Genomic DNA, 115343 nt, shown 5'->3' with positions numbered 1-115343 from the left:
CCACACGCCCATGTTCTGGTCTCCATGGAAGAGGTGCAAGTGTGTCTGCATCCGGATGGAGAAACAGATCGGAATGGTTTTCATCGCCAAATCCTGCGATGGCAGATGCATCAATGGCAATTCCAAATTCAAAAGCGCGAGGAAGTTCCTCAGGCATAATGGAGATGTTTTTCTGTTTGCCAAACACATCACAAAAGGAGAGACGGATGAATTTTACATCTTCTTCCAGCACATATTGTATTACCTCTTCTTTGGAATATTTCATAAAAACCACCTACTTTCTAATTTGCTACATACATTTGTTTATATGGATTGTTACTGTCTGGTGTAATGACTGTAAAAGGAGCAGATAATAGTTTTTTCACAGAATATCCGAAATCTGTACAGTATTCGGACAGATATTTGCGTATTTCAGCTAAATCATCAGGGGTTGCACATCTGGCAGTTACTTGTGCCGGAAAGAGGATATCCTTACAGTCGCCGCGCAAAAACATTTTGCCGCCATGCATTCCGGTACATGGGAAATTACCTACAATTTGTTTATTGTTTGTGTGAAGACCAAGTACTATGATGATGCCACCAGCCTGATATTCACCAAGGAAGCTTCCGGCATATCCACCGATGATCATAACAGGAATCTTTTCTTTATACGCTTTCATATGAATTCCAGCACGGTATCCTGCATTGCCTTGGACATAGATTTTGCCTCCACGCATAGCATATCCGGCCGCATCGCCAATATTACCATGAATCAGTATCTTTCCCTCATTCATAGTGTCTCCTATTGCGTCCTGTGCATTGGAGTTTACGGTAATATTTGCATTGTTTAAGTATGCACCCAGTGCATTTCCCGGAACACCATGGATTGTAATATTTTTCCCGGACATACCTGCAGCGATAAATCTCTGGCCGCAGCAACCTTCGATAGTGCAGTCACTGTTGGTCTTGCGTAATTCTTCATTTACAGCTTTGTAATCTAAATTTGTTGCATCTATGATTTTCATATTATACCACATCTCCCAGTAATTGTTTACTCTTTTCTAAGCCCAATGTTATTTCCTCTTAACTTTTAAATATTAACAGTAACAATAGGTTAGCATTCTCCTGCATGAGAGATACCAAGTATCTCAAGTTCTTTTTTTGTTAATCCAATGCCGCGCAGCATCAGGCGGTTTCCACGCAAAGCCTCTATGGAGTTGATTCCCATGCCGCCCATGAGTTCTTTAATCTCATGCTTCCATGCTGTCATTAGATTCACAAGTCGCTGGCTTCCTGTTTCCGGATTCAGTCTTTTCACCAGCTCCGGACGCTGTGTGGCAATTCCCCAGTTGCAGATACCACTCTGACAAGTACGGCAGAGATGGCATCCCAGAGCCAGAAGAGCAGCTGTTGCAATATAGCATGCATCTGCTCCAAGAGCAATTGCTTTTACCACATCAGAAGCGCTGCGAATGCTGCCTCCTACTACAAGCGAAACTTGGTTGCGGATTCCTTCATCACGAAGCCTTTGATCTACTGCTGCGAGTGCAAGTTCTATTGGAATTCCCACATTATCACGGATTCTGGTAGGCGCTGCTCCAGTGCCGCCTCGAAACCCGTCAATGGCAATGATATCAGCGCCGCTACGGGCGATTCCACTGGCAATTGCTGCAATATATTGTGGACAGCTGCAACTTTTACAATAATTGGTTTTTTATATTCGGTAGCTTCTTTCAGAGAGTAGACCAGTTGCCGCAGATCTTCAATGGAATAGATATCATGGTGAGGCGCCGGGGAGATGGCATCAGATCCCTCCGGAATCATTCTTGTGCGAGATACGTCTCCTACAATCTTTGTTCCTGGAAGATGGCCTCCAATTCCCGGTTTTGCTCCCTGACCCATTTTGATTTCAATACCGGCGCCTGCATTTAAATATGCTTCATGGACGCCAAAGCGTCCGGATGCTACCTGGACAATGGTGTTTTCTCCATAACAATAAAAATCTTCGTGAAGCCCCCCTTCTCCGGTATTATAAAGAATTCCAAGTTCCGTTGCTGCAAGTGCCAGAGATTTGTGTGCATTATAACTGATGGAGCCATAGCTCATAGCAGAAAACATCACAGGCATAGACAGTTCCAATTGAGGAGGAAGTGTACAGTCTAAAGTTCCGTCTGCAAGCCGATGTACCTGCTCTGGTTTTTTTCCGAGATAAACTTTGGTTTCCATAGGCTCCCGCAGAGGGTCAATGGGAGGATTGGTCACCTGGGAAGCATTGATTAAAATACGGTCCCAATAAACGGGGAGAGGGTTGGGATTTCCCATGGAAGAGAGAGCAGAACACCGCCGCTGTTGGCCTGTTTATAGATTTCTTTCATGGTGCCTTCTGACCAGTTTGTATTTTCACGGAAAGAGCAGTTGCTTTTGGTGATTTTTAAGGCTCTGGTAGGGCAGAAGGAAACACAGCGGTGGCAGTTTACACATTTACTCTCGTCGCATTCCATACGCTTTGTTTCACTGTTATAGGAATGTACGCCATTCGCACACTGCTGGACGCAGATCCGGCAGGAAATACAGCGGTTTTCATTTCGAATCACTTCAAATTCCGGGTAGATAAATGCAATGCTCATACTAAAACACCATCCTTTACTGTTATAATAACCGGCTCTCCGCCGGCAGGAGCCCAGATATTTTCAGCATCCGGCTCCATGGCACGGATAGCGGTTTCTTCACTGGCAATATAAACCATATCTTCTTTTTCTCCTACAACCATAGAGCGAAGTTTTAGTCGGTCATTGAGTGCCATCAGTCCGCCGTTAAAGCCAAAGACAATGGAAAATGGTCCGGTGATCAGAAGGCTTGGAAACATTGTTCTTAAGTAGGTATGTTTTTTCTGGTCTTCCAGATCAGCTTTTGATGCAATGGTACTCCAAAACGGAGCAGCAATGACGCTGGAGGCTTCTCCAAGAGTCAGACTTTGCCGGCGGAGCAGGTAATCTAAAATATACGTAATGACTTCTGTATCCGTTTGAAGAGTACACTTATATCCAAACATTTCCATGAATCGGCGGTTGGCATCATAGGAAGAAATCTCTCCGTTATGTACAACAGAAGAATCCAGAAGAGTAAAGGGATGTGCTCCTCCCCACCAGCCTGGAGTGTTGGTAGGGTACCGACCGTGAGCAGTCCAGGAATATCCCTGGTATTCATCTAATTTATAGAAAACACCAATGTCCTCCGGATAACCAACTGCCTTAAAGGTTCCCATATTTTTTCCACTGGAAAAGACATAGGCTCCGGGCATCTCGGTATTGATCTTCATCACCGTGCGTACCACATATTCCTTTTCATCCAGCTGCATGGATGTGAGAAGGGACTTTAAGGGAGCCACAAAATATCTCCAAATAATAGGCTCATCTGTGATCTCCGGTATTTTCCGGGTGGGAATGATTTCCGATTGTACGATTTCAAATCGCTCCTTTAAAAATACCTCACATTCTTTTCTGGTAGCCCTGCTGTCAAAAAACATATGAAATGCATAAAAATCTTTATACTCTGGATAAATTCCGTAACCGGCAAAGCCGCCCCCTAAACCATTGGAACGGTCGTGCATAGGTTTCATTGCATTGGTAATGCTTTCCCCGGATATTCTTTTCCCTTTTCTGGAAATCATAGCTGCAATGGCACATCCGGAAGGAATCCGTATCTGACCTTCTTTTTTCATTTTCCATTCCCTTCCTCTCTTTTATTTTAAAGAAAAAGGCGTTCATTTCGGAAGCAGAGAATATCTGCTTCCGAAATGAACGCCTTTGCTCATACGCATATTTATACAACGATATAACTTATTTGTCAATAAAATTTTCGGAGATTTTGTATGGTGGATTTATATTTGAAAAAAACAAAAAAATTATTGACAAAGAGGTTTGTCTGGTGTTATTATCCAAAACGTAAAGGCAAGGGCGTCTTTGAGTGTATAATCTCAGAGACGCTTTTTCCATTGTTACAATCAAGTAGTTTAAAGAAGGCAAGGGCGTCTTTCATGTAGATATCAGGAAAGACATCCTTGCCTTTTAATATGAAAGGAGTTGTCATTATGAAAAGAAAAAATGTATCAAAATACTTTGGATGTATGGTATTTGATGATAGGGTTATGAAAGCGCGCTTATCTGCAAAAGTGTACCAGTCTTTGAGAAAAACCATAGATGAAGGTGTGAAACTGGATAGCAGTGTAGCAGATGCTGTGGCAGAAGCAATGAAGGAATGGGCGGTATCAAAAGGTGCAACTCATTATACCCACTGGTTTCAGCCTCTTACCGGAATCACAGCGGAAAAACATGACAGTTTTATTTCGCCCTCTCCAAACGGAGGCGTTATCATGGAATTTTCCGGAAAAGAGCTGATTAAGGGAGAACCGGATGCCTCTTCTTTTCCCTCCGGTGGTTTAAGAGCTACCTTTGAGGCAAGAGGATATACTGCATGGGATCCTACTTCTTATGCATTTATTAAGGGAAAAACCTTATGTATTCCAACCGCCTTTTGTTCCTATGGAGGAGAAGCCCTGGATAAGAAAACACCGCTGCTTCGTTCCATGAAGGCTCTGAATAAACAGGCACTTCGGATTCTCCGTCTCTTTGGTAATGACAAGGTAAACTATGTTACCACCTCTGTAGGGCCGGAGCAGGAATACTTCCTCATTACAAAAGAAATGTATGATCAGAGAAAGGATCTTCAATTTACAGGACGTACTTTATTTGGTGCAAGACCTCCGAAAGGACAGGAGATGGATGACCATTATTTCGGTGTGATTAAACCAAGAGTGGAAGCTTACATGGCAGACTTAAATGAGGAGCTATGGAAACTAGGCATTCTTGCCAAGACGCAGCACAATGAAGTGGCTCCGGCGCAGCATGAGCTGGCTCCTATCTATACAACAACCAACATTGCTACGGATCATAACCAGCTTACGATGGAAATGATGCAAAAAGTAGCTGCAAAACATGGACTTGTTTGCCTGCTTCACGAAAAACCTTTTGCCGGAGTCAATGGAAGCGGAAAACATAACAACTGGTCTATCTCCACGGACACAGGTGTAAACCTGTTGTCACCGGGAGAAACACCATATGAGAATGCTCAGTTTTTACTGTTTTTGTGTGCGGTGATCAAAGCAGTAGATGATTATCAAGATCTTTTAAGACTGTCTGTAGCAACAGCGGGAAACGACCATCGTTTGGGGGCAAATGAAGCTCCGCCTGCAGTGGTATCTATGTTTCTGGGCGATGAGCTAAACGGTGTTTTAGAAGCCATTGAAAAAGATATTCCTTATGCGGGAGCAGAGAAAACACAAATGAAGCTTGGTGTGGATGTACTTCCCAAATTTAATCGAGATACTACAGATAGAAACCGCACATCACCCTTTGCTTTCACAGGAAATAAATTTGAATTCCGTATGCTGGGCTCTTCCAACAGCATTGCATGTGCCAATATGATGCTCAACAGTGCGGTGGCAGAAAGCCTGAAAATCTATGCAGACAGACTGGAGAATGCAGAAAACTTTGAAGAAACCCTTCATGCCATGATTCGGAAGACTATCAAAGATCATAAGCGGATTATTTTCAATGGAAATGGTTATGATGATGCATGGATAAAAGAAGCAACAGAAACAAGAGGACTTTTGAATTATCCGTCCACACCGGATTGCATGCCGCATCTGTTGGATGAAAAAAATGTCAGAATGCTTACTTCTCATAAGGTGTTCTCAAGGACAGAGCTGGAATCAAGATGCGAGATTATGCTGGAAAACTACTGTAAAACTATTGTAATAGAAGCAAATACCATGGTGGACATGGCAAAAAGAGAAATTATTCCGGCGGTAGAGGCTTATACAATGGAATTGGCAAAGACAGTTTCTACAAAAAAAAGTGTAGATAAGACACTGGCATGTCAGTATGAAAGTAGTTTGATAAAGAAACTTTCTATACTTACAGATCAGATAGCATTCAGGACAGATGCATTGGAAACTGCATTGGTAGAAATTCAGGATGTGAAAGATATTAACACACAGTCTTGTGAAATCCGAGATACGGTATTAATCAGAATGCAAGAATTGAGAATTGCCTGTGATGAAGCAGAAACCGTTACGGCAAAGAAATACTGGCCGTTCCCAACCTATGGAGACTTGTTGTTTAGTGTAAAATAAAAATGAAAATCGGGTTTTGTTTATGACGTGGAAAATGTGATGAAGATCAGAACTGGCGAGGAAGGCTTTGATGCTTTACAGGATGTAGAATAAATGAAAGTACAGGAAACTGTTTACAGCGAGTATGGGAGAGTGAGAGCCATGTAGCGGCTCCTGAAAATGGAGGTAAAATGTATGTGTTCGATTATGGGATATTGCGGCCAAGAAGCCGATTTAGATAAATTTAAACAAGGTTTTGACCAAACCATTTCCAGAGGTCCGGATGACAGCCGGATTATTGATACGGGAAATGGTCTTCTTGGGTTTCACAGGCTGGCCATTATGGGGCTGACACCGTCCGGGATGCAGCCTTTCCAGATGGGCAGCAGTTATGTAGTCTGCAATGGGGAGATTTATGGATTTGAGAAAATAAAAGAAGATTTGTCCTGCCGTTATTCCTTTGTAAGTGATTCGGACTGTGAAATTCTTTTGCCGCTGTATAAGGAATACGGTACAGATATGTTTGCCATGCTGGATGCAGAATTTGCTTTGATTCTCTATGATGGGGAAAAAGGGGAATATATTGCCGCCAGAGATCCCATTGGAATACGTCCTCTTTATTATGGATACGACGAAAAAGGTGTGATTCTGTTTGCCAGCGAAGCCAAAAATCTGGTAGGGTTAACGAACAAAATCATGCCCTTTCCGCCTGGATACTATTATAAAAATGGCAGCTTTACCTGCTACTGCGATATTGCAGAAACCGAAGATGTATGCCGGGATGATCTGGAAACTGTATGCCGGAAGATTCATGATCTGCTCATAGCAGGGGTAAAAAAACGCCTTGTAGCAGATGCTAAGGTGGGATTTCTTCTATCCGGCGGACTGGATTCGTCTCTCGTCTGCGCCATTGCGGCAAAAGAAAGCACAACCCCCATCCGTACCTTTGCCATTGGTATGACGGAAGATGCCATTGACTTAAAGTATGCCAGGCAGACAGCGAAGTATATTGGCAGTGAGCATACAGAGGTTTATATGACACCGGAGGAAGTTATTGATACACTGGAAGAAGTAATCCGGATTCTGGGAACCTATGATATCACCACCATACGTGCATCGGTGGGCATGTATCTGGTCTGCAAAGCCATTCATGAGCAGACAGACATTCGTGTACTGCTTACCGGAGAAATTTCCGATGAATTATTTGGCTATAAATATACAGATTTTGCACCGAATGCGGAAGCTTTTCAGACAGAATCCAAAAAAAGGATCAGGGAATTGCATATGTATGATGTGCTTCGTGCAGATCGATGTATTTCTGTAAACTCTTTGGAAGCAAGAGTTCCATTTGGTGATTTAGACTTTGTAAAATATGTGATGGCGGCAGATCCGGGATTAAAGCTTAACACTTACGGAAAAGGAAAATATCTGCTCCGTCATGCGTTTGAACAGGACGGTTACTTGCCGGAAGAAATTCTATGGAGAGAAAAAGCAGCCTTTTCCGATGCAGTAGGGCATTCCATGGTTGATTATCTGAAGGAATACGCAGAAAGCAGATATACTGATTTCGAGTTCCAAGAAAGATGCGAAAAATATACCCATGCCAGACCATTTACGAAAGAGTCCTTATTGTACAGAGAGATTTTTGAGAGATATTATCCGGGACAGGCTGAGATGATTGCAGATTTCTGGATGCCAAACAAAGAATGGGAAGGATGTAATGTGAATGATCCTTCGGCAAGGGTACTTTTGAATTATGGTGATAGTGGAAAATAAAAGTAATTTTTGAAGAAAAAGTACCGAAATGCAAGAAAGGAAAGGATATAATCATGACCAAATATATTTTTGTGACCGGAGGCGTGGTATCCGGTCTGGGAAAAGGGATTACGGCGGCTTCGCTGGGCAGACTTTTAAAATCAAGAGGTTTAAAAGTAGCAGCACAGAAGTTAGACCCGTACATTAATGTGGATCCGGGAACTATGAGTCCATATCAGCATGGTGAAGTATTTGTGACAGAAGATGGGGCAGAAACGGATTTGGATCTGGGGCATTACGAGAGATTTATTGATGAAGATTTAAATAAATATTCAAATCTAACTACAGGAAAGGTCTATTGGAACGTATTAAACAAGGAACGAAGAGGAGAATACCTTGGTTCTACAGTTCAGGTGATTCCACATATTACAAATGAGATTAAAGAATTTGTATATCGTGTAGGAAAAAAGACGGATGCAGATGTTGTCATCACAGAGATTGGCGGAACGATAGGTGATATCGAATCTCAGCCATTTTTGGAAGCTGTACGTCAGGTTTCTCTGGAAGTCGGCGCGGCAAACAGCTTGTTTATTCATGTGACATTAGTTCCTTATTTGAGTGGCTCTGAAGAACACAAGTCAAAACCAACGCAGCATTCAGTCAAGGAACTTCGAGGACTGGGTATCAATCCTGATATTATCGTTCTGCGATCTGATAAACCTCTGGAAGAATCTATATTTCAGAAAATTTCTCTTTTCTGTAATGTGAAGCCAGACTGTGTGATTGAAAACAGAACGTTACAAAATTTATACGAAGCACCATTGATGCTGGAAGAATCGGGATTTTCAGATGTTGTATGCAGAGAACTTCATATTGATGCGCCTAAGCCGAATTTGGAGGAGTGGAAACAGATGGTAGACCGTATCCGAAATCGTTCTGAAGAAGTGCATATTGGTCTTGTTGGAAAGTATGTAAAGCTTCATGACGCATATCTCTCTGTGGCAGAAGCAATGGATCATGCAGGATATGAGTTGAATACATTTGTAAAAATAAACTGGATTGATTCAGAAAATATTACGAAAGAGAACGTAAACGATATATTAAAAGGATTGGATGGAATTATCATTCCAGGAGGATTTGGAAACCGTGGTGTTGAAGGAATGATCCTGTCGGCAAAATATGCCCGTGAAAATCAGATTCCATATTTTGGTATCTGCCTGGGGATGCAGATTGCTGTTATAGAATTTGCAAGGAATGTTCTGAAAATTGAAGATGCTCATTCGGGAGAATTTGACGAGCAGTGTACCCATAAGGTTATTAATTTTATGCCGGGGCAGAGTGAGAGAAGAGATAAAGGCGGTACACTCCGACTGGGGAGTTATCCTTGTAGTATCAAAGCTGGGACAAAAATAGAAAAATGCTATGGTGACAAACTGATTCATGAGCGTCATCGTCATCGTTATGAGTTTAATAATGAGTATCGTGAGCCATTGGTGAGAGCCGGACTTGTAATCAGCGGTACTTCTCCGGATGACAGATTGGTGGAAACCATAGAATTAAAGGAACATCCGTTTTTTTTAGGTGTACAGTTTCATCCGGAATTTAAGAGCCGTCCCAATCAGTCACATCCATTGTTTAAAGAATTTATTTCGACGTCATGCAAGGAGTCAAAAAGAAAAGAGAGGTAGAAAAATGTGTGGAATTATTGGATTTACAGGAAGGACAGAGGCTGTACCGAAATTGCTTGATGGTCTGGAACGACTGGAATACAGAGGCTATGACTCGGCAGGAGTCGCAGTTGTATCAGAGAATGGAAGGCTGCAAGTGAAAAAAAGTAAAGGTCGTTTGTCTGTTCTGAGGGAATTACTGGACTCTCAACAACCATTGTCTGGTAACGTTGGGATTGGTCATACGAGATGGGCAACCCATGGTGAGCCAAATGATACGAATGCCCATCCTCATGTCGGACAGGAAGGGAAGATAGCAGTTGTCCATAATGGGATTATTGAAAATTATCAGGAAATCAAACAATCCCTTATCCGCAAAGGAATTACTTTTTCTTCCGATACGGATACAGAGGTGATTGTTCAGTTATTAGAATATTACTATAAAAAAAATGAAAACCTTATGGATGCGGTTTATGCGGTTTTGAATCGTATCAAAGGCGCCTATGCAATGGGAATTCTCTGTTCCGATCATCCAAGACAGATGATTGCCGCAAGAAAGGATGCTCCTTTGCTGATCGGTTATGGCAAGGGAGAAAATTATATTGCTTCTGATGTGACTGCTCTTTTGTCACATACGAGAACAGTCACTTATATGGAGGACGGGGAAGTGGCAGTCATTGCAGCAGATCAAGTGCAGATTTTTGATCGAGACCGATTCCAGCTGGAAAAGGAGAAGCATAGTATCGAATGGGATGTTTCAGCAGCAGAAAAATGTGGATATTCACATTTTATGTTGAAAGAGATTATGGAGCAGCCGGAGGCGGTGCGGAAAACAATTTCTCCCAGACTGGTTAACAGAGAAATTGTGCTGGAAGAATTAAATGACGCGAAAGAGTTGATGAAGAACATTTCTAGAATCTATATTGTTGCATGTGGTTCTGCATATCATGTGGGTATGGTGGGGAAATATGCATGGGAAAAGCTTCTTCACATTCCAGTAGAAGCGTGTCTGGCATCAGAATTCAGGTACAGTGAACCATTACTCGGTGAATCATCTCTTGTAATTGTGATCAGTCAATCTGGAGAAACACTGGATTCTATGGCAGCGCTTCGAGAAGCAAAGCGAAAAGGTTCCAAAGTCCTGTCAATTGTAAATGTTATGGGAAGTTCGATAGCAAGAGAATCAGATTATGTACTTTACACTTGGGCAGGACCGGAGATTGCAGTAGCAACCACAAAAGCGTATACCACACAGATGGTGCTTTTACTTATGTTGGGAAATTATCTTACAAAACAGTTAAACAGAATTGAGCAGGACGAATATGCGGCGATTATCAGGGAACTTCAAAGTCTGCCGGAAAAGATAAGTGTCATTTTAAACAATTTGGAGCATTATCAGAAAACAGCAGCCAACTATTTCAATCATAACAGTATTTTTTATATTGGGCGTAATCTTGACTATGCACTTGGATTAGAAGGTTCTCTGAAACTGAAAGAAAAATCACTGTCTAATATCGTGGAAGTAAAAAGCAGAGGTGCTGAAGTAATTGCACTGACTACAGAGCTGACTGTAAACCAGATAGGCAGTCAGGCATCGGAAATGTTTGTAATACCAAAGACACATTTGCTTTTGCAGCCAGTTCTTGGTGTAATACCATTGCAGCTTTTCGCATATTATGTTGCATTAAATCGAGGCTGTGATATTGATAAGCCGAGGAATCTGGCAAAATCTGTTACAGTAGAATGATTGTGGGAGGAAATGAAGTGATGGCTATTCATGAAGAATGCGGTGTGTTCGGAGTGATGAGTACAAAAAGAGAAAATGTTGCAGAGTTTGTCTATTATGGACTTTATGCCCTGCAGCACAGAGGACAGGAAAGCTGCGGCATTGTTGTAAATGATGATGGTGTATTTTCGTCTTATAAGGATTTGGGGCTTGTGAGCGATGTGTTTTCTAAAGATATCTTGTCCCGTTTGCCAGAAGGGATTATGGCAGTGGGGCATGTAAGATATGGAACAACTGGCGGAACAACACGAAATAACTGTCAACCCATTGAAGTGAACCACCAAAAGGGAAAAATGGCGCTGGCGCATAACGGAAATTTGAGTAATGCATTGGAGTTGCGTGATAAGTTAGAATTATCTGGAGCTATTTTTCATACTACCAGCGATACAGAAACCATTGCGTACATGATCACAAGAGAAAGACTGAGGACACCGAGTATAGAAGAAGCAGTAAGCAATACCATGAATTTACTGGAGGGTGCCTACTCATTGGTTTTGCTGTCATCTGGAAAGATGATCGCGGCAAGAGATCCTTATGGATTCCGACCGCTTTGTTATGGACAGATGCCGGATGGCTCTTATGTGGCGGCATCCGAAAGCTGCGCACTGTCAGCGGTTGGGGCGAAATTTATCAGAGATCTGATTCCCGGTGAGATTCTGGTGTTTAGTCAAAATGGCGTGGTATCAAGGAAAGAACGCTGCGGAAAGCAGAAGAAGAAAACCTGTATCTTTGAATATATCTATTTTGCAAGACCGGATTCTGTCATAGATGGTATTTCAGTCCATGAATCACGAATGCACGCAGGAAAGCTGCTGGCAGAGAGTTATCCGGCGGATGCGGATATTGTGATCGGGGTTCCGGACAGCGGTCTAGACGCAGCCCTGGGTTATGCGAACAAATCTGGTATTCCGTATGGGATGGGACTGATCAAAAACAAATACATTGGAAGAACATTCATTTCTCCGGGACAAAATGAACGTCTGGATAAAGTCAGGATCAAGCTTTCTCCTGTAAAAAATGTAATCGATGGAAAACGTGTCGTGCTCATTGACGATTCTATTGTAAGAGGTACAACCAGTAAACGAATTGTAAAGCTGTTGCGTGACGCAGGAGCGAAAGAAATACATATGAGAATTTCAGCGCCCCCGTTTTTACATCCCTGCTATTATGGTACGGACATTGATTCAGAAGAGAATCTGATTGCCTGTCATCACAGTATGGAAGAGATCGCAGAAACGATTGGAGTGGATTCTTTGGGATATTTAGGGGTAGAGAAACTGAGTAAGCTGATTGACAATAACGAGTATTGTGCTGCCTGCTTTAATGGAGAATATCCAACCGAAATTCCGACAGATTTGCGTAAAGACCGCTTTGAAGGGAAACTGTCTGAGCGGGTTTAGAAAGAAGAGGATATTATGAAAAAATTTGACAGAAAGCTGATTCTGGAAGATGGCAGTGAATATTATGGATATGGTTTTGGTTCCGAAGATGAGAAAGTCACGGAAATCGTATTTAATACCTCTCCGGTGGGGTATCAGGAAATCATCTCTGATCCGTCCTATACTTATCAGACTGTTGTGATGGCATATCCGCTGATTGGTAACTATGGGATTGCTGAAGAAGATTTTGAAACAGAAACGCCAACGATTGGAGGATTGGTTGTAAGGGATTATAATGATCAGCCATCCAACTTCCGCAGTAAATATACATTATCCGAAATCATGGAGAAATACCGGATTCCAGGGATTTATGGAATTGATACCAGAAAGCTGGTACGTTCTATCCGTGATTTGGGAAGCCGAAAAGTATTGATTACAGATGCGGGTACTCTCCTGCTGGAGGGACTTTGCAAACTGGGTTCCTATGATATACCAAAAGATGCAGTAGCTTTTGTGAGCAGAAAAGAGATTCAGCAATATAGGATTCCAAACGGAAAATATCAGGTAGCTGCCATTGATTGTGGAATGAAGCAGAATATTGTGCGGAGTTTAAACAAACGAGGCTGTAACGTGACGATATTTCCGTGGAATACGTCCATAGAAGAAATAGACAAAGTAAAACCTGACGGCATTTTTTTATCCAATGGACCGGGAGATCCGATGGATGTACAGCCGGTTATAGAGCTGGTGAGAAACCTACGGGGGAAATATCCGATCCTTGGAATCTGCCTTGGCCATCAGATCATTTCTCTTGCCTATGGGGCAAGAACCTATAAGTTAAAATTTGGACACAGGGGAGGGAATCATCCGGTAAAAAATCTTCTGACAGGAAAGATAGAGATTACTTCCCAGAATCATTCCTATGCAGTGGACAGGGAAAGTCTCAGGGATACCCAGTTGAAAGTAACACATATAAATCTTCTGGATCAGACAGTAGAAGGTGTTGTATGTGAGGAAGATAAGGTGTTCAGTGTACAATATCACCCGGAAAGCGCACCGGGACCGCAGGACAGTGGATATTTGTTTGAGCAGTTTATAGAAATGATGGAGGGAACAAAAGATGGCGAAAAGAACTGACTTGAAGAAAATACTTGTCATTGGTTCCGGTCCAATTGTGATCGGTCAGGCGGCAGAATTTGACTATGCAGGGACGCAGGCATGTATTGCGCTGAAAGAGGAAGGATATGAAGTCGTATTGTGCAACTCCAATCCAGCAACAATCATGACAGATACCACCATTGCAGATAAAGTATATATGGAGCCGTTGACTTTGGAATACTTAGCCAAGATTGTCCGTCATGAACGTCCGGATGCTATTATACCGGGAATGGGCGGTCAGACAGGGCTTAATCTGGCAATACAGCTTGAGAAAAAAGGAATTTTGAAAGAGTGCCATGCGGAACTTTTAGGAACTGGAAGTGAGAGCATTGAACGGGCAGAGGATAGGGAACTTTTTAAAGAGCTTTGCGAAAACTTAGGAGAGTCAGTGCTTCCGTCTGTCATTGTTAATACGGTGGAGGAAGCTATAAAAGCTGCTGAGGATATTGGCTATCCTGTGGTACTTCGCCCGGCATTTACCCTTGGCGGAACCGGAGGCGGTTTTGCAGATGATGAACAGGGGGTTCTCAGTCTGATTAATAATGCTCTCGCTTTATCGCCGGTTCATCAGGTTCTGATAGAGAAAAGCGTCAAGGGATTTAAAGAAATTGAATATGAAGTGATACGTGATGCTAATGACACGGCAATTACGATCTGTAATATGGAAAATCTAGATCCGGTAGGAATTCACACAGGAGATTCCATTGTGGTATGTCCGTCACAGACACTGACGAATAAAGAATATCAGATGCTTCGTGACAGTGCCTTGAAAATCATCCGTGCCTTGAACGTGGAGGGAGGTTGTAATGTACAGTTTGCACTTGATCCGGATTCTTTTCAGTATTATCTGATCGAGGTAAATCCACGCGTATCCCGTTCCTCTGCATTGGCATCAAAGGCAAGCGGATATCCGATTGCAAGGGTATCTGCGAAAATCAGTGTAGGAATGACTCTGGATGAGATTATGCTGGTAAATACGCCTGCATCCTTTGAACCGGCTCTGGATTATGTGGTAACAAAAATGCCGCGTTTTCCATTTGATAAATTTACCGATGCAAATCAGAAGCTGGGTACACAGATGAAAGCAACTGGGGAAGTCATGAGCATTGGCAGAACTTTTGATGAGAGTCTGTTAAAAGCAATCCGTTCTCTGGAAACAGGTGTAAATCATTTGTATATGGAAAAGTTTGAAAAAGAAGATAAAAAGGCTTTGATGGAATATATCAAAATCGGAACGGATGACCGTATCTTTGCCATTGCCCAGTTGCTCCGAATGGGTGAATCGATTTCCAATATCAGGGAGCAGACACGCATTGACCGTTTCTTCCTTGATAAGATGAAAAAGATCATTGATATGGAGAAAGAACTGAAGCAGTGTACGGGTAACAGGGAACTTTTGTATCAGGCAAAGAAGTCAGGCTTCTCAGATAGAACAGTTGGGTGGCTGTGGAATATGACGGAAACGGACATTTACAAAATGCGTAAGACACATGGCATTTTCCCAGCCTATAAAATGATTGATACCTGTGCATCAGAATTTGAAAGCTATGTTCCGTATTTTTATTCTACTTATGAGGATGAAAATGAATCAATCGTGGAAGACAGGAAGAAAATCATTGTATTGGGTTCCGGTCCCATCCGTATCGGACAGGGTATTGAGTTTGATTATTCAACAGTGCATGCAGTGAAAACCATTAAAGAAGCAGGATATGAAGCTATTATTATCAATAATAATCCAGAAACTGTGTCTACGGATTATACCACATCTGACAAGTTGTATTTCGAACCTCTTTGCATAGAAGATGTTATGAATGTCATTGAAATGGAAAAGCCGGATGGAGTTATTGTATCACTTGGCGGTCAAACTGCTATCAATTTGGCAAATTCATTGAGAAGGCGAGGGGTGAAATTGATTGGCACGGACTGTGTGGCAATCGAAAAAGCAGAAAACAGAGATTCATTTGAAAAACTGTTAGCAGAGCTGAAAATACCACAGCCAAAAGGAAAGGCTGTAACAAATATAGAAGATGGCGTAAAAGCCGCAGAAGAAATAGGCTATCCGGTGCTGGTACGTCCGAGTTTTGTACTTGGCGGAAGAGCCATGCAAATTGTGGCAAAGGAAGACCACCTGCGGCACTATCTGAAAACTGCGGTAGAGATTGATGAAGATAAACCGGTATTGGTAGACAAATACATCTGTGGGAAAGAAGTCGAAATTGATGCCATTTGTGACGGTACGGACGTATTTGTTCCGGGAATCATGGAGCTGGTAGAAAGGACAGGGGTTCATTCCGGCGATTCCATCAGTGTATATCCGACGTTTAGTATTTCAGATAAGATAAAGGCTACGATTTTGGATTATGCGAAAAAACTGGGTATTGGCATTGGCATTATGGGACTGTTTAATATTCAGTTTATCGTGGACAAACAGGAGAATGTATCTATCATTGAGGTAAATCCGCGGTCTTCAAGAACGGTTCCATTTTTGTCAAAAGCAACTGGATATCCCTTGGCTGATATTGCAACGAAAGTCATTCTTGGAATTAGTCTGAAGGAGCAGGGAATTACTGTGAGTTATCCCGAAGAAAAGAAGAGGTGGTATGTAAAAGCACCAGTGTTTTCCTTTGCAAAGCTGAATGGTATGGATGCTTACCTGTCACCGGAGATGAAATCAACGGGAGAAGCAATCGGATATGATAAAAAACTTCACAGAGCAATGTATAAAGCAATGATTGCTTCCGGTATTCGTGTGCAGAATTATGGAACAGTCATCGTGACGCTGGCAGATGAGGATAAAGCCGAAGCCCTTCCGCTAATCAGACGTTTTTATGATATGGGGTTTAATATAGAAGCAACCTCTCTTACAGGAGAGTATTTAAAACAGTATGGAATCCGTACTCGTATACTTAGAAAACCATCAGAAGGAAGCAGTGAGATACTGGATGCAATCCGTGCAGGATACGTCAGTTATGTTATCAATACCCGTGCAATTCTTTCCGGTGTTCATTATGAAGATGGAGTTGCAATCCGAAATGCGGCAACGCAGAACAATATAACTATGCTTACATCTCTGGATACGGTAAAAGTACTTTTAGATGTTTTAGAAGAAGTGACAATTGGTGTTTCTACGATTGATGCAGAATGAAAGAATTCTACAAGGAGGAAAATAAAATGATCAGACCAAACAAGTATTACAGCGAATTGAAAGATTCCTATCTTTTTTACAATATTGCTCAGAAGACGAAGGCTTATGTAGAACAGCATCCTGGGACAAAGCTTTTAAGAATGGGGATTGGAGACGTTTCACTGCCATTGTGCGATGCTGTGATCCGGGCGTTGCATGAGGCAGTGGACGATCAGGCTTCAAAAAGCAGTTTTCATGGATATATGCCGGAATGCGGCGCCTCTTTCTTGAGAGAAAAGATAGCAGAGCATTATGAAAAAAGAGGCGTTTCTTTATCAGCAGATGAGGTGTTCGTTTCCAGTGGAGCAAGTGATGAACTTGGAGATATTTTAGATTTATTTGAACGCTCCAGTTCTGCTTTGGTAATTGAGCCGGCTTACCCGGCATATGTGGATGCGAATGTAATGGCTGGAAGGAAGATTGTGCACCTTTCTTCTTCAGAAGAAAATAACTTTTTACCAGAGCCAGGTGAAGATATAAAGGCTGATTTATTATATATATGTTCACCTAACAATCCTACCGGAGCAGTTTTCTCACGTGAACAACTTCAAGCATGGGTAGATTTTGCAAACGAGAACGGTTCGGTTATTCTATTCGATGCGGCATACGAAGCTTTCATTGAGGATGAGACACTTCCCCACAGCATTTTTGAACTGGATGGAGCAAAAACATGTGCGATTGAAATATGTTCATTGTCTAAGACGGCTGGTTTTACAGGTACCAGACTTGGATATACGGTAATACCAAAAGCTTTGAAACGCAATGGTATGAACCTAAATGAAATGTGGATACGAAATCGTACAACAAAAACGAACGGTGTGTCTTACATCATTCAGAAAGGTGGGGCAGCAGTCTTCACAGAAGAAGGACAAAGACAGATTCACGAAAATATTCAGATTTATAAGAGAAATGCAAAGATATTGATGAAAGCACTTGATCAGATTGGAATCTGGTATTGCGGTGGTAAGAATGCGCCGTATATCTGGATGCGGTGTCCGAAGGGAATGAAAAGTTGGGAATTTTTTGACTACTTATTACATAAAATACAGGTTGTGGGAACCCCGGGAGAAGGATTCGGCGCAGCGGGAGAAGGGTATTTTCGTTTTTCAACATTTGGTTCACCGGAGGATACAAAAGAAGCGGCAGAAAGGATTGTAACGTTATTTTCAAAATAATAATGAAAAGACAAATGCATTCATTTTGAGAGCAGAAATAATTCCACTCTGTTATGAATGCATTTGTTCATATTAAGGATACATATAACGAACAGATCAGGTTTTCAGGATTTTACTGCCACTATAGGAAGTTTGTTGCGATAAACAGCCAGTTCCTCATCAGATGGGATGTAATCGTCCATATCGCCATCGTGGAATTTTTCATATGCAACCATATCAAAATATCCGGTGCCTGTAAGACCAAATACAATTGTTTTTTCTTCCCCGTTATTTTTGCATTTCAATGCTTCATCAATAGCAACACGTATCGCATGGGAACTTTCCGGTGCAGGCAAGATTCCTTCTACTCGGGCAAAGTACTCGGCTGCTTCAAAGACTTCCGTCTGTTTTACACTGGTTGCTTCCATAAGTCCCTGATGGTAAAGCTCCGATAGAGTAGAACTCATGCCATGATAGCGAAGACCACCTGCGTGGTTCGCAGAAGGGATAAAGTCACTGCCAAGAGTATACATCTTTGCAAGTGGGCATACCATACCTGTGTCACAAAAGTCGTAGGCATATATACCTCTGGTAAAACTAGGACAAGATGCTGGTTCGACAGCTATGATACGGTAATCTGCTTCTCCACGAAGTTTTTCTCCCATAAATGGTGCGATCAGACCACCAAGATTAGACCCGCCGCCAGCACATCCAATGATAATATCCGGCTTAATATTGAATTTATCGAGTGCAGCTTTGGTTTCCAAACCAATCACAGATTGATGCAGAAGTACCTGATTAAGAACGCTGCCTAACACATACCGGTAACCATCGCTTGTTACAGCTTTTTCTACAGCTTCAGAGATGGCACAGCCGAGGCTTCCGGTAGTTCCCGGATGTTCTGCAAGAATCTTTCTTCCAACTTCTGTTTCCATGGAAGGAGATGGTGTCACTGATGCACCGTATGTGCGCATGACTTCACGTCGGAAAGGTTTTTGCTCATAAGAGCATTTTACCATATATACTTTACAGTCAAGATCAAAGTAGGAACAAGCCATGGAAAGGGCAGTACCCCATTGACCGGCTCCGGTTTCTGTGGTCACTCCTTTAAGTCCCTGTTTTTTAGCGTAATAAGCCTGTGCAATAGCTGAGTTTAGTTTATGGCTGCCACTGGTGTTATTTCCTTCAAATTTGTAATAGATTTTTGCAGGAGTTCCTAGCTTTTCCTCCAGACAGTAAGCACGAACAAGAGGAGATGGACGATACATTTTATAGAATGATCGAATTTCTTCCGGAATTTCAAAGTAAGCAGTATCATTGTCAAGTTCCTGTGCAATCAGTTCCTCACAGAATACACCTACCAGTTCTTTGGCTTTCATCGGTTGGTGTGTGCCAGGATTTAATAATGGCGCCGGTTTTTGTTTCATATCAGCACGCAGATTGTACCATGCTTTTGGCATCTCGGATTCATTCAGATAGATTTTGTAGGGGATTTTTTCATTTTTCATAGTCATTACCTCCAAATAAATGCTGGTTATGTGTTTTGAGTTGCTTTACTATTTCTGTACAATCATTCGACGCCATCGTTTGGTTAATAACATGATATTCGCCTCCTCGTAATAAAGAAAACTTCACTTGGTTTTTATCCTGAACCAGGAATCTGAAAAATAAAAAAATCCCTGACAGAATACAACAATCTGTCAAGGACGAATCACGTACAAATATATACAGTACGACACTATCCGCGGTACCACCTTGATTCATAGGATTACTCCTATGCGCTTAGCAGGATACCAACATATCCCCGGCAACTTACGTATGCCTACACGTTGCAGAATACTAGGTGTAAATAAATATACACTTTTGACTGCACCCTCAGCGGTCCATTTGACAACTTGTTTCTCACCTGACTCTCAGCAACACAGGCTCTCTGTAAAGGCGTCATTGCCGTTATCTCCGCTTCAACAGTTTATCATATTGAATTGACATGATATTAACACTGATTGATATGGGTGTCAATAGGAAAGTTAAAAAACTGGAAAAATTTTTTTGCTTAAGATATAATATGCCATATCAATGGTGTTTTTAAGTTATAATTAAGGTTCTACATTTATTTTTAAAAGAAATAGATTTATTTGATGATGAGGTTGAAAAAGTGTAATGAGGAGGAGCATATACAATGCGGTTATTATTGGCAGAAGATGAAAAAGCATTATCGAAAGCACTAGTGGCAATTTTGGAAAGAAATAATTATTCTGTAGATGCAGTTTATGATGGTCAAAGTGCATTGGATTATCTGGAAATGGATAATTATGACGGGGTAATCTTTAGACATTATGATGCCCAAGGTAGATGGCCTTACTGTATTAAAAAGAGTCAGGGAAAAGGGAAATCTCATCCCGATTCTATTATTGACAGCAAAATCAGAAGTAGATGATAAGGTGGAAGGGCTGGATGCCGGAGCCAATGATTATCTGGCAAAACCTTTTCATTCTAAAGAACTTCTGGCAAGAATCCGTGCCATCACAAGAACACAAGCCGCACAGGTAAACTCAAAACTAACTATGGGAAATGTAACGCTAGACCGGGCTACTTTTGAACTTTCTACTGCAAAAGGAAGTTTCCGCCTTGCGAACAAAGAGTTTCAAATGCTGGAGCTTTTGATGTGCAATCCTCACCAGCTCATTTCCTCGGAACGTTTCCTGGAAAAAATATGGGGATATGACAGTGAAGCAGAAATCAATGTGGTATGGGTTTATATTTCTTATCTGAGGAAAAAATTATCTGCCCTCCACGCAGATATCCAAATCAAAGCCACAAGAAACGCAGGATATTCACTGGAGGAGAATCCGTCATGATCAAAAAACTTCGTATCAAATTAATTGCTGCATCTATGGCTTCACTTTTTTTCGTTCTTTTTGTGATTGGAGGAATCGTAGGCATTTTAAATTACAGGAAAGTCGTGGAAGATGCTGATCGGGTTCTCGAAATTCTGGAGGAAAATGCAGGAAAATTCCCGCAAAAATTCCCAGGAAACAGAAAAGATGACCGGCCTGGAATGTCACCGGAAATTCCTTATGAGTCCAGATTTTTTTCTGTTTTACTTAATGAAAATGGTGACATCATTTTAACAGATACTTCAAAGATAGTGTCCATTGATACAGCAAAAGCAATGGAATATGCTTCAGAAGTTTGGGAAAAAGAAACAGAAAAAGGATTTTTGGAGGATTACCGGTATTGGAGATGTTCTTCCAATGGGGAAGTACGTATTATTTTCCTGGATTGCAGGCGGCAATTAGACAATTTCCAGAACTTTTTGCTGACAACATTTGGTGTATCCGGCATTGGGCTCTTATCTGTGTTTATTTTAATGGTTTATTTATCTGCCCGTATTGTAAAGCCATTCTCTGATAATTATGAGAAACAGAAACGTTTTATTACCGATGCAGGACATGAATTAAAAACCCCATTGACGATTATTGAAGCTGATACCGAGGTTTTGGAAATGGACTTTGGGGAAAATGAATGGCTGCAGGATATCCAGGGACAGACAAAACGGCTTGCAGACCTGACCAATACCCTTGTCATGCTTTCCCGTATGGAGGAAGGGCAGAACAGTTTTAGAAAAATAGAATTTCCGCTATCCGATATGGTGGAAGAAGTATGTCATACCTTCCAGGCTCCGGCAAAGATACAGGAAAAAAGTTTAACAAGCACCATTGAACCAATGATTTCCATGAAGGGTGATGAAAAAGCAATCCGTGGTCTCATAACGATTCTTCTTGACAATGCAGTAAAATATACCAACATAAATGGGCAGATTTCTGTTACTTTGGAAAAGAAGAAAAACCGTATCTGCCTGTCTGTTTTTAATACAACAGAATTTATTTCCAAAGAACAGATTCCCCATTTATTTGACCGGTTTTACCGTACAGATGCTTCCAGAAATTCCCAGACCGGCGGATATGGTTTAGGACTTTCGATTGCAGCAGCTACGGTAGAGTCTCACAAAGGGAAAATTCTTGCGGAAACAAGGGATGAAAAATCGTTGCGGATTACAGTAAACCTTCCAGCATAAATTTTTAACAGAACGGATACAAAATCAATACAGGGTTCTGAATTACAGTGATTTTTTATGATATTAAAGTCGGAGTGGAGGTATTTTCCTGGGTTACATCCTATTTTCAAACGGAAGGCTTTGGCATATCGACTTTGGCTGCTAAAACCGCAAAGTGCAGAAACGTTGGCAATGGAATAGTTACCATCACATAAGTATTTTAAACTCTGCGTAATGCGATAATCTGTCAAGTATTGCGAAATGGTGACGCCTGTCATGTGCTTAAAAATTCTACAACAGGTTTCTTTTGACATTGCGGTATGCTTTGCCAGTTCATTTAGAGAGAATGGTTTTTGATAATGTTCATGCAGATAATCAAGCATAATCCGTAATTTGCGTAAATGCTCCTGGTTTGATGGAGAAAAAAGTTTAAGCTTATTTTTGTTATTTAAAAGGATCATGTAGAAATAGTCTAATATAAGACTCTTGATTTTTAATTGAAAAAAGTCAGATTTGCTGTCAAATAGGCGGATAATTTCCTCCAACTTTTCTATTAGAAGCTTATCGGAGGAATTTTTCTGAAACAGCGGTACACAGGGAATATTGGTATTATATAAAAATGGATGGAAGCAAGTTCTATCCAGGTCGTTTCCTGGTATATCGTAAAGAAACATTGGTTGTAAAATGATAGTATCGATGATTGCGCGGCTGTTTTGTACAGGAAATGCACTGTGAGGAATATCGGAATTAATCGTGATGGCGTCTCCGGGATACAAAAAATAGGATGTTTCAGCTATTTGGTATTCCACAATCCCTTGTTTTACAATTCCTATTTCCAGATCATCATGCCAGTGACAACGGATACATTTTTCTTCAAAGGAGAAAAGATCGTCGTGGGATACGGTAAGAGGAAAGAAAAAGGTACTGTGTTCAACCAATTCTTTTTTTGTTTCATTTATAGGCACAGTTCTCTTTTTCATGTTAATACCCCCATCCATGTTTTGTTATCAATATAGGTATTAATATAAAGGATACATAAATAAATATCAAGGGGGATTATCATGAAACGATCCAAAAGTACAAAAACTATAGAATTTACAGTTGGAAGCCCATTCATTTCTATTTTAAGATTTGCGCTCCCGGTAATAGGGGGAAATCTTTTTCAGCTTTTTTATACACTGGCCGACAGCGTAATTGTGGGGCAGACACTGGGAGCAGAATCGCTTGCAGCAGTAGGAGCGACCAGTATTATTGTCTACTTTGTTTTATGTTTTATACAAGGAATTACCAATGGATTTGGAATTTGTCTTGGACAGAAATGTGGAGCGAAAGATGAAAAAGGAATGAAAAAGTGTATTGCTGCAACAGCAGTTTTATGTATCGGTTTTACTATTATAATCACAGCACTTTTCTGCGGATTTTCACACCCTATTTTAAGGGTAATGAAAACACCACAGGATATATACAAGGAAGCTTATATCTATATGTTCATTATTCTGTTAGGAAGCGGAGCTACATTTTTTTATAACGCTATTTCTAACATTTTGCGGGCATTGGGAGATTCCGAAATTCCTCTGTTTTGCCTGATATTTTCTTCTATCTTAAATATCGTATTAGACATTGTGTTTATTGTTCCGATGAAAAGCGGAATAGCAGGAGCAGCCTGGGCAACTGTGCTGTCTCAGTTTGTTTCGGCTATTTTATGTACAGTTGCCGGTGTAAAAAAGTTTAGAGAATTACATTTATCCAAACAAGATTTTGAAGGTATAAAGCCTTATGCTTCTCAATTAGTAAAGGTAGGATTTCCTATGGGATTCCAAATGTCTGTCATGTGTATTGGTCAACTTTCCATGCAGAGTGCGGTAAATAGTCTGGGGAGTCAGGCAATCGCCGGATATACTGCAGCAACTAAAGCAGATCAGATATCTGTTCTGGTAAACAACGCAATGTCATCGACATTATCTGCGTATGTCTCCCAAAACTACGGTGCAAGGAATCAGCTGCGTATTAGCCAGGGAGTACGGGCAGCCCTTGTTCAAACAGAAGTCTTAAATATAGTTATGTGTGTTGGAATTTTGCTTTTACGGAATGTAATTGTAGAAATGTTTATTGCAAACCCAGGGGCAGAAATTAGATATTACTCAAACGGATATTTGTATTGGATAGCTCCAAGTTACGTTCTTCTTGGCATACTTACAATATATCGATGTGCGATACAGAGTATGCAAAACACAGTTGCCCCGTTTTTTGCATGTTTCATTGAGCTGGTAATGCGCATTGGAAGCACCATGCTAATATGTTCTATGTTTGGATACATAGGTGTCTGCGTAGCAACACCATTAGCTTGGCTGGGAGCATGTGTGTGTTTAGTGCCTGTTTATTACATACAAATCAGGAGCATGACCGATAATTCCTCTACACATTTTAGGTGTAAAACTACAGGGAAAAGAGATAGAATACAGAAAAAATAAAAATGATTTTACACAGCTTGTACAAACATAATTGTTTGATACAGGCTTTTTTTATGGAATAGAATTAGGGTTCTTTAAGGTGCAATTAAGGTAAATCTGATAAAGTACTCCTATCAAGAAAAACAGGAGGGAACACAAATGTATAAAGAAGAAAAATTACATATAAATGAGAAAAGAAATAGACGGATACAACGGAAAAAGCGTTCCGCAAAAAGAAGAATGTGGAACATAGCAACAACTGTTGCTTTCAGTGCTCTTCTTTTTGGGGTTGTGGAAGGCGGCACAAGCTATGCTGTGGAGCAGTATCTGATAGGACAAAATAATGAAGCAGTAACAGCAAATGAGACAAGTAGTACCACAGATACAAACGTGTTGTCCTTGTCTGCAACAACAAATTCCAGTACCGATCAGTTAAGTGTAACGGAAATTGCGGCATCAGGTCTTTCTTCTGTGGTTTCTGTTACAAACATATCCGTACAGGAAGTAGAAAATTATTTTGGTGGACATGGAGGAAATCGGAGCAGACAGTTTTCTCCTTCACAGACAGAAGAAACCGTAAGCTGTGGCTCCGGAATTATATTATATGAAGAAGATTCCCAGCTCTATATGCTGACCAATTATCATGTGGTAGAGGGTGCTTCTTCTCTTTCTGTAACCTTTGTAGATGATGAGACGTATGAAGCTGTTTTGTGCGGTTATGATGCAGATATAGATTTAGCAGTGCTTAAAGTAGATACCTCTGCTTTATCAGAATCCACATATTCACAGATCCACGTAGTAGAAATCGGGGATTCGGATGCTTTAGAGGTAGGTGAGCAGGTTGTGGCCATTGGAAATGCCTTGGGTTATGGCCAGTCCGTTACAACAGGAATCGTCAGTGCAGTCAATCGTTCCATTAGTGAAGATACTCAGTCCTCTTCCCTTGGCTATATTCAGACAGATGCAGCAATCAATCCAGGAAATAGCGGCGGTGCATTATTAGATATGGAAGGAAAATTGGTAGGAATCAATACAGCTAAAATTGCTTCGACAGATGTGGAGGGAATCGGTTATGCAATTCCGATTTCTCAGGTATTAGAATTGACTGAAGCTTTAATGGAATAAGATGATGAGGAGTTATGTGATATGAGAATAGAAAAATCAAAAAAGAAAATAGTCGGAATCATATTTGCGTTGGCAGCGGCAGGATTGCTCGTTTCATTTTCAAAAATGTCAACCGAAGAACCAATACAGGCTGAGTCAGACAAAGTAACTGAAAATGAGGCGAAATCTATTTATACAGAGGAATATTAGGAGGCTATAGAGGAGCAGATAGAGGAAGAAAAAAATAGTGGAATCTATACGGAAGATCAGATGTTGGTAAAAGAGAACCCATACGGAACAAATACATTATCTTTATATGTGTATTTTACTACAGAGGATTTGGTATCTGTATCTTATACGGTATCGGTTGCATTTTGGTACCAGTAACTCCAATCTCTCGTATGATTGGGAACAGATTAACGGAATTGAAACATCTATGAAGGAAGGGGAAATTTCGTATTATTACAAATATAAGGTAGATGAAAACAAGGGAACTTATTCATTGGTACAATCATTTGCGGTTCCTTATTCTGCTTATGTTAGCAGTGCGCAGGAATATGATGGGAATATTATTATCGATTCAGGTATGCAGGGAATCAAAATACAAAACAGGAGGACCATTATGGCTTATCAAACAACCTTTAAGCGTTATGAATTAAAATACCTGCTTAACAGGCAGGAAAAAGAACAGATTCTTCTGGCGATGCAGCCGTATATGAAACTGGATGATTACGGAAGAACCGTTATCAGAAATATTTATTTTGACACCGATACATTTCGGCTCATCAGGCGTTCATTGGAAAAACCGATATATAAAGAGAAACTCCGTATCCGAAGTTACAAACCTGTGGAGACAACCGATCCGGTATTTGTAGAAATTAAGAAAAAATATAAATCAGTCGTTTACAAACGTAGATTGCAGCTTCCGGAAAAGAAGGTTATGGAAAGCTTTCAGACAGGAGAACCCCTTCCGGTACATTCGCAGATCGGGAATGAAATACAGTATTTTCGTGATTACTATGAAAATCTTCGTCCGTCGGTATTCCTATCTTACGAAAGAGAAGCCTATTACGCTTTGGATGGTAGTGATTTCAGGGTGACATTTGATGAAAACATCCTTTATCGAAGAACAGATTTTTCTCTTGGAAGCGAGATATACGGAATGGCTTTATTGGGGGAAGACCAGACGCTGATGGAAATAAAAACTTCCGGTGGAATACCCCTTTGGATGAGTGAAACGCTTACGAAACATCATTTATTTAAAACATCATTTTCAAAATACGGTTCTGCTTATCAGCGTATGCTGGCAGAATCTTTACAGGGAGGATACAGTAATGTCTAATACTTTATTTCAGGGAATTTTTGATACCGATATAACCAATGTGATTTCTATTTCAGATTTTTTGTTATGTGTGGGATGCACACTTATTATCGGAGTGATCTTAGCGGGAACCTATATGTACGGAACCAAATATACCAAGAGCTTTGTTGCAACGCTGGCATTGCTTCCGGCTGTAGTCTGTGTGGTGATTATGATGGTGAATGGAAATGTGGGAACCGGTGTGGCGGTTGCAGGCGCTTTTAGTCTTGTTCGTTTTCGTTCCGTTCCTGGCTCGGCAAAAGAAATCGGGGCGATATTCCTTGCTATGTGTTCCGGCTTGGTAGCGGGAATGGGATATCTGGCTTATGCACTATTATCCGCAGTAATTCTTGGTGGCATTATGTTGCTATACAATCGGATGGATTTCGGAATGAGAAAGCATGGATTACGCTATAAAACCTTGCACATTACGATACCGGAGGACTTGGATTACAGTGGGGTATTTGACAAGATCTTGAAAAAATATACTACAGACTATGAGGTGGTACAGATCAAAACAACGAATATGGGAAGTTTGTTTAAACTGACGTATAACCTGACGTTAAAAAATCCGGCAACAGAAAAAGAATTAATTGATGCGCTACGATGCAGAAATGGGAATCTGGAAATTACCATGTGCAGACAGGAAACGATAGTCGGAGAATTATAGGAGGCGATGACAGATGAGAAAAAAGGAAGTTATATTGTTTATCCTGATGGGAACATTGTTGTTATCCGGCTGTAGTGCAAAGACAGAAGAAAATGCACAGCAAAGTACAGAAAATTCAGATACTGTAAGTACTTCGATTATGGAAATTGATACATCCGACATGTTTTCAGACAGGGACAAAGAAGTGGGTTATGAAGAAACAGAAAGCGTTGCCATTTCTCTTGCTGATGGAGGTTCTGCCTGCGAGTCAGACGCTGTGTCTATCACAGAAAATACAGTGACAATTAAAGAGGAAGGAACTTATGTGCTTTCAGGGGCTCTTTCAGATGGGATGGTGATCGTAGAGGCAGAAGATACGGATAAAATTCAGCTTGTATTCAATGATGTAAGTATTTCCAGCTCTCAGTCGGCAGCATTGTATATCAAATCTGCGGATAAAGTTTTTGTTACGACTGTTTCGGGAACGGAAAACAACCTGGAACACAACGGCACTTACACTGCTATCGATGAAAACAATATTGATGCAGCAGTATTTTCTAAATCAGATTTGACGTTGAATGGAGAAGGAACCCTTACAGTCACAGCTCAGGAAGGACATGGGATTGTATCAAAAGACGATTTGATTCTTACAAGCGGAACCTATGTAATCACAAGTGCCAGTCATGGAATTTCGGGAAAAGATAGCGTCCGTATCGCCAATGGTTCTTATACGATTGTATCAGAAAAAGATGGTATCCATGCAGAAAATACGGAGGATACCAGCCTTGGATTTGTGTATCTGGCAGGAGGAACCTTTGATATTTCTTCTCAGCAGGATGGAATCAGCGCCAGTTCATGGTTACAGGCAGAAGATGGAACCTATACCATTTTGACGGGAGAAGGAAGTTCCAGTGTACAAAGTCAGAGCAGCAGAGAAGGACACCCCATGGAACAGATGCAGCAGGAAAATGCGGAAGAAGATACAACCAGTATCAAAGGGATAAAAGCTGGTACGCAATTGGTATTGAATGATGGAACTTATGATATTGACAGTGAAGATGATGCACTTCTCATTCCAATGGAAATCTGGCTGTCAACGGAGGAACATATACATTATCGTCAGGAGATGACGGAATACATGCGGATGTTAATGCAACGATTTCCGGTGGGAACATAGATATCGCTCAAAGCTATGAAGGAATCGAAGGGTTAAGCATTGATATCACCGGTGGGGAGATTGCAGTGCAGGCATCTGATGACGGTATGAATGCTGCCGGCGGCAATGACAGCAGCGGTACAGAGGGATTCCGAGGAGGAGGCGATCAGTTTTCATCCACAGATGGCGCATATATCAATATTGCTGGAGGTACTCTTCGGGTCAATGCTTCCGGAGATGGCATCGACTCTAATGGGGATGTTACAGTTTCCGGAGGGGAAACTTATGTATCCGGTCCTACCAATGATGGAAATGGAACCTTAGATTATAGTGGAATAGCTCAAGTCACAGGTGGAATTTTTGCGGCTTCTGGTTCTTCTGGCATGGCACAAAGCTTTGACTCTTCTTCCACACAAGGAGTGATTATGGTAAACGTAGATGCGCAGGAGGCAAATACGAATATTGAACTGCTTAACAGCAACGGAGCAGAGCTTTTAAACTGGACAGCAGAAAAGCAATATTCTTCTATTATTGTAAGTTGTCCGGAAATCGAAGAAGGAGAAACTTACACAGTAAAAGCCGGAACAACAGAACAAAGTATCACCATGGATAGTCTTGTGTATGGAAGTAATGCTTCAGGTGGAGGAGTACCTGGAAATAACGACGGCAAAAGAGGAGGCAGGAAAGAAGGTGGCATGCAGGGTGGAACTGATAACGGGCAGTTGCCGGGAAATATGGAAAGACCTCAGGGAAATACACCGCCTGACGCTCCGTCCGGTGAGAATACAGATAACGGAACATCAGAAGGAGGTAGCAGCTTATGAGCCAATACCTGAAAATTGCTTTGATTCCAGCATATAATCCGGAGGAGTGCCTGATTCAGGTAGTACAGCAATTAAGCGAAAAAGGTTTCTGGATTTTAATCGTAGATGATGGAAGTGACAAAGAACATAAGCCAATCTTTCAGGAAATAGACGATGCCGGAAATGTACTGATTCTGCCACATGAGACAAACAAGGGGAAAGGCAGCGCCTTAAAAACAGGGATGGCGTATATTCAAAATCACATATCCGAAAATTATGTGGTAGTGACTGCGGATGCAGACGGTCAAACACAGAGCAAAAGATGTAGAAATGGTATGGAAAGAGGCTAAAAACCATCCGGGATGTCTGGTTCTTGGAAGCAGAAAAATACAGAAGGAAACTCCCTTAAAAAGCAGGATAGGTAACCAGATTACCCGTATAGCCTATATGCTTATCACAAGTGTCCACATTTATGATACCCAGACAGGACTTCGTGCTTTTGATAAGACACTTCTTCCGGAATTGCTTACAATTCCGGGAGAACGGTATGAGTATGAAATGAATGTGTTATTAGTATGTTCCAGAAAAAAGATTTCTCTAAGGGAAATTAGGATTGAGACCATTTATATCAATGACAATGCCGGTTCTCATTTTAATCCTTTGAGAGATTCCTACAAGATTTATAAAGAGATTTTTAGGTTTTCTGCCTCATCTATGGTGAGTTTTATTCTTGACTATGGAATATACAGTCTGTTTCTTTGGTTGACTGCAAGTTTTTCAAAAAGTATTTCCTTGTTTCTTTCCAATGTAATGGCAAGAATCTTGAGTGGGTGTTTTAATTATCAGGTAAACCGTAATCTGGTTTTTCAAGAAAAAACAGATTCAGGGAGAACCGCTGTGCAGTACGTTTTGTTAGCAGCAGGAATTTTGGCAGGAAATACGATTCTTCTGGAAGTTTTCATATATCTTGGTATGAATCAGTATATAGGAAAACTTTGTACGGAACTGATATTTTTCATCATAAGCTGGTTTATTCAAAGGACATTCATATTCAGGCGGCAAAGAAGTGGAGGTTAAAATGTTCAAATATTTAAAGAAGCATTGGAGCTGTATTCTATATGGTGTAGCGCTGTTTGGGTTCACCTGTTATCTGCTCATGGATACTTTTTTAATTTCACAAGTTTACCGTGTGGCAGAGAAAACAGAAGGGCAGAATATTGCCGGAGAAGATAAGCAGGAAGAAACTATGGCAGAGGCATCAGAAACCTCTTATGAAGATGGAAAGATTTCTATTACTCTGAATGAATACAGGGAGGAGGATACCACAATCTATGTAGCAGATATTGTACTTTCTTCTCCGGAATATCTTAAAACTGCTTTTGCACAAAATAGTTACGGAAAAAATGTAACAGAGAAAACTTCGGAAATTGCAGAGGAAGTCAATGCTATACTGGCAATTAACGGAGATTACTACGGCGCACAGAAAAAGGGCTATGTACTCCGAGATGGGACTTTATACCGCAGCGAAGCAGAAAAAGACCAGGAAGATCTGGTTATTTATGAAGATGGAAACTTTGAAATCATCACAGAAGAAGAGATTACCGCAGAAGAGCTTTTAGAACAAGGAGCAAAGGAAATATTGTCTTTCGGCCCTGCACTGATAGAAAATGGAACGATTTCTGTGACAGAAAAAGATGAGGTGGGAAAAGCCATGGCGAGCAATCCGAGAACAGCCATTGGAATCATAGATAATCTTCACTATGTGTTTGTGGTTTCTGATGGAAGAACAGAAGAAAGTGAAGGCTTATCGCTTTTAGAACTGGCAGAATTTATGTATAGTATTGGTGTAGAAACTGCATACAATTTGGCTGGTGGTGGTTCATCTACCATGTATTTCAACGGGGAAGTAGTCAATAATCCCACAACCAGTGGACGAAGCGTGAAGGAAAGGAGTGTGAGTGATATTGTCTGCATCGGGTATTGAAAGATCCGGAAAAGAAATAGAGAAACTTGTGTTTACTTATCTAATTGTAACTCTGGTTTGTGCCGGCTTTGGAGCTGTTTATGAATTTTTTAGCCATGGAGTCTACTCGTATTATATACTTTACGCTTTTATGATTCCATTTTTGGGAGGCACAGTTTATTTTTACTGTATACTGTACTTTCGTAGCAAAATTCCAGGATGTATAGCACGCCGCTTTCAGCATTTTGGTATTTTGACACTAACAGTTGGATGCATGGTCTGTGGAATATTAGAAATATACGGAACAACTAACCGTCTGGTAATTTTCTATTTTATTGTTGGTGGAATGTTCCTTGTTATCGGGAACTTCATGTATTTGCTGCAAAAGAATTAGTATGTAAAAGGGAGGTGGATATTTGACACTGGAAGAATATTATGGAAATAAATTTCCCTTATTAAAACAAGGAGAAACTTATTTAAAGACATTAATGGAAACCTACCCAAATTTCTGTAATAAAGATGGGTTGCAGGCAATTTTATATATTAAAACAAGAATCAAAACTCCTGAAAGTATGATAGAAAAATTAAAAAGACATGGAATGAAAGAAGATAGTCAGACTGCACTTCAACATATTCATGATGCACTGGGAGTCAGGGTAATTTGTTCTTTTGTGGAAGATGTATATCAAATTGCAAAGTGGCTACAGGAAAGAAATGAGATTCAGATCATGGAGAAGAAAGATTATATTGCTTATCCAAAACCTAATGGTTACAGAAGCCTTCATTTGATTATACGGTTTGCAACAGATGATTTGAAAGGTATTACTGCTGAGATTCAGCTTCGAACCATTGCTCTTGATTTTTGGGCGGCATTGGAACATCAGATAAAATATAAACATAATGTTCCTCATGAAGAAATCATTAGAAGTGAACTGAAAAGATGCGCGGATGAAATAGCTTCTGTAGATTTATCAATGCAGACGATTCGAGATATATTGCAAAATGATATATGGGAGCAGACATAAATAGAAATAGTGATAGATTACTGCGTATGAATTTTGCTTGTCATAAAGAGAAATTTAGAAGAGAAAGTATCACATTAAAAAAGAAATGTAGTAACTTATGAAAAACGGGTATGTACAAAGTGTTTATTAAAATATAAAACCCCATGAACAGATTGTCAGTACATCAGGAAGTTTTCAGGACGTTTATGTTGTAAGCAAAGAGAAGTGGGAGAAGCTCAATCAGAAAAATTTTGAAAATCTATATCTTGAATTTTATACAGGATATGAAGATTCAGAGTGATTAAATCATTTGAATACAGCTGATAAACTGGAAAAAGTTCTGGCACATGATGATATTAATTATGACTATACGTATGCTTTTGCTACACTGGGAAATTATTATAATACAGAATCCTTAATGAGAAAATTATGTACTTTCGTTGGATTTTCTGTAAGCTTAATTTTTCCTGTTGCGTTTGTAAGTCTTATTTACTTTATACTTCTTTGAAAAGAAAAAAAGAAATATGAATCCATGTTATAGGTTAGGCTTTTCTCAAAAAGAAATGTACCGTACTATCGGACGAAAAATAAAAGTGTTATTGTGGATACCATTTCTGATTGCAATTATAATTATGTGGTCTGGAATTCTCTATATTGATTCTCAAAGTGCTGTCAGCAGTTTTGGAATGTCGATAAAATATAGTATTACCTTTATTGCTGTATATTTCATTTTCTACCATTTTGTAAATATCATCTATCGAAGAAAAATTTTTTTTCAATGTGTGATGAAAAGGAAATCTGTGTAAGAGAACCAGGTGTGCGAAAACTAAGAGGGTTTCGCACACCTTGGTTCTCAAAATTCTCAATAGTTATTTGCTCTATTTATGATGTTTGACTTCATGCCACCCATTGATATTGCTGTTTAAAATAGCAGTAAACATTCGTTCCTTTGCACCCGGATTTTCCCGGTTCAGATTTGCCACCAGTTCTTTGGCATACTGGCGCTTCGTATAGCCGTCTACAGGGCAGGGGCTTTTCTCAATTTCCAGATGATACATATTTTTAAAGCCAATGACATCAGCTTCGTTGACAAAGAGCAGGGGGCGGATAACGGTTAAATCCATACGGTCCAGATAAGTTTTGGGAGCAAATGTATGGAATCTGCCTTCATAAATGAGAGAGAGCAGCATGGTTTCTATGATATCGTCTTTGTGATGGGCATAGGCAATCTTATTGCAGCCCAGTCTTTTTGCTTCTGTATTTAAGGCGCCTTTTCGCATTTTCGCACACAGGGAACAGGGATTGCTTTCTTTTCTTTCCTGAAAAATAATGGGCGCGATGTCTGTTTTCACCACATGAAAAGGAACCTCTAATTCTTTACATAAGTTTTCGATTTTACCCAGAGAAAAATCAGGGTGTCCCAAATCTACGGTAATGGCCTCCATGGTAAATGACTTTGGATAAAATCTCATAAGACCGTGAAGGGCATAAAGCATGGCAAGGCTGTCCTTTCCACCGGAAACACCAACTGCAATTTTATCCCCTTCTTCTATAAGCTGAAATTCGTCTACCGCTTTTCTGGTAAGACTCAGTAATTTCTGTAATTTCATACAATACAGTCCTTTCTACTAGTTTGTATAAGTCCCCTGAATCATAGCATAAAAATAAGAAAAAGGAAACAATTTTTTACGGTTTTCCCCACAAGGAGGGAAATTCGTGGTATAATAATTACACGTTGTGCAATCCAAGCCGAAGTATTCGGCTTGCTGCCACGATGTGGCAGATTATACCGGGCAAGTCACGGCTTGAAAAGTAAATGCCTTGTAGGCGCTTCCTTTTCTGCGCACGTGGTAGAATGATTGCATGTTATGCAATTTTCGCAACGAAATCAATAGGAACGGAGGCTCAGCATGAAATTTCGTTGGAATAAAAAGTATCTGTACTGGGGAATGACGGCTTTTGCGGTTGTCTGTGCCAGCTTGTTGTTTTATTTTGTGATTTTCCGTATGCATGTATTGTTTAATGGTATTCGGAAAATTATCAGCATTATGATGCCCGTTATCTGCGGTGCAGTCATTGCCTATCTTTTGATTCCTGTGGTGAATTTTCAGGAAAGAAAGATTTTTCGGTATTTGAAAGAAAAGAAACATGTGGTATTGGAAAAAAACTATAAAAGAGTTGTGAGATATCTTTGTATTGCTACCTCTTTATTATTTGCATTTTTCATTATATATTCTCTTTTGTCCATGGTTGTACCGAGCATTTTAGATAATATTATCAGCATTATCAATGATTCACCACGATATGTCCAGAATATTCGCCATTGGCTGGAATCAATATTAAAGGATAATCCAGAGTGGCAGGATATTGTTTTTGACTATCTGAACCGATATTCTCCAAAAGTGGAAACCTTTTTAAACACAGAGGTGCTTCCCCAAGTAAAAGCAATCCTTCAATCCCTGACAACCGGCGTGTTTGGAACCCTGGTATTTATTAAGAATCTGCTTATTGGACTGATTATTTCGGTGTATTTAATGGCAGGAAAAGAAGAATTTGTTACGCAGTCTAAAATGTTGGTGTATGCCCTGTTTGATACAGAACGAGCAAATACAATTATAAGGGGATTTCGCTTTACGCATAAAACCTTTGGCGGATTTATCAATGGAAAGATTATTGACTCTGTTATTATCGGGATTTTGTGTTATATTGGAACCTCTCTTATCGGTACCCCATATAAGCTGCTGGTCAGCGTTATTGTAGGTGTGACCAATGTGATTCCATTTTTTGGTCCCTATCTTGGAGCTATTCCGAGTGCGTTTATTATTTTAATGGTAAACCCTATGCACTGCCTGTATTTCCTGATTTTTATTCTGATTCTACAGCAGTTTGACGGAAATATTTTAGGACCGAAGATTTTAGGGGATTCCACAGGATTGTCCAGCTTTATGGTAATTGTGGCAATTTTACTTTTCGGAGGTCTTATGGGAATTCCCGGAATGATTATCGGCGTACCTTTGTGGGCGGTTATGGTGGCAGGAGTCAGGCATTTCCGTAATCATGAATTACGAAAAAAATCTATGCCTACAGACGAAAAGGCATATGAAAATATTCGATATATTGACCCCAGGACACTACAGCCGGTAAGTTTTGAAGAGCAGGAGGAAGTGAAAAAGATACAGGACCCGAAAGAGTGATACAGAATATGTAAAATAGGAGAGGAGAGGCTATGAAGCTTGTAATACAAAAGGTAAGTCATGCCGGAGTGGAAATAGAAAACGGCGGCATGGCGGAGATTAAAAAAGGATTTCTGGTGCTGGTAGGTATTGGTAAAGAAGATACAAAAGAAACGGTAGACCAGTATGTGAAAAAAATGATAAATCTTCGGATATTTGCTGATGAGCAGGGAAAGACGAACCTTTCTCTGGCAGATGTAAATGGAGAAGTTCTTTTGGTTTCCCAGTTCACTCTTTATGCAAACTGTAACAAGGGTAATCGTCCTAGCTTTTTTGATGCCAGAAACCCTCAGGAAGCAGAGGAATTGTATAAGTATATGGTAGAAAAAGTCAGGGAGAGTGTTCCGGTAGTCAAAACCGGAAGGTTTGGAGCATATATGAAGGTTTCTCTTGTAAATGAGGGACCGTTTACAATCCTGTTAGATGAAAATACGTTTGCAAAATAAATAAAGATTAAAATAGAAATGAAGAAAAGATGCTTTTGGACGGATATGCTATATTAAATAGGAGTGCCCTAAAAGTATCTTTTCTTTTTTATTTTATAAATATTGTTATGTTTCCTTGCGAGCGGTTTTAACAGACAGAAAGCTACAGATATAGAATTGCTGAAAAATATGATTGACCATAATTATATTATGTAAAATATAATACCTGAAGCGTTAAAAAATGCAGATGTGAAATGGAATGAAGCTTTGCATAGGGCAAATACAGTATTGAAATAGGAAAAATATACGGAATATCTATAAAACAGCAGTCCTTGTTCTTTAAAATAGTTTAGCGGACAAATACAGATTTAACCGAAAAACTATAGCTTTTTTCTTACTTTTATGATAAACTACTCTCAAAACAATGAATTTTGGAGGTTTTTTATGGCAAAGCCAATTACATACCGTGAACAGGAAAAAATTGAAAATACAGTAAAGCTCCGTGAATTTCTTACAGAGCTTCCCCCATACGTCAAGGATTATTTCCGCGCCAAGGAACCTACGACCTCGGATAAAACCCGTTTGTCCTATGCATATGACCTTCGTGTCTTTTTTCGCTTTTTGCAGCTTACCAATCCCGCTTTAAAGGAAAAATCCATGGCTGATATCTCTGTTCAGGATTTATCCCTTTTAGAGCCTGTGGATTTTGAGGAATTTGAGGAATATTTAAAAGCCTATAAAACCACGGATAATCGTCTGGAAACCAATTCTCGTACAGGAATTGCAAGAAAAATGTCCTGTTTACGTAGTTTTTATGATTATTTATGCAAACGTCAGCTTTTGCAGACGAATCCGGTACGTCTGGTTGATATGCCGAAAATCAAAGAAAAAGCCATTATCCAACTGGACCCTGATGAGGTCGCAAATCTTCTGGATCATATTGAAAATTATGGAAAACAGTTGACTGGCGTTCAGCTTTATCACTATAACAAACAAAAGTGCCGGGATATTGCAATCATTACTCTCCTGCTTGGAACAGGCGTTCGTGTATCTGAACTGGTGGGATTAAACATTGGTGATGTAGACTTTAAAAACAATGGTATTCGGATTCTGCGAAAAGGCGGAAACGAAATGATTGTATATTTTGGTACTGAGGTGGAACAGGCATTACAGGACTATCTGGAAATTTCCAGAAATGCCATTACCCCGGTTGCAGGTCATGAGGAGGCACTCTTCCTCTCCGGACAGAGAAAGCGTATCAGTGTGGACGCAGTGGAAAAAATGGTGAAGAAATACGCTTCTGCTGTTTCCGTTAAAACCATTACCCCTCACAAGCTGCGAAGTACTTATGGTACAGCCCTTTACCGGGAAACCGGGGATATTTATCTGGTAGCTGATGTTTTGGGACATGCTGATGTCAATACCACGAAAAAGCACTATGCCAAATTAAGTGATGAGCGGAGGCGTTCTGCTTCAAAGGCTGTGGTGTTGCGTGAAAAACCGGATTAAATAGGGGTTTGTGCAGGCCCATTTAAAAGTTTTCCGCGATAATCAAATCTGGAGCCATGGCAGGGACAGTCCCAACTTTTTTCATCTGGATTCCAGGAAAGCTGACAGCCCAGATGAGGACAACGGATTTTGACGGCATAGACATGTCCCTGTTCATCTTTGTAAATGCCGATTTTCTTTCCTTCATGTGTGACAATGCCCCCATGTCCGGGCATAAGATCCTTGGCAGTAAGCTGAGGATTTTTCAAAAAAGGTCTTACCAGCTCCTTTGCAGAACGAAGCCCGTCTGACAGGAAAAAATCCATATCCTTTATGGGAAAGCGCTGCGGTGAAAAAATTTCCCGGTTGGGATTGGGAATCCGGCAGATTTCGTCCCGCAGAAGCATGGCTGCAGCCATAGATGTGGTCATGCCCCACTTTTGAAAGCCGGTTGCCACGTACCAGTCTTCTTTTCCGGCAGAGAATTTTCCGATATAGGGGATAGAATCAGCTGTTACACAGTCCTGTGCAGACCAGCAGCAAATTTCCCGGCTTTTTGGAAACCATTGCTCTGCTCTCTTTCTAAGCCTCTGATACCGGGAAGCTTCGTCATTTTCACCACAGCGGTGTCCCTCTCCGCCTAAGAGCAGGCAGCTTCCAAAGCTTCGGAAGGAATAGCTGTTCTTTTCTGCCCCGATATACATACCATTTGGAAGCGGTGCATTTTCCAACGCCAGAACATAAGAGCGCTCCTGATGCATTCTGGCAAAATACAGCCCCGGAATATTCACAAAGGGAAAATGGCAGGCAAATATAATGTTTTCTGCTTTTACCTGTCCTTCCGGAGTTGTGAGCATATGCCCTTCTGCCCTCTTCACAGGAGTATTTTCGTAAATGGTCAGATCCTGTGTCAGGGCAGACAGGAATTTCAAAGGGTGAAACTGTGCCTGGTTGCGGAATTTGACCGCACCCCAGACCGGGAAAGGCAGAGTCAGATGCTCTCTGGAAAGCTCTGCAGGAAGTCCCAGACTTTTGGCCGCCCGTATCTCTTCCTCTAATCTCCCTGCACTTTTTCCGTATACATAAGAACAGACGGTTTCAAAATTACAGTCTATGTTCTCTGTTTGGATTATGCGCATATATTCTTTTCTGGCATTTTCGTTGGCAAGAGCATATTGTCTTGCTTTAGCAGTTCCGTATTTTTCTATCATGTTTGCATAACACATACCATGCTGTGAAGTGATTTTTGCAGTGGTATTTCCTGTTTGTCCGCTTCCGACAGAATAGCGTTCCAGTACAACTGCCTTTTTCCCGGACTTTTGAAGCTGCCATGCAGTCAGGACTCCGGTCATACCACCTCCGATAATGGCAATCTCTGTTTCAATTTCACCTTTTAAGGAAGGTCTTTTTTCCAGTTTACAAGAATTTGCCCAAATAGAATCCATGTATTTCCTCCTGTGCTTTTTCTGTCTATTTATCTCCAATTGGTATGTTTTTATACCCCGTTGCCTAAGGGCACATAACAATGATTCGCTGGGGTGCTGTCTGAGCCGGAATACTGAAGGTTGTATTGGTATAATAAACCAGCAGCTCTTCATCTCCCGGATTACAGGAAAAACGCTGTCCGTTTAAGGTGGAAATTCTGGTGGTAGGAGAAAGATTCAGTTTCAGGGAATTGTCTTCTGAAACCAGATTTCTGTCAAAATAATCCAGCGTTACGTTTTGATTCTGCCGCAGCACGGTTACCAGTTCTGCCTGATATTGAGGCGGATAAATAGCAGGTGCGGGAAGGCTGGTATCATAAAAAGCAGCCACTCGCATGCCTCTTCTTAAACGTATGTTGTCAATCACCAGAGTTTCTCCTGTCACCACAAAATTTATGGTTTCTGTTTCCGTCTGTACTGCCATGAGGAAGCTGCAGCAAGAGGTTCCTCTTGAAATATTCTGAATGCTACCGATGACTTTTTGATACGTTTCGTATGCCATAAAAATTCCTTTTTCTTTTAGCTTATGTAAAAACTACAAAAGAAGTTCAGAAATTTCTTATTTTGTATCAGGTATGATTTTAAAGCTGCAGGGTATAATACCAGAGGATAAGGAGGTTATGAACATGGAATTAAAAGACAGTATTACCAAAGAAAACCTTATGCGCGCCTTTGCCGGAGAAAGTCAGGCACGAAACCGTTACACCATAGCAGCGTCCCAGGCACACAGAGAGCATATGGCTGCTCTAGAAGCGGTCTTTCTTTTTACGGCCAATCAGGAAAGAGAACACGCAGAAATTTTTTATAAACACCTCTCTCCTTTGGCGCAGCATAATATTTCCATTGACGGAAACTATCCCGTAGATATTTCCGGGGATATTGCGCAGCTTCTGCGTTTTGCAGAGAAAAATGAGATGGAGGAACACGATGATGTCTACCGTGCCTTTGAAGAAAAAGCCCGGGAGGAAGGATTTCAGGATATCGCAGGCTCTTTCCATATGATTGGAGAAATTGAGAAAATTCATGGGAAGAGATTCGGTATGCTGGCAGAACTTTTAGAAGAAAAGAAATTGTTTGTGTCAGAGGTAGAAACTTCCTGGATTTGTTTAAAATGCGGACATGTCTATACAGGGCTGCAGGTGCCGGAAAAATGCCCGGTGTGCGGTCACGACAGAGGATATTATCTCCGTCTGGAATTACTGCCATGTGCGGTGGGAAATACACTTTAGGCGTTTTTGCAAGCCTTGCTTTTTATAGGAATTATGCTTTTTATCACATAGGATTCCGAAGGGATTTCCTATGTGATAAAATAAAACAGAATTACAATATGAAATTGCCGGTCTGGTGCTTCCGCCTTATGTAATGTTTCCGCTCTTCTCCCTTGTTTGTATATGGATTCTTTCCCCTTTTATATATAGGGGATTCCGGAAGCATGAAATCCGGTAATTACCAGGTATTGCTTTTGCGGTTTCGGTATTTCAGGTTGTTTCGGATACGTCCGCCGTATCCTGCACACAGCAGGAGGAGAAAGACGATTACAACAATCAGAGAAAGTCTTCCTCCTGTGTAAGCAGTAATCCATGCATAAGCGTTTAAGAGTAAAAGTAAAATACCCCAGTAAAGGCATACCGTTCCTTCACCCCTGCACCAGGCTTTGTTTTCCTCCTTTCGGTCTTCTTCAAAGCCCGGTGTGGGGAATTTTTTTCTGCGAAACATAAAGATTGCCCGTACAAGATAATACATGCCGAAAATTCCTGAAAATTGAAGGATAATGCTGATTACAACTTCAATAGATTCCATTTTTTCTCCCTGTACAGTGAAAACAGTTTCATTTTTATTAGTTCTTAAAGCTGTGGATTGGCGCCGGGATCCTTCCTGTACGGTTTACAAAATTTTCACAGGAATAAGGATTTACCGGCATAACCGGCGCATATCCCAAAAGACCGCCGAATTCTACGGTTTCTCCCACGCCTTTTCCGATAACCGGAATTATACGCACAGCTGTGGTCTTCTGATTTACCATACCAATGGCACATTCGTCTGCAATAATGCCGGAAATGGTAGACGCCTTGGTATCTCCCGGAATGGCAATCATGTCAAGTCCTACGGAGCAGACACAGGTCATGGCTTCCAGCTTTTCAATGGTCAGGGCATTTGCCACAACTGCGTCAATCATACCCTGGTCTTCGCTGACCGGAATAAAAGCGCCGCTTAAACCGCCCACATAAGAGGACGCCATGACGCCTCCCTTTTTCACCTGGTCATTTAAAAGAGCCAATGCTGCAGTTGTTCCCGGTGCGCCTGCGTATTCTACGCCGATTTCATGGAGAATATCTGCTACACTGTCCCCGATTGCCGGTGTAGGTGCAAGGGAAAGGTCGATAATGCCAAAAGGAATGCCCAGACGTCTGGAAGCTTCCTGTGCCACCAGCTGTCCCACACGGGTAATCTTAAACGCAGTCTTTTTAATGGTTTCACACAGAATTTCAAAGTTCTTACCTCTTACCTGTTCCAGGGCTTTTTTTACAACGCCGGGACCGGATACCCCTACGTTAATCACCGCATCAGCCTCTGTCACACCATGGAAAGCCCCTGCCATAAAGGGATTGTCGTCGGGGGCGTTACAGAATACCACCAGCTTTGCACAGCCGAGAGAATCGTCTTCTTTGGTTGCCTCGGCTGTTTCCCGTACAATATTTCCCATGAGGCGTACTGCGTCCATGTTAATTCCTGTTTTTGTAGAACCCAGGTTTACAGAGCTGCAGACCCGTTCTGTAGAAGCAAGCGCTTCCGGAATGGAACGAATCAGCAGTTCATCTGCTGCTGTCATACCTTTACATACCGTTGCAGAGTAGCCGCCGATGAAGTTGACGCCAACCTCTTTTGCCGCCTTATCTAAAGTTTTTGCAAGGCTTACAAAATCCTCTGGTGTCTTGCAGGCAGCGCCGCCAATCAGGGCAATGGGCGTTACGGAAATACGTTTGTTTACCACCGGAATGCCAAATTCTTTGGAAATATCGTCCCCGGTTTCCACCAGGTGTCTGGCAAGCCCTGTGATCTTTTCATAGACCTTGCGGTTTACCTGCTGCAAATCAGAATCAATACAGTCCAAAAGGCTGATGCCCAAGGTAATGGTACGCACGTCCAGATTCTCTTCCGCAATCATTTTATTGGTTTCATTGACTTCATACATGTTAATCATAAGTGGATTTTGTCCTTTCTATCCGTCTTAAATTCTGTGCATTTTTGTGAAAATATCTTCCAGCTGTACGCGGATTACCACACCGATTTCCTTGCCCAGAGCTTCCAGTTCCTCAGAAATCACATTCAGCTTTTTAGCAGACATACTGGTATCTGTAATCATCATCATATTAAAATATCCGTCTACAATGGTCTGAGAAATATTCAGAATATTGATGTTGCTTTCTGCCAGGTAAGTGCATACCCTTGCAATAATTCCTACAGTGTCTTCTCCCACAACGGTGATAATGGTTTTCTTCATGCTTTACTCCTCGTTTCTTCCTTGATTTATGAAATTAAGCTTCATAATATATAAAAAGCCGATAAAAATGGCTTTTTTACACAGTTACCAAATCCGATACCTGCTCTCTGTGTGCTACAGCAATTTTAAAGTCTGAGGATTTCCAGGGATTGTCCCCCATGGTGACCTCTGAGCATACAGTTTCATAGGCAAGGGCTTCATAATTATTTTCTCTGCTTAAATGGCCCAGAAAAATGGCTTTCATGTGGTCATGCAGAAGGCGGCATAAAAGCCGTCCGGCATTTTCATTGGAGAGATGTCCCCGGTTGCCTAAAATACGTTGTTTTAAATAATAGGGATAGCTTCCCACCTGCAGCATATTGACATCATGATTGGCTTCCAAAAGCAGTACGTCAAGTCCTGCAAGATTTTTTACAATGTAATCATCATAAAATCCCAGGTCTGTGGCAATGCCCGCAGATTTTGTGCCGTGATTGACACGATAGCCCACAGGCTCTGCCGCATCGTGGGAAATAGAAAAGGGCTGCACCTCTAAATCTCCGATTTGAAAGGTTTTGTCTGCCTCTATGGGGTGAAAGAGTCCTTCCGGCATTTTTCCAAGGCTGTTCATGGACTGCATGGCCTCCATAGTGCCTCTGGTACAGTAAATGGGAATTTTGTGTTTTCTGGAAATCACCCCAAGCCCCTTAATGTGGTCAGAGTGTTCATGGGTAATTAAAATTCCGTCGCAATCCCCTGTGGTATGGTCAATGCTTCTCAATCCTTCTTCAATGCGTTTTCCGCTGATTCCTACGTCTACCAGCAGGCTGGTGGTATCACTGCCTACATAAATGCAGTTTCCGCTGCTGCCGCTGGCTATACTACACAGATTCATAATATGTCCTCATTTTCCGTTCAATCTGAAGATAAGTATGGGCTACATCTTCATCGTTATATAATTGGAAGTCGCAGCGTTCCTCAAAGACTTCGTCCGGAAGCTGGTTTTCCATAAGCTTTCTGATCTTCTCATCAGAATACCCTCTGTCCCGGCGCAGCCTTTCCATGCGTACTTCTTTTTCGCAATAAATATACCATATCTCATCGCAAATTTCATCATATTTTTCTTCCAGAAGCAAAGCTGCCTCAATAAAGAAAAATTCGGTTTCTTCTTTTTTGGAACGCTCGATTTCCCTTAAGATATATTTTTTTACCTCCGGATGTACAATATCGTCCAGTTTTTTCAGCATTTCCGGGTTGTCAAACACAATGGAGGCAATGGCGGAACGATCCAGGGACGTGTCGTCTTTTACCACCCATTCCCCGAAAAGGGAAATTACAGGCTCGTAACATTCCCGTCCGGGCATCATAAGCATATGCCCCACTTCATCTGCTTTTACCACTCTGGAATCAAAATGTTCTTCCAGATAATTTAAGACAGCGCTTTTACCACTTCCCACGCCGCCTGTCACTCCGATAATTCTCATAGACGTGTCCTCCTTTGTATTCTGTTTCCTTATTTTGCTTCATACCAGCTTTTTCCTGTATGCATATCAATTTCCAGGGATACGGATAAATCTGCAGCTCCCTTCATTTCCTGTTCCAGAATGGCAGAAACCTGTTCTATCTCGTCCTCTGCAGTTTCAATTAAAAGCTCATCGTGAATCTGCAGAATCAGCCTGGATTTTAAGTTCTCTTCTTTTAAACGGTGGCTGACCTGTATCATGGCAAGCTTGATAATATCTGCTGCGGTTCCCTGAATAGGAGAGTTCATGGCAACCCGCTCCCCAAAGGAACGTTGCATAAAGTTGCTGGATTTTAACTCTGGTACAGGGCGGCGGCGTCCGAACATGGTGCTTACATATCCGTTTTCCTTTGCATGCTGTACCAGTCCGTCTAAGAAGCCTTTAATCTTGGGATAAGTTTCAAAATAATTTTTAATATACTGTTCAGCTTCTTTTCTGGTAATGCTCAAATCCTGACTCAGTCCAAAGGAACTGATGCCGTATACGATTCCAAAATTTACGGCTTTGGCATTTCTTCTCTGAAGCTCCGTTACCTCCTCAAAGGGAATATGGAAGACCTGGGACGCGGTAATCCTGTGAATATCCTGAGCCTCCCGGTAGGCCTGTATCAGCTTTTCATCTCCTGACATATGGGCAAGAACACGAAGTTCTATCTGAGAGTAGTCCGCGTCCAGGAAGACATAGCCTTCCTTTGGGATAAAGACCTTCCGAAGCAGGCGTCCAAGTTTGGTTCTTACCGGAATGTTCTGCAGATTCGGCTCTGTGCTGCTGATTCTGCCTGTAGCAGTAATGGTCTGGTTAAAAGTGGAATGAATCCGTCCGCCCTTATCAATATATCCTGCCAGTCCGTCTGCATAGGTGGATTTTAATTTCGTAAGCTGCCTGTATTCCAGAATATCCGCCACAAGGGTATAATCTCCGGATAGCTTTTCCAGTACGTCTGCTGCTGTGGAATACCCTGTTTTGGTTTTCTTTCCACCTGGCATCTGCAGCTTTTCAAAGAGAATGACGCCAAGCTGTTTCGGAGAATTGATGTTAAATTCTTCCCCGGCCTGCTGCCAGATGTTCTTTTCCAGTTCTGTAATGCGTACCTGCAGCATTTCTCCGTATTCTTTTAATTCCTCGGCATTGACCCGAATCCCCTCTTTTTCCATGTCCGAGAGCGTAAAGAGCAGAGGCATTTCCATGTCTGTGTACAGTTTTTTCATATCCACAGCTTCCAGGGCGTCTAAAAGGGGCTGTCTTGCCTTTAACGCTGTGTAGGCCATATAACAAATGCTCTTTGCCAGTTCTTCCTCTTTTTCAAGGGCAGCTTTTGCATACGAAAGCTTTCCGAGAAGGTCTTCTTTTGCAGGCAGCATTTCACCCAGATATTCTCTGGCGATGTCGTCATAGGTGTACTCAGATTTCAAGGGATTCAAAAGATAGGCGGCAATCTGAGCGTCAAACATAGCGGTGTGGTGGGTGATATCCAGATGGCGCAACATGGCTTTTATATTTAAGGAAGCTACAGCCTTGCCCTGTTCGCAGAGCATTTTTGCCTTGTCAAGAAGATAGTCTTCTGTGAGAAAGCCCTGGGGAAGTATGGCGTGAACTTCTATATTGTTCCCTTCCCTGTAAGCAAGTCCCAGTCCCAGAAGCTGATTCTTTTCTTCCAGAAGTTCCAGTCCCACTTCTTCCTTTTCTTTTGCCAGAGTAAAGATTTCCTCTGTCTTTGTAAAATCTGTAAGAAGTTTAAAGTATTCTTCCGCCTTGCTGATGTTTCCGGTTTCCTCAAATCTGGATAAAAAGTTCTTAAATTCCAGTTCCTTGAAAAATTCATAGGCATCCGGGGTATACAAGTCATGGATTCTGGCTGCCTCCCAGTCATATTCTATGGGACTGTCAATGCAGATGGTTGCCAGTTCCTTGCTGAGTATTGCCAGATCATAGTGTTCCAGAAACGCATTTTTGGCTTTGTTTGGCTTAATATCCTCCACATGAGCATGGGCGTTTTCTACGCTTCCGTATTCCAGAAGCAGTTTTGTGGCGGTCTTTTCCCCAACGCCTGGAAGTCCGGGAATGTTGTCCGCGGTATCTCCCATTAATGCCTTTAATTCAATAATCTGCAGAGGTGTCAGTTGGTATGCTTCCTCTACGTCCTTTGCAAAATAATCTTCAATGGTGGTTTTTCCGCCCTTTGTTTTGGGAATCCGGATGCAGATATGATCTGTGGCGAGCTGAAGCAGATCCCGGTCGCCGGAAAGCACGGTAACGTCCATACCTTTTGCCTCGCTGCGTTTGGCGATGGTTCCTAAAAGGTCGTCTGCCTCGTATCCCTCCTTGGAAAGAAGGGGGATTCCCATGGCAGTCAGCACGTCCTTCATCACCGGTACCTGCTGCCGCAGTTCGTGAGGCATAGGTTTTCTGGTGCCTTTATAGGCATCGTACATTTTGTGCCGGAAGGTAGGGGCAGCAAGATCAAAGGCAACGGTCAGATAATCCGGCTTTTCCTCCTCTACCATTTTAAAAAGAATGTTTAAAAATCCATAAATGGCGTTGGTGTGAAGCCCCTCTGCATTTGTTAAATCCGGCAGTCCGTAAAAGGCTCTGTTCAAAATACTGTGTCCGTCTATGAGCAGGATTTTTTCCCTCATGATGTTCTCCTTATCTGTTTTTCTTTTTTACATACGGGATATGGCAGCCGTTAAAAGACGCTTGAAATCCGGCGCTTTTTTATCTGCGATTTCCTGTACCTCTTTGTGGTTTAGAGGATTCTCACTCATGCCGCAGGCAAGGTTGGTAATACAGGAAATACCGCAGATTTTCATGCCGCAGTGGTTGGCCGCAATAGCTTCACAGGCAGTACTCATTCCCACAGCATCTGCCCCAAGGCTTCGGCACATACGCACCTCTGCAGGGGATTCATAGTTTGGTCCTGTAAGCTGGATATAAACGCCCTTTTGCAGTGGAATGTCCAGTTCCTTTGCTGTATGAAAAAGCAAGTCCTGTAAATCTTTATCATAAATTTCACTCATGTCGCTGAATCGTTCTCCAAGCTGGGATACGTTGGGGCCGATTAAGGGGGAGGGAACAAAGGAAGCAATCTGGTCTGTAATTACCATGAAATCCCCTGCCTGAAATTGGAAGTTTACACCCCCTGCTGCATTTGTAAGAAACAGGATTTCAGCACCCAAAAGTTTCATCAGCCTTACTGGAAGCACCACATCGGTCATGGAATATCCTTCGTAATAATGGACTCTTCCCTGCATAATGATAACAGGTACTTTGTTTATATAGCCAAGGATAAACCTGCCCTTGTGTCCAGGCACCGTAGAAACCGGAAATCCCTGGATTTCCTCATAAGGTATAATTTCCCGAATTTCAATTTCTTCTGCGTAATCACCCAGACCGGAGCCCAGGATTAACGCTACCCGTGGTATAAAGTCTGTCTTTTCCCGTACACTGGCAAGACAGCTTTGGAGTTTTTCATATACCGGATTCATAATTATCCCTCTTTTCTTTGTTTACCAAACAGTATAGCATAAAAAAAGCAAAAAAGACAGGCACACACCTATCTTTTTTGTATTCTCTCTGAAATTATAAGGCGTTGATGAAGCGTTTAAAGGCCTCTCTGCCTTCTTCGGTGCATTTATAAACACCTGCGTCCTCCAGTACATGGACAAAGACCTGTCCAACTTCCTCCTGAAGGATATCCATGACATTTTCTTCTGTGATTTCTGTATATTTCGGTAAAAATTCCTTTACCCAATCTGCATGTTTTGCCAGCATTTCATTTTGTGCAGGGTCTTTTCCCTCCAGAAGATAGGTTGCTAAAAGTTCCAGCTCCTCTTTTAATCTGGCAGGAAGTACGGCAAGCCCCATAACCTCGATTAAGCCGATGTTTTCTTTTTTAATATGATGATAAGCGGCATGTGGGTGATACAGACCTAAAGGGTGTTCCTCTGTTGTAATATTGTTTCTGAGGGTCAAATCCAGTTCGAAGAAATCTCCGCGTTTTCTGGCAATAGGAGTAATGGTATTGTGGGGTTCTCCCTCTGTTTCTGCAAAGATAAAGGCAGCCTCGTCTGTATAGCCTCTCCATACCTCCAACACATGACTTGCCAGATCAATAAGCCGTTTTTCGTCCTTGCAGCGGATTCGCAGCACAGATAGTGGCCATTTTACAATACCTGCTTCCACGTCCTCATATCCCGGAATGGTGACATACTCTTCTATAGGCGCTTTTTCCATGGCAAAGCTATAGTGTCCGCCCTGGAAATGGTCGTGACTTAAAATAGAACCGCCTACAATGGGAAGGTCTGCATTAGAACCCAGGAAATAATGTGGGAACAGCTTGATAAAATCAAACAACTTGATAAATGTATTCCGCTCAATTTTCATGGGAACGTGCTGTCCGTTAAAGACAATGCAGTGTTCATTGTAATACACATAGGGAGAATACTGGAAGCCCCACTGACAGCCATTAATCGTAATGGGAATGATTCTGTGGTTCTCTCTTGCCGGGTGGTTCAGGCGTCCAGCATAGCCTTCGTTTTCCATGCAGAGAAGACATTTCGGGTAGCTGCTTTGTTTTGCATTTTTTGCTGCTGCAATGGCTTTTGGGTCTTTCTCCGGTTTGGACAGGTTAATAGTAATGTCAATGGTGCCGTAAGGGCTTTCTACTGTCCACTTTCTGTCCTTTTTAATACGGTAACGGCGGATATAATCGCTGTCCCGACTTAATTTGTAGAAATAATCCGTTGCGGCCTGAGGGCTCTCCTCATAGGTTTTCCAAAATGTTTCCTGTACCTGTGCCGGACGGGGCATCAGGCAGTTCATAATCTTGGTATCAAACAGATCCCGGTATCCGATGCTGTCCTCAATGATATTTCTCTTTACTGCTTCGTCCAGAAGATTTTTTAAAATGGTTTCTAAATCCGTGCAGACTTCTGTGTCCGTTGGTTCCTCGTACTCTTCTTCCTGAAACAAATCCAGAAGCAGGTTAATGGTATAGTTTTTTTCGCATGCAGGTATCAGACCGGTGTCTAATCCATACTGTATCAAATCTCTGATGTGTCTGTTCAACATTTTGTTTTCCTCCCAATTCCTTTGTCAGCGTATGTTTCTGCTTTCTATTTTAAAACATTTTTTATGTTTTAATTCATTTTTTATGTTTATAAAAGAATTATAGCACAGAACGGATAGATGTAAAGCCTTTTTTCAAAATTTCAGGCGCATAACCAAATCCTGGGGATAATCCCCAAAAGAGCTTCCGAAAATATTTACACCCCCAACATGCACTGCGTCCTCTTTGATGCCGATACGCACAGAAATATAAGGACCTTCAGCCAGGGCATAGTTATGAAGATTTTGCTTGTTTACCAGGCGTCCATCCAGATAAGTGCCTTTTTCATCAATATGCCAGGTTTTCAGATTGCCGTACTGGGTATTTTTGTCTTCCCACCAGTCCGGATTCAGTTTTCCCCTGCGTCCTCCAAAGTCTGAGGGACAGGTCCAGGTACCTGCCTCCATGCCGTTAATCCACAGGGTAATGTCGGAAGGGCAATCCAGATTGTAATCAGCAGTTTCGGAGCACAGCTCTGCAGAAAAATCAAGAGCTTTTAAGGTATGCTTCTGCAATCCGGCGTTTGGAAAACGGTATTCCAGATATCCGGAGGAAAACCACACCAGCTTTGCAGTTGTCCGTCTGGGGTCATAAAAGCAGCGTGGCTCGTCCTCTCCGTCAATGTATTCCTCTTCGTTTACCATGCCGCAGGTGGGTGTGATTTTATAGTCCACATAATTTCCCACAGGCATGGAAATTACTTCTTCTCTTTGTCGGTCATTCTTTTTCTGCAAATCCAGCATAAGGGTGGTTTCCTGCCGGATACACAGTTTCATGGCGCCGCGGATACCGGGCTTTAGTTCTGTACGAATAAGCTCTGCCTCCTCCAGCACCCGTACATGGAGCGCTGCGGAGGAAGAGGGAATCTGCAGAATCTCTGCTATTTCATTGATACAAAGAGGTCCATCCTGTAAAAGCCCCAAAATTCTCAGACGGATTTCTGAAGAGAGGGCCTTTCCCAGCGCAGTAAGTTCTTTTTCTTCTTCCAGATTGATTCTTTTCCCCATTTTATGTGTCCTCGCGTTTTAAATCTCATTTTCTTTATTGTACCCTTCTATCTTGCCCCTTGTCAATGGCGCATGTAAAAGGGCTGCTGCATTTGGCACATAGCTTCCTGCAGCAGCCCCCTGTATTCAAAAGGTTAGTCAAATTTCAATTTTTTTAAAATTTCTTCCACACTCTTATCCTTCATCAGATAAAGGGAAGTCATGTCGTTTTCCTGATTTTTCCAGGTGATGCTTACATTTAACCGGTAGTCCAGAGGGCTGTTTACGCCATAGCGGCAGCTTTCAAAGGAAAGATGCTCCAAAAGCTGCTGAATCTGCTTTGCATCTTCTACCTCGGCAATGGATTCTTCTCCCAATTCATCGTCCCAGACGCTTAAGGTAAGCTTTTCGATCTTATCCGGGTCAATGGCTTTTGGTACTTCCTCTCCTGCGTCCTCCAAAAGGCGGATTGTCTTTGCAAAGTTCTCATAAATAGGAAGGGAGTAGGAGGTGGAGAAACGGTTGTTCCATGTGTCAGTATGCTCGGATTCTGCTTCCAGATAGCCGATAATCCGTTTCTCGCTGCTTTCCTGAAAAGTCATATTCTCCAACTCTGTCTTGTAAGTTTTGTAAAGCTCTTCTATCTTGCCTTTTGTCATATCCAGCTGTTTTCTGTATTCATAAAAATTGTGGAGATACAGATAACTGATGTCCTCTACTTTCTGATATGAAGTTGGAAGCAGCTTTTCTCTGTAGTCCCAGTCGTCATAAATATCTGCAATCTGAGCAATGACTTTTTCCGTTTCGGGTATGAGATAAGAACGGTACACAGTCTTGCCGGATTTTAAATGAAAGGCAACGTTTACAGAAACAAGGGTGGTATCATTTCCGGCTCCGGGATACAGATAATCCATTCCTGTGGTAGATACAGCGTTGTTTTCTGTCATAGTCAGAATCGGTGAAACAGAATCCTGTTTTTTGCGCTCTTTACACGCCTTGATCCCTTCCTTTGCCAGGGCATATACAGAATCAAAATCCCGGATATGGGTTTTTTCCAGAAAATTAACGTCTACATTATTATAGATATCAAAGTAGTCATTGTCATAGGAAAAACGTCCGTTAATGCTTGGAAAATAGACGGACATGGTTTCTATCTGTTCCTTTTTAGGAAGATAGGAATCAAAGCCTGTGACATCTGTTTTGTATCCTGCCATAATCAGAATCAAAAGACCCAGGGAAAGCCCTGAGGAAATACGGGGACGCAGACTTTTTCGGATATCCATGGTATACAGAAATTCAAAGGCAATGGATAAGAGAAGTCCTACCACCAGGGTGGAAAGAACCAGCCATAAAAAGCTGTTTCCCATACCGGCGCTGAAAAGCAGTCCTGCCAAAAGGGCAATAGGAAGAACACAGGCTACTTTAATCGCGGGCTGCAGTTTCCGGAAGGCAATGGCCTTGTGATAACTTTCAGAAGGGCGGATTTTATACAGGCAGATATCTGCAATCAACGCCAAAATCGTGAGAATCACAGCAAAAATAATCAGTTTGGTTCCAAGGGACGCATCGCCATGAACCTGGGTAAACGCCATGGGCTGTCTTTTTAGCAAAAGGTTGGCGTGAAAGGTATCCGACAGGGCCAGGTAAGAAATCACAGGACTTAAAAATTTCCCAATATCTGAATGCTCAAAAGCGCCAAAGGTATACAAAAAGCGGTTGTTTAACATGCTGTAGGCGGAAGAAACAAGCCAGCCATAAGTCATAATACCCAAAAAAGCCAAAAGCGCAGTAAACAGATTTCCGGTGAGTAAAAGAGCCAGAATGGAAATACTGTATATAAGAAGGAAAAACAAAATATGGATTCCCATGGCTTTAAACAGAGTCGCTGTGGTATTTTCGCAGAAACCGCCATATCCGCCGCCTATCAGACAGGTGAGGGCTAAAGCGCCCAGATAAGGCAGCAGGAAGGTAAAAAATCCGCTGAAAAAGGAACTTACAAACAGTTCTTCTCTCTTTAAGGGCAGGCTGTGATAAAAATCCGTTTTCTCTCCGGAATGTAGATAAGAAAAACCGGTTAATCCCAGCAATACGGCAGAAAAAATCACCACAACCATTAATCCTGGATTTCCCATACCCAGACATTCCAAAAGTTCCTGCTGCACAGGAGAAATCAGCTCTCCCTGCATGGATTCCTGTATTTTGGCAACGTCCAGACTCATAAGCGTATAGGCAGGAAGTACTGCCAGCATGGCTACAGACAGGAGAATCAGCAGAGAAAAATTCCTGCGGATATTTTCTTTTATGCTGTTAAATAAATAGTTTTTTGATGTCATATCCGGCTACCTCCGTTTCACTGATAAAAATTTCTTCTAAAGTAAGGGGAATGGCTTCTGCAAACAGAGGATTTCTCTTCTGAATTTTCGCCATAATTTCTTCCCGCTCTCCCCGCACAACCATGGTAAGCAGAGAAAGTCTTTTTTCATACTGCATAATATCCAGTTCTGACAGCAGGGTTTCCTCGTCCTTAGTATCAGGGATTACACACTGTACCTTATGAATGTGCAGTTTCATTTCCTCCACGTCTTTTGAGAGAAGTACGCCGCCTCTGTGCAACAGTCCCACATGGTCACAAATGTCCTCCAATTCCCGCAGATTATGAGAAGCAATGACAGGGGTAAACTCCCGTTCTGATACTTCATATGCCAGAAGACTTTTGGCAGCCTGCCGCATAACCGGGTCCAGTCCGTCAAAGGTTTCGTCGCAGAAAAGATATTTTGTCCCCGCACAGATGCCCAAAAGCATGGAAGCCTGTCGCTTCATACCCTTGGAAAAGGTACTGATTTTCCGTTTCTTTTCCAGTCCCAGATTGTCTGCCAGCTTTTCCAGTCTGCCAACGTCATATCTGGGATAATAGATGGCAAAATATTTTGCCATATCCAGCATGGTACTGTTTTGAAAAAAGTAAGCCGTGTCAGGAAGAAAGAAAATATCGCTTTTTTTCTGAGGATTTTCATATACCTCGCTGCCGTCTACGGCAATCTTTCCGCTGTCCTGCTTTAATACACCGGAAAGCATACGCAGCAGAGTACTTTTTCCGGCTCCGTTGGTCCCTGCCAGACCAAAAATACTATTGTCTGTAATAGTCAGAGATACGTTATTTACGGCTTTGATATCTCCAAAGCTTTTACACAGGTTTTCTGTTTTTATCATGCTTCACCCTCCTCATAGAACTCCTTTGTTTTCTGCAGACAGAGTTCTTTTGGTATATCCAGTTCTTTTGCTTCTTTTATGAGTGTTTTCAGCTTTTCGAAAAAGGCGGTTTTTTGTTGTTCTTTTAATGCCTGGTTTCCTGAAACGAAATTCCCACGCCCTTTTACCGGATAAATATACCCCTGCTGTTCCAGAATCGTATAGGCTTTCTGAATGGTATTTGGATTAATGGAAAGCTCGGTTGCCAGGGAACGAACCGACGGCATTTTGGAATCTGCTTCCATAACGCCTTTTATAATCAGCATCTGGAACCGCTCCACAATCTGCTCGTATATGGGTTTTCGATTCTGATAGTCAATAAAAATCAAAACATTTCCTCCTTCCCGGAATCTTGTATTGGGTTCCGTATTAAGTGTACTAGGAGTATTAGTACACTTAAAAATATAAAGGATAAAAGAGGGTTTGTCAATACCTGAATGTCTTTTTTAATACTAAAAAACGGAACTGCCGCCACATATCCCGGCGACAATTCCGTTTTTCTATTTTTACATTCCTATTTTTGTTTTTTACAACTCTTAAAAGACCAGATTCTGAGGATTTCCCTCCTGCCATGCCTGAATATTCTGAAAAGCAATATGCGCCCGTTTTACCATGGCTTCCTTTGTGGCAAAAGCAACATGAGGAGTCACCAGGGTATTTGGAGCATGAAACAGAGGGTGGTCTTTTTTGACAGGCGGTTCTGTTTCAAAAACATCGACGGCTGCCCCTGCAATTTGTCCTTCATTTAAGGCTTCTGCCAAAGCCTCGCTGTCAGCTACCGGCCCTCTTGCCGTATTTATGAGCACAGCAGTTTTCTTCATCAGCTTCAGATTCTCTCTGTTTATCAGATGATAGGTGTCCTTTGTCAGCGGAGTGTGAAGGGACACAATATCGCACTGGGACAAAAGTTCTTCAAGACTTACATAATGTACCCAGTCAATGTCCTTTTGAGTCCGGCTGTAGGCATATACCTGGCAGCCAAAGGCGTGAGCAATGCGGGCAACCCGCATACCAATCGCCCCTGTTCCGATAACTCCGAATTTCTTGCCCTCCAGCTCAAAGCCTACAAGCCCGTCCTTAGTGCCTTCCCGGCGTACCGCCTCATTGCAGGCAGGAATATTCCGGTAAAGGGAAATCAGTATGCCAAAGACCAGATCCGCTACAGCTGCAGTGGAGTATCCGGCACAGTTGCACACCGTAACTCCCATTTCCCCGGCAGGCGTCCAATGCAATATGGTCTATGCCTGTAAATGCCACACAGAGCATTTTTAAATTTTTGCACCCGCGAATTACCTCTTCCTTTAAAGGTAAGTTGGCGACCATGATTACGTCTGCATCCTTGCCTCTTTGTATCAGCGTTTCGCTGTCTGTGACTCTGGTATCATAACAGACGATTTCCATATTTGTTTTCAGTTTTTCCTCTGCAATGGCGAGAAGCTGTTCTTTTTCCACGCCCAGAGGTTCTATGATTACAAGCTTCATTTTATCCTGCCCCTTAAATCTGTGTTTCTACAAAAATATCGTAAATCGCCCGGATAGCTGGTTCAAAGTCTTCGTCTTTTACCCCTACAATGACGTTTAACTCACTGGAGCCCTGGTCAATCATGCGAACATTGATATTTGCATGAGCAAGAGCTGCGAAGATTCTGGCAGCAGTGCCGCGGTTAGAGCGCATGCCTCTTCCCACAATGGCAATCAGTGCCAAATCTGTTTCCAGTTCCATATAATCCGGATTTACTGCTCTGTGAATACCCGAAATCACCTGCTGCTCTTTTTCTGCAAATTCGTCCTGGTGAATATAAATCGTCATGGTATCAATTCCGGAAGGAATATGTTCAAAGGAAATGCCCTGCTCTTCCAATACCTGCAAAACCTTTCTGCCAAAACCAATTTCCGCATTCATCATGGATTTTTCGATAAAAAGAGAACAAAATCCTTTCTTTCCTGCAATACCGGTAATCGTATACGGCGGTTTTTTGCAAGTGTCCTCCACAATCATGGTACCGTCTTCTTCCGGAGCATTGGTGTTTTTGATATTAATGGGAATGCCGGCTTTTCTCACCGGGAAAATTGCATCCTCGTGAAGCACGGTAGCGCCCATGTAAGAAAGCTCTCTCAGCTCCCGGTAGGTAATGGTGTCAATGGATTTTGGGTTTGGAATGATTCTGGGATCTGTTACCATAACGCCGGACACATCTGTCCAGTTCTCGTAAAGCTCCACGTCCAGAGCACCGGCAATAATGGAACCTGTGATATCCGAACCGCCTCTTGAAAAGGTCTTGATTTCTCCGTTTTCCTTTGCGCCGTAAAAGCCTGGAACAACTGCCTCTGTTACGTCTTTTAACCTTTTGGCAACCAGAGCCTCTGTAATCTCAGCATCAAACTGACCGTTTCCATCAAAACGAATCATTTCTGCCGGGTCTACAAAGGTGTAGCCAAGATAAGCTGCCATGATTTTCCCGTTTAAATATTCTCCTCTGGAAGCTGCATATTCTTCCCCAATCTGTTTCCGGAAATTATCCTCCAGGATTTTGAAATCTTCTTCCAGGGACAGAGATAATTCCAACCCATCAATGATTTCCTGGTAACGACTCTTAATCTCTGCCAGAACCTTCTGAAAAATTTCCTCATTGGCTGCCCGATAGCAGGCATACAGCAAATCCGTTACTTTTGTATCCTCTGAAAAGCGCTTGCCCGGTGCAGAAGGTACCACATATCTTCTGGTCCCGTCTGCACGGATAATTGCGCCTACTTTTTTAAACTGTTCCGCACTGGCCAGTGAGCTTCCGCCAAACTTTACAACTTTTTTCATCTCATATCCTCCTCACTTGATGCTGCATAGCATAAATAATATAATTTCTCCTTGCAAATGTCCAGTATTTTCTACATATTTCCCCTAAAAATATCCATTTGCCGAAGTCTTTATTGCTATAGTTTATGGCAGGTATGACAAGATGTTATAAAAGGCGGGATTCTGTCTTTTTGACCCCTTATTTATTCCGGTTTCCTCTGTATTTTTCTTCACAATATTTGCAGCGGTATACTTCTTTTTCCGGGTCTGCCAGAATAAATACATGGTCTAATTCCTGTTCAATGGAAGTGATACAGCGAGGATTTTTGCACTTGATAACATTGCGGATTTCCTTTGGAAGATGAAGATCCTTTTTCTCTACAATTTCCCCGTCTTTAATGATGTTTACTGTAATGTTGTGGTCAATAAAGCCCAGAATATCCAAATCCAGTGTATCGATGGGACATTCTACTTTAATGATGTCTTTTCTTCCCATTTTGCCGCTTCTGGCATTTTTAATAATCGCCACACAGCAGTCCAGCTTGTCCAGGGCAAGGTCATGGTAAATGGTCATGCTCTTTCCTGCTTTGATGTGATCTAATACCACACCTTCGCTTAAACGTCCTACATTTAACATAAATCTACCCCCATTCCCAACAAACTTAAAATCAATGCCATACGGACATATACGCCGTACTGTACCTGTTTAAAATAAGCAGCTCTCGGATCTGCGTCAACCTCTACGGAAATTTCATTCACACGGGGCAGAGGGTGCAGTACCAGCATATCTGGCCCTGCCAGAGCCATTTTTGCCTTATCTAAAATATAGAAATCCTTCATGCGTACATAATCCTCTTCATTAAAGAAGCGCTCTTTCTGTACACGGGTCATGTAAAGAAGATCCAGAGAAGGCATGGCGTCCTCCAGGCGTTCCACTTCTACAAATTCATGACCGCTGGCTCTTAATACATCTTCTCTGATATAGTCAGGGATCCGAAGCTCTTCCGGGGAAATCAGCACAAACTTCACACCCTCATAGCGCACCAGAGCTTCAATAAGAGAATGCACGGTTCTTCCGAATTTTAAGTCGCCGCACAGGCCAATGGTAATGTTGTCCAGTCTTCCTTTTAAGGAACGAATGGTAAGTAAGTCGGTAAGAGTCTGGGTCGGGTGCTGATGTCCGCCGTCCCCTGCATTAATCACAGGAATCTGGGAAGCCATGGACGCAACCAAAGGCGCACCTTCCTTTGGGTGGCGCATAGCGCAGATATCTGCATAACAGGATACCGTCCGAACTGTATCCGCAACGCTCTCTCCTTTTGCTGCTGAACTGGAGTTGGCGCTGGAGAATCCCAGAACCTTTCCGCCCAGACGCATCATGGCAGATTCAAAGCTTAAACGAGTTCTTGTACTCGGTTCATAAAACAAAGTTGCTAAAATTTTCCCATCGCATTTGTGGGCATATTTTTCCGGATTTTTTTCAATATCATTGGCAAGATCCAATACCTTTGCCAGTTCCTCTACGGATAAATCCAGTGGACTCATTAAATGTCTCATAGATGACCTCCTATGTGTATCTCAGGATTTTTTGAACCCTTGTAACATCATATACCACTTTTTTCCGTATTTCAAGCAGTTTCACTCCTTTAAAGATAAGATTTTTTCATAGAAAAGTCCGGTAAAAAACCATACGGGCGCATAGTCCAGGCGAATGACCCCTTTGTAGTGGTAAGGGGTGTTGCTGTAATCCCAGGGACACATGTGAAAATGTTTTAAAAACATACCTGTGCCAAGCTCAGCAGCAAAAATTCCCAGCATGTAAAGACTGCCGCGAATCAGGGGGGGAACTTTTTTTAAACGACGGGATACAGGGCCGATACAGGCTGCCATGCCGTAAATGGGAAACATGAGAAGAGAGGAATGTCCGGTCATCTTCCATTCCCGGTTTCCAAGGGCATGAAGTCCGGTCCAGAAAATCTCCATACACCACCCCAGCGCTCCGCATTTGATAAAATCATTTTTCATAAAGACCGCTCCTGTTTCTTTTTCCTTATATTTATTATGGAATTTTTCCAGGGATTTTATACAAAACACTTGCACACAGTAAAGTGTCGGTGTATCATAAGGATTACATTTATCAACACAAGGAGGTTTCAAATGCTGGATTTACAGGAAATGCGAAAAGAAATAGATGTCATTGACGACCAGATTGTAAAGCTATTTGAAAAACGTATGTCCATTGCCGAGCATGTGGCAAAATTTAAAATAGAGAACAACAAACCTGTTTTTGATCGCAACAGAGAGGAAGAAAAGCTGGAAGCACTGGGGAATAAGACCCACAGTGCCTTTAACTGCTGCGGGATACAGGAGCTGTATCAGCACATCATGTCTATCAGCCGGAAGCGTCAGTATCAGCTTTTACAGGAACATGAACAGGCAGATACAGGGGAATTTCAGATGGTTGACGCCCTTCGGAAAAAAGACGTAACTGTGGTTTTTCAGGGCGTGGAGGGAGCATACAGTCATGCTGCCATGAGGGCCTTTTTCGGAGAAGAAATTTTCAGCTATCATGTGGACACCTGGAAGGATGCCATGGAGGAAATCAAAAAAGGCAATGCCATGTATGCCGTGCTTCCCATTGAAAATTCTACGGCCGGGATCGTGCAGGATAATTATGATTTGCTCACAGAATATAATCATGTGATTGCAGGGGAGCAGATTATTCAATGCCGTCATATGCTTCTGGGCATTTCGGGTACAGAGCTTGAAGACATAAAAAGAGTTTACTCTCACCCTCAGGCGCTGATGCAATGCCGGGAATTTCTGGATTCTCACAAGGAGTGGCAGTGTCATGAATTTGGCAATACGGCGGCTGCTGCCAAAAAGGTTTCCGAGGAGCAGGATAAGACACAGGCCGCCATTGCAAGCCCCTATGCAGCAGAATATTTCGGTCTGATTCCTCTGGCAGAGCATATTTACACCAATCCGGACAATTCCACTCGTTTTATTATTGTAACAAAGGAAAAAATTTACTGCAAGGACGCAAAGAAAATCAGTGTCAGCTATGAGCTTCCTCATGAAAGCGGAAGTCTTTACAGCAGTCTTTCCCATTTCATCTACAATGGACTGAATATGACAAAGATTGAATCTCGCCCCATTGCAGAGAGAAATTGGGAATACCGGTTTTTTGTGGATTTTGAGGGCAATTTAAGCGACAGCGCAGTACAGAATGCTCTGCGGGGCTTAAAGGCAGAAGCACAGAATCTGCGGGTACACGGAAATTACTAAGGAGGAATGAGAAATGTTTCATGTAGAAGAATGTATTCTGTATCGGGACTTTACACAGGGGGATATCTTAAAAGATATGATTGCTGCCCTGTCCCTTTGCTGTCAGGAGCCGGACGCACCTGAAAAATCAGCGCCTCTTTTTTACAGTTGTATGAGTCGTCTGGTGGAAATGGCAGATACCTATGGGTTCTGCGGAAATCTCTGGAATAATTATCTGACCTATCTGCTGGTAAACCATGAAAATGCTTTCAGCACTTCCTGTGAAATTACAGGACCAAAGCCAGGTTCTTTAAATCAGCTTGCCCTTCATGATTTTACGATTTTCAAAGACCTGTTTCACCTGGACTTCTCTGCTTTTGAGAAATTCTACGGTGCGGCTTCCTGCTGTCATCTCATCAGTCATTATGAAAATGCCCCGGGCAGTGGAAAGCAGTTTAACGAGAGAATTAAAAACAGGCTGTGTACTTTAAGCACATTGCTTGAGCAGGCAGAAACACCGGAAAAATTTATGGGATACATGACAGATTTTTACCGTGATTTCGGCGTGGGAAAACTGGGGCTTCACAAAGCCTTTCGTCTGGAGCATAAAGGTACTGACGGAAAAGTAGAAATTGTTCCCATTACCAGAATTGCCCATGTACATCTGGACGATTTGGTGGGCTATGAAATTGCCAAAAAGAAATTGATTGACAACACAGAAGCCTTTTTAAACAATAAGCCTGCCAATAACTGTCTGCTTTTTGGTGATGCGGGAACCGGAAAATCCTCCAGCATCAAGGCAATTTTGAATCAGTATTATGACAGGGGGCTTCGGATTATTGAGGTCTATAAGCATCAGTTCCAGGATTTGAACGATGTGATTGCTCAGATTAAAAACAGACAGTATAAATTTATTATCTACATGGACGATTTATCCTTTGAAGATTTTGAGATCGAGTATAAGTATTTAAAGGCAGTGATTGAGGGCGGTCTGGAACGGAAGCCGGACAATATTCTGATTTACGCTACATCCAACCGCAGACATCTGGTGCGGGAGCGTTTCAGCGACAAAGAGGATAGAAATGACGATTTACACACCAATGATACCGTACAGGAAAAACTTTCTCTGGTTTCCCGGTTTGGTGTCACTATTTATTTCGGTTCTCCTGAGAAAAAAGAATTTCAGCAGATTGTCCTGACCCTTGCCAGACGACATCACATTAACATGGACGAACAGGAACTGCTTTTGAAGGCAAATGCCTGGGAGTTGCAGCATGGCGGACTTTCCGGCAGAACGGCGCAGCAGTTTATTGATTATCTTCTGGGGCAACAGGAATAAAATAATGCGGTAGCAAAAAAGGTGCGAAGAAACGGAGTATTTCTACATTTCTTCGCACCTTTTCCATTTATTTATCGGTCAATGGTTTTTACTGTGTTTCTACAGTGAATAAGCAGGACGATAAGCCGGGTTATGTCGTGAATAATCATCTATCCAGACCTGCTGTCGCCAGCAGGTTCAAGCGACCCACCTGAAAACGTGACGGGCAGCCACAATGTTTTCTATTCGGTCTTGCTTTGAATGGGGTTTACATATGCCCTTTCTGTTACCAGAAAGGCGGTAGTCTTTTACACTGCCCTTCCACCCTTACCGGAAAAACCGGCGGTATATTTCTGTTGCACTATCCTTGGAGTCACCTCCACCAGACGTTATCTGGCATTCTGCCCTGCAAAGCCCGGACTTTCCTCACCTGACCCCTTTCGGTTCTGTCAGCCGCGATTATTTATCCTACTTATTACACTCTGGCTATTCTATCACAGAAAAATCGAAAATGCAAATCTTTTTCTGTCACATGCTTTTTGGGAATTTTACACATCAAAACAGCCGCCTCCTACAAATTCTCTTAAAATAGAATTGTATGGAATGGCTTCTCCCGGAATCCCAACAAAATAGTCTAAAAACTTTAAGAGGCGTTTTGCCTCATTGTATTCCGGCTCTCCCGGTCCAATGGAAAACAGCAGAGGTTCTGCATACAGCTTTAAAACAGCCAGTTCATAGATAAGGGCTGAATTAAACATCACGTCTGCGGACTCCTGATAAGGGAAGATATTTTCTTCCTCTCCCCTGCGTACAGAATTCCACATGGCAATGGTGGTTTTGGCAGAGGCACCCCTGGTTCTGGCGTCCCTTACAATACGGCGGATAAGCCGTCCGTCTGTGGTGGGAATCCGATTATGCTCATCTACATTGAGCTGGGTCAGAGCACTGATATAGATTTTAAATTTATTCTCCACAGGGAGGAAATGACTCAATTTGTCATTTAAACAGTGAATTCCTTCAATAACCAGCACGTCCTCCTTACCAAGCTGCAGATAATCTCCGCGATATTCCCGCTGTCCGGTTTTGAAGTTAAACTGGGGAAGTTCTACTCGCTCTCCTTTTAAAAGCTGCAGCATATCCTCATTAAATTTTTCTACATCAATGGCTTCCAGACACTCGAAATTATAATTGCCATTATTGTCCAAAGGTGTATCTTCTCTGTTGACAAAATAATTGTCCACACCAATAGGGTGAGGCTTTAAGCCGTGGGCTGCCAGTTGTATGGACAGTCTGTGGGAAAAAGTGGTTTTTCCTGATGAAGAAGGACCAGCTATCATGATAAATTTTTTATTTCCGGATATTATAATCTGCTCTGCAATCTGAGAGATTTTTGATTCCTGAAGAGCCTCTGCAATGAGAATCAGTTGGTTGGCTCCTTCTCTGGTAATCTGTTGATTCAATTCTCCTACAGTGTCAGACTGTACCATTTCTCCCCATTTTTCGGATTCTCTCTGTACCTGGAAAATCTTAGGGCTGGGAATAAAGTCCGGTACAACCTCCGGATTTTCTCTTTTGGGAAGTTGAAGCACCAGTCCACCCTGATAGGGATAAAGCTCAAAATGCTTCAGGTAACCAGTGTGATTGACCATAAATCCATAAAAATAATCCTCAAAATCCCCCAGACTGTAGAGATTCACTCTAGATACCCGGCGGAAACGGAACAGCTTTTCCTTGTCGTACATGCCATGTTTATGAAAGATTTCAATGGCCTCGTTGGTGCTGACACTGCGCTTTAAGATAGGTAGCCTCTGCTCTACCAATTCCAGCATATATGTCTTTACCTGAGCTAAAAATTCTTCCGTAATTTCCACATTTCCGTCAATGGTGTAATAGTAGCCCGAACTTACAGAAAAATGCAGAGTAACCTTACGGATATTTTCATGTCCGGCTACATGATAAACAGCCTTCAACAAAAGAAAGGAAGTGCTTCTTTTATAGGTACTGTGACCAATTTCGTCCCCAGTGGTGACAAATTCCAGTACACCGTCTTTCTTCAGCTTTTTATGCAGTTCGCATAATTTGCTATCCTTCATAACCAGCACAATGGGATATCGGGTGATTCCTTCATATTCTTTTACAATCTGTGCATAAGGCGTTCCATAAGGATAGGTCTTTGTTTTTCCAAGTATCCTTACACTTACCATTTTTTCACTCATGCTCGTTCTCCTTTCCTGCTGCGTTTTTGATAAGCTTCTCCCCAATCTCATATTTAGATACATATAATTTTACTACAACTATCCTTGAGTTTCTATCATTTTATAGTTTTTTTAGATAGATATTACTTTTTTCAGAATTTTTATGCAAAGGCTGTTTTTACTCTCCGTAAACACATAAAGCAGGGTGACAAAAAAGGGACAGAGTTATTCTGTCCCAATACAAATAAAAAGACTGAAATCCCTAGGTTTACTGGAATTTTAGCCTTTTTTAACTTCCTGTTTTTATTTAAAACTGCGGGAGATGGGACTTGAACCCACACGAGCATACACCCACAAGATCCTTAGTCTTGCCTGTCTGCCAATTCCAGCACTCCCGCTTACCTGTCGAACGGTCTTTCCAAACGACAAGTAAAAGTATAGCAAATATTTTCCATATCGTCAATACTTTTTTGGGAAATTTTATAATATTTTTTGTGCTTTTTGCAACACCCTTTGCACACTGCCTTTTAATCCTGCTTTTTCAGAAAACAGGCACTCCATTTATATATTTGCCTGCAATATTTCGGTCATCTCCCAGGTATATAAAGCGTTCCAGTCTTTCCAGTAGCTCTAGCCTCCGGGGCTGCCGAAGACTGCTGTCGTCTAAAATCAGTGCGTCAAATGCATAGCCAGGTAAAAAGCTTCCGACTTTTCCAAAGAAAGAACCGCCGCCCAGAGTTCCCATATAAAAGACTTCCGCAAAAGTAAGGGGCTTTGCCACTGGATCTACATATCTCCAGCGAAGCTTGGAACACTGCACTGCATCTGCCATTGCCCGTAAAATAGAAGGAGTGCTTCCGGCTGCCATATCACTTCCAAGCCCTACGCGAACTCCTTTTTCCAGAAATTTTCGTATAGGTGCAATGCCGGAGGCCAGATTGGCATTGGACTGGGGACAGTGTGCCACATAAATCCCCTGCTGCTTCATCAGTGCAATTTCCTCATCATCAACCCAGATGCAATGAGCCATAATTGCAGGTTCACTGCCTCCAAAAAGCCCTGCCTGAAAATAAGCATCGCTGTAGGAAGCGGCATTTGGACAAAGCTCTTTTACCCAGGCAACCTCCTGAGGATTTTCTGACAAATGGGATTGCAGAGGCAGATGATATTCCTCCTGGATTTTTTTTAATTCTTTCATCAGCGAGTCGCTGCAAGAGGGAATAAACCGGGGTGTCAAAATAGGCCTGGTGTGGATATAGCTGCCCTCAATTTCCTTCAGCCAGCGTCTGGTTTCTCTGGCTGAGGTCTGAGCACTCTCCTCCTGAAGTTCTGTGCCTCCGTTTCGGTCCATATTCACCTTTCCCACATAGGTTTCCAGACCGGACGATTCCAGCAAGTCCATCAAAATCTCTGTGGCCTCCACATGCAGCGTAGCAAAAATCACAGCTCTTGTTACAGCGCTTTGTTTCAGGTCCTCCACATACATAGCATAGGCTCTTTGGGCATATTCGGCATCTTTATATCTGGCTTCTTCCGGAAATGTATGGATATTTAACCAGTCCAGCAATTCCAAATCCATTCCGAGTCCCCGGAAGGGATACTGAGGTGCATGGGTGTGAAGATCTGTAAGTCCGGGAATAACAAGACAATCTCCGGTATCCCTTATGGGAAGGTCTGCAAACGCTTCCGGAATTTCTTTAAAAACACCCTGGCAGATTCCCTCCCGGCATACGGCGTAGCTGTCCGGTTTTACAAGAAGCTTTCCCTGTTCATTACTGTAACAAATATGTCCCTTTAAAAGAAAGGACTCTCTTTTCTTCATGAGGTTACCTCCTGCTTGTTTTTATGCAGTTATTATAACCGGATTTTAAAAGAAATGTCAAATTGCCGGAGTCTTCACCGCATCTTCCGTCATTTGAAAATCATACAGGAAAAAGCACATATCTGCTTTCTGGCCTTCTATGAGAAAGGTTTTTTTCTGCTCTCCTCTTCTGGTCATTCCCTGATGCTCATAAAAGCCGTAATTACAGCTTGTATCTGTGTACAAATAAAAAGAATCTGCCTTCTTTTTCTGCATGTAACAGAGGAATTTCTGAAAAAGCTGTTTTCCAACTCCTTTTCCTCTGCAGACCGGATCCACTGCAAAAAGCGCCAGTTCTGCAGGATATGTTTTATGAGTTTCTTCCAGTAATTTTTTATCCATACCGGATACACTCTGGAAAATTCTCATGGTTTTTCTTCCCTCCTTATGCAGATAAAGCTGTATCAGGGCTGTTGCCTGTCTAAAACGACATATAAAAGGGCAGTGATGCTCTGGTTTATAATTGCCAAGAAGGATGCCTACAGGTCTGTTTCCTAAAACAGCCACCTGTGAAAAAGTATAATTGGTCAGGCAGCTTGATAGAAAAACCTTTGCCAGAAGAGCGGCTGTTTTAGGACTGCAAAGCTCATCATATTTCCAGGTTTTTCGGATAATGGATTCCAAAGCAGGAATGTCGTCTTTTTGAAAAGGTCTTAAAATAATGTTCATTGTACTTTCTTCTCCCTTGTTGTTTTCTGTATCATAAAGGCTACAGTAAGTGTAAAGTCAAGAGGGAAAATGAAAAAATTTATATACCTTTACAGTTTCTCAGTTGGAGGCTGGAGCAATACCGTATGCGGATTGGAAGCTATTTGTCTTCTGTGTGGCTATCAAAGGGGAACCTGGGAAAAGTTCCCCTTTTGTATGAGAAAAATAGAACACCCCATATTTCCCTGTATCCAGAGGTTGTAAAGTCAGAGCCTCTGAAATTTTCGGCGTATTCTGGCTTCTCCATCGAAAAGATGTTGTCTTACCTCTTCGGTATCTCCCAGAATTTCCCGGAAACAGCCCCATTCGTCCAAAAGTCCCTGACCGTGATACACCCGATAAGCTCCGGCATCGCTTCCAAGAGCCATATGTACCCCAAGTTCAAAGCCTCTGCGGATATTTTGGCTTCCCACAGCCCTGATATGCTCAAGGACTTTATCCGAAAATCTGCCGCAGCCTATAAGATTCTTTACCACAGTAATCGTAGGCACCCACACCACATCGGATTCTGCCATAAGCTGTAAGGCTTCTTCGTCTACATAATTTCCATGCTCAATGCTGTCAACTCCGGCTCGGACAGCCTCCGCTACCGCTCTGGCTCCATTGGTGTGGGACATAACAGAAAATCCCTCCTCATGAGCAATATGTACCATTTCTTTTACTTCCGAAAAAGGAAGGGCAGATTCTGTTACAGAACCGTCTGTATCAAAATCCATGATACCGGTGGTCATAATTTTTATGAAATCGCCGCCGCAGGCTTTCACTTCTCTTACTAATGTTGCATATTCCTTTAAGGTATCAAAGCCCCTTCCTACGATTTTGCCGTAGTGTCCGTTATGATGAATGGCAAAGGCAGGGGTTCGGTAATCAATTCCATAGGAACCTGACAATTCCTTTGCCTTCTGGGAAACGTGGAGAAAATCGCCTCCGTCCCGGACAAAGGAAATTCCTTTGTCCTGATACGCTTTAAAATGGCGATGAATAACCTCCTCGTCTACTCCATTTTCCTGCTGTCTGACTGCCTCCCGGTAGTTTCTGGCATTCATAAAAATATGTGCATGGTTTTCTCCAAACATGGTGTCATCTTCTTTCTGTTTTCTATTCCTCTCTTGCCCAGCCGTAAGCGCATTTTACGGCTTTCTTCCAGCCTCTTGATTTTCTATCCCGCTCTTCTTTTGTAATTTCCGGTACAAACACCTGGTCCACACTCCAGTTTTCCATAATTTCTTCTTTGCTGTGCCAGTATCCTACCGCAAGACCTGCCAGATAGGCAGCCCCCATTGCCGTAGTTTCCACACAGACCGGACGCTTTACTGGAACCTGTATCATATCTGCCTGCGCCTGCATCAGGAAATTGTTGGCGCTGGCGCCTCCATCCACACGCAGGGCATTGAGTTCCATACCGGAATCTGCCTGCATGGCTTCAATCACATCATGAACCTGGTAGGCCAGAGATTCCAGGGAAGCACGGATAATATGACATTTATTTACCCCTCTTGTGAGGCCCACAATAGTTCCTCTTGCGTACTGATCCCAGTAGGGTGCCCCAAGTCCGGTAAAAGCAGGAACTACATAACAGCCGTTGGTGTCTTTTACCTTTCGTGCCATATATTCCGAATCCTCGGCAGAATCAATTAGCCGCAGTTCATCTCTGAGCCACTGTATTACTGCTCCTGCTACAAATACAGAACCCTCTAAGGCATAATTGACTTTTCCGTCTAAGCCCCAGGCAATGGTAGTTACCAGACCATTTTCGGAAAAGACCGGTTTTTCTCCTGTGTTCATTAAGAGAAAGCAGCCGGTTCCGTAAGTATTTTTGGCATCTCCTTTAGAGAAGCACGCCTGACCGAAAAGTGCGGACTGCTGATCGCCTGCTGCCCCTCCAATGGGAATTTCTCCTCCGAAAAAGCTGCTGTCTGTTACGCCGTAAATACAGCTGGAGGGCTTCACATCTGGCAGCATGGATTCAGGGATATCCAGCTCCTTTAAAATGTCCTTATCCCATTCCAGCGTATTGATATTATAAAGCAGAGTTCTGGAGGCATTGGAATAATCAGTTACATGTACAGTTCCTTTTGTCATTTTCCAGATCAGCCATGTTTCAATGGTTCCGAAAAGAAGCTCGCCTTTTTCAGCTTTTTCTCTGGCTCCTTTGACATGGTCCAAAATCCATTTCACTTTTGTTCCGGAAAAATAGGCGTCAATAATCAGCCCTGTTTTTTTACGAAAAACATCCGTCAACCCTTTTTCTTTCAGGGAATCACAGTATTCTGAGGTCCTTCTGCATTGCCATACAATGGCATGATATATGGGTTCTCCTGTATTTTTGTCCCACACGACAGCCGTTTCTCTCTGATTGGTAATGCCGATAGCAGAAATATCTTCGGCCTCGGCCCCTGCTTTTTGCATTGCTTCCACTGCTACCCCAAGCTGATTGGACCAGATTTCATTTGCATCATGCTCCACCCAGCCCGGTTTTGGAAAATACTGTGTAAATTCTTTTTGGGCAAAGCTTACAATTTCTCCTTTTCTGTTAAACAGAATGCATCGGTTACTGGTGGTTCCTGCGTCCAATGCCATTACATATTTTGCCATATCCTGTACCTCCTGCGGAATAAAAAAGCTGTCCAGAAAAAAGGGATTCCCTTTCTATCTGACAGCTTATCTCCTACTCATTTCTGTCTTGCTTATTGCTTTTGCATAACATCTATTGCTATTCTATCGCGAATTGGAGAAAATTTCAACAAATTATGGATTTTTTTCCAATCTTTTTATCCGGATATTTTTTCCTGCATATACTAAAGCAATGAAAAAACTGAGGTCTTATTATGTATATACCTCCCTTAAAAGCAGCACAGACAGAAGAAACAGATGAGGGAAAGCTCCGTCTTTACGTAGTATCTGCGCTTAGAAATCAGCCCATTGAAGACGCCACGGTTACCATTTCCTATTCCGGGGAACCGAATTCTGTGATTGAAGAGGTGAAAACCGATGCGAGCGGTATGATTCCAGAACTGACACTTCCTGCTCCACCTCTGGAATATAGCATGGCGCCATCGGAGTATCAGCCTTATTCGGAATATACTATCCGAATTTCCAGAGATGGCTTTGAAAATCTGGATATTTCCGGAGCGGAAATCCTGCCGGAGTCTACCGCTGTCCAGAGGGCTGTGATGAATCCCTCTACACCGGAAAATTCCTTTGAAGATATTGTCATTCCTGCGCATACCCTTTATGGAGAATACCCACCCAAAATCCCGGAAGAAGAAATTAAGCCTATGAACACTTCCGGAGAAATCGTATTGAGCCGGGTAGTCGTTCCGGAATATGTGGTGGTACACGACGGAGTTCCAACCAATCCATCAGCAAAGGATTATTATGTTCGGTATCGTGACTATATTAAAAATGTTGCAAGCAGTGAAATTTATGCCACCTGGCCGAAAGATACTATACGGGCAAATGTGCTGGCAATTATGTCCTTTACCTTGAACCGGGTTTACACAGAGTGGTACCGGAACAAGGGATACGACTTTACCATTACCTCCTCTACTGCCTTTGATCACAAATGGATACACGGACGCAACGTCTTTGAAAGTATTTCTGAAGTAGTCGATGAGCTTTTTGACAATTATCTTTCCCGCCCCGGAGTGCGTCAGCCGATTCTTACCCAGTATTGCGACGGGGAAAGGGTGCAGTGCCCAAATTGGATGACACAATGGGGATCCAAATACCTGGGGGATCAGGGCTACTCTGCTATTGAAATCCTGCGGAATTTCTACGGGGACAACATGTATATCAATGCCGCAGAGGAAATTTCAGGTATTCCTGCCTCCTGGCCTGGGCAGCCCTTAGATATCGGTTCTTCCGGCAGCAAGGTTCGTCAGATACAGGAGCAGCTAAATGCTATCAGTAAATCCTATCCAGCCCTTCCCTCTGTGAACGCAGACGGCATTTACGGAGAGGCTACCCAAAATGCGGTACGGGAATTTCAGCGAATTTTCGGGCTTCCGGCTACGGGAGTTGTTGACTACCCTACCTGGTATGAAATTCAGGATATCTATGTAGGTGTTACCAGAATCGCCGAACTTGTTTAAAAAACACCCCTGCAGGAACTTCAAAAGCAAAAAACTAAAAACGGAATACCATTCTTTACTTCAGCCACTCAGGAGCTTTGCAAAGAATGGTATTCCATGTTTTATCGTTTCTTTACTTCTTTTTTCTTCTGCAGAAGCAATACAGCCGCAAGTGCAGCCAATGCACCTGTCACTTTCGCTGTCAGAAGTGCCCCCACTATATTGGGTTCCACACTGAGTGTAAAACCTGCGTGGGCTGCCAACGCCGATGCAGCGCTTACGGAAAAAGCAGTATTCGCCACTTTTCCCACAGAATCCATATCCTTCATGGAGGTAAGCTGCGGAATAGGGCTTACCATGCCAATCATTAATCCGGACACACTGGTTTCATTCAAGCCGAAGCGATGACCCAGCTTTCGGAAGGGCTTACGCATAAGACGTCTTAAAAATTCTGCCAGCGGAAGACTGCCAAGCATGGTAATGCCAATGGAAGCCACAACTGCCAAAGCATCTTCAATAGGTGCAAGCCCTGGTATCAAATTTTGCTTCAAAAAATAGGACAAAGCACCTAAGAGAAGACCAAGTGTAATCAAAAGCTTCATACCTTTTGCAAAAATCCGAAAACCTGTCATCATACCGTCCGGGAAAAATTTCAATCCAAGACCAAGCAAAAGGGACAGAATAAAAATTGGCATACTGTTCCAAAACACTTCCAAAAAGGAAAGCCCACATAAAAGCCCGCCTGCCAAAAGTCCTGCCGGAAGCGCGGCAAGCCCGGTAAGAATACCCTTTGCAAAGGCTCCTCTGTCCTTTTCTTCCACAATTTCCATCCCTACGGGAATGGTAAAAACCAGGGTACAGCCAAAGGTAGCAGAAATCAGCACTCCGGCGTAGCTTCCCACAACAGGATTTTCTGCCAGATCCTTTGCAAGCTGATAACCGCCCATATCAATGGCAAGCAGTCCTCCAAGTACAGAAGGGTCTGCACCGGTAAGAGAAAAAAACGGGACAATAAAGCTGCGAAAGCCTGCAGAAATCAGAGGAATCAGACACAGCATGCCCACCATGGACAGCGCGGTAGGCCCCATGAGCATAAAGCCCTCCTCCAGACATTTCCCATATCCCCGCTTATTCCCTGAAAGCTGGTCAATGCCGCCCAAAAGCACTCCTGCCGCCAGTATATACATTAAAATCTTATTCATAATTCTTCTGTTTCTTACAATCTCCTGAAATCATTAAACATAACAAAGACCATAAGCAGCATGAGCAGCATAAAGCCTGCAAAATGTATCATGCCTTCTACATTGGGATTCAGCCTTTTCTTACGTACAGCTTCAATAAGCAAAAAGACCAGCCTGCCGCCGTCCAGAGCCGGAATGGGAAGAAGGTTCATAACTCCCAGGTTTGCGGACAGCAAAATTGCCCAGTACAGCATCTGCATGGATACCATTACTGCACCGCCTGTCTTTGCTTCTTCATAGGAATCTCCGATAACTTCAATAATTCCCACAGGACCGGAAAGGTCATTTACCGTAAATTGCCCTTTTATAAGCATAGCCAGACTCTCAACAGTAGTGGAAATCCAGTAGCGCACCTCTGTGACGCTGTAGCGAAGAACTCCCAGGAAGTTGGTCTTTTCCCGATAAATATTATATACAAATCCAGAATCAATCTGCTTTGTCATCTGCGGTTTGGCGGCAATGGTTTCCACCTTTCCGTTTCGTTCAATTCCCAGGCTGACCTTTTCGCCATCCAGAGGGTGTTCCTTTAGATAACTCATCAGTTCCTGGCTGTCTTCTATTTTAACACCGTTTATTTCCCGGATAATATCTCCTGCCTGCACTCCTGCCTTCTGCATGGAGCTATTCAGCATAACCTGAAGAATTTCAGGTTTTCCCTCTGCTGCATAGTGAAAGCCCAGCATATACCTTGTTTCGCTGTCCGCGCGAAAGGTAATGTCATGCTCCTCCTTGTTCCGCTTATAGGTAAGAGAAATCTGTTCGTCCTGAAGCCCATGAAGGGTCATATAGGAGTCCAAATCTCTTCCAACCACAATCTTTTTTCCCTGAAACTCTGTAATTAAATCTCCCTCTCGGAGGCCTGCTTCCCAGGCAGGAGATCCTTCTGTAACCTTTAAAACCTCCGGCGGGTCATACCCCATTACACTGGTAATAATCATGGCAAAAAGGAAGGCAAGAAGAAAGTTGAATATGGGTCCTGCCGCTACCACAGAAATCCTTGCCCAGACAGAGGCATTGTTAAAAGAACCTTCGCTGGTATCATCATCGTCCTCTCCCGCCATCATACAGGAGCCGCCAATGGGAAAGAGCTTTAGAGAATATCGTGTTTCTCCCTTTTCTGTGGATAAAAGTCTTGGTCCCATACCAAGAGAAAATTCCAGAACCTTAATTCCGTTTTTCTTTGCCAGAAGAAAATGCCCCAGTTCATGAAAGAGAATAATAACAGAAAAAACAATAATCGCAATTAAAATCTTCAACCTACCACCTGCTTTCAATTCTGTCGTATACGTCTTGTTCAATCTTCAGTATATCTTCTACGGCAGGATTGGAAATCACCTGATGGTTTTCCATAGCTTCCTCAATAATGGTATAAATATCCAGAAACTGGATTTTTTCTCTGTAGGAATAATGCCACTGCTTTTTCATTTGCGGCATTAAACACCGTAGGCATGGAACCGCCCCTTTTTGCGGCCTCTATAGCAAGAGGAAGTCCTTTAAAGGTTTCCATATCCGGATTCTCAAAGGTGATAGAGCCAAGTGCAGCAAAATCCAGCCTTTCCCCGTCCAGATATCTGCGCGCTCCCCTGTACAGGGCATACTGTATGGGAAGCCGCATATCTGGTGTGCCAAGCTGCGCCATAATGCTGCCATCTGTGAACTGTATCATGGAATGAATCACACTTTGGGGCTGTACGACTACCTGGATATGGTCTAAATCCACCCCAAAGAGCCATTTGGCTTCCATGACCTCCAGACCCTTATTTACCAAGGTTGCCGAATCAATGGTAATCTTCTGCCCCATAGCCCAGTTGGGGTGCTTTAAGGCATCCTCCACCTGTATGTTTTCCAAATCTGCACGTTTTCTTCCTCGGAAAGGACCGCCGGAAGCAGTAATCAAAAGTTTGTCAATGGTCTTTTCTTTCTCTCCGTTTAAGCACTGGAAAATAGCGCTGTGTTCACTGTCCACAGGCAGGATTTCTACCCCATATTCCTTTGCCAGGGGCATGATGAGATGCCCTGCTGTAACCAGGGTTTCTTTATTTGCCAGGGCAATGTCTTTTCCTGCTTTTATGGCTTCCATGGTGGGACGGATTCCAATCATGCCGACAATGGCAGTAACCAGTATTTCTGCTTCTTCCATAACCGCAAGCTCTAAGAGTCCTTCCATACCGCCGACTACCCGGCAGTTGGTATCGCGGACTCTTTCCCTCAGCTCTTTTGCCTTTTCTTCGTCACCCACGGCTGCAAGTCGCGGCTGAAAGAGGCGAATCTGCTCTTCCAGCATGGAAATGTTTTGGCCGGCAGAAATTCCTACTACCTGTAAATCTTCGTTTTTACTCACAATATCCAGCGTCTGTGTTCCGATAGAACCTGTAGAGCCTAAAATTACAATTTTTTTCATAACAAATTCCTCTTTATACTATCTCTATATCAGCACACTCGCCAGGAAATAGATAAACGGCGCAGTGAAAAGCACACTGTCAAAACGGTCTAATATACCGCCGTGTCCCGGAATGAGTGTTCCGTAGTCTTTGATTTCTTTGTTCCTTTTAATGGCAGATGCTGCCAGATCTCCTACCATGGAAATCAATGCGCCAATGGCACAGATAATGGCATACATCACAGGTGTGTGTCCATCAGTCGGGTTTACGCCTGTAATGGCAAAGGCATATAAAGCGCCTAACAGGGCTGCGCCTAGGACACCGCCTACGCCGCCTTCCACAGATTTTTTCGGGCTTAATACCGGCGCCATTTTATGTTTTCCAATGAGCATTCCCACGCAGTAAGCACAGGTATCACTTCCCCAGGAACTTAAGAAAATCAGTCCTACCAGCCATGCGCCGCCTTCCAGATTTCTGGTTTTGTAAATATAAGACAGCATAACTGCCACATAAATCACACCGAAAAGCGCTGCCATAATCTGCTCTGCCCGATATCTGGGATAATAAAAAACATACACCCCCATAATCAGCACCAGAGTGAAGAGAATGAGCATAACGGATAAATCTTCTGTTCTGTTCCACAAAAGAGAAATATAGTACAGGATTGTACCTGCATAGCCTGCGATTTCCAGAGGACCGAATCCTTTTTGATGTACTTCCATGGCGCGGTAAAGTTCGTTTACTCCAACCAGGGAAATACCCAGAAGCACTGCAAACAGCACAGGTCCTCCTGCCGCAACAGACAGTACGGCAATGATAACCAGAACAATGCCGCTTAAAAGTCTTGTTTTAAACATGTGATTCCTCCTTTACACCGCCGTACCTGCGTTCTCTGTGATTGAATTTATCAATGGCCTTTTCAAATTCCGGTTTGTCAAAATCCGGCCACGGCACGTCAGTAAAATAAAATTCCGTATAGGCAAGCTGCCACATAAGGAAATTAGAAAGGCGTTCCTCTCCACTGGTACGGATTAAAAGATCCGGGTCAGGAAGACCGCCGGTATCCAGATAAGAGGAAACCGTATCCTCTGTAATTGTTTCCGGCAAAAGTATGCCTTTTTTCACATCTTCTGCCATGTGCTGCATAGCTCTTCTGATTTCATCTCTGCTTCCATAGTTCAGGGCAATCTGAAAGTGCAGTTCGTCGTATTGGCTGGAATATTCTTCTAACTCCCGGATTTTTTGCTGCAAATCTTTGTCAAAAGCGGTTGGGTCGCCAATTACCTTCACCCGCATTTTGTTCTCCGCAGAAATTTTGATGCATTTTTTCATATAATTGCGAAACAGTTTCATCAATCCATCTACTTCTTCCTTGGAGCGTTTCCAGTTTTCCGTGGAAAAAGCGTATACAGTAAGATATTTTACTCCCAGTTCCTTGGCAATGCTGCAGATTTTTTCCAGATTTTCGCAGCCCTTGATATGCCCATAGGTTCTGGGCATGCCCTTTGCCTTTGCCCAGCGTCCGTTGCCGTCTAAAATAATGGCCACATGATTGGGAACCTTCATGATTTTTCCTCCTACGCATAAAAGGGGCTGTCACACAAAAGCATAGGGATTTCTGATTGCTGTTTTGTGTGACAAACCCTTCCTTGTTCTATACAGTCAGAATTTCTTTGGATTTTTCTTCTACTGCTTTGTCAATTTCTTTTACAAATTTATCTGTAACCTTCTGGATTTTTTCTTCCAGCTCTTTGATTTCGTCTTCAGATACGTCCTGTTTTGCCAGCTTTTTAAAGGCATCGTTGGCATCTCTGCGGACATTGCGGACAGCTACCTTTGCAGCCTCTCCTTTTTTCTTAACGTCCTTTACCAGTTCTTTTCTGCGTTCTTCTGTAAGTTCCGGTAATACCAGACGGATAATCTTTCCGTCGCTGTTTGGATTTAATCCCAGGTCAGATGCCATAATTGCTTTGCTGATTTCTTTAATCAGAGATGCTTCCCATGGCTGAATCTGAATCATACGGGCTTCCGGAACCGTAATGTTTGCTACCTGCTGAAGGGGAGTTGGCGTTCCGTAATAGTCTACGGTCAGCTTATCCAGAATATGCGGATTGGCACGTCCTGCACGGATTGTTACCAGCTCTTTTGTCAGTCCTTCCAGTGTTTTTGTCATTTTGTTTTCATATACCTGTATTCTTTCGTCTGCCATCTTTTAATCCTCCTGAAATTATTCTGTCTATGCAAGTTCTATACCAGAACTTTTGTGCCTGTAAAATTGCCGTGAGCAGTATTTACAATGCTGTTTTCCTCATTTAAGCCAAAGACCAGCATGGGCATTTTATTTTCCATGCATAAAATAGATGCTGTCATATCTACAACAGCCAGTTTTTTATCAATGACTTCCTGAATGCTGACTTCATCGTATTTCTTTGCAGCCGGATTTGTTTTCGGATCACTGTCATATACACCGTCTACAGCTTTTGCCAGAAAAATAGTTTCTGCCTCAATCTCAACAGCCCGAAGTACAGTGGCCGTATCTGTAGAAAAATAAGGGTGTCCGGTTCCTCCTGCCATGAAGACAACCATACCCCTTTCAAAGTATTTATTTGCACGGTCTTTGGAAAACAGCTTGGTAAAAGAACCGCACTCAAAAGGGGTCAGCACGCTGGTCTTCATACCCGCTGCTCTGAAAATCTCTGAAACATAAATGCAGTTCATAACGGTTGCCAGCATACCTATCTGATCTGCCTTTGTGCGGTCAATATTCTCGCTGGTACGTCCTCTCCAGAAGTTTCCTCCTCCAATGACAATACCTACCTGAATACCTTCCTCTGTCAGCACCTTTACCTGCTTTGCAACTTCCATAACGGTTGCTTCATCAAATCCGGTCTTTTTCGGTCCGGCAAGTGCTTCACCGCTTAATTTCAGTAATATTCTCTTCATTTTTTAAGCTCCTTTATCTCTTGATTCTCCCGCCGCGGTATAGGATACCGCTTTGTTTTAAGTATACCCATAAAGTCCTGTGATTTCAAGAAATTTTTCCAAAACTGAGAAAAAAAGCAGAGAAGCATGAAAGGAACACACTTCTCTGCCGGAAAAAGCTGCTTTTTTCTATAAATTCTGAAAAAGACTCCAGTATCCCTGGATAAAGATATAAAATACCACCAAAGGCAACACAAAAGTCAGATAAACTCTCAGCTTTTTGGGGAAGGAAAGCCCTTCTCCTGTATTTGCCTCTTTCAGGAACTTATCCCAGCCCCAGCCATAGCGGCTGACACAGAATAACAGATATACCAAAGAACCCAGAGGCAGCATGTTGTTGCTTACCAGGAAATCTTCAAAATCCATGATCTGTTTTCCCAGGATTGTGAAATCACTCCAGATGGTCATACCGAAAATGCAGGGCAGGGACAGAACAAACACGGCGATTCCATTGACCAGCACAGCTTTTTTCAGACTCCAGTTCCACAAATCCTGTGCAAAGGAAATCAGATTCTGGAAAACTGCAATAATGGTAGACAGGGCTGCAAAGGTCATAAACAGAAAGAACAGAGCGCCCCAGAGTCTTCCGCCGGGCATTTCATTAAACACATTGGGCAGGGTGACAAAAACCAGTCCCGGTCCCTCTCCCGGATTGATACCAAAGGCAAAGCATGCCGGAAAAATAATCAGACCAGCGATTAAAGCCACCGTGGTATCCAGCACCAGGATATTGACAGCTTCTCCTGTAAGCTTTCTCTCTTTTCCTATGTAGCTTCCGAAAATCGCCAGTGCGCCGATGCCCAGACTGAGGGTAAAAAATGCCTGCCCCATAGCAGCAAACACTGCCTCGGAAATTCCGTTTTCTACCAGCTTGTTAAAATCCGGTACCAGATAGAACTTCAGACCCTCTCCTGCTCCGGGCAAAAGGCAGGAATTGATTGCCAATACTACCATAAGAAGCAAAAGCACTACCATCATAATCTTGTTAATACGCTCTACACCACTTTGCAGTCCCATGGAGCATACCAGAAAACTCAGAACAACAACCATCAGCATCCAGAAGATCATAGTAGGGGCATCGGATCGTAAAGTATCAAAGGTTTGGGTTACCCCTGTAATATCCAGTCCCTGGAACTCTCCCTTTGCCATTTTAAAGAAATAGGACAGCATCCAGCCACCAATGGTGGTATAGAACATCATTAACAGATAATTTCCCGCCATGCCGAAGTACCGGTAAATATGCCATTTACTTCCCTCCTTTTCCAATACATTAAAGGAGGTGGCAATACTTCTCTGGCTTGCTCTTCCCACTGCAAATTCCATAACCATAATAGGCAGACCCAGAACCAGCAGGAAAAACAGATAAATCAGCACAAACGCCGCACCGCCGTACTTACCTGTAATGTAAGGAAATCTCCACACATTTCCCAGTCCGATGGCACATCCTGCAGAAATCAGGATAAAGCCAAGACGGGACGAAAATTTCTCTCTTTCTTTTTCCATTTTCGTTACCTCTTTTTTTGATTCTTTCTCCCATTAAAACGTTGATGTTTAACGACTTTAAAGGGGCAATTACAGGTAATTATAGCATGTTTTTTTCAGAAGCTCAACATGTATTTGTATTTTATCTGCTCACAATGTTTCCTATATTTTTAATTAATACAGAAATTGTTCCGTCCGGATTGGTGATAAATTCAATACGGTCTTTGTTGTTATACTCCTCCATGGGAATTTTCAACTCAATGCCGGTATCAGTTTTTAAATGCTGGGCAGTGAATTTTCTGGTGGTGGCAGGATTCTGAGGCTCTACGGTAGCCTCTGTGAGATTGTACTTTTCCAGCTTTTCCTGTACCTCTTCCTTCATCTGCGGGTGATCCTTAAAAATTTTATCCACAACAGCCGGCACTGTAAAACCTCCCTGCTGTGTAAATTCCTCATTTAAAATGCTTTTGGTTTCCATCTGCACTTCAAACTGCTCGGATTCATGAAAATACTTTTTCTGCACTTCAGTCACTGCCTTGCTTACCAGCGCAAGCTTTGATTTAGAGGACAGAGAGCCTTTACACTTTAAAAACATTTTGGAAAAATAATTGGTTTTTACTCCATTTACCTCATACTTTTTCTCTACCAGACGCACATACTGAGGAGAAGACAAATCTATGAGCGCTGCTTCTGAAAGCTTTTGAGTTTCTCCCGGTAAAATGGCCTTCTGCATAATAATGTCATTGTTATTTCCCCAAGGATCTGCATTGGTCAGATGGGTGTACGAGGTTTTGTAATTCATTTTTAAAAGGGCAAGATAGCGGTGCTTTTCTACAGAATATTCCACTACCAGCAAGTCCGCCGCAGGTATTTCAATGTTCTGATTCATCAGGGTATACAGCTCTGTGGCAATTTTCTGGGAATTTTCTAAAAAGCTTTCCGGTGTCCATTTCTCTATCAGTCTGAAAATAGATGAATCTTCTTCAAAGGTACAGTTTTTTATATCATCGCTGGTATCGATTCTGAAAATGTGGGCTTTCAGAAAATCCGCGAAATCAGAACCACAGTCTAAAAGGGTATCTGATAATACAGGAACTCCCAAAGAGGAATCCATAATATGTACCACTGCCTGTTCAATCCGAATCTCTTCTTTTGCTGCTAACATGTCTTTTCTCCTACTATTTTTCTATATTATAATTCTCTTCCGTTCATCATACCCTGACAAGCTACAATAACAAGCGCTGATACAAGAAAATTCAACACCAGTGTTCCTGCAGAAATAACCAGCATGGTAACATGGAGATCCTGGAAAAACAGGTAACACAGGAAACCGATAATCGTTGCAGGTACTGCACATGCCAGAATAATCAGCATGCGCAGAAGACTTTCCAGCATGACATTGCTTCTGGTCTTTAAAATTCGTACGGAAAGCACGGTTCCTGCAATGAAAATCATACCGTATCCTAAAAGCATAATCAGGTACTGCAGAATGGAAAGCAGGGACATACGGTTTAATATGCCTGCAAATACAATGGCAGTGCTGATAATCACCGCTACCTTAATGTATGCAGGTAAAATTGCATAGATAAGCTTTTTCAGCGGACTTTCCGGAATGAGATAAATCTGATAATTCTTTAAATCTCCCAAAAGTTCCTTGTCATTTAACAGGCTGAACAGCCACAGAATCAGCATATAGCAGAACATATAAAACCTGCCCTCCGGCACGGCCACATAGCTGACCACAAAATAAATGACCAGAATCATAATATCCTGTTTTCTGAGAAAATTTCCGGTTTTTCGCATAATCAGCAGATTTTTGAAGAAGATAGCCCGGGCGCCTTCCGGGAATTCTCCTTTTACATGCTTTACTTTTTGTACCGCTGTGGCAGAGGCTCCGCCGTTTGCTTTTGCCTTGCGGACATAATCACTGACAGCTTCCGCGTCCTGTACTGCCTGCTCTGCAATGTTTTTGTCAAAGTGTAAAAAGAATACCACAATAGCCAGATTCGAAGCAAGTAAAAGTCCCATTCCAGGGAGAATTGCAAGATAATCCTGTGCGAGAAAGGAGTTTAACGCCCATTTCGCCCAGCCAAAAAAAGGAACATAATAAAATTCTTCTCCCAGGACAAATGCCAGAAGCCCTTCTTTGATTTCATACTCTGTACGGGCTGCGGAGAGCAGAAGTACAATAAGTACAGAGAGGAAAAACAGACCTGCCACTGCATAATGCCATTTTCCATACTTCTTGTCTACCAAAGACCACATATAAATATAATCTGTCAGCAAAAAGAAGAAAAACAGCACCAACCAGAGTGCAGTAAGGGCAAGGAGAAAGTAGGGAACAGAAAAAAAGTTTCCCATGGAAAACATGGCCATCATAAAGCAACCCAGCAAAGCATATAAGAGGGCATGGACTATACTCTGCCCCATAATGTAAAAATTCACCTGTTTTCGGTTGTAAGGACCTGCAAAAAGATAGTAGGCGTCCGTGTCATACACCAGGGCTTTCCGACTGTTCAAAAGAACGGTGAGCATAATAAGGGCTGTCATTCCAATGCCGGCCATAAGAGCCAGATTGGCATCAAGCCCCATGAGTTCCGGGTCATAGCTTTTAGAACCTGCAAATACCATAATCACCAGACCGCCGTATAGAAGCACTGTAAAAATAGTTATCAGACCGGAGGTAATGCTGCGGAACTGATTCCGTATCATACCTTTTATTTTGGTAAAAGTTAAATACATCAAAGAATTCATGCTTTCCCCTCCGCAGTTGTTTCAAAGAATATCTGTTTCAAAGTTTCACTGCCCTCTTCTCCTCTGTGGATTTCACGTACAATTTCTCCCTGTTTCATAATGTAGGCACAATCCCAGATGTCATTGACCACATCAATGATATGAGTGCTGATTAATACGGAGGTTCCCTGCTCTTTCAAACGAATAAAAAGCTGCAGGACTGCCTCAATGCTCGCAGGATCCAGACCTACCATAGGCTCGTCAACCAGAAGGGCTTTGGGCTGTATGAGAAGAGCCAGAAGCATGCTCAGTTTCTGCCGCATACCTTTGCTCAATTCCTTTGACAGCTTATCCTTCTGTGCCGTTAGTTCAAAAAGTTCCAAATATGCTTCTGCGGTTTCCCGGTAATTTTGCAGACGGTATGCCTTACCAATGAAATTGATGCTTTCTTCCACAGTAAGCAGGTCATAGAGAATCGGTACCTCCGGCACATAGCCAAAACTTCTTTTTGCCTCCAGACTGTGATTCGGATAACCGCAGATGTTGACTTCCCCCTGATAATTTAAAAGATTGACAATACTTTTGATGGTAGTGGATTTTCCGGCTCCGTTTGGTCCAAGAAGAACCGTAACCTCTCCCTCTCTTGCCAGAAAATTTACATTTTTCACTGCAGGCCTTTCGGCAAAATTATAATATTTTGTCAGATTTTTCACTTCAATCATTTCCCCGTACCTCCTTCTTTTTCGGTAGTTTTTAGAAATTTTCTTGAAAATTCTTGGTATTTCCAATGATTTTAGTCAATTATAGCATAGAAGTTTGGTACGGTAAAGCGAAATTCCGACAGTTTCTGAGAGAATCCTTCATTTCATCTTGATAACTAAACTTTCCTTATGTTATACTGTCACTGGATTAATTTTCCCGATATGTAAAAATCATATATAAATGGAGGTTCTTTATGCCAAAGAGAAACGATATAAACAAAATTCTTATTATTGGTTCCGGTCCTATTATCATCGGACAGGCATGTGAATTTGACTATTCCGGTACACAGGCATGTAAAGCTTTAAGAAGCCTGGGTTATGAGATCGTACTGGTAAATTCAAACCCTGCCACCATTATGACAGACCCTTCTACTGCTGATGTTACTTACATTGAGCCTTTAAATGTAGATCGTCTGACAGAAATCATTGAAAAAGAAAGACCAGATGCCCTTCTTCCGAACCTGGGCGGTCAGTCCGGTCTGAATCTCTGTGAGGAGCTTTACCATGCAGGCGTACTGGACAAATATAACGTAGAGGTTATCGGTGTTCAGGTCGATGCCATCAGCCGCGGTGAAGACCGTATTGAATTTAAAAAAGCCATGGACGAATTAGGGGTTGAAATGGCAAGAAGTGCGCCGGCTTATTCTGTAGAAGAAGCCGTAAGCATTGCCAAAGAACTGGGATATCCCTGTGTTATCCGTCCGGCTTATACCATGGGCGGTACCGGCGGCGGACTCGTTTATAATGAAGAAGAATTAAAGAAGGTTGCTGCAAGAGGTATTGCTGCTTCCATGATTAACCAGGTTCTGGTAGAAGAATCTATTTTAGGCTGGGAAGAACTGGAAGTTGAGGTTGTGCGTGATGCCAAAGGAAACAAGGTATCTGTCTGCTTCATCGAAAATATTGACCCGGTTGGTATCCATACAGGAGATTCCTTCTGCTCTGCGCCAATGCTCACCATTTCACAGGAGCTGCAGGATCGTCTGGAAAAACAGGCGCATGCCATTGTAGAATCTGTAGGTGTTATCGGCGGTACAAACGTACAGTTTGCCCATGACCCGGTATCTGACCGTGTGGTAATTATTGAAATCAATCCGAGAACCTCCCGTTCCTCTGCTCTTGCAAGTAAAGCAACAGGATTCCCAATCGCTTATGTATCTGCCCTTCTTGCAGCAGGACTGACTCTCGATGAAATTCCATACTGGAAAGAAGGAACTCTGGATAAATATAAACCTTCCGGAGATTATGTTGTAATTAAATTTGCACGTTGGGCATTTGAAAAATTCAAAGGCTCCCAGGATAAGCTGGGTACACAGATGAAGGCTGTAGGCGAGGTCATGTCCATTGGTAAAAACTACAAGGAAGCTCTTCAGAAAGCCATTCGTTCTCTGGAAAGAGGCTGCTATGGCCTTGGCTTTATGAAAGACCTCCACGAAATGACTCTGGAAGAACTGTATCTCAAGCTTGCAGAGCCAACCAGCGAAAGACAGTTTATCTTATACGAAGCGATTCGCAAAGGCGCTCCTCTGGAAGAGCTTCATAAAATGACTTATATCAAAATGTGGTTCTTAGAGCAGATGAAAGAACTGGTTGATGAGGAAGAAGAAATTCTTTCCTACAAAGGGCAGGAACTTCCTGACGAACTGCTGATTCAGGCGAAAAAGGACGGATTTTCTGATAAATATCTGGCACAGCTTCTGGAAATTGATGAATGGGAATTATTCAAACGCAGAGAAGCCCTCGGTATGCAGGAACGCTGGGACGCAGTACCGGTCAGCGGTGTAGAAGAGCCTACTGCTTACTACTATTCTACCTATACCGGAGAAGACAAAGCACCGGTATCCAACGGCAGAAAAATTATGGTGCTTGGCGGTGGTCCAAACCGTATCGGACAGGGTATCGAATTTGACTACTGTTGTGTACATGCAGCCTTTACTTTAAGAGAACTTGGCTTTGAAACCATCATGGTCAACTGTAATCCAGAAACGGTTTCCACAGACTATGATACCTCTGATAAACTGTATTTTGAGCCTCTGACAGTAGAAGACGTTATGTCTATTTACAACAAAGAAAAACCTCTTGGCATTATCGTACAGTTTGGCGGTCAGACTCCTCTTAACATTGCAGCAGAGCTGGAAAGAAAGAGGCGCTAAAATTCTGGGTACTTCTCCTGCTGTTATTGATATGGCAGAAGACCGTGACCTGTTTAACGAAATGATGCACAAACTGGAAATTCCAATGCCGGAATCAGGAATGGCTGTAAATGTGGAGGAAGCTCTGGAAATTGCACATCGCATTGGTTATCCGATGATGGTTCGTCCTTCTTATGTTTTGGGCGGACGCGGTATGGAGGTCGTATACGACGACAATATGCTGAGAAACTATATGGCTGCTGCCATTGATGTAACTCCGGAACGCCCGATTCTCATGGACAAATTCCTGCAGAATGCCCTGGAATGTGAAACAGACGCAATTTCTGATGGTACCCATGCGTTTGTTCCTACTGTTATGCAGCACATTGAGCAGGCCGGTATTCATTCCGGTGACTCTGCCTGTGTGATTCCTTCTGTAGAAATTTCAGAAGAAAACAAGGCTTTAATCCGCAAATATACTACTGCCATTGCATGTGAAATGGGCGTTGTAGGTCTGATGAACATGCAGTATGCTATCTGTGAGGGCAAGGTTTATGTTCTGGAAGCAAATCCACGCGCTTCCCGTACCGTGCCGCTGGTATCTAAGGTCTGTAACATTAACATGGCAAACATTGCCACAAAGCTTATGACCTATAAACTGACAGGAGAACGTCCTGATGTAACAGCTTTTGAAGAAAAGGCGCACCCATATTACGGTGTAAAAGAAGCCGTATTCCCATTTAATATGTTCCCCTGAGGTTGACCCTCTTCTGGGACCGGAAATGCGTTCTACCGGTGAAGTGCTCGGCATGAGCGAATCCTTTGGTATGGCTTACTACAAAGCACAGGAAGCAGCCGGAGCAAAACTGCCTCTTGGTGGAACTGCTTTAGTCAGCGTAAACAAAAATGACCGTGCAGGCGCTTTAGAAGCTGCAAGACAGTTCCATGAGCTTGGATTTAAGATTGTTTCCACAGAAGGCTGTGCAAAATACTTCAACGAAAATGGTGTGGAATGTGAAATGCTGAAAAAACTTCAGGAAGGACGTCCAAACATCTATGACGCTATGGTAAACGGTCAGATTGATTTAATTGTCAATACACCTGCCGGAAAACAAAGCAAATACGATGACTCTTACCTGCGAAAAACAGCTATCAACAAAAAAATACCTTATATCACAACCATTTCTGCTGCACTTGCAAGTGCAAAGGGAATCAAGGCAGTGCTTACAAAAGAAACTGCTACTTTAAAATCCTTACAGGAGTATCACAAATCACTGGACTAAGCTTTACGAAGGAAAGAAGAGAATAAAATAAACAAAAAGGGTGCCGCACAAAACAACAGGCTTTCTGCCATATGTTTGGTGCGACACCCTCTGTTTTTAAGGAGTAAATCATGTCAGCAAAACATTCAAAAAACTTTATTCTGCTTTTTATTACAGCAATTATCTGGGGCGTTGCCTTTGTGGCGCAAAGCGCGGGAATGGACTATGTAGGCCCCTATACTTTTAACGCGGTTCGTTGCCTTTTAGGTGGAATTGTCCTGATTCCCTGCGTGATTTTTCTGAATCGTTCCGGAAAAAAGAATGTGGAAAAATCCGGTGGTACGGAAGAAAAAAAGGTTCTGGACAGACCCGGGGACTTACTTATCGGCGGACTTTTATGCGGATTTATGATGTTTGTTTCCACCACTCTGCAGCAAGTGGGAATCGCCTATACGACTGTGGCAAAGGCAGGTTTTATTACAGCTCTTTATATTATTATTGTGCCGATTCTGGGAATCTTCCTCAAAAGAAAGGCAGGTATGAAAATCTGGATCAGCGTTGCCATTGCTCTGATAGGACTGTATTTGCTCTGTATGAAGGGCAGCTTTTCTTTAAGCAAAGGGGACTTTCTGATTCTTACCTGTTCCATTTGCTTTGCGATTCATATTATGGTGGTGGACCATTTTACGGAAAAAGTCAGCGGTACAAAGCTGTCCTGTATTCAGTTCCTCTTTGCAGGAGTTCTGTCCAGTGTCCTGATGTTTGCTTTTGAAGAACCGCATTGGGCAGATATTTTTGCAGCCTGGCTGCCCATCTGCTATGCCGGGATTTTATCCTGCGGGGTAGCATACACCTTTCAGATTATCGGACAGCGCGGCACAGACCCTACCATAGCCTCTCTGATACTCAGTCTGGAATCTGTGGTTTCTGTTCTGGCGGGCTGGATTATCCTTGGTCAGACTCTGACCGGACGGGAAATACTGGGCTGTGTCCTGATGTTTGGAGCGATTATTCTGGCACAGATAAATCCCAAAAAGAAGAGCCAATAAAAGAGAATTTCGCGGCAAATGTGTTTTTTATTGCATAGGATTCCAAAGGAATTTCCTATGCAATAAGATTAAGATTAATCAATTTTTGTCTGTAATAATCTGTCCTTCCATATATGTTTCCTGCATATCATAAACCCCATGTCTGATTCTTTATCCCGGTTAATCTGCGGATATCAGCACCGGTCTTACCGGAGAACCGTCCAGTCCTTCCCATTTCAAGGGCTGCGCTGCAAGAAAATACTGTCCTGGTTTCACCTGTTTTAACACCAGTCCTTCCAGTATTACTACTTCCACAGAAAGTAAAATCTCATGTATCACAGGCTGCGTATGGCCCTCCCCCACAGTCTGGCTTTCTACACCGATTAAGTCAATTTTCGCATCTGCTATAACCCTGGCAGCCTCCGGTGTCAGGAGAATCTCCCCTTTTAAAAGCAATTTTTTTGTTCCGTCTGCCAAAAATCTTTCCATGTCTTTTCCGGTAATTACACCGGAAATCTCAACTACTTTGCAATACCCTACACATTTTTCAAGAGGAATGGTATCCACGCCGCCTTTTCCCTGACAAAAGTGTTTAGGTGCGTCCAGATGTGTTCCATTATGGCTTCCCATTTTGATAATGGTAAGATTGCAGATATCCCCTTTTTCTATTGCCAGAAAAGGGGATTTTTCAGGCTTTGGATCTCCCGGATATACAGGAGAAGAAAACAATTCTTTCCCGATATCATAAATCTGAAAATCCTGTTCCTTTTTTTCTGAAACACCGAAAAGGCTTCCTAATTCTGCTACAGTTTCTGCCACTGCCACAGCACCCTCTTGCTCCAACTCTTCCCTGCTGCCGTATCCGTAAGCAACACCAATACAGGAAAGTCCTGCTTCTCTTGCGCCTCTGACATCATAAAATCTATCTCCAATCATCACGGCTTCTGTTCTGTCTGAAAGCGCCAATTCTTCTAACACTTCTTCAATTACCTGTGCTTTTGTCATGGTAGGGCGGTTGATATCGCTGCCTTTTACAACATGAAAGTAGTTCTGAAGATGAAAATGCTCTAGGACCACCTTTACCATGGAATCCGGCTTGGAGGAGGCCACTGCCAATAAATAGCCTTTCTCTTTTAGCTGTCTGAGAAGACTTGTAATACCTTCATAAGGTTTATTTTCAAAAATTCCGGTAACGGTATAACGTTCCCGATAGTACTTTACAGCCAAAGCGGCTTCTTCTTCGGAAAATCCTGCAAAAATCATAAACTGATTCAATAGAGGAGGGCCTACAAATACTTCTAATTCCTTCAGGTTTGAGGCTAGCTTGCCCTTTCTCATTTTTTTCAGCGCATACTGAACCGATTTGGTAATTCCCTCGCCTGATGCGGTCAGTGTACCGTCCAAATCAAATAATAATGCCTTATACTTCATCTGTATTCCTCTTTTATTTCCATTTTTTCAAAAGCGCCAAGACCTGCTCTTTTGTCACAGCAGCATACAATTCTCCGTCTGCTTTCATGTTTGGAGAGGTCCTGCATTGCTTCATACAGTTCTGCGTCTTCAGATAGATTTTTCTGTCCGGAGAAAATCCATCTTTGTCTATTTTCAGTTCTTCTTTGACTGCTTTTAGAATTTCCATACTCTTTTTATTTTGACAGCGTTCTCCTGTACAAAGCACCAGCTGATGGCTGTAAATTTCTTCTTTCAAATCAGGAAGACGCTTCATAATGCAGGTGAAAACCGATCTTTTTACTCCCAGCTTTTCAGCTGCCAGTTCCTGTGCAGCAAGCGGAATACAACCTTCTGTTTCCTGAATTTCACGGAGCATGGCAATTATATTTTCCTGCTCCTTAGGATTCCTTTGCGCCGCATAATACTCTATGATTTCCCTTATTTCCTGTTCAAAATTCATGTTCTAATACCTCCTTTTCTTTTAAAAATACCAGCTTATCTGTCGTGGAATAGAGGGTAGAATACTGATATCCAAGTCCTTGAAATTCTCTTACTTCCTCTATTTTTTCTATCTGATTTTCCGCTAGCCAGCGTACCATCTCGCCTCTTGCCATTTTTGCCTGTGTTCCCTTTACCAAAACTTTATTTTCTTTTAATTCTCCAAAAACACAGGTGATAAAAGAATTCTTTTCTGTCAGATAAGGTTCTACTATTTTGCTGTATTCCTTTGATGCCAAGTTTAAAATAACAGCATCTTCCTTTACTAATTCCTTATAAATAAGGTCTTTCCAGAAAGCATATAAATCCCGGTTTTCTTCAGAATCCATTTTCATTTTTAACTTGGCCTGCATTTCCAGACGATAGCAAACTACTCCGTCTGTGGGTTTTAAAATCCCGTAAAGTCCGGATAAAATCCGTAAATTTTTCTTTCCGTACTTCCACTGCTTTTCTGAAAAAACCACAGGAGCCATATACTGATATTGAATTCCTTCGTACGCCAATATGGCAGGGGTAAAATTTTGATGAAAATCCTGTTCCTGTAACCGAACCCAGTTTTGTCCGGCAATTTTTTCATTGCATTTCCACAAAGATTTTAGTTCCTGAAAATCCATTTTCTTCAAGGTATTCCATATCTCTTCTGCTCTCTGCAAATAAATCGGCTGTGTAAGGCTCACAGCCTCATCTTCCCGGATATGCATCTTCTTTGCCGGAGAAATAATAATTTTCATTATGTATACCTTCCGTTTCTCAAGCCGTCAATTGCACAACGTGCAATCATTATACCATGTTCCCCTTTTAAATCCAATGCTTTTCTTGCGTGAAGTATGAAATTCTGGTATTCTAAAGGGAACAGAAGAGAAAAAAGCAATTTGCAGAAGGGGCGGTTTTATGATACAGGCTGTTATTTTTGACATGGACGGAGTTTTATTTGATACAGAACGAATTATGAAAGAGGGCTGGCAAAAGGCAGGGGAAAAATTGGATTTTACGCTGACAGAAGAGCAGCTTGGACAGATGAGAGGCGGCTCCAGAGAACAGAATGCAGCTTTGTTTGAAAAATGGTTTGCGGGAAGGATTGATTATCACTATGCCAGAACCATTCGTTCGCAATACCTGGCAGAATATATTGAGCACTATTCTCTGCCTCAGAAAAAGGGACTGCAGGAAATCGTATCCTATCTCACAGAGGAGAAAATTCCCTGGGCAGTGGCAACCTCTACCCCAAGGAAGCGCGCTGCTCACTACTGGGATATGGCGGGCATTTCAAAGGCTATTTCTGCCTCCGTATGCGGAGATGAGGTAAAAAAAAGTAAGCCTGACCCGGAAATCTTTTTGAAGGCTGCTCAAAAACTGAGGATAAAGCCGGAGAACTGCCTGATTGTGGAGGATAGCAGAAACGGCTTGAAGGCAGGACGTGCTTCAGGCGCCTGTACCTGCATGGTGCCGGATTTAACCCCGTTTGCACCTGATTTAGAGCCTTTTTGCGACTATGTATGCAAAGACCTGATACAACTTAAAGAGCTGCTCTCTTCTCTGAAATAGAGGAGAAGAAAGCAGTTCTGTTCTCTTTACCGGTTCTTTTTTGCCAGTTCCATAATTTCATTATATTTGCTCATAATGTACCCATAGTTTTTCTTCTTATGAGGCAAAAGACATGCGCTGCAGTCCTTAATCCCATTGTCAGTATATTTGAAATTACCACCGCATTTGCTGCCCAGGGCGTACAGGGGACAGTAGCAGAACAGACAGTTAAAATTGTCCGTATCTTTTGTTTCATGGCAGGGAAAATACTCGCAGTTTTTATGTGAAAAGAAGGAGTATTCCTTGTCCTCCCAATATGGTTTTTCCTGTTTTTTTTCTTCACTCATAGAGTTCTTCGTCCTTTCTGTTTTATAAAATAGACTTCAGTTTTTCAGGAAAATATTCTTCCTGTTCATCAAAAATATCTTCCAACAAGTTCAAATTTTCATCAGAATGTTCGATTTCTCTGGCATATTGCCAGGCTGTCTTTACAATCTCTGCAAAAGACAGATGTCCCTGGTTTTCCAACCATTTTGCAAAGCACAGTTCTTCTATCCAGAGTACAGAAAAAACAGCCAGAACCACTTTCGTATATACCATATCATCATAGACAGCACCGCAAAAATATGTATAAACAAAAAAGAGAAGAAGTTGTTCCTTATAAATTTCCCAGTTTTCCGTTTCTCCTTCTTTTTTTAAAAAATCCATGCGGTTTTTCTGATAAAAATCACTTCCTTTTGTATAGATATTCTGCTTCAATCTAGTCAGATTTTCGCTCCATTCTTCTCGTAAAACTTCTAACTTTTGTAAATCTTTCAGCATAAGGTTCATGGATTCAAAACGAAGTTCGGCATTATGTTCCGTACTTCTTTTCTTTTTGAACGTTTCTTTTTTCTCTGGTTCAACCGCAAAATCCTTTTCAAAAAGCCTTCCCTCTTCCAGTGCTTTCTGAAAGCCAAAGGCGGTCTGTAAACATAAAAACATTCGTTCTCTCATGGGCAACGTTCTGTCTTGTATGAGCTGAAAAAGGCAGGTTCGTACCTCCTCCAGCTTTCCGAAAAGCAGGAAATCAAAATCTTCATAGTCTTCCTCACGCTCTTTTTGGCTGTCCTCTTCCTCCAAAAACATAACCTTTTCTTTGCAGCCAAGAATCATTTCCGCTGCCACAGGACAGGAAAGAGAAAGGGAAAACTCACGGAGATTTTCAAACTCTTCCGTATGTCGGGGATATTGTCTGCAGGTTTCACAAAGAGCAGAAGCCCCCAGTTCTTTATAAATATCACAGAGATTTTTTTCGTTCAGAAAGCTGCAGCGTTTTTTATATTGTTCAAATGCTCCCTGGGACCAGTCTATGGAATTTAAAAGGCGGATTCCAAAGGTTCCCGGAACCTGACTGTAGCTTTTTAAAGTATCCTCGTCTATAAAAATCTGCCAGCCGGCACAACAGGTATCCGGACATTTATCTGCAGTACAGACGAAGCGGTCATAATAATGAGGTTTTCTGTAGTACATGAAGTCATTCCTTTCAAAAGATATAGAAGAAGCATACCACTCTCCCACCTCTTTTTCAAGCATCATTCACCTGTTCTTTTGAGTAAGATACATATGGTTCAGAGGTCCACTGCCTGTTCCGAGATTCAATTGTGCCTTTATGGCGCCTGTTACATATTCCTTAGCTCTCTTCACACTTTCCGATATGTCATATCCTATTGCCAGATTACAGGCTATGGCAGAGGAAAGAGTACAACCTGTACCATGCGTGTTCTCATTTTGAATTTTTTCTCCAGGATACCAGAAATAATCTTTGTTCCTATACAGCAAATCGTCAGCCTCCTGCAGCAGATGGCCACCCTTCAAAAGGACTGCCCCTTTTATTTGCTCACCAAGCAGCGCGGCAGTCCGTTCCATATCCTGATGGGTTCGAATTTTTGTTTCTGATAAAAACTCGGCTTCCGGTATATTGGGGGTCAGGATATCAGCCAGAGGAAAAAGCCCTGTTTTTAAGGCATTTTTCGCCTCCAAAGACAAAAGGCTGCCTCCGCTGCTCGCCACCATAACAGGGTCTATAACAATGTTTTCTGCCTTGTATGTTTTCAGTTTTTGGGCAATGATTTCGATAATGTTACTGTCTGAAACCATGCCTATTTTTATTGCATCAGGACGAATATCCTGAAAAATACAGTCCAGTTGCTGTGCTACAAATTCCGGTGACACTACTTGTACGTTGTAAACACCTGTTGTATTTTGAGCAGTCAAAGCCGTAATGGCAGTCATGGCATACAGACCATGCATGGTAATGGTTTTAATATCCGCTTGGATTCCCGCACCACCGCTGCAGTCAGACCCTGCGATACTCAATACCTTTTTCATGATTTTCCTCCCTGCGTGATTTGCTCTGCACAGGCCCGCAGTCGTTTGCAGGCCTGTTTTATATCCTTTTGACCATAGATGGCAGAAACTACAGCAATACCGGAAATACCGGTTCCTTTTAATGATATAAGATTTGATTCCCTGATTCCGCCAATGGCTACCACAGGAATGGAAACTGCCTGACAGATTTCCATCAGGGTTTCTCTTGTAATAACGATTGCATCATTTTTGGTAGAAGTAGAAAATACAGCTCCCACTCCCAGATAATCTGCGCCCCAATCCTCTGCCTTTTTGGCGGCTTCCACTGTTCTACAGGAAACTCCGATAATTTTATCCTCGCCCAAAAGTTTTCTAGCTTTTAAAGGATCCATATCCTGCTGCCCCAGATGAACGCCGTCTGCCTGTATTTTCCCGGCAATTTCCACGTTGTCATTGATGATAAAGGGCACTTTATATTTTGCAGCCAGCTTTTGAACATTCTTTGCTTCCTCTGAAAATGCTGCTTCTGACAAATGCTTTTCCCTTAGCTGCAAAAACGTGATGCCTCCTTCCAATGATTCCTCTATTTGTTCCAAAAAGGTTTTTTCTCCCACCCATGTGCGGTCTGTAACTGCGTAAAGCTGCATCTGTTTGCTCAATTGTTCCTTCCTGTCTTTCATTTGCTCACTCCTTTTTACAGAATCGAAAAATTTTATTTCCACGCTTTTATCTTTAAACTTCTATTTCAGACACAAAAAGAGCTGCCCCAGTCAGACATATCAGCAATGCTTCAACATTCCTGATTGCCGTTTCCTGCAACAGCTCATTTCTTTCTCCCTACGTTGGCATTACCCATACAGGTTTAAAGGGTCGAAGTTTGAGAACTTCCTCTCAGCCCGCCTACGGACTCCCCTGACTGTACTATGAAAATTGTGTTTATAAATGTAGTTTTTCTGTCCATTCCTGTTCCCTAAACCCGGTAAGTACAAAATCATCGCTTACTAAAACAGGACGTTTCACCAGCATACCGTCTGTGGCAAGCAGTTCCAACTGTTCCTCCTCTGTCATGGAAGGAAGCTTATCTTTTAAATGAAGCTCTTTGTATTTGTTTCCACTGGTGTTGAAAAATCTTTTTAAAGGAAGCCCGCTTTTTTCATACCATTCCTTTAATTCTTCCTTTGCAGGTCTGTCTTCTACAATGTGACGCACTGCAAACTCCAGGTTCTTCTCTGTCAGCCACTTTTTTGCTTTCTGACAAGTGGTGCATTTCGGATATTCTACAAATAATAACATGGTTTTACCCTTATAATCTTTCTGCATTAGATGCCATGAATTTATATTCTGCTACGGAACGGTCAAAGCCTTTGATGTGATCAAAGAGCCAGTCCACAACATTTTTCTGAACCTGTGCTACGAACGCTTCTGTGGGACCTTCTTCCTCTTCCAGCATTTCCTGCAATTCTTTTACAGCCTGTTTAAATTCTGCATGTTTTTCCTTATGTTCTTTGATTCCAGGATATTCGATTTCTTCCTGCAGCTTTTCCTCTGCGCTAAAGTGGAATTCTGTATAATCCAACAGGTAATCCAGCATTTTTACAGCTTTGATTTTTCCCTGTCCGTCTTCACAGCTTTCCAGAAGCTGATTAATTCTGTCAATCAGTTCCTTATGCTGGGAATCTATCATTTCATTTCCTGTTACTAATGTTTCATCAAATTCTGCTCTCATGTTCTTAAACCTCCTCTGTAATTAGCTATAGTGTACCACATTTTTTAAATTTTTCCAATCTAAATTTCCTTTTCCAAAACAACTCTTTGGATTTTCATACCATAATTCTTATAAAACTCCAATACCTCCTCATTAAACTCCCATGCAGTCAGTTCCAGGGAAGAACTCTTTCGCCGTTTTCCTTCTTCTTCGGCTTTTTGGAGAAGCTGTTTTCCGATACCGTGATTCTGGCAGTTCTCCTGTACGCATAAAGCTTCTACATAGGCTCGCGTTCTTTCTTTGGTAATGCCGCTGTCTTTTAAGGTGTGATATTTTACCTGGCACATGCCCACAGGCTTGCCTTCCCAAACTGCCACCAGAAATAAAAGTTCCGGATCCTCCATATCTTCTGTAAATTGTTGGAGTGTGTAAAAATCGGTCGCCTCTTTATAAATATCCGGTCTTCCGTGGCTGTGCAGGTCGTGTACCTGCTGCATAAGACGGGCAATATCTGCGAAATCCTCTCTGATTGCAGCCCTAATCTCCGGCTGCATTGCGTTTTTGGCTGTTTCCATATCGTTCCAGTTCCTTTCTCTGGCAGATTTCATGCCACTGGCAGTTGGAACAGATTTCTCTGCGTTTTCCTTTTTTCAAAATACGCTCCTCTACCAAAAAAGAAAATTCTTCCCAGGAAAGCGTTACTCCCTTAGAAAGCTCGCAGGCAGCCAATACCTTCTGGTCATAGATTTTCACCTTTTCCTGGGTGATACATGTATTTTCTTTTGAATTAGGGCATTTTTTACATATCATATCCCCATTTGTCACAATTTGCAAGACTGGATTTCCCCTCATTTTTTCCAGAATGCTTCCCATATGTAAAGTAAAAGTATCGCTGTAGCCTTTTCCCTCAAAAAAAGCAAGGCACATACCATGATGTGCCCGCAGTTTTAAAATGTCTTTTTGGTTTTTCATTTTTTTATAACTCCTGCTAACCGTTTTGTTAAAACCATGGACAGAATGATTTTGAGGACGTCCGGAATCACAAAGGGAATGACACACCAGCCCAATACAGCACCGATTCCCACAGGACCGGTCTGTGCGGTATATACAGCCAGAAACCAGAGGGTACCAACTGTATAGCAGGCAAGGAGTCCTAAAATCATGGAGAAAAAAAGAATTTTTCTGCTTCTTCCAAGCAGCTTTTCCATTCCCCACATCAAAAGTGCGGAGGCAAGAAAGCCTACAATATATCCGCCTGTTGTTCCGGCGAGAACTCCGATTCCGCCTGTGAAGCCTGCAAATACAGGAATTCCCAGAAGTCCCAGAAATATGTAAACCAAAACAGCCATGGTTCCCCGTCTTCCTCCCAGAATCCCTACTGCGGTAAAGACTCCCATGGTCTGCAGGGTAAAGGGAACCGCTGCCGGAATGGAAATCCAGGAGCAGACGGCAATTAATACTGCGAAAATACTCACATATACCAAATCATAAGTTTTGCTGTGTTCTTGTACTGCTGTTGTCATATTGTATTCCTATCCTTTCTTGTCGTTTCCTTATTTCGACCTGTTTTGTTCCATACACACTTTATCACATAGCAGGCTAAATTGTCAACTATAAATAAATATCAGGTTTACAATCGAATGTAAACCTGATATTGGTAAACCTTTTGATTTTGTTTGTTTTTTCTGCAACTTTTAGTAGGTTTCTTCACTCCATTTCAGGAAGTCGCCTGTATTGGCATCAATCTCAAATTCATATTCTGTCTGCTGATACACAATATCTCCCTCATAAATATACTGTCCGTCATCAATTTCCAGTTCCATATACAAATCCTTTAACTCTGCTCCGGGAACTCTTGCCAGGGCTGCCTTCTGTGCTTCCTCCTGGCTGATGGCTGTCTGGATATTCTGAGAATTTCCCTGTACAGGAGTCTGAGGCTGTGTATTTTCCGTTGCCTGGGACAATGCTGTATCTGTCTGGCTGTCTGCTGTATTTTGCTGTTCCTGACTTCCGGATTCTTTCTGTGTCTGCGGTGCAGGTTCCGCGTTTGGCTGTACATTTGCAAAAGAATCTCTTTTCTCTGTTTCTGCACTTAAAATTTCTCCGTTTTTTGCGGCAATATCATAGTTGTACTCTGTTTCTCCTGCATCAAAATCAATTTCATATACAACTCTTCCGTCATCGCGGTCTTTGCTGACTCTTAATCTGGAAACCTGATCCTCGGTAACCCCTGCTTCCTCAAAAGCAATATTTTTTGCAGAATCCTTTCCAATATCCTTTCCCTGTGTAGCACCACAGCCTGCAAGTAAACCTCCCATAACAAAAATACCTGTAAAAATTATATATTTTTTCATAATCGAATCTCCTCTCTATCTTTGATGTACCCAGTATATCGCAGAAAGATTAAAGGAAGATTAAAAAAATATATCATTTTACTTTTTTTCTCCATTTTCTTCTGTCGGAAGCCAGAAGGTGAAACAGGTTCCCCTTCCCAAACAACTTTCCACCTGGATTTTTCCTCCATGAGCCTCTGCAATCCATTTGACCATGGGAAGACCAAGCCCGGAGTGGTTTCCCTGGGTGCGGGCTCTGTCAGCCCGGTAAAACCGTTCCCAAATATGGGGTAAATCTTCCTGGGAAATCCCCTGCCCGTTATCTTCTATTTTTCCCACAATTCTGTTTTCTATCCGAAAAAGGCTTACCTTTATATATCCATGTTCTCTGTGATAGGCGATGGCATTGGAGAGCAGATTTATCAGCATACGGATATAAAGACTTTCATCTACCTTTGCGTAAAGATTTTCCTGTATATCTGTCTGAAGATGAATCTGCTCCTTTTCTGCTAACAGTCCCATTTCAAGGGCAGACATCTCCGTCAGTTCACTGATGTTTACCAGTTCCTTTGTCAGCATCTGCCGTCCCTGGTCAGCTCTTGATAAAAACAGAAGACTGGAAATCATATTCGACATTTCCGCTGCCTTTTTCTGTATACGGCAAAGCTGTATCCGCTGATTATCTGTAAGATTTTCTTCTTCCAGCAATTCCTCGCACTGAGCCAGAATAACTGCTGCCGGCATACGAAGTTCATGGGATACATCAGAAGTAAACTGTTTTTCCCTTTGTACCGTGTCTTCAATCTGTGTCAGCATGTCATCAAAGGTATTTGCCATTTCGCAGATTTCATCTTTTCCGTGGGAAAGTCCGACTCTTTTGGACAAATCTCTGTCTTTTTGAATGCTGCGGACAGTTTCTGTAATCTGTTTTACCGGCCAAAGGGTTCGTCCAATAAAGAAATATCCTGCGCCTCCCATAAAAAGCACCAGCAGAGGAAGCAGAATGACAGCTACACGGCGAACTGTCTTTATTCCGCTTTCGGCATGGCTGACAGAACAAATCCCACGGATATACACATCCTGAAAGGCGCCGGGGTGGTATTTCACATCAAAGACATACCATTTATTTTCTTCTTTTCCCACAGTCTGTATCTGACCTTCTGAAAATTCTGCTTTTTCCTGAAATCCATAGGGGATTCTTCCAAAAAGAAAATTTCCATCCATGTCGTACAAGGACAGATAAACACCATCTTCCAGGTTATAAAAATCCCGGTCTGGTACCAGCTTTTCCTTCTTCACGCTGATTTCTTCTGTGCTGTCATACACCCGGTCTTCCAGTTCTTTCTGCACAGACTCCAGAATCTCCTGACTGCTGAGAGAAAACAGAAGCCCCAGGGAAACACAGGTTAAAAGCGTCATAAAAAGGGTGTATACCAGCGTAACCTTTATTTTTAAAGACCAGCCTTTCATGTCCCCTCCTTTTCTTTTAATACATAGCCTGCTCCGCGAACGGTATGAATCAGTTTTGGTTCAAAACCTTCATCAATCTTTTTCCGGAGATAACGAATATATACATCAATCACGTTGGACCCTCCGGTATAATCATAATTCCAGATATGCTGCTCCAATTTTTCTCTTGATAGAACAACTCCCTGATTCTGAATCAAATAGCGTAGCAGAGAAAATTCCTTGCCGGACAGGTTGATTTCCCTGTTCCCTCGAAATACAGCGTGGGTATCCAAATGTACCTTTAAATCTGCCACCTGATATACGGTTTTCTGTTCCTTTGCTCCTGCGCGCAGCAGCACCCGAATACGCGCCAGCAGCTCTTCCAACGCAAAGGGCTTTACCAGGTAATCGTTTGCACCTGCGTCCAGTCCCCGCACCCGGTCTTCTATACTGTCCCTTGCGGTCAAAAGTAGCACAGGTATGGAATTTCCTTTTTTTCTGATTTTGGAAAGTACACCAAGCCCGTCCAGAACAGGCATCATAATATCTAAAAGCAGAACATCATATTCTGCCCCTGCCAGATAGTCCAACACTTCATCTCCCTGAAAACAGGAGTCTACGCTATAATGCTCTTTCTTCAGCCTGGAAACCAGAATGGCATTCAAATCCCTGTCATCTTCTGCTATCAGAATTCTCATATGCTTTCTTCCTTTCTTTGTTTCTCTTAAATAGACCTGCCTGTGATAGGACTCAGCCTCACAGATATTCCCGCTTTTTATCATGAGGGCAATTGCCTTCTCAAGAGTTTCTTGTTTAGAGTCTGGACAACTCTCTAAAGAAATACTTCTTTTATCTAATAAATCAGTCAGTTTCACGCCAGTCCTCTTTTTGGCTAAAGAAAAAGCTGCTGCAGAAAAGCGCAATCAAAAAAGTCTTTAAAGCTTTTTGATTTGCAGCTTTCTGCAGCAGCGTGCTCCTGAACTTCCACTGCCACCGGCTTTTGCAAAAAAGGCATGGTGCCGGTAATAAGAAGCAGCAAAATCAAGGCTAAAAGCAATCCTTTTTTTTCTTTATGAAATCCTCTTCCCCTTTCAAAATTGCAGTTTAAAGAACTTTGCAAGGGTGATTGACTGCCATAGTTTCTACGGGAAGCTCTGGCAGCAGCTCTTTCAGTTCCTGCTTCATATACTCCATAAAAATATATTCCGTACCGTAATGTCCGGCATCTATGACTGCCACGCCCTGTGCTCCTGCATCAATGGCAGAATGATAGTCCATATCTGAAGTAATATATACTTCTGCCTTTTTGGCAAGGACTTCTTTCATCAGACTCTTCCCGGAACCCGTACAGACAGCTGCGCTGTTCACCTTTTTTTCAGGCTCTCCGTACAGCTTTACAAAAGGAAGCCTATACTGTTTTTTCACAAATTTTCCACATTCCTCTAAGGTCATCTCTCTTGGAAGTTTTCCCACTCTTCCGATGCCCTCACTGCGTCCTTCCTCCTGCCAGGTTACCTCCAGCACCTGTCTGTCTTTCAGATTCAGCAAATCTGCACTTAAATCTGCCATGCCCAGCACATCAAAATTTGTATGCATGGCATAATAACAGATATGGTTTTCAATGAGTTTTATAAGCCTTCTGCCGATAAAATTTCCTGCCGTTACCTGCTTCATTCCCGAAAAAATCAACGGGTGGTGGGTAATCATCATATCCGCCCCTGCTTTAACTGCCATCTCCAGAGTTTCGTCCGTTACATCTAAAGCAAGGAAGATCTTTTTGACCTCCCAGTCTGCATCTCCCACCAGAAATCCTGAATTATCCCAGGATTCTGCAAAGGAAACCGGATACTTTTTTTCTATCGATTTAATGATTTCTATCGCCTTCATAGTAAGACAATGCCTCTTTTCTTTCTTCGATTTCCTGCAAAAGTTCTTTTGTCCGGGTTCTGGCTGACTCTGTATCTGCCTTCTTAAGCCTTATAAAAAGAGCCTCTGCCTTTTCCTGCTGCTTTTCGAGATATTTTTTTAAAATGGGATTTTTGTTTCTTAAAAGTTCTCTGCCGTAGGTATATTCCACTTCTCGTTCATAAGACATAATTCCGTGGACAGCCTTCATCATGGGATAATATTTCCCCTCTTCCTCAATCATATCCTCTGCCACAATCTGATATCCCTGCTGTGCCAGAAATTTTCGGAAATGGGGAATTTCAGACTGAGGCTGTAAAATCAGCTCTGAAATCTCAGAAAGTACCTCCTGTCCTTGCAAAAGCAGCCGCTCCATTAAGGGACCGCCCATACCAGCAATAACAATGCTCTGTGCTTCCCCCTTTTTCAGCGCTGCAAGACCGTCCGAAAGTCTTGTTTCTATGTAATCCTCAAGTCCCCACTCCCGAATATGTGCTTTTGCCCGCATAAGGGGACCCTCATTTACGTCCATGGCAATCGCCTTTGGTATCTGCCCCCTCTGCAGCAAATAAATGGGGATATAGCCATGGTCGCAGCCAATATCAGCCACTATGCAACCCTTCCCCACAAATCCGGCAACTGCCAGGAGTCTTCTGGAAATCTGTAATTCTCTCATACCTGTAATCCCTAATCCAGATAGTCCTTCAGCTTGCGGCTGCGGCTCGGGTGACGAAGCTTTCTTAAAGCCTTTGCCTCAATCTGGCGGATACGTTCTCTGGTAACATTAAATTCTTTTCCTACTTCCTCCAGAGTTCTGGCTCTTCCATCGTCTAAGCCAAAACGCAGACGCAGTACCTTTTGCTCTCTTTCTGTAAGTGTTCCCAGGACCTCTACAAGCTGTTCCTTTAAAAGGGTAAATGCTGCTGCATCAGCCGGTACAGGCACATTGTCATCCTGGATGAAATCCCCCAGATGACTGTCTTCTTCTTCACCGATAGGTGTTTCCAGAGATACCGGCTCCTGAGAAATTTTCAGAATCTCTCTTACGCGGTCTACAGACATATTCATCTCTTTTGCAATTTCCTCCGGCTGAGGCTCTCTTCCGAGTTCCTGTAAAAGCTGACGGGAAACGCGAATCAGCTTGTTGATGGTTTCTACCATATGAACCGGAATACGAATGGTTCTCGCCTGGTCTGCAATGGCTCTGGTAATGGCCTGACGAATCCACCAGGTTGCATAAGTGGAGAACTTATAGCCTTTGCGATAATCAAATTTTTCTACAGCTTTAATCAGACCCAGATTTCCCTCCTGGATCAGATCCAGAAACAGCATGCCGCGTCCTACATAGCGTTTTGCGATGCTGACTACAAGACGCAGATTGGCTTCCGCCAGACGTTTTTTAGCACTTTCATCTCCGTTTTCCATTCTCTTTGCAAGTGTAATCTCTTCTTCTGCACTTAAAAGGGGAACCTTTCCGATTTCTTTTAAATACATACGCACCGGGTCTTCAATGCTGACGCCTTCAGGAACAGAGAGATCAATGTTTTCCATATCCACTTCGTCCTCTTCACTGAGGTTTAAGTCATCATCATCGCTGATAATCAGGTCGTCCATATCATTGTCCTGAATACGCAGTACATCAATTCCATTTGCCTCAAGGAAATCAAAAACCTTGTCCAAATGCTCCGGGTCCAGAGGAAAATCCTTGAAGAAATCATTGATTTCCTGATACTCCAGCACGTTTTTCTTCTTTTTCGCCAACTCCATGAGTTCTCCCAGTTTCTCACTGAATTTCGCCATGTTCATTTCCATAAATATCCAATCCTCTCAATTCTTCGCTGTATAAGTTTGTTTCACATGTTTTCAATCTTCTATATGATTTCCTCAATGAAAGGAAATATGCAGACTGACTCTGCCCCGTTCCAAATCCTCCAGCCTTTTTCTTGCTTCTACAATATTTTGAAGACCTAAAAGGTCTGTAGGTGCCAGATTTTCATTTTTCCAGGCAATGCTGTCTTTTTTTAACCGGCACACGGTTTCCAGCACTGCTTTTTTTGCTTCCTCTTCTCCTTCCAGATGAAGTGTTGCATGGAAGAGAGCCGTTACTTCCTTTTGCTCTTCTGGGTCGGAGAACTGATTTAACAGTTTGGCAGGGTTTACCTCTCCCGCCTGATGCTGTTCAAAAACCAGTTCTGCTGCCCTGTGGTAAAGAGGCGTCACAAAATCCTCAGGGGTAATATAGCCCTCAATGGTATCAAACATCGAAGGATAAGAAGTCAGCCAGGTCAGCATAAGTTTCTGGGCTTTTTTTCCTCCGTTCTCCCTATTTTCCTTTTTTTCTTTTGTTTCCCGGATTCTCTGACCTGCGGATATCTGAGAAACACCGGAAAGAGCCATATGATTTACCATTTTTCTTAAATCTTCAAATTTTATCCGGTAAATTTCACAAAGGCTTTCCATATAGTTATTTCGTTCCAGCTCTTCCGGAAATTCCAGAAGCTTTCTGGAAACCTCTCTGAAAAAAGCGGTTTTGCCTTCCGGGTCAGATAAGTCATACTCTTTTCCCAGAATCCGTACTTCAAACAGAAAAGCATTTTCCGCCTCCATAAGACGCTTTTCAAATGCCTCTTTTCCTTCTGCCTTAATGAATTCGTCCGGATCCTTATAAGGTGCCAGATTCACCACCCTGGGGCGGATTCCCGCTGCCTTTAAAATCGGGATTCCGCGAAGCGCCGCCTTTTGTCCCGCTTCGTCACTGTCATAGGTCAGCAGCGCCTCCTTTGCATATCGGCTCATTAGGCTGGCATGTCCGGAGGTCAGTGCTGTTCCAAGGGACGCTACGGCATTTTGAAAGCCTGCCTGATGCATGGCGATTACGTCCATATAGCCCTCGCACACAATAAGATACGGTTTTCTGGCTGTTCTGGCAAGATTCAACCCATACAGGTTCCGGCTTTTGTCAAAAATCTTCGTTTCTGGAGAATTCAAATATTTTGGTTTTGCATCTCCCATAACACGTCCGCCAAACCCGATAACCCGGTTGTTTACGTCCATAATGGGAAACATTACACGGTTCCAGAATTTATCCTGCATGCCTCTTCGCTCATCAACATGAAACAGCCCGGATTCCTTTAAAATCTCGTCCGAATACCCTTTGCTCTTTAAAAATTTATAAAGATTTCCGGAATACTTTGGAGAATAACCCAGTCCGAATTTTTTAATAGTTTCATCGGAAAGCTTACGGTTCCGCAAATAGGAAAGGCCCTGCTTTCCGTCATCCTGCCAAAGCTGATAATAGTAAAAAGAGGCTGCCCTTTTCTGTACTTCTAATAGGTGGGATTTAAAATCAGCAAAAGCTCTTGCCTCTTTAGAAGCTTCCCCCTCCGGAAGGGAAATTCCGGCTCTTTGTGCCAGATATTTTAATGCCTCTACAAAATTATAGTTTTCATATTCCATAATAAAGGTGAAAACATTTCCTCCTGCCCCACAGCCAAAGCAATAATACATCTGCTTGTCCGGGCTGACGGAAAAGGAGGGAGATTTTTCGTTGTGGAAGGGGCACAATCCAAAATAGGAGCTGCCTTTTTTCTGTAGCTTCACATAATCGGAAATCACATCCACAATATCGTTTTTTATACGGACTTCCTCTATAATTTCATCGGAATAATACATGGTTTTCCCTCATTTCTACTGCCCTTTTCCAGGAACACTCCAGCCCTTTGGGATAAAAATATCCCGAAATTTTTCCAGTGAATACTGGTCTGTCATTCCTGATATATAATCACATACTACACGCTCCTTTGGCTCTCCTTCTCTGAGAAGCCTCTGATATTCCGTCGACATTTTGTCCGGATATTTGCTGTAATACAGATACAATTCTTCTACTACATGTTCTGCCTTTTCTTCCTCTCCTTTTGCAGCAGGATTCAGATAAACGTCCTGAAACATCAAAGCCCGGAGATCCCGAAGACCTTCCTCAATTTCAGGGGACATGGATATCCTGTCCCTTCCACGGCTGTTTTTCACAAGGTCATGGACAAATGTATTTAGCCTCTCCCTGGTAGTCGCCCCAAGAAGCATTCTGAGGGTAATAGGAATGTCGTCCTCTGTAATAATCCCGGCTCGCTGGGCATCATCCATATCGTGATGGATGTAAGAAATCTTATCACAGTAGCGAACCACCTGTCCCTCCAGAGTATGGGGCGAACCACTGGTTCTGTGGTTCAGCATGCCGTCGCGGACTTCCCAGGTAAGATTCAGTCCTCTTCCGTCCTTTTCCAACCGTTCCACAACCCGAACGCTCTGCCTGTAATGAGCAAATCCCAGAGGACACACGCGGTTTAATGCCCGTTCCCCTGCATGGCCAAAAGGCGTATGACCCAAATCATGACCAAGGGCAATGGCTTCTACTAAATCTTCATTTAGAAGCAAAGCCTTTGCAACAGTTCTGGCAGTTTGAGAAACTTCCAGAGTATGAGTCAGACGATTCCGGTAATGATCACCTTGAGGGGATAAAAATACCTGGGTCTTATCTTTTAACCTGCGAAAGGATTTGCAGTGAACAATCCGATCCCGATCTCTCTGGTACACAGTTCGGATATCGCACTCTGCTTCCTCTTGTTCCCTTCCTTTGGAGCGAACACTGAAGGACGCATGAGGATTTAACAGCTGCAATTCTCTTTGTTCCATTTGTTCACGGATATTCATAGGCAGTCACCTGTCTTTCTTCAAAAGAATCTTTCATATATATTATTTCCGATAAATCCTCTGTTTCCTTCTTTTCTTTTCAAAAAATCCTAGGATTCTTTATAAGCCTCTCTTAAAAGTGCAATTTCTCTGGAATATCCTTCCAAATCATTGGGAGTTTCCAGATAAAAAGGCAGATGCCGAAGCGCCGGGTGATTGATGAGTCGGATAATGGCCTCCAGTCCGATTTTCCCTTCTCCGATTCTGGCATGGCGATCCTTGTGACTATTCAGCCCAAACATGCTGTCATTTAAATGAACAGCCTTTAAACGATGTAGCCCAATGATGCGGTCAAATGCATTAAGAACACCGTCCAAATCTTTTACTATGTCATAGCCAGCATCATATACATGACAAGAATCCAGACACACGCCCATTTTTTCCTGAAGTTCTACCCTGTCTAAAATTTCCCGCAATTCTTCAAAGTTTCGTCCCACTTCACTGCCTTTTCCCGCCATGGTTTCCAGAAGCACAGTGGTGGTCTGCTCTTTTGTAAGCAACTGATTTAACATCTGGGCAATATAGGAGATTCCTACTTCTGCCCCCTGTTTTACATGGCTTCCCGGGTGGAAATTATAGCAGTTTCCCGGAGTGTATTCCATACGTTTTAAATCGTCCCTCATGGTATTTACGGCAAATTCCCGGACTCTCTCATCTGCAGAACAGGCATTTAGGGTATAAGGTGCATGTGCCAGAATCCTTTGGATACAAATCTCCTTTGCTTTTTCATGAAATGCCTGTACATCTTCTGGATTGATTTCCTTTGCCTTCGCTCCTCTGGGATTTCTGGTAAAGAACTGAAAGGTATTGGCATTGATTTTCTCTGCTTCTTTTGCCATGGCAGCGTACCCCTTTGATGATGATAAATGACAGCCTATGGTCAGCATAGTTTTCCTCCTTTTGTGTTTTCCTGATATGGGGAATATAAAATTCCCGTTTGGCAGAAAGCAGAAAAAAAGGCTGAAACCCTTTCTTAATCAGGATTTTCAACCTTTCCTTTACATACTTTCCAAAAAACTGCGGGAGATGGGACTTGAACCCACACGAGCATACACCCACAAGATCCTTAGTCTTGCCTGTCTGCCAATTCCAGCACTCCCGCTTAACCGGCTGCCTCGCAACTGATTACTTTATTATCATACCACAAATTTTTTGTTTTGCAACTATTTTTTGAAAAATTTACAAAATTAGTACAATAGCACAGACGGGTGACGGTATCTTGATGCTTTTTCGGCAATATTCCCATGCTCCTATTCTATTCGTCCATACTTCCGCTGCGAAAGCCTTCCATATCCAGCGTAATATAGCGAAACCCCAAAGCCTTAAGATAGGCTGTCACATCTGTTTTTCTGTTTAAGAACTTTTCAAAGTCTTCTACCGGAATTTCAATTCTGACGATTTCTCCATGAAGCCGTAGACGAACCACAGGAAAAATCCTGCTGTTTTAAATATTCTTCGCCCCTGGCGATTTTTTCCAGAATTTCAGAACGGATTTCCGCTCCATAGGGAAGTCTGGTAGCCAAACAGGGCGTAGAGGGCCTTTTTGCCACAGATACCCCCAGTTCCTCTGCCAGACGACGTACCTCTCCCTTTGTCAGACCGGCTGTGGCAAGGGGACTGAATACTCCCATTTCCTTAACTGCCTGCAGTCCCGGACGGTAGACGTGCAAGTCATCGTCATTGGTTCCTTCCAGAATACAGGTTATCCCATGCTCCTGGGCATAGTCTTTCAACTTTCTGAAAAGCGCCTTTTTGCAGAGATAACATCTGTTTTTGGGATTGAACCGTATCTCTTCCTGCTCCAGTTCATTGACAAAAAGCACTTTATGGATTGCTTCTGCTTCCTCTGCCACCTGCTTCGCAATCTCCAGATCACAGGACGGGTGTAAAATGGTATGGAAGGTTACGGCATGAATCCTGGAGTTTCGGTTGCTTTCTCTGACACAAGTTCTTGCAAGCTGCAGTAAAACACTGCTGTCCACACCACCGGAAAAGGCAATGCAGAGATCCTGTTTTGTATAGCTGTCCATAAGTTCAGAAAGTGCCTTCTTTTTTTCCTCATATGTCTTCATAATATCCTCCTGCCACGGCAGACGCCTCGTCATACACATCCCGAAAGGCTCTTCCCGTTTCTTCACATATCTGTCTTACTGTTTCGTATTCCGGGTAACAAAATCTCTGCCCATGGTGCAGACAGACCTTAATCCGCACCTTATGACCGTCTTTTAAGGCAACCTCTTCAATGGTTCTGGGAAGAATTCTTCTGTTTTCTTTATATCTGCGAAGCCCGATGCTGGTGGTTTCCCGAAAGATAATATCCTCCAGAGTTTCTTGCCTGTCTTCTTTGCAGATAACCTGCAGCATATAAGCAGGACGGTGTTTTTTCATAGAAATCGGAAAACACGAGGCATCTAAAGCGCCTGCCCGCATCAGACATTCTATGGCATATCCCAGTTGTTCGCCACTGCAGTCATCTACATTGGTTTCCAGTACGCTTACTGTATCCTGCCTTTCTCCGGGGTTTAAGGTGCTTTCTGGTTTCAAAAGTTCTTTTTTTCCGCCTGGACTGTGAAGAATCATTGCCCGAAGCCCTTCCTTTTCGGCAGCAGCAGTTTTTCCCAATGTGCTTCCGACTCCTGCTTTTTCTATACAGGCAGATGGCGGAAAATCTCCTTCCTTTTTGCAGAGCGCAAGTACAAGCATGCCAAGGGGGCTGCTTTTTTCCGCTTTTCCGGAAACAAAGTGCATGGGAATCTGATAGTTTTCTATAAGTTCCAGCAAATAGCTGCCTGGCAGGGGGCCTTTCTCACTGCTTCCCACTGTTTCCGTCACTGAGGACACAATAAAATTCTCAAATCCCAGCTCTTCCAGCGCCAGCAAAACAGCTGCACCTTTTATAAATTCTGCCTCTTTTTTCAGAACTCTTCTGCTGTATGAAAAGAGTTCAAAAAGTCTGGTCTTTGTTTTTTCTGTGGCTGTACTCTGAGTAATATGCTTCCAGATTTCTGCCTGCTCAAAAACAGGATTCTCTGCCCTTACTGTCTGCACAAGTACCTCCGGTATCCGATTTTCCTCCTTTTGTGCCAGAATCTGAACCGGACACTGCACCAGAGCAGATAAACGTTTCTCCAGACCCTCTCTGTCTGTTCCCAGCGCCAGCATTGCACCTAAAAGCTTCTGGCAGTCTGCTCCTGTATAACATTGTAAATAAAGTTCTCTTTCCATACCTGTTCGATTGCCTCTTGTTTCTTCTTTCTCTCAATGATAAAATATAGCATGAATACGATTGAAAGTAAATATGAAACACAGGAGGATAAAAAAATGAGTGCATCAAAAGTATATTTTACAGATATGAGAGCCAAAAACGGCGACAATCTGCTGAGTAAACTCCAGCGTCTGATAAAGACAGCAGGCATCGGAACAATTGATCTTCAGGATAAATACGTTGCCATTAAAATGCATTTCGGAGAGCCGGGAAACCTGGCATTTTTAAGACCGAATTATGCCAAAGCCGTAGCAGATGTAGTAAAGGAACTGGGCGGAAAACCATTTCTGACAGACTGCAATACTCTTTATGTAGGAGGCAGAAAAAATGCACTGGATCATCTGGACAGTGCGAATTTAAATGGTTTTAACCCCATGACAACGGGCTGTCAGATTCTCATTGCCGATGGATTAAAGGGTACTGATGAGGCTCTGGTTCCGGTAGAGGGCGGTACTTATGTCAAGGAAGCGAAAATCGGACAGGCTGTTATGGACGCAGATGTTTTTATTTCTCTTTCCCATTTTAAAGGACACGAAGCAGCTGGCTTTGGAGGCGCTATTAAAAACATTGGTATGGGCTGCGGTTCCCGCGCAGGAAAAATGGAAATGCATTCTGCCGGAAAGCCCCATGTACTGACAGACCTTTGCATTGGCTGTCATATGTGTGAGAAAATCTGTGCCCACGATGCTCCTCAGTTCAAGGACAAAAAAGCCTATATTGACCATGACAAATGTGTGGGCTGCGGCAGATGTATCGGTGTCTGTCCAAGAGATGCCGTTGCTGCTGCCTCTGACGAATCCAATGATATCTTAAACTGTAAAATGGCAGAATACACCAAAGCAGTCATTGAAGGTCGTCCGAACTTCCACATCAGCCTGGTCATTGACGTATCTCCTTACTGCGACTGCCATGGTGAAAATGATGCTGCCATTGTACCAAACGTAGGAATGTTTGCTTCCTTTGACCCGGTAGCATTAGACGTTGCTTGTGCAGACGCAGTAAATGCCCAACCTGTACTTTCCAACAGCCAGTTAAGCGAGGCTCTGGAAAAAGACCAGGAAAAACACTGCCATGACCACTTCCACAGCATTTTCCCGGATACCAACTGGGAGTCTGCTATTGAACATGCAGTAAAAATCGGGATTGGAAACAGGGAATATGAACTGGTTACTGTAAAATAAACCTTCTTTTTTGTATAACCCACAAAAACCGTGGAGGATGGGGCTGCTTCATGAAACAGCCTCAGTCCTTCACGGTTTTTATGAATTTTCTTATAAATTTGCCACCTCTAGTTTTGGCTGGTAGCCTTCTTTTTTCAATGCTTCCATAATCTGCTGTTTATGCTCTGTGCCAAAAGCCTCCAGTGTAATCTTTAATTCCACGGCTGCTGTACGGTTTGTACTTACAAACTGGTTGTGATCCAGCTTAATAACATTTCCCTGCTCCCTGGCAATCACACTTGCTACACGCACCAGTTCTCCCGGCTTATCCGGAAGAAGTACGGATACTGTAAAAATACGATCTCTGGCAATCAGTCCGTGCTGTACCACACAGAAGCCATGGTAATTACGTCCATATTTCCGCCGCTTAGAATCGAAACCACCTTTTTATTCCGGAATTTCAGATGCTTTAAGGCTGCAACGGTTAATAGCCCTGAATTTTCCACAATCATTTTGTGATTTTCTACCATATCCAGGAATGCCACTACCAGCTCATCGTCCTCCACGGTAATGATTTCATCTACATTTTTCTGAATGTAAGAGAAAATATGATCTCCAGGGCGTTTCACTGCCGTACCGTCTGCAATGGTATTGACATAGGGAAGCGTCATAACCTCTCCATTTAAAAGGGAGGCCTGCATACAGTTGGCTCCCGCAGGCTCCACACCAATGACTTTGATATTGGGATTTAACAGCTTCACTAAAGTGGAAACCCCAGTTGCCAGTCCGCCGCCGCCAATGGGTACCAGAATATAGTCTACCAGCGGCAGTTCTTTTAAAATCTCCATGGCAATGGTTCCCTGTCCGGTGGCAACTGCCGGATCATCAAAGGGGTGAATAAAGGTATACCCATACTCCTCTGCCAGCTTGTAGGCATGGGCGCAGGCCTCATCATATACATCGCCGTGAAGAATTACCTGTGCGCCATAGCTTTTGGTTCTTTCCACTTTAATCAAAGGGGTAGTAGTAGGCATGACAATCACTGCTTTTACCCCAAAAGCTTTTGCTGCATAGGCCACACCCTGAGCATGATTTCCCGCAGAGGCGGTAATCAGACCTTTTTCCCGCTCCTCCTGTGTCAGAGTGCTGATTTTATAATAAGCGCCTCGAATTTTATAAGCGCCTGTCACCTGCATGTTTTCCGGCTTTAAATATACCTTATTTCCTGTGCGGCTACTGAAATATTCGCTGTATACCAGTTTTGTTTCCTGCGTAACCTTTTTGACAATTTCCGATGCTTCTTCAAATTTTCCTAATGTAAGCATTTCTTACCCCTCTTCCTGTATCTATTCTTCTTCCTGTGTATGAGAATCCATGTTAAAGAGTGCATTGACAAATTCGTTGGAATCAAATTTCTGTAAATCGTCAATGGTTTCTCCTACTCCAATGTATTTCACCGGAATATCCAGCTCTGATTCAATGGCTACTGCAATACCGCCCTTGGCAGTTCCGTCCAGCTTTGTAAGAATAATACCGGTTACGTTTGCCACATCGTTAAACTGTCTTGCCTGTGCCAGCGCATTCTGTCCTGTGGTTCCGTCCAGAACCACCAGGGTTTCCAGATAAGCTTCAGGATATTCTTTTTCAATAATCCGGTAGATTTTCCGCAGCTCCTCCATTAAGTTCTTTTTGTTATGAAGTCTTCCAGCTGTATCACAGATAAGTACATCTGCATTTCTGGCCTTTGCCGCTGCAATGGCATCGTAGACCACAGACGCCGGGTCGGCTCCGTCCTGTCCGCCGATTAACTCTACTCCGGCACGGTTTGCCCACTGGGTAAGCTGTTCTCCTGCAGCTGCACGGAAAGTATCCGCAGCCGCCATAATGACCTTTTTTCCCTGGTCTTTTAGCTTGCCTGCCAGCTTTCCTACTGAAGTGGTTTTTCCAACGCCATTGACCCCTATTACCAAAATCACAGATTTTCTATGCTCAAATTCATAGGCAGTTTCGCCTACTGCCATCTGTTCTTTGATACTGTCCATTAAAAGCTGTTTGCATTCCTGAGGGTCTTTGATTCTCTTTTCTGCCACCTGCTCTTTTAATCGTTCGATAATGGCTGTGGTGGTATTAATTCCGATATCTCCCATCACCAAAATTTCTTCAATTTCCTCATAAAAATCATCGTCAATGCTGGAATAGCCGCTGAAAATAGAGTCTATTCCAGAAACAATGTTTTCTCTGGTTTTGGAAAGTCCTTCTACAAGTCGTTTAAAAAAACCTTTTTTCTCTTTTCCTTCTGCCATATGTTCCTCCTATTTATCCAAGTCATTTTCTATCAGGTTTACCGATACCAGGGTAGATACGCCTTTTTCCTGCATGGTAATTCCATACAGCCTGTCTGCTGCTGTCATGGTACCTCTTCTATGTGTTATAATAATAAACTGTGTATTTTTTGTCAACTTATGAAGATATTGTGCATACCGGGTAACATTGGAATCGTCAAGAGCTGCTTCGATTTCGTCCAGAAGACAGAAAGGCGAGGGCTTCAGATTCTGAATAGCAAACAACAGGGCAATGGCTGTCAGCGCCTTCTCCCCACCGGAAAGCTGCATCATGTTCTGGAGTTTCTTTCCCGGAGGCTGAGAAATGATGCGGATACCTGCTTCCAGAATATCCTGCTCTTCATCAAGCTCTAAAGTACCCTTTCCGCCCCCGAAAAGCTCCTTAAATGCCTTGTCAAATTCCTGTCTTATCTGCTGGAACTTTTCCTCAAACTGCTTTCTCATTCCTGTGTCCAGCTCTTCTATAATGCCCCTTAAAGTTTCTTCTGCAGTTACCAGATCATCGTGCTGGGTTTTCATAAAGGTATGGCGTTCTGAAAGCTCCTTATATTCCTCAATGGCATTGACGTTGACATTTCCCAGTCTGCGGATTTCCATACGCATGTCAGAAATGCCTTTTTGGATTTCGGAACGCTCCATCAACTCCTCCGGCATCTGAATCAAAGCCTGGCTATAGGTCATTTCATATTCTTCCCACATATAATTTACCTGGGCTTCCTGACGCTCCTCCAGCTTTTCCTTCTGATTGGTAAGGCGGTAACTCTCCTTATCCAGCAGGTTCATTCTGGCAGAAAGCTCATCTCGTCTGGAAAAGAAAGCCTTGTGTTCCTGATTCATCTTTTCTTTTTCCGCAAGAGCCTGATTCATTTTTTCTTCGTCTTTAAGCGCCTCTTCCCGGGCGTCCTCCACGGCCTTTTTAACAGACTGGATTTCCTCTTCCTTTTTCAGAACCTCTTCTCTGTCTTCTGTTATATTGGACAGCAACGCACTCTTCTGAGCTTTCAAATTTTTTATCTCTTCCCGGACACGGCTGAGGTTTTCCTGAAGAAAGCCCTGGCGGGAGGTAAGTCCTGCTGTTTCCAACTGGTACTGCTCCAGTTTTTTGGAAAGATTTCCTTCCTCCTTTTTCTTTGCTTCCAAAAGTTCCTGATTTGTCTGAATCTGTGTTTCCAGCTCATGCTCCTGGGCTGCACTGGTTTCCAGCTCCAGTTGGATAGAACTGCTGTTTTCCCGGATTTCTTCTGTCTGCTTTTCCAGCTTTGCCATTTCTTCCTTCAGCAGCTCATAGCCTTTTTTCAACTCTTCCCACTTGCTACTCATGGAATTGATATTCATTTGTATCGTATTTTCCCGGATATATTGTTCCTGAAGCTGCTCCTGTATCCTGGCCGCCTCATCTCGGAAATGATTTCTCTTATTTCTGTAATCCTCCAGAGTATTCTGCATGGTTTCCAAATCCTTTTTCAGATTTTCCACATGTCCATGCAGTTCGTCGATTTCCCGCCGTCTTCCCAAAAGATTGCTGTTATTTTTAAACGCACCACCGGTAAGGGAACCGCCTGGATTTAAGGATTCCCCCTCAATGGTTACCATACGAATGGTATACTGATATTTTCTGGCAATGGCGATTCCATGGTCAATATGATCCACAACCAGCGTTCTGCCCAGCAGATAATTGGCAAGCCCTTCATACTCTGCTGCAACCGTCACCAGCTCACTGGCAACTCCGATAACTCCCGGTTCCTTTAAAGCAGCTGCATTGTTAAAAACCTTTTTGTTCTTCATACTGGTCAGGGGCAAAAACGTAGCACGACCATACTTATTTTGTTTCAGAAACGCGATCATATCCTTGGCTGTATTTTCATTGTCTGTGACAATATTCTGAATACTGCCCCCAAGAGCGGTTTCAATGGCGGTTTCGTAGCTTTTGTCTACCTTCAGAAGGTCTGCCACCACGCCCCGGATTCCCGGCACCTGATTTTTCTGTTCCATAACTCTGCGGATACTGTTTCCATATCCGTCGTAACGTTCCGTAATGTTACGCAGAGATTCCAGTCTGGAAAATTCTCTGTGATAAGCCGTCTGGGCTGCCTCTAACTGCTGGCTGCTTCGTACGATTTCTGCCTGATACTTCTTGATTTTATCCTCGCAGCGGTTTCCTTCCCGTACCAGCTTTTCAATCTTTACTTCAATATCTTCCTTTTCGGAACGATACTGTTCTCCCGCTGCCTCTAACTGCACAGATTGACTTTTCAGGCTTAAATGCCTCTGATTTAATTCCACTTTTCTGATAGAAATCTGCTCCATCATGGTGTCATATCTTTGCAGTTTTCCCTTTGTGGAGGCCCGCAGGTTCAAAAGCTCAATGATCTCATTCTTTCCTTGTTCAACAGCCTCTTCCAGCTTATGGATTTCCATGACAGCCTCTTTAAACTCTGTCTGAGCTTTTACGCGAGTGCCTTCGAATTCCTGTAGCTTTTTTTCCAGCTCTGTCTTTTCGGAAAGATAGTTCTTCTCTTCCAGTACCTTTTTTTCACAGTCTGCATCCAGCGTTTCTGTATGCTCCCTGTACTGAGCCTCTTTTTGTGCAACAGAGTGTATCTGCTCCTTTAAAAGGTGAATTCGATTTTCCAGATTTTGCTTTTCCAGAGTCCTTTTCGTGGCTACCTCTCTGGCATGCTGAATTTCCTGTTCCAGCTTTTCTAGCTTTTCCTCCAGTTTTTCATACTCTGTTTTTGTAATATCCAAACTCTTGCAGGTTTCCTCCAAGTCTGACTGAGCAATCCGGGATTTTTCCTCAACGTCTTTTAACTCTCTCCGAATCCGGTTCATTTCGACCAGAAACATCTGGGTATCCAGTCGCTTTAGTTCTTCCTTTTTCTTTAAATACACCCTGGCTGTTTCGGACTGCTTTTCCAAAGGCTCCAGCTGTCTGGTCAGCTCTGACAGGATATCGTTGACACGGGTGAGATTCTGCTGCTCTTCCTCCAGCTTTTTTATGGCTGTATTTTTTCGTCGTTTAAACTTTACAATTCCCGCTGCCTCATCAAAAAGCTCTCTTCTCTCCTCCGGTTTTCCGCTTAAAATTTTATCAATCTGTCCCTGTCCGATAATAGAGTAGCCCTCTTTTCCGATACCGGTATCATAAAAAAGCTCATTGACGTCCTTTAACCTGCAGGACGTACCATTTAAGAGATATTCACTCTCACCGGAACGGTACAGTCTTCTGGCAATGGTGACCTCTTGATAATCAATGGGCAGCTTGTGACCACTGTTGTCCAGGGTAATTGCCACATAGGCAAAGCCCAGGGGCTTTCTGGTTTCTGTACCGGAAAAAATAACGTCCTGCATATTGCCGCCTCGAAGCTGCTTGGCGCTCTGCTCTCCCAAAACCCAGCGTACCGCATCACCTACATTACTCTTTCCACTGCCGTTTGGCCCCACAATGCCGGTAATTCCATTATGAAATTCAAATGTAATTTTATTGGCAAAGGATTTAAAGCCTTGTACCTCAATACTCTTTAAATACATATGTCACCCTTTTCGTTTTTCAGCTTCTTAATTGCACAATAAGCTGCCTGCTGCTCTGCTGCCTTTTTGGTGTGTCCACAACCCTGTCCTAAAACACGCTCACCAAGAAGCGCCTCTACATAAAAGGATTTGTTGTGATCCGGTCCCTCTTCCTTTATCAGAACATAGTGGACATCTTCCTCATAACGTCCCTGTACAATTTCCTGAAGAGTAGTCTTGCTATCATAAAAGAGCTGCTTATTCTCAATGTCGTTTAAAATATACTTATGAATAAACTCTTTTGCATTAGCAAAACCGCCGTCCAGATAAATGGCTCCAATCAGAGCTTCCATAGCGTCTGATACAACAGAATCCCTGCTTCTGCCTCCGGTTGCCTCTTCCCCTTTTCCAAGAAGCAGATAATCTCCCAGAGGAATCTCTCTGGCACAGAGGGCAAGAGTTGGCTCGCACACCAGACTGGCTCTTTTTTTTGTCAGCTCTCCTTCCGGAAGTTCCGGATATGTACGAAATAAAAACTCACTGGAGGTTACCTCAAGCACAGCATCTCCCAGAAACTCCAGTCTTTCATTGTTTCCCCTGTAAGCAATATGATGTTCGTTTGCATAGGAACTGTGAGTAAGGGCATTCACCAGAAGGTCAAAGTTTTCAAATTTATAACCAATCTTTTTTTCCAGCTCCAAAAGTTTTTTTGTTTCCTTCATAATCTCTCCTTTTTCTTGCAGAAAAATTTTAAAAAGCCTCCCCGTTTACCGGTACCTGCCGGCTTTCGGGAAGGCATCTTTTCCTTAGCCAATCAGACGTTTGATCTGTTCTACTGCATCGCCTACGGATACAATCTGTTCTACTTCCTCAGTAGGAATCTCAATGTCAAACTCTTCTTCAATCCCCATCACAATTTGGAAAATATCCAGAGAATCTGCGCCCAAATCGTCTACAAAGGTTGTATCCGGTGTAACCTCCTCTGTATCCACATTTAAAACCTCTGCTATTATCTTCTGTAACTTTTCCAATTCCATGATATATCCTCCTAAATTTCCTCTTTTTTCTCTTGTGTAACCATCAGATTTTCTCCGATGCGTTCACTGATGTGCTGTTCTTTAAAAGAAATACACT

Annotated in this window: 101 protein-coding genes, 2 tRNA genes, 1 other RNA gene, 7 pseudogenes and 1 riboswitch (2 of these 112 cut by a window edge); of the genes and pseudogenes, 34 read left to right on the top strand and 77 right to left on the bottom strand. The window is 42.6% G+C overall.

All coding sequences use genetic code 11. The features are described from left to right. From DQQ01_RS08935 to DQQ01_RS08920, 6 genes are all read right to left on the bottom strand, one after another. Positions 1-265: the 5' end (the start) of a glutamine synthetase family protein gene (locus DQQ01_RS08935; protein WP_111919741.1), read on the bottom strand. Its footprint begins 947 nt before the window's first position; the window shows 265 of its 1212 coding nt (coding positions 1-265); it begins with the start codon at positions 263-265; its stop codon lies off the left edge, out of view. A gap of 16 nt (positions 266-281) precedes the next feature. Then, positions 282-1004, bottom strand: coding sequence for a GltB/FmdC/FwdC-like GXGXG domain-containing protein (locus tag DQQ01_RS08930; RefSeq protein WP_111919740.1), 723 nt, complete (start codon positions 1002-1004; stop codon positions 282-284). Between the two features lie 89 nt (positions 1005-1093). Continuing rightward, the gene (locus DQQ01_RS18530; protein WP_330407733.1) at positions 1094-1603 is read right to left on the bottom strand and encodes a glutamate synthase-related protein; all 510 of its coding nucleotides are present in this window, start codon (positions 1601-1603) and stop codon (positions 1094-1096) included. Further along, complete coding sequence (locus tag DQQ01_RS18525; protein WP_330407413.1) at positions 1534-2301, bottom strand: glutamate synthase-related protein; 768 nt, start codon at positions 2299-2301, stop codon at positions 1534-1536. The genes DQQ01_RS18530 and DQQ01_RS18525 overlap by 70 nt, the downstream gene beginning before the upstream one ends. Continuing rightward, complete coding sequence (locus tag DQQ01_RS18520) at positions 2256-2606, bottom strand: 4Fe-4S binding protein (protein ID WP_330407412.1); 351 nt, start codon at positions 2604-2606, stop codon at positions 2256-2258. The genes DQQ01_RS18525 and DQQ01_RS18520 overlap by 46 nt, the downstream gene beginning before the upstream one ends. Beyond that, the gene (locus tag DQQ01_RS08920) at positions 2603-3700 is read right to left on the bottom strand and encodes a class II glutamine amidotransferase (RefSeq protein ID WP_111919739.1); all 1098 of its coding nucleotides are present in this window, start codon (positions 3698-3700) and stop codon (positions 2603-2605) included. Before DQQ01_RS08920 ends, DQQ01_RS18520 begins: the two co-directional genes overlap by 4 nt. 369 nt (positions 3701-4069) lie before the next feature. On the opposite strand from DQQ01_RS08920, the gene DQQ01_RS08915 reads away from it, so the two are divergent. From DQQ01_RS08915 to DQQ01_RS08880, 8 genes are all read left to right on the top strand, one after another. Beyond that, positions 4070-6172 carry a glutamine synthetase III family protein gene (locus DQQ01_RS08915; protein WP_111919738.1) on the top strand — a complete coding sequence of 701 codons (2103 nt, stop codon included), beginning with the start codon at positions 4070-4072 and terminating at the stop codon, positions 6170-6172. A gap of 174 nt (positions 6173-6346) precedes the next feature. Then, positions 6347-7927, top strand: a complete 1581-nt coding sequence (gene asnB, locus DQQ01_RS08910; RefSeq protein ID WP_111919737.1) for an asparagine synthase B — start codon at positions 6347-6349, stop codon at positions 7925-7927. Positions 7928-7980: 53 nt separating this feature from the next. After that, on the top strand, positions 7981-9594 hold the full coding sequence (locus DQQ01_RS08905; RefSeq protein ID WP_111919736.1) for a CTP synthase: 1614 nt from the start codon (positions 7981-7983) through the stop codon (positions 9592-9594). 4 nt (positions 9595-9598) lie between these two features. Further along, positions 9599-11320 (top strand): glutamine--fructose-6-phosphate transaminase (isomerizing), encoded by a 1722-nt coding sequence (gene glmS / locus DQQ01_RS08900; RefSeq protein ID WP_111919735.1) that lies wholly within the window; start codon positions 9599-9601, stop codon positions 11318-11320. A gap of 20 nt (positions 11321-11340) precedes the next feature. Next, positions 11341-12759, top strand: a complete 1419-nt coding sequence (gene purF / locus DQQ01_RS08895; protein ID WP_111920875.1) for an amidophosphoribosyltransferase — start codon at positions 11341-11343, stop codon at positions 12757-12759. Between the two features lie 15 nt (positions 12760-12774). After that, positions 12775-13875, top strand: coding sequence for a glutamine-hydrolyzing carbamoyl-phosphate synthase small subunit (carA, locus tag DQQ01_RS08890; RefSeq protein WP_111919734.1), 1101 nt, complete (start codon positions 12775-12777; stop codon positions 13873-13875). Next, complete coding sequence (carB, locus tag DQQ01_RS08885; RefSeq protein ID WP_111919733.1) at positions 13859-17041, top strand: carbamoyl-phosphate synthase large subunit; 3183 nt, start codon at positions 13859-13861, stop codon at positions 17039-17041. The genes carA and carB (DQQ01_RS08885) overlap by 17 nt, the downstream gene beginning before the upstream one ends. A gap of 26 nt (positions 17042-17067) precedes the next feature. Next, positions 17068-18255 (top strand): LL-diaminopimelate aminotransferase, encoded by a 1188-nt coding sequence (locus DQQ01_RS08880; protein WP_111919732.1) that lies wholly within the window; start codon positions 17068-17070, stop codon positions 18253-18255. A gap of 104 nt (positions 18256-18359) precedes the next feature. On the opposite strand, the gene DQQ01_RS08875 is transcribed toward DQQ01_RS08880, so the two are convergent. Together DQQ01_RS08875 and DQQ01_RS08870 are read right to left on the bottom strand one after the other, a co-directional pair. After that, a complete protein-coding gene (locus tag DQQ01_RS08875) occupies positions 18360-19742 on the bottom strand; it encodes a TrpB-like pyridoxal phosphate-dependent enzyme (protein ID WP_111919731.1) in 1383 nt (460 codons plus the stop codon). Then, a complete protein-coding gene (locus DQQ01_RS08870) occupies positions 19732-19998 on the bottom strand; it encodes a hypothetical protein (protein WP_111919730.1) in 267 nt (88 codons plus the stop codon). The genes DQQ01_RS08875 and DQQ01_RS08870 overlap by 11 nt, the downstream gene beginning before the upstream one ends. 415 nt (positions 19999-20413) lie before the next feature. Between DQQ01_RS08870 and DQQ01_RS08865 the strand changes: the two are divergent. After that, positions 20414-21092: pseudogene (locus DQQ01_RS08865) on the top strand (response regulator transcription factor). Further along, positions 21089-22312 carry a sensor histidine kinase gene (locus tag DQQ01_RS08860; protein ID WP_111919729.1) on the top strand — a complete coding sequence of 408 codons (1224 nt, stop codon included), beginning with the start codon at positions 21089-21091 and terminating at the stop codon, positions 22310-22312. Before DQQ01_RS08865 ends, DQQ01_RS08860 begins: the two are co-directional and overlap by 4 nt. Here the strand turns inward: DQQ01_RS08860 and DQQ01_RS08855 are convergent. Continuing rightward, on the bottom strand, positions 22240-23271 hold the full coding sequence (locus DQQ01_RS08855; RefSeq protein WP_162624290.1) for an AraC family transcriptional regulator: 1032 nt from the start codon (positions 23269-23271) through the stop codon (positions 22240-22242). The two genes, DQQ01_RS08860 and DQQ01_RS08855, sit on opposite strands and share 73 nt — an antisense overlap. Positions 23272-23352: 81 nt before the next feature. On the opposite strand from DQQ01_RS08855, the gene DQQ01_RS08850 reads away from it, so the two are divergent. The 13 genes and pseudogenes from DQQ01_RS08850 (at position 23353) to DQQ01_RS08810 (ending at position 32801) form a co-directional block, all read left to right on the top strand. Next, entirely contained in the window at positions 23353-24762 is a 1410-nt protein-coding gene (locus tag DQQ01_RS08850) for an MATE family efflux transporter (RefSeq protein ID WP_111919727.1), read from the top strand. Positions 24763-24900: 138 nt separating this feature from the next. Beyond that, complete coding sequence (locus DQQ01_RS08845; protein WP_111919726.1) at positions 24901-25866, top strand: S1C family serine protease; 966 nt, start codon at positions 24901-24903, stop codon at positions 25864-25866. Between the two features lie 21 nt (positions 25867-25887). Then, entirely contained in the window at positions 25888-26055 is a 168-nt protein-coding gene (locus tag DQQ01_RS15895) for a hypothetical protein (protein WP_162624289.1), read from the top strand. A 60-nt stretch (positions 26056-26115) separates the two neighbouring features. Further along, positions 26116-26232, top strand: coding sequence for an aryl-sulfate sulfotransferase N-terminal domain-containing protein (locus DQQ01_RS18410; protein WP_162624288.1), 117 nt, complete (start codon positions 26116-26118; stop codon positions 26230-26232). A 49-nt stretch (positions 26233-26281) separates the two neighbouring features. Then, positions 26282-26446: pseudogene (locus tag DQQ01_RS18405) on the top strand (aryl-sulfate sulfotransferase); the annotation flags it as partial. A gap of 21 nt (positions 26447-26467) precedes the next feature. Next, positions 26468-27187, top strand: a complete 720-nt coding sequence (locus tag DQQ01_RS08840) for a polyphosphate polymerase domain-containing protein (RefSeq protein ID WP_199798005.1) — start codon at positions 26468-26470, stop codon at positions 27185-27187. Continuing rightward, positions 27180-27875 (top strand): DUF4956 domain-containing protein, encoded by a 696-nt coding sequence (locus DQQ01_RS08835; protein ID WP_111919724.1) that lies wholly within the window; start codon positions 27180-27182, stop codon positions 27873-27875. The genes DQQ01_RS08840 and DQQ01_RS08835 overlap by 8 nt, the downstream gene beginning before the upstream one ends. Before the next feature lie 13 nt (positions 27876-27888). After that, positions 27889-29031 (top strand): carbohydrate-binding domain-containing protein, encoded by a 1143-nt coding sequence (locus tag DQQ01_RS16515; RefSeq protein ID WP_242980277.1) that lies wholly within the window; start codon positions 27889-27891, stop codon positions 29029-29031. Beyond that, positions 28941-29834: a carbohydrate-binding domain-containing protein gene (locus DQQ01_RS16510; protein ID WP_242980722.1), complete on the top strand. Its 894-nt coding sequence runs from the start codon at positions 28941-28943 to the stop codon at positions 29832-29834. Before DQQ01_RS16515 ends, DQQ01_RS16510 begins: the two co-directional genes overlap by 91 nt. Beyond that, positions 29831-30163: a glycosyltransferase gene (locus DQQ01_RS16505; RefSeq protein ID WP_242980275.1), complete on the top strand. Its 333-nt coding sequence runs from the start codon at positions 29831-29833 to the stop codon at positions 30161-30163. The genes DQQ01_RS16510 and DQQ01_RS16505 overlap by 4 nt, the downstream gene beginning before the upstream one ends. Beyond that, positions 30144-30890: a GtrA family protein gene (locus DQQ01_RS08825; protein WP_242980274.1), complete on the top strand. Its 747-nt coding sequence runs from the start codon at positions 30144-30146 to the stop codon at positions 30888-30890. The genes DQQ01_RS16505 and DQQ01_RS08825 overlap by 20 nt, the downstream gene beginning before the upstream one ends. Before the next feature lies 1 nt (position 30891). Next, positions 30892-31797, top strand: a complete 906-nt coding sequence (locus DQQ01_RS08820) for a phosphodiester glycosidase family protein (protein ID WP_111919723.1) — start codon at positions 30892-30894, stop codon at positions 31795-31797. 395 nt (positions 31798-32192) lie between these two features. After that, entirely contained in the window at positions 32193-32801 is a 609-nt protein-coding gene (locus tag DQQ01_RS08810; protein ID WP_111919721.1) for a GTP pyrophosphokinase, read from the top strand. Between the two features lie 857 nt (positions 32802-33658). On the opposite strand, the gene DQQ01_RS08800 is transcribed toward DQQ01_RS08810, so the two are convergent. Continuing rightward, a complete protein-coding gene (locus DQQ01_RS08800; protein WP_111919719.1) occupies positions 33659-34390 on the bottom strand; it encodes a tRNA lysidine(34) synthetase in 732 nt (243 codons plus the stop codon). Positions 34391-34690: 300 nt separating this feature from the next. Between DQQ01_RS08800 and DQQ01_RS08795 the strand changes: the two genes are divergently transcribed. The 3 genes from DQQ01_RS08795 to DQQ01_RS08785 all read left to right on the top strand — a co-directional run bounded on the left by DQQ01_RS08795 (position 34691) and on the right by DQQ01_RS08785 (position 37947). After that, complete coding sequence (locus DQQ01_RS08795; protein WP_111919718.1) at positions 34691-35974, top strand: AI-2E family transporter; 1284 nt, start codon at positions 34691-34693, stop codon at positions 35972-35974. Between the two features lie 32 nt (positions 35975-36006). Beyond that, the gene (gene dtd / locus DQQ01_RS08790) at positions 36007-36459 is read left to right on the top strand and encodes a D-aminoacyl-tRNA deacylase (protein ID WP_111919717.1); all 453 of its coding nucleotides are present in this window, start codon (positions 36007-36009) and stop codon (positions 36457-36459) included. 423 nt (positions 36460-36882) lie between these two features. After that, complete coding sequence (locus DQQ01_RS08785; protein ID WP_111919716.1) at positions 36883-37947, top strand: tyrosine-type recombinase/integrase; 1065 nt, start codon at positions 36883-36885, stop codon at positions 37945-37947. Here the strand turns inward: DQQ01_RS08785 and DQQ01_RS08780 are convergent. After that, positions 37944-39371, bottom strand: a complete 1428-nt coding sequence (locus DQQ01_RS08780; protein ID WP_111919715.1) for an FAD-dependent oxidoreductase — start codon at positions 39369-39371, stop codon at positions 37944-37946. The genes DQQ01_RS08785 and DQQ01_RS08780 overlap by 4 nt on opposite strands. A gap of 64 nt (positions 39372-39435) precedes the next feature. Next, positions 39436-39912 carry a hypothetical protein gene (locus DQQ01_RS08775; RefSeq protein ID WP_111919714.1) on the bottom strand — a complete coding sequence of 159 codons (477 nt, stop codon included), beginning with the start codon at positions 39910-39912 and terminating at the stop codon, positions 39436-39438. A gap of 118 nt (positions 39913-40030) precedes the next feature. Here DQQ01_RS08775 and rbr point away from each other — a divergent pair, with 118 nt between their 5' ends. Beyond that, a complete protein-coding gene (gene rbr, locus DQQ01_RS08770) occupies positions 40031-40639 on the top strand; it encodes a rubrerythrin (RefSeq protein WP_111920874.1) in 609 nt (202 codons plus the stop codon). Positions 40640-40856: 217 nt separating this feature from the next. Here the strand turns inward: rbr and DQQ01_RS08765 are convergent, their stop codons facing one another. The 17 genes and pseudogenes from DQQ01_RS08765 to DQQ01_RS08685 all read right to left on the bottom strand — a co-directional run bounded on the left by DQQ01_RS08765 (position 40857) and on the right by DQQ01_RS08685 (position 58572). After that, positions 40857-41210: a hypothetical protein gene (locus tag DQQ01_RS08765; RefSeq protein ID WP_111919713.1), complete on the bottom strand. Its 354-nt coding sequence runs from the start codon at positions 41208-41210 to the stop codon at positions 40857-40859. Between the two features lie 37 nt (positions 41211-41247). Beyond that, positions 41248-42612 (bottom strand): PFL family protein, encoded by a 1365-nt coding sequence (locus tag DQQ01_RS08760; RefSeq protein WP_111919712.1) that lies wholly within the window; start codon positions 42610-42612, stop codon positions 41248-41250. Between the two features lie 27 nt (positions 42613-42639). Next, positions 42640-42912, bottom strand: a complete 273-nt coding sequence (locus DQQ01_RS08755) for an ACT domain-containing protein (RefSeq protein ID WP_111919711.1) — start codon at positions 42910-42912, stop codon at positions 42640-42642. A gap of 76 nt (positions 42913-42988) precedes the next feature. Beyond that, positions 42989-43786 carry an MBL fold metallo-hydrolase gene (locus tag DQQ01_RS08750; RefSeq protein WP_111919710.1) on the bottom strand — a complete coding sequence of 266 codons (798 nt, stop codon included), beginning with the start codon at positions 43784-43786 and terminating at the stop codon, positions 42989-42991. Then, the gene (coaE, locus tag DQQ01_RS08745) at positions 43773-44375 is read right to left on the bottom strand and encodes a dephospho-CoA kinase (protein ID WP_111919709.1); all 603 of its coding nucleotides are present in this window, start codon (positions 44373-44375) and stop codon (positions 43773-43775) included. The genes DQQ01_RS08750 and coaE overlap by 14 nt, the downstream gene beginning before the upstream one ends. A gap of 29 nt (positions 44376-44404) precedes the next feature. Continuing rightward, the gene (polA, locus tag DQQ01_RS08740; RefSeq protein WP_111919708.1) at positions 44405-47050 is read right to left on the bottom strand and encodes a DNA polymerase I; all 2646 of its coding nucleotides are present in this window, start codon (positions 47048-47050) and stop codon (positions 44405-44407) included. Between the two features lie 27 nt (positions 47051-47077). Continuing rightward, complete coding sequence (locus DQQ01_RS08735; RefSeq protein WP_111919707.1) at positions 47078-47902, bottom strand: purine-nucleoside phosphorylase; 825 nt, start codon at positions 47900-47902, stop codon at positions 47078-47080. Between the two features lie 91 nt (positions 47903-47993). Then, positions 47994-49484: a UDP-glucose--hexose-1-phosphate uridylyltransferase gene (galT, locus tag DQQ01_RS08730; RefSeq protein ID WP_111919706.1), complete on the bottom strand. Its 1491-nt coding sequence runs from the start codon at positions 49482-49484 to the stop codon at positions 47994-47996. Positions 49485-49616: 132 nt separating this feature from the next. Then, entirely contained in the window at positions 49617-50528 is a 912-nt protein-coding gene (locus tag DQQ01_RS08725; protein ID WP_111919705.1) for an ArsR/SmtB family transcription factor, read from the bottom strand. Between the two features lie 134 nt (positions 50529-50662). Then, positions 50663-52840, bottom strand: coding sequence for a DUF6449 domain-containing protein (locus tag DQQ01_RS08720; protein ID WP_111919704.1), 2178 nt, complete (start codon positions 52838-52840; stop codon positions 50663-50665). Then, positions 52815-53717 (bottom strand): ABC transporter ATP-binding protein, encoded by a 903-nt coding sequence (locus tag DQQ01_RS08715; protein ID WP_111919703.1) that lies wholly within the window; start codon positions 53715-53717, stop codon positions 52815-52817. Before DQQ01_RS08715 ends, DQQ01_RS08720 begins: the two co-directional genes overlap by 26 nt. Continuing rightward, complete coding sequence (locus DQQ01_RS08710) at positions 53714-54085, bottom strand: GntR family transcriptional regulator (RefSeq protein WP_111919702.1); 372 nt, start codon at positions 54083-54085, stop codon at positions 53714-53716. The genes DQQ01_RS08715 and DQQ01_RS08710 overlap by 4 nt, the downstream gene beginning before the upstream one ends. A gap of 207 nt (positions 54086-54292) precedes the next feature. Further along, positions 54293-55238, bottom strand: a pseudogene (locus DQQ01_RS08705) (2-hydroxyacid dehydrogenase). Positions 55239-55251: 13 nt separating this feature from the next. Then, positions 55252-56568 (bottom strand): aspartate kinase, encoded by a 1317-nt coding sequence (locus tag DQQ01_RS08700; RefSeq protein WP_111919701.1) that lies wholly within the window; start codon positions 56566-56568, stop codon positions 55252-55254. 178 nt (positions 56569-56746) lie between these two features. Then, positions 56747-57184: an aspartate carbamoyltransferase regulatory subunit gene (locus DQQ01_RS08695; protein WP_111919700.1), complete on the bottom strand. Its 438-nt coding sequence runs from the start codon at positions 57182-57184 to the stop codon at positions 56747-56749. Further along, the gene (gene pyrB / locus DQQ01_RS08690; protein WP_111919699.1) at positions 57178-58104 is read right to left on the bottom strand and encodes an aspartate carbamoyltransferase; all 927 of its coding nucleotides are present in this window, start codon (positions 58102-58104) and stop codon (positions 57178-57180) included. The genes DQQ01_RS08695 and pyrB overlap by 7 nt, the downstream gene beginning before the upstream one ends. An 81-nt stretch (positions 58105-58185) precedes the next feature. Next, a complete protein-coding gene (locus tag DQQ01_RS08685) occupies positions 58186-58572 on the bottom strand; it encodes a putative ABC transporter permease (protein ID WP_111919698.1) in 387 nt (128 codons plus the stop codon). Between the two features lie 132 nt (positions 58573-58704). On the opposite strand from DQQ01_RS08685, the gene pheA reads away from it, so the two are divergent. Then, positions 58705-59835, top strand: a complete 1131-nt coding sequence (gene pheA, locus DQQ01_RS08680; protein WP_111919697.1) for a prephenate dehydratase — start codon at positions 58705-58707, stop codon at positions 59833-59835. Positions 59836-59848: 13 nt separating this feature from the next. After that, positions 59849-61153, top strand: a complete 1305-nt coding sequence (locus DQQ01_RS08675; RefSeq protein WP_111919696.1) for an ATP-binding protein — start codon at positions 59849-59851, stop codon at positions 61151-61153. Positions 61154-61258: 105 nt separating this feature from the next. Here the strand turns inward: DQQ01_RS08675 and rnpB are convergent. From rnpB to glpK, 7 genes are all read right to left on the bottom strand, one after another. Next, positions 61259-61607, bottom strand: an RNA gene (gene rnpB, locus DQQ01_RS08670) — RNase P RNA component class A. A gap of 73 nt (positions 61608-61680) precedes the next feature. Then, the gene (locus tag DQQ01_RS08665; RefSeq protein WP_111919695.1) at positions 61681-63348 is read right to left on the bottom strand and encodes a nucleoside kinase; all 1668 of its coding nucleotides are present in this window, start codon (positions 63346-63348) and stop codon (positions 61681-61683) included. Between the two features lie 293 nt (positions 63349-63641). Then, a tRNA-Leu gene (locus DQQ01_RS08660) sits at positions 63642-63725 on the bottom strand. Between the two features lie 143 nt (positions 63726-63868). Beyond that, positions 63869-65149, bottom strand: coding sequence for an amidohydrolase family protein (locus tag DQQ01_RS08655; RefSeq protein ID WP_111919694.1), 1281 nt, complete (start codon positions 65147-65149; stop codon positions 63869-63871). A gap of 57 nt (positions 65150-65206) precedes the next feature. After that, positions 65207-65857: a GNAT family N-acetyltransferase gene (locus tag DQQ01_RS08650; RefSeq protein ID WP_111919693.1), complete on the bottom strand. Its 651-nt coding sequence runs from the start codon at positions 65855-65857 to the stop codon at positions 65207-65209. Positions 65858-66102: 245 nt separating this feature from the next. After that, a complete protein-coding gene (locus tag DQQ01_RS08645) occupies positions 66103-66972 on the bottom strand; it encodes an amidohydrolase family protein (RefSeq protein ID WP_111919692.1) in 870 nt (289 codons plus the stop codon). A 22-nt stretch (positions 66973-66994) separates the two neighbouring features. Continuing rightward, positions 66995-68491 carry a glycerol kinase GlpK gene (gene glpK / locus DQQ01_RS08640; protein ID WP_111919691.1) on the bottom strand — a complete coding sequence of 499 codons (1497 nt, stop codon included), beginning with the start codon at positions 68489-68491 and terminating at the stop codon, positions 66995-66997. Between the two features lie 233 nt (positions 68492-68724). On the opposite strand from glpK, the gene DQQ01_RS08635 reads away from it, so the two are divergent. Then, positions 68725-69990, top strand: a complete 1266-nt coding sequence (locus tag DQQ01_RS08635; protein ID WP_111919690.1) for a peptidoglycan-binding protein — start codon at positions 68725-68727, stop codon at positions 69988-69990. A 101-nt stretch (positions 69991-70091) separates the two neighbouring features. Here DQQ01_RS08635 and eutH read toward each other — a convergent pair whose 3' ends face one another. From eutH to DQQ01_RS08580, 11 genes and pseudogenes are all read right to left on the bottom strand, one after another. After that, on the bottom strand, positions 70092-71171 hold the full coding sequence (gene eutH, locus DQQ01_RS08630) for an ethanolamine utilization protein EutH (RefSeq protein ID WP_111919689.1): 1080 nt from the start codon (positions 71169-71171) through the stop codon (positions 70092-70094). Between the two features lie 14 nt (positions 71172-71185). Then, entirely contained in the window at positions 71186-72466 is a 1281-nt protein-coding gene (rseP, locus tag DQQ01_RS08625; protein ID WP_111919688.1) for an RIP metalloprotease RseP, read from the bottom strand. Position 72467: 1 nt separating this feature from the next. Continuing rightward, positions 72468-73611: pseudogene (gene dxr / locus DQQ01_RS08620) on the bottom strand (1-deoxy-D-xylulose-5-phosphate reductoisomerase). A gap of 24 nt (positions 73612-73635) precedes the next feature. Further along, positions 73636-74448, bottom strand: a complete 813-nt coding sequence (locus DQQ01_RS08615) for a phosphatidate cytidylyltransferase (protein WP_111919687.1) — start codon at positions 74446-74448, stop codon at positions 73636-73638. Then, positions 74441-75157 carry an undecaprenyl pyrophosphate synthase gene (locus DQQ01_RS08610; RefSeq protein WP_111919686.1) on the bottom strand — a complete coding sequence of 239 codons (717 nt, stop codon included), beginning with the start codon at positions 75155-75157 and terminating at the stop codon, positions 74441-74443. The genes DQQ01_RS08615 and DQQ01_RS08610 overlap by 8 nt, the downstream gene beginning before the upstream one ends. An 88-nt stretch (positions 75158-75245) precedes the next feature. Then, complete coding sequence (frr, locus tag DQQ01_RS08605) at positions 75246-75800, bottom strand: ribosome recycling factor (RefSeq protein ID WP_111919685.1); 555 nt, start codon at positions 75798-75800, stop codon at positions 75246-75248. A gap of 38 nt (positions 75801-75838) precedes the next feature. Beyond that, a complete protein-coding gene (gene pyrH / locus DQQ01_RS08600) occupies positions 75839-76534 on the bottom strand; it encodes a UMP kinase (RefSeq protein ID WP_111919684.1) in 696 nt (231 codons plus the stop codon). A 168-nt stretch (positions 76535-76702) separates the two neighbouring features. Beyond that, positions 76703-78076 carry a sodium-dependent transporter gene (locus DQQ01_RS08595; RefSeq protein WP_111919683.1) on the bottom strand — a complete coding sequence of 458 codons (1374 nt, stop codon included), beginning with the start codon at positions 78074-78076 and terminating at the stop codon, positions 76703-76705. A gap of 121 nt (positions 78077-78197) precedes the next feature. Continuing rightward, complete coding sequence (locus DQQ01_RS08590; protein WP_111919682.1) at positions 78198-79220, bottom strand: nucleoid-associated protein; 1023 nt, start codon at positions 79218-79220, stop codon at positions 78198-78200. Positions 79221-79246: 26 nt separating this feature from the next. Beyond that, the gene (locus DQQ01_RS08585) at positions 79247-80809 is read right to left on the bottom strand and encodes a putative ABC exporter domain-containing protein (protein ID WP_111919681.1); all 1563 of its coding nucleotides are present in this window, start codon (positions 80807-80809) and stop codon (positions 79247-79249) included. After that, positions 80806-81510 (bottom strand): ABC transporter ATP-binding protein, encoded by a 705-nt coding sequence (locus tag DQQ01_RS08580; protein WP_111919680.1) that lies wholly within the window; start codon positions 81508-81510, stop codon positions 80806-80808. The genes DQQ01_RS08585 and DQQ01_RS08580 overlap by 4 nt, the downstream gene beginning before the upstream one ends. Before the next feature lie 233 nt (positions 81511-81743). On the opposite strand from DQQ01_RS08580, the pseudogene carB (DQQ01_RS18130) reads away from it, so the two are divergent. Together carB (DQQ01_RS18130) and DQQ01_RS08570 are read left to right on the top strand one after the other, a co-directional pair. Continuing rightward, positions 81744-84964: pseudogene (gene carB, locus DQQ01_RS18130) on the top strand (carbamoyl-phosphate synthase large subunit). Positions 84965-85074: 110 nt separating this feature from the next. After that, positions 85075-85992: a DMT family transporter gene (locus tag DQQ01_RS08570; RefSeq protein WP_111919679.1), complete on the top strand. Its 918-nt coding sequence runs from the start codon at positions 85075-85077 to the stop codon at positions 85990-85992. Between the two features lie 159 nt (positions 85993-86151). Here DQQ01_RS08570 and DQQ01_RS17460 read toward each other — a convergent pair whose 3' ends face one another. Genes DQQ01_RS17460 through yaaA form a run of 3 tightly spaced genes read right to left on the bottom strand, consistent with a single transcriptional unit; the run spans position 86152 to position 88652 of the window. Further along, on the bottom strand, positions 86152-87402 hold the full coding sequence (locus DQQ01_RS17460; protein WP_308779027.1) for an HAD hydrolase-like protein: 1251 nt from the start codon (positions 87400-87402) through the stop codon (positions 86152-86154). Positions 87403-87415: 13 nt separating this feature from the next. Then, positions 87416-87883: an NADH-quinone oxidoreductase subunit NuoE family protein gene (locus DQQ01_RS08560; RefSeq protein ID WP_111919678.1), complete on the bottom strand. Its 468-nt coding sequence runs from the start codon at positions 87881-87883 to the stop codon at positions 87416-87418. After that, a complete protein-coding gene (gene yaaA, locus DQQ01_RS08555; protein WP_111919677.1) occupies positions 87873-88652 on the bottom strand; it encodes a peroxide stress protein YaaA in 780 nt (259 codons plus the stop codon). The genes DQQ01_RS08560 and yaaA overlap by 11 nt, the downstream gene beginning before the upstream one ends. Before the next feature lie 160 nt (positions 88653-88812). Between yaaA and DQQ01_RS08550 the strand changes: the two genes are divergently transcribed. Beyond that, complete coding sequence (locus DQQ01_RS08550) at positions 88813-89466, top strand: HAD family hydrolase (RefSeq protein ID WP_111919676.1); 654 nt, start codon at positions 88813-88815, stop codon at positions 89464-89466. A 26-nt stretch (positions 89467-89492) separates the two neighbouring features. Here DQQ01_RS08550 and DQQ01_RS08545 read toward each other — a convergent pair whose 3' ends face one another. From DQQ01_RS08545 to larC2, 21 genes and pseudogenes are all read right to left on the bottom strand, one after another. Further along, entirely contained in the window at positions 89493-89792 is a 300-nt protein-coding gene (locus DQQ01_RS08545) for a cysteine-rich small domain-containing protein (RefSeq protein WP_111919675.1), read from the bottom strand. Positions 89793-89814: 22 nt separating this feature from the next. Further along, positions 89815-90957 (bottom strand): flagellin lysine-N-methylase, encoded by a 1143-nt coding sequence (fliB, locus tag DQQ01_RS08540; RefSeq protein ID WP_111920873.1) that lies wholly within the window; start codon positions 90955-90957, stop codon positions 89815-89817. 66 nt (positions 90958-91023) lie between these two features. Beyond that, positions 91024-91815 carry a bifunctional hydroxymethylpyrimidine kinase/phosphomethylpyrimidine kinase gene (gene thiD / locus DQQ01_RS08535; RefSeq protein WP_111919674.1) on the bottom strand — a complete coding sequence of 264 codons (792 nt, stop codon included), beginning with the start codon at positions 91813-91815 and terminating at the stop codon, positions 91024-91026. Next, entirely contained in the window at positions 91812-92474 is a 663-nt protein-coding gene (thiE, locus tag DQQ01_RS08530; protein ID WP_111919673.1) for a thiamine phosphate synthase, read from the bottom strand. The genes thiD and thiE overlap by 4 nt, the downstream gene beginning before the upstream one ends. Before the next feature lie 137 nt (positions 92475-92611). Beyond that, positions 92612-92718: riboswitch (TPP riboswitch) on the bottom strand. A gap of 12 nt (positions 92719-92730) precedes the next feature. Beyond that, positions 92731-93087, bottom strand: a complete 357-nt coding sequence (locus DQQ01_RS08525; protein ID WP_111920872.1) for an arsenate reductase family protein — start codon at positions 93085-93087, stop codon at positions 92731-92733. Positions 93088-93097: 10 nt separating this feature from the next. Beyond that, entirely contained in the window at positions 93098-93520 is a 423-nt protein-coding gene (locus tag DQQ01_RS08520; protein ID WP_111919672.1) for a bacteriohemerythrin, read from the bottom strand. Between the two features lie 59 nt (positions 93521-93579). Further along, positions 93580-94074 carry a GNAT family N-acetyltransferase gene (locus tag DQQ01_RS08515; RefSeq protein ID WP_207657618.1) on the bottom strand — a complete coding sequence of 165 codons (495 nt, stop codon included), beginning with the start codon at positions 94072-94074 and terminating at the stop codon, positions 93580-93582. Next, positions 94037-94471 (bottom strand): DUF1284 domain-containing protein, encoded by a 435-nt coding sequence (locus DQQ01_RS08510; RefSeq protein WP_111919670.1) that lies wholly within the window; start codon positions 94469-94471, stop codon positions 94037-94039. Before DQQ01_RS08510 ends, DQQ01_RS08515 begins: the two co-directional genes overlap by 38 nt. After that, entirely contained in the window at positions 94468-95022 is a 555-nt protein-coding gene (locus DQQ01_RS08505; RefSeq protein ID WP_111919669.1) for a biotin transporter BioY, read from the bottom strand. Before DQQ01_RS08505 ends, DQQ01_RS08510 begins: the two co-directional genes overlap by 4 nt. Positions 95023-95193: 171 nt before the next feature. Then, the gene (locus DQQ01_RS08500) at positions 95194-95853 is read right to left on the bottom strand and encodes a PepSY domain-containing protein (RefSeq protein WP_111919668.1); all 660 of its coding nucleotides are present in this window, start codon (positions 95851-95853) and stop codon (positions 95194-95196) included. A gap of 78 nt (positions 95854-95931) precedes the next feature. Next, on the bottom strand, positions 95932-97302 hold the full coding sequence (locus DQQ01_RS08495; protein ID WP_111919667.1) for a HAMP domain-containing sensor histidine kinase: 1371 nt from the start codon (positions 97300-97302) through the stop codon (positions 95932-95934). Continuing rightward, entirely contained in the window at positions 97299-97979 is a 681-nt protein-coding gene (locus DQQ01_RS08490; RefSeq protein WP_111920871.1) for a response regulator transcription factor, read from the bottom strand. The genes DQQ01_RS08495 and DQQ01_RS08490 overlap by 4 nt, the downstream gene beginning before the upstream one ends. A gap of 406 nt (positions 97980-98385) precedes the next feature. Then, positions 98386-99168, bottom strand: a complete 783-nt coding sequence (locus tag DQQ01_RS08480; protein ID WP_111919665.1) for a Nif3-like dinuclear metal center hexameric protein — start codon at positions 99166-99168, stop codon at positions 98386-98388. Next, positions 99146-99862, bottom strand: a complete 717-nt coding sequence (locus DQQ01_RS08475) for a tRNA (adenine(22)-N(1))-methyltransferase (protein ID WP_111919664.1) — start codon at positions 99860-99862, stop codon at positions 99146-99148. The genes DQQ01_RS08480 and DQQ01_RS08475 overlap by 23 nt, the downstream gene beginning before the upstream one ends. 11 nt (positions 99863-99873) lie before the next feature. After that, the gene (gene rpoD, locus DQQ01_RS08470) at positions 99874-100998 is read right to left on the bottom strand and encodes an RNA polymerase sigma factor RpoD (RefSeq protein WP_111919663.1); all 1125 of its coding nucleotides are present in this window, start codon (positions 100996-100998) and stop codon (positions 99874-99876) included. A gap of 72 nt (positions 100999-101070) precedes the next feature. Next, a complete protein-coding gene (gene dnaG / locus DQQ01_RS08465) occupies positions 101071-102858 on the bottom strand; it encodes a DNA primase (protein WP_111919662.1) in 1788 nt (595 codons plus the stop codon). Between the two features lie 15 nt (positions 102859-102873). Beyond that, entirely contained in the window at positions 102874-103893 is a 1020-nt protein-coding gene (locus DQQ01_RS08460) for a deoxyguanosinetriphosphate triphosphohydrolase (RefSeq protein ID WP_111919661.1), read from the bottom strand. Positions 103894-103982: 89 nt separating this feature from the next. After that, positions 103983-104819 (bottom strand): deoxyribonuclease IV, encoded by an 837-nt coding sequence (locus tag DQQ01_RS08455; protein ID WP_111919660.1) that lies wholly within the window; start codon positions 104817-104819, stop codon positions 103983-103985. A gap of 131 nt (positions 104820-104950) precedes the next feature. Beyond that, positions 104951-105034 (bottom strand) — tRNA-Leu (locus DQQ01_RS08450). Positions 105035-105187: 153 nt separating this feature from the next. Beyond that, positions 105188-106004: pseudogene (gene larE / locus DQQ01_RS08445) on the bottom strand (ATP-dependent sacrificial sulfur transferase LarE). Further along, positions 105991-107157: a nickel pincer cofactor biosynthesis protein LarC2 gene (gene larC2 / locus DQQ01_RS08440; RefSeq protein ID WP_111919659.1), complete on the bottom strand. Its 1167-nt coding sequence runs from the start codon at positions 107155-107157 to the stop codon at positions 105991-105993. Before larC2 ends, larE begins: the two are co-directional and overlap by 14 nt. 96 nt (positions 107158-107253) lie before the next feature. On the opposite strand from larC2, the gene DQQ01_RS08435 reads away from it, so the two are divergent. Then, complete coding sequence (locus DQQ01_RS08435) at positions 107254-108378, top strand: DUF362 domain-containing protein (RefSeq protein WP_111919658.1); 1125 nt, start codon at positions 107254-107256, stop codon at positions 108376-108378. A 90-nt stretch (positions 108379-108468) separates the two neighbouring features. Here DQQ01_RS08435 and ilvA read toward each other — a convergent pair. The 6 genes and pseudogenes from ilvA to plsX all read right to left on the bottom strand — a co-directional run. Further along, positions 108469-109682, bottom strand: a pseudogene (gene ilvA, locus DQQ01_RS08430) (threonine ammonia-lyase). A gap of 21 nt (positions 109683-109703) precedes the next feature. Beyond that, the gene (gene ftsY, locus DQQ01_RS08425; protein ID WP_111919657.1) at positions 109704-110660 is read right to left on the bottom strand and encodes a signal recognition particle-docking protein FtsY; all 957 of its coding nucleotides are present in this window, start codon (positions 110658-110660) and stop codon (positions 109704-109706) included. A gap of 9 nt (positions 110661-110669) precedes the next feature. Then, the gene (smc, locus tag DQQ01_RS08420) at positions 110670-114230 is read right to left on the bottom strand and encodes a chromosome segregation protein SMC (RefSeq protein ID WP_111919656.1); all 3561 of its coding nucleotides are present in this window, start codon (positions 114228-114230) and stop codon (positions 110670-110672) included. Beyond that, the gene (rnc, locus tag DQQ01_RS08415) at positions 114221-114931 is read right to left on the bottom strand and encodes a ribonuclease III (protein WP_111919655.1); all 711 of its coding nucleotides are present in this window, start codon (positions 114929-114931) and stop codon (positions 114221-114223) included. Before rnc ends, smc begins: the two co-directional genes overlap by 10 nt. 84 nt (positions 114932-115015) lie before the next feature. Next, positions 115016-115246: an acyl carrier protein gene (acpP, locus tag DQQ01_RS08410; protein ID WP_111919654.1), complete on the bottom strand. Its 231-nt coding sequence runs from the start codon at positions 115244-115246 to the stop codon at positions 115016-115018. An 11-nt stretch (positions 115247-115257) separates the two neighbouring features. Then, positions 115258-115343, bottom strand: the final stretch of a protein-coding gene (plsX, locus tag DQQ01_RS08405; protein ID WP_111919653.1) for a phosphate acyltransferase PlsX. It continues 943 nt past the right edge of the window; only the last 86 of its 1029 coding nucleotides appear in the window; the start codon falls outside the window, past its right edge; it ends in the stop codon at positions 115258-115260.

The sequence above is a fragment of the Blautia argi genome, from assembly GCF_003287895.1.
In the GTDB taxonomy this organism is placed as follows: domain Bacteria; phylum Bacillota; class Clostridia; order Lachnospirales; family Lachnospiraceae; genus Blautia; species Blautia argi.
The sequence above is the reverse complement of the archived record's forward strand: the minus strand, read 5'-3'. Positions and strand labels throughout refer to the sequence as shown.

Bases quoted from the DNA above. Each gene is read 5' to 3' on its own strand.
- DQQ01_RS08930 (WP_111919740.1), bottom strand. From the start codon at position 1,004: ATGAAAATCATAGATGCAACAAATTTAGATTACAAAGCTGTAAATGAA.
- DQQ01_RS18525 (WP_330407413.1), bottom strand. From the start codon at position 2,301: ATGGGAAATCCCAACCCTCTCCCCGTTTATTGGGACCGTATTTTAATC.
- DQQ01_RS18520 (WP_330407412.1), bottom strand. From the start codon at position 2,606: ATGAGCATTGCATTTATCTACCCGGAATTTGAAGTGATTCGAAATGAA.
- DQQ01_RS08920 (WP_111919739.1), bottom strand. From the start codon at position 3,700: ATGAAAAAAGAAGGTCAGATACGGATTCCTTCCGGATGTGCCATTGCA.
- DQQ01_RS08915 (WP_111919738.1), top strand. From the start codon at position 4,070: ATGAAAAGAAAAAATGTATCAAAATACTTTGGATGTATGGTATTTGAT.
- asnB (WP_111919737.1), top strand. From the start codon at position 6,347: ATGTGTTCGATTATGGGATATTGCGGCCAAGAAGCCGATTTAGATAAA.
- DQQ01_RS08905 (WP_111919736.1), top strand. From the start codon at position 7,981: ATGACCAAATATATTTTTGTGACCGGAGGCGTGGTATCCGGTCTGGGA.
- glmS (WP_111919735.1), top strand. From the start codon at position 9,599: ATGTGTGGAATTATTGGATTTACAGGAAGGACAGAGGCTGTACCGAAA.
- purF (WP_111920875.1), top strand. From the start codon at position 11,341: ATGGCTATTCATGAAGAATGCGGTGTGTTCGGAGTGATGAGTACAAAA.
- carA (WP_111919734.1), top strand. From the start codon at position 12,775: ATGAAAAAATTTGACAGAAAGCTGATTCTGGAAGATGGCAGTGAATAT.
- carB (WP_111919733.1), top strand. From the start codon at position 13,859: ATGGCGAAAAGAACTGACTTGAAGAAAATACTTGTCATTGGTTCCGGT.
- DQQ01_RS08880 (WP_111919732.1), top strand. From the start codon at position 17,068: ATGATCAGACCAAACAAGTATTACAGCGAATTGAAAGATTCCTATCTT.
- DQQ01_RS08875 (WP_111919731.1), bottom strand. From the start codon at position 19,742: ATGAAAAATGAAAAAATCCCCTACAAAATCTATCTGAATGAATCCGAG.
- DQQ01_RS08870 (WP_111919730.1), bottom strand. From the start codon at position 19,998: ATGAATCAAGGTGGTACCGCGGATAGTGTCGTACTGTATATATTTGTA.
- DQQ01_RS08860 (WP_111919729.1), top strand. From the start codon at position 21,089: ATGATCAAAAAACTTCGTATCAAATTAATTGCTGCATCTATGGCTTCA.
- DQQ01_RS08855 (WP_162624290.1), bottom strand. From the start codon at position 23,271: ATGAAAAAGAGAACTGTGCCTATAAATGAAACAAAAAAAGAATTGGTT.
- DQQ01_RS08850 (WP_111919727.1), top strand. From the start codon at position 23,353: ATGAAACGATCCAAAAGTACAAAAACTATAGAATTTACAGTTGGAAGC.
- DQQ01_RS08845 (WP_111919726.1), top strand. From the start codon at position 24,901: ATGTATAAAGAAGAAAAATTACATATAAATGAGAAAAGAAATAGACGG.
- DQQ01_RS15895 (WP_162624289.1), top strand. From the start codon at position 25,888: ATGAGAATAGAAAAATCAAAAAAGAAAATAGTCGGAATCATATTTGCG.
- DQQ01_RS18410 (WP_162624288.1), top strand. From the start codon at position 26,116: ATGTTGGTAAAAGAGAACCCATACGGAACAAATACATTATCTTTATAT.
- DQQ01_RS08840 (WP_199798005.1), top strand. From the start codon at position 26,468: ATGGCTTATCAAACAACCTTTAAGCGTTATGAATTAAAATACCTGCTT.
- DQQ01_RS08835 (WP_111919724.1), top strand. From the start codon at position 27,180: ATGTCTAATACTTTATTTCAGGGAATTTTTGATACCGATATAACCAAT.
- DQQ01_RS16515 (WP_242980277.1), top strand. From the start codon at position 27,889: ATGAGAAAAAAGGAAGTTATATTGTTTATCCTGATGGGAACATTGTTG.
- DQQ01_RS16505 (WP_242980275.1), top strand. From the start codon at position 29,831: ATGAGCCAATACCTGAAAATTGCTTTGATTCCAGCATATAATCCGGAG.
- DQQ01_RS08825 (WP_242980274.1), top strand. From the start codon at position 30,144: ATGGTATGGAAAGAGGCTAAAAACCATCCGGGATGTCTGGTTCTTGGA.
- DQQ01_RS08820 (WP_111919723.1), top strand. From the start codon at position 30,892: ATGTTCAAATATTTAAAGAAGCATTGGAGCTGTATTCTATATGGTGTA.
- DQQ01_RS08800 (WP_111919719.1), bottom strand. From the start codon at position 34,390: ATGAAATTACAGAAATTACTGAGTCTTACCAGAAAAGCGGTAGACGAA.
- DQQ01_RS08795 (WP_111919718.1), top strand. From the start codon at position 34,691: ATGAAATTTCGTTGGAATAAAAAGTATCTGTACTGGGGAATGACGGCT.
- dtd (WP_111919717.1), top strand. From the start codon at position 36,007: ATGAAGCTTGTAATACAAAAGGTAAGTCATGCCGGAGTGGAAATAGAA.
- DQQ01_RS08785 (WP_111919716.1), top strand. From the start codon at position 36,883: ATGGCAAAGCCAATTACATACCGTGAACAGGAAAAAATTGAAAATACA.
- DQQ01_RS08780 (WP_111919715.1), bottom strand. From the start codon at position 39,371: ATGGATTCTATTTGGGCAAATTCTTGTAAACTGGAAAAAAGACCTTCC.
- DQQ01_RS08775 (WP_111919714.1), bottom strand. From the start codon at position 39,912: ATGGCATACGAAACGTATCAAAAAGTCATCGGTAGCATTCAGAATATT.
- rbr (WP_111920874.1), top strand. From the start codon at position 40,031: ATGAACATGGAATTAAAAGACAGTATTACCAAAGAAAACCTTATGCGC.
- DQQ01_RS08765 (WP_111919713.1), bottom strand. From the start codon at position 41,210: ATGGAATCTATTGAAGTTGTAATCAGCATTATCCTTCAATTTTCAGGA.
- DQQ01_RS08760 (WP_111919712.1), bottom strand. From the start codon at position 42,612: ATGATTAACATGTATGAAGTCAATGAAACCAATAAAATGATTGCGGAA.
- DQQ01_RS08755 (WP_111919711.1), bottom strand. From the start codon at position 42,912: ATGAAGAAAACCATTATCACCGTTGTGGGAGAAGACACTGTAGGAATT.
- DQQ01_RS08750 (WP_111919710.1), bottom strand. From the start codon at position 43,786: ATGAATCTGTGTAGTATAGCCAGCGGCAGCAGCGGAAACTGCATTTAT.
- coaE (WP_111919709.1), bottom strand. From the start codon at position 44,375: ATGAGAATTATCGGAGTGACAGGCGGCGTGGGAAGTGGTAAAAGCGCT.
- polA (WP_111919708.1), bottom strand. From the start codon at position 47,050: ATGAGGGAAAAAATCCTGCTCATAGACGGACACAGTATTTTGAACAGA.
- galT (WP_111919706.1), bottom strand. From the start codon at position 49,484: ATGTTGAACAGACACATCAGAGATTTGATACAGTATGGATTAGACACC.
- DQQ01_RS08725 (WP_111919705.1), bottom strand. From the start codon at position 50,528: ATGGGGAAAAGAATCAATCTGGAAGAAGAAAAAGAACTTACTGCGCTG.
- DQQ01_RS08720 (WP_111919704.1), bottom strand. From the start codon at position 52,840: ATGACATCAAAAAACTATTTATTTAACAGCATAAAAGAAAATATCCGC.
- DQQ01_RS08715 (WP_111919703.1), bottom strand. From the start codon at position 53,717: ATGATAAAAACAGAAAACCTGTGTAAAAGCTTTGGAGATATCAAAGCC.
- DQQ01_RS08700 (WP_111919701.1), bottom strand. From the start codon at position 56,568: ATGAAAAAAGTTGTAAAGTTTGGCGGAAGCTCACTGGCCAGTGCGGAA.
- DQQ01_RS08695 (WP_111919700.1), bottom strand. From the start codon at position 57,184: ATGTTAAATGTAGGACGTTTAAGCGAAGGTGTGGTATTAGATCACATC.
- pyrB (WP_111919699.1), bottom strand. From the start codon at position 58,104: ATGAGACATTTAATGAGTCCACTGGATTTATCCGTAGAGGAACTGGCA.
- DQQ01_RS08685 (WP_111919698.1), bottom strand. From the start codon at position 58,572: ATGAAAAATGATTTTATCAAATGCGGAGCGCTGGGGTGGTGTATGGAG.
- pheA (WP_111919697.1), top strand. From the start codon at position 58,705: ATGCTGGATTTACAGGAAATGCGAAAAGAAATAGATGTCATTGACGAC.
- DQQ01_RS08675 (WP_111919696.1), top strand. From the start codon at position 59,849: ATGTTTCATGTAGAAGAATGTATTCTGTATCGGGACTTTACACAGGGG.
- DQQ01_RS08665 (WP_111919695.1), bottom strand. From the start codon at position 63,348: ATGAGTGAAAAAATGGTAAGTGTAAGGATACTTGGAAAAACAAAGACC.
- DQQ01_RS08655 (WP_111919694.1), bottom strand. From the start codon at position 65,149: ATGAAGAAAAGAGAGTCCTTTCTTTTAAAGGGACATATTTGTTACAGT.
- DQQ01_RS08650 (WP_111919693.1), bottom strand. From the start codon at position 65,857: ATGAACATTATTTTAAGACCTTTTCAAAAAGACGACATTCCTGCTTTG.
- DQQ01_RS08645 (WP_111919692.1), bottom strand. From the start codon at position 66,972: ATGTTTGGAGAAAACCATGCACATATTTTTATGAATGCCAGAAACTAC.
- glpK (WP_111919691.1), bottom strand. From the start codon at position 68,491: ATGGCAAAATATGTAATGGCATTGGACGCAGGAACCACCAGTAACCGA.
- DQQ01_RS08635 (WP_111919690.1), top strand. From the start codon at position 68,725: ATGTATATACCTCCCTTAAAAGCAGCACAGACAGAAGAAACAGATGAG.
- eutH (WP_111919689.1), bottom strand. From the start codon at position 71,171: ATGAATAAGATTTTAATGTATATACTGGCGGCAGGAGTGCTTTTGGGC.
- DQQ01_RS08615 (WP_111919687.1), bottom strand. From the start codon at position 74,448: ATGTTTAAAACAAGACTTTTAAGCGGCATTGTTCTGGTTATCATTGCC.
- DQQ01_RS08610 (WP_111919686.1), bottom strand. From the start codon at position 75,157: ATGAAGGTTCCCAATCATGTGGCCATTATTTTAGACGGCAACGGACGC.
- frr (WP_111919685.1), bottom strand. From the start codon at position 75,800: ATGGCAGACGAAAGAATACAGGTATATGAAAACAAAATGACAAAAACA.
- pyrH (WP_111919684.1), bottom strand. From the start codon at position 76,534: ATGAAGAGAATATTACTGAAATTAAGCGGTGAAGCACTTGCCGGACCG.
- DQQ01_RS08595 (WP_111919683.1), bottom strand. From the start codon at position 78,076: ATGGAAAAAGAAAGAGAGAAATTTTCGTCCCGTCTTGGCTTTATCCTG.
- DQQ01_RS08590 (WP_111919682.1), bottom strand. From the start codon at position 79,220: ATGTTAGCAGCAAAAGAAGAGATTCGGATTGAACAGGCAGTGGTACAT.
- DQQ01_RS08585 (WP_111919681.1), bottom strand. From the start codon at position 80,809: ATGAATTCTTTGATGTATTTAACTTTTACCAAAATAAAAGGTATGATA.
- DQQ01_RS08580 (WP_111919680.1), bottom strand. From the start codon at position 81,510: ATGATTGAAGTGAAAAATCTGACAAAATATTATAATTTTGCCGAAAGG.
- DQQ01_RS08570 (WP_111919679.1), top strand. From the start codon at position 85,075: ATGTCAGCAAAACATTCAAAAAACTTTATTCTGCTTTTTATTACAGCA.
- DQQ01_RS17460 (WP_308779027.1), bottom strand. From the start codon at position 87,402: ATGAAGTATAAGGCATTATTATTTGATTTGGACGGTACACTGACCGCA.
- DQQ01_RS08560 (WP_111919678.1), bottom strand. From the start codon at position 87,883: ATGAATTTTGAACAGGAAATAAGGGAAATCATAGAGTATTATGCGGCG.
- yaaA (WP_111919677.1), bottom strand. From the start codon at position 88,652: ATGAAAATTATTATTTCTCCGGCAAAGAAGATGCATATCCGGGAAGAT.
- DQQ01_RS08550 (WP_111919676.1), top strand. From the start codon at position 88,813: ATGATACAGGCTGTTATTTTTGACATGGACGGAGTTTTATTTGATACA.
- DQQ01_RS08545 (WP_111919675.1), bottom strand. From the start codon at position 89,792: ATGAGTGAAGAAAAAAAACAGGAAAAACCATATTGGGAGGACAAGGAA.
- fliB (WP_111920873.1), bottom strand. From the start codon at position 90,957: ATGTACTACAGAAAACCTCATTATTATGACCGCTTCGTCTGTACTGCA.
- thiD (WP_111919674.1), bottom strand. From the start codon at position 91,815: ATGAAAAAGGTATTGAGTATCGCAGGGTCTGACTGCAGCGGTGGTGCG.
- thiE (WP_111919673.1), bottom strand. From the start codon at position 92,474: ATGAAAGACAGGAAGGAACAATTGAGCAAACAGATGCAGCTTTACGCA.
- DQQ01_RS08525 (WP_111920872.1), bottom strand. From the start codon at position 93,087: ATGTTATTATTTGTAGAATATCCGAAATGCACCACTTGTCAGAAAGCA.
- DQQ01_RS08520 (WP_111919672.1), bottom strand. From the start codon at position 93,520: ATGAGAGCAGAATTTGATGAAACATTAGTAACAGGAAATGAAATGATA.
- DQQ01_RS08515 (WP_207657618.1), bottom strand. From the start codon at position 94,074: ATGGAAACAGCCAAAAACGCAATGCAGCCGGAGATTAGGGCTGCAATC.
- DQQ01_RS08510 (WP_111919670.1), bottom strand. From the start codon at position 94,471: ATGAAAAACCAAAAAGACATTTTAAAACTGCGGGCACATCATGGTATG.
- DQQ01_RS08505 (WP_111919669.1), bottom strand. From the start codon at position 95,022: ATGACAACAGCAGTACAAGAACACAGCAAAACTTATGATTTGGTATAT.
- DQQ01_RS08500 (WP_111919668.1), bottom strand. From the start codon at position 95,853: ATGAAAAAATATATAATTTTTACAGGTATTTTTGTTATGGGAGGTTTA.
- DQQ01_RS08495 (WP_111919667.1), bottom strand. From the start codon at position 97,302: ATGAAAGGCTGGTCTTTAAAAATAAAGGTTACGCTGGTATACACCCTT.
- DQQ01_RS08490 (WP_111920871.1), bottom strand. From the start codon at position 97,979: ATGAGAATTCTGATAGCAGAAGATGACAGGGATTTGAATGCCATTCTG.
- DQQ01_RS08480 (WP_111919665.1), bottom strand. From the start codon at position 99,168: ATGAAGGCGATAGAAATCATTAAATCGATAGAAAAAAAGTATCCGGTT.
- DQQ01_RS08475 (WP_111919664.1), bottom strand. From the start codon at position 99,862: ATGAGAGAATTACAGATTTCCAGAAGACTCCTGGCAGTTGCCGGATTT.
- rpoD (WP_111919663.1), bottom strand. From the start codon at position 100,998: ATGGAAATGAACATGGCGAAATTCAGTGAGAAACTGGGAGAACTCATG.
- dnaG (WP_111919662.1), bottom strand. From the start codon at position 102,858: ATGTATTATTCCGATGAAATTATAGAGGAAGTCCGTATAAAAAACGAT.
- DQQ01_RS08460 (WP_111919661.1), bottom strand. From the start codon at position 103,893: ATGAATATCCGTGAACAAATGGAACAAAGAGAATTGCAGCTGTTAAAT.
- DQQ01_RS08455 (WP_111919660.1), bottom strand. From the start codon at position 104,819: ATGCTGACCATAGGCTGTCATTTATCATCATCAAAGGGGTACGCTGCC.
- larC2 (WP_111919659.1), bottom strand. From the start codon at position 107,157: ATGGAAAGAGAACTTTATTTACAATGTTATACAGGAGCAGACTGCCAG.
- DQQ01_RS08435 (WP_111919658.1), top strand. From the start codon at position 107,254: ATGAGTGCATCAAAAGTATATTTTACAGATATGAGAGCCAAAAACGGC.
- ftsY (WP_111919657.1), bottom strand. From the start codon at position 110,660: ATGGCAGAAGGAAAAGAGAAAAAAGGTTTTTTTAAACGACTTGTAGAA.
- smc (WP_111919656.1), bottom strand. From the start codon at position 114,230: ATGTATTTAAAGAGTATTGAGGTACAAGGCTTTAAATCCTTTGCCAAT.
- rnc (WP_111919655.1), bottom strand. From the start codon at position 114,931: ATGAAGGAAACAAAAAAACTTTTGGAGCTGGAAAAAAAGATTGGTTAT.
- acpP (WP_111919654.1), bottom strand. From the start codon at position 115,246: ATGGAATTGGAAAAGTTACAGAAGATAATAGCAGAGGTTTTAAATGTG.